The 110187-nt window shown below is 72.2% G+C and carries 110 protein-coding genes and 9 pseudogenes (2 of these 119 only partly in view); 56 read left to right on the top strand and 63 right to left on the bottom strand.

The window, feature by feature from the left end; genetic code table 11:
- Positions 1-50 carry the start of a DUF6233 domain-containing protein gene (locus tag ACIRQ9_RS08770; protein WP_404168627.1) on the bottom strand. The gene continues 448 nt to the left of window position 1, outside the view, so only the first 50 of its 498 coding nucleotides appear in the window; it begins with the start codon at positions 48-50; the stop codon falls past the left edge of the window.
- Between the two features lie 226 nt (positions 51-276).
- On the opposite strand from ACIRQ9_RS08770, the gene ACIRQ9_RS08765 reads away from it, so the two are divergent.
- Positions 277-654: an STAS domain-containing protein gene (locus ACIRQ9_RS08765; RefSeq protein WP_404168624.1), complete on the top strand. Its 378-nt coding sequence runs from the start codon at positions 277-279 to the stop codon at positions 652-654.
- Positions 655-699: 45 nt separating this feature from the next.
- Here the strand turns inward: ACIRQ9_RS08765 and ACIRQ9_RS08760 are convergent, their stop codons facing one another.
- Complete coding sequence (locus ACIRQ9_RS08760; protein ID WP_404168621.1) at positions 700-1371, bottom strand: hypothetical protein; 672 nt, start codon at positions 1369-1371, stop codon at positions 700-702.
- A 172-nt stretch (positions 1372-1543) separates the two neighbouring features.
- Here ACIRQ9_RS08760 and ACIRQ9_RS08755 point away from each other — a divergent pair, with 172 nt between their 5' ends.
- From ACIRQ9_RS08755 to ACIRQ9_RS08745, 3 genes are all read left to right on the top strand, one after another.
- Positions 1544-2752 (top strand): HupE/UreJ family protein, encoded by a 1209-nt coding sequence (locus tag ACIRQ9_RS08755; protein ID WP_404168618.1) that lies wholly within the window; start codon positions 1544-1546, stop codon positions 2750-2752.
- Between the two features lie 155 nt (positions 2753-2907).
- Positions 2908-4887 carry a fibronectin type III domain-containing protein gene (locus ACIRQ9_RS08750; RefSeq protein WP_404168615.1) on the top strand — a complete coding sequence of 660 codons (1980 nt, stop codon included), beginning with the start codon at positions 2908-2910 and terminating at the stop codon, positions 4885-4887.
- Between the two features lie 145 nt (positions 4888-5032).
- On the top strand, positions 5033-6112 hold the full coding sequence (locus tag ACIRQ9_RS08745; protein ID WP_404168612.1) for a WxL protein peptidoglycan domain-containing protein: 1080 nt from the start codon (positions 5033-5035) through the stop codon (positions 6110-6112).
- 57 nt (positions 6113-6169) lie between these two features.
- On the opposite strand, the gene ACIRQ9_RS08740 is transcribed toward ACIRQ9_RS08745, so the two are convergent.
- A complete protein-coding gene (locus ACIRQ9_RS08740) occupies positions 6170-6601 on the bottom strand; it encodes a hypothetical protein (protein WP_404168609.1) in 432 nt (143 codons plus the stop codon).
- Between the two features lie 110 nt (positions 6602-6711).
- Between ACIRQ9_RS08740 and ACIRQ9_RS08735 the strand changes: the two genes are divergently transcribed.
- The 4 genes from ACIRQ9_RS08735 (at position 6712) to ACIRQ9_RS08720 (ending at position 9310) form a co-directional block, all read left to right on the top strand.
- Complete coding sequence (locus ACIRQ9_RS08735; RefSeq protein ID WP_404168994.1) at positions 6712-7401, top strand: DUF899 domain-containing protein; 690 nt, start codon at positions 6712-6714, stop codon at positions 7399-7401.
- 224 nt (positions 7402-7625) lie between these two features.
- On the top strand, positions 7626-7949 hold the full coding sequence (locus tag ACIRQ9_RS08730; RefSeq protein WP_404168606.1) for a hypothetical protein: 324 nt from the start codon (positions 7626-7628) through the stop codon (positions 7947-7949).
- 175 nt (positions 7950-8124) lie between these two features.
- The gene (locus tag ACIRQ9_RS08725) at positions 8125-8514 is read left to right on the top strand and encodes a VOC family protein (RefSeq protein WP_404168604.1); all 390 of its coding nucleotides are present in this window, start codon (positions 8125-8127) and stop codon (positions 8512-8514) included.
- A 133-nt stretch (positions 8515-8647) separates the two neighbouring features.
- Positions 8648-9310, top strand: coding sequence for a hypothetical protein (locus ACIRQ9_RS08720; protein ID WP_404168601.1), 663 nt, complete (start codon positions 8648-8650; stop codon positions 9308-9310).
- A 298-nt stretch (positions 9311-9608) separates the two neighbouring features.
- Here ACIRQ9_RS08720 and ACIRQ9_RS08715 read toward each other — a convergent pair whose 3' ends face one another.
- The 3 genes from ACIRQ9_RS08715 to ACIRQ9_RS08705 all read right to left on the bottom strand — a co-directional run bounded on the left by ACIRQ9_RS08715 (position 9609) and on the right by ACIRQ9_RS08705 (position 12740).
- The gene (locus ACIRQ9_RS08715) at positions 9609-10325 is read right to left on the bottom strand and encodes a hypothetical protein (protein ID WP_404168598.1); all 717 of its coding nucleotides are present in this window, start codon (positions 10323-10325) and stop codon (positions 9609-9611) included.
- A 154-nt stretch (positions 10326-10479) separates the two neighbouring features.
- Positions 10480-11496, bottom strand: a complete 1017-nt coding sequence (locus ACIRQ9_RS08710; RefSeq protein ID WP_404168595.1) for an SDR family NAD(P)-dependent oxidoreductase — start codon at positions 11494-11496, stop codon at positions 10480-10482.
- Between the two features lie 287 nt (positions 11497-11783).
- Positions 11784-12740, bottom strand: coding sequence for a helix-turn-helix transcriptional regulator (locus ACIRQ9_RS08705; protein ID WP_404168592.1), 957 nt, complete (start codon positions 12738-12740; stop codon positions 11784-11786).
- 193 nt (positions 12741-12933) lie between these two features.
- Here ACIRQ9_RS08705 and ACIRQ9_RS08700 point away from each other — a divergent pair, with 193 nt between their 5' ends.
- The 6 genes from ACIRQ9_RS08700 (at position 12934) to ACIRQ9_RS08675 (ending at position 16854) form a co-directional block, all read left to right on the top strand.
- Positions 12934-13245: an ANTAR domain-containing protein gene (locus tag ACIRQ9_RS08700; protein ID WP_404168589.1), complete on the top strand. Its 312-nt coding sequence runs from the start codon at positions 12934-12936 to the stop codon at positions 13243-13245.
- A gap of 157 nt (positions 13246-13402) precedes the next feature.
- Entirely contained in the window at positions 13403-14083 is a 681-nt protein-coding gene (locus tag ACIRQ9_RS08695; RefSeq protein ID WP_404168586.1) for a HemK2/MTQ2 family protein methyltransferase, read from the top strand.
- Entirely contained in the window at positions 14067-14306 is a 240-nt protein-coding gene (locus ACIRQ9_RS08690) for a CDGSH iron-sulfur domain-containing protein (RefSeq protein ID WP_404168583.1), read from the top strand. The genes ACIRQ9_RS08695 and ACIRQ9_RS08690 overlap by 17 nt, the downstream gene beginning before the upstream one ends.
- Complete coding sequence (locus ACIRQ9_RS08685) at positions 14303-15322, top strand: iron-containing redox enzyme family protein (protein WP_404168580.1); 1020 nt, start codon at positions 14303-14305, stop codon at positions 15320-15322. Before ACIRQ9_RS08690 ends, ACIRQ9_RS08685 begins: the two co-directional genes overlap by 4 nt.
- 357 nt (positions 15323-15679) lie before the next feature.
- The gene (locus tag ACIRQ9_RS08680) at positions 15680-16492 is read left to right on the top strand and encodes a SigB/SigF/SigG family RNA polymerase sigma factor (protein ID WP_404168577.1); all 813 of its coding nucleotides are present in this window, start codon (positions 15680-15682) and stop codon (positions 16490-16492) included.
- A 62-nt stretch (positions 16493-16554) separates the two neighbouring features.
- Positions 16555-16854, top strand: coding sequence for a DUF5133 domain-containing protein (locus ACIRQ9_RS08675; RefSeq protein ID WP_404168575.1), 300 nt, complete (start codon positions 16555-16557; stop codon positions 16852-16854).
- Positions 16855-16878: 24 nt separating this feature from the next.
- On the opposite strand, the gene ACIRQ9_RS08670 is transcribed toward ACIRQ9_RS08675, so the two are convergent.
- From ACIRQ9_RS08670 to ACIRQ9_RS08600, 15 genes and pseudogenes are all read right to left on the bottom strand, one after another.
- Positions 16879-17595: a glycosyltransferase gene (locus ACIRQ9_RS08670; protein WP_404168572.1), complete on the bottom strand. Its 717-nt coding sequence runs from the start codon at positions 17593-17595 to the stop codon at positions 16879-16881.
- Entirely contained in the window at positions 17592-18209 is a 618-nt protein-coding gene (locus ACIRQ9_RS08665) for an SAM-dependent methyltransferase (protein ID WP_404168569.1), read from the bottom strand. Before ACIRQ9_RS08665 ends, ACIRQ9_RS08670 begins: the two co-directional genes overlap by 4 nt.
- Positions 18206-18988, bottom strand: a complete 783-nt coding sequence (locus ACIRQ9_RS08660; RefSeq protein WP_404168566.1) for a PIG-L deacetylase family protein — start codon at positions 18986-18988, stop codon at positions 18206-18208. Before ACIRQ9_RS08660 ends, ACIRQ9_RS08665 begins: the two co-directional genes overlap by 4 nt.
- Positions 18985-20031, bottom strand: a complete 1047-nt coding sequence (locus ACIRQ9_RS08655) for an acyl-CoA dehydrogenase (protein WP_404168564.1) — start codon at positions 20029-20031, stop codon at positions 18985-18987. Before ACIRQ9_RS08655 ends, ACIRQ9_RS08660 begins: the two co-directional genes overlap by 4 nt.
- Before the next feature lie 480 nt (positions 20032-20511).
- Positions 20512-20778, bottom strand: coding sequence for a DUF4235 domain-containing protein (locus tag ACIRQ9_RS08650; RefSeq protein ID WP_404168561.1), 267 nt, complete (start codon positions 20776-20778; stop codon positions 20512-20514).
- Between the two features lie 5 nt (positions 20779-20783).
- Positions 20784-21206 (bottom strand): DUF3618 domain-containing protein, encoded by a 423-nt coding sequence (locus ACIRQ9_RS08645; RefSeq protein WP_404168558.1) that lies wholly within the window; start codon positions 21204-21206, stop codon positions 20784-20786.
- A complete protein-coding gene (locus ACIRQ9_RS08640; protein WP_404168555.1) occupies positions 21203-21649 on the bottom strand; it encodes a phage holin family protein in 447 nt (148 codons plus the stop codon). Before ACIRQ9_RS08640 ends, ACIRQ9_RS08645 begins: the two co-directional genes overlap by 4 nt.
- Positions 21646-22830: pseudogene (locus ACIRQ9_RS08635) on the bottom strand (YihY/virulence factor BrkB family protein). The gene ACIRQ9_RS08640 and the pseudogene ACIRQ9_RS08635 overlap by 4 nt, the downstream one beginning before the upstream one ends.
- A 101-nt stretch (positions 22831-22931) precedes the next feature.
- Complete coding sequence (locus ACIRQ9_RS08630) at positions 22932-24554, bottom strand: SpoIIE family protein phosphatase (protein ID WP_404168552.1); 1623 nt, start codon at positions 24552-24554, stop codon at positions 22932-22934.
- Positions 24526-25983: a sensor histidine kinase gene (locus ACIRQ9_RS08625; protein WP_404168549.1), complete on the bottom strand. Its 1458-nt coding sequence runs from the start codon at positions 25981-25983 to the stop codon at positions 24526-24528. The genes ACIRQ9_RS08630 and ACIRQ9_RS08625 overlap by 29 nt, the downstream gene beginning before the upstream one ends.
- A gap of 21 nt (positions 25984-26004) precedes the next feature.
- Positions 26005-27066: an ATP-binding SpoIIE family protein phosphatase gene (locus ACIRQ9_RS08620; protein ID WP_404168547.1), complete on the bottom strand. Its 1062-nt coding sequence runs from the start codon at positions 27064-27066 to the stop codon at positions 26005-26007.
- A complete protein-coding gene (locus tag ACIRQ9_RS08615; RefSeq protein WP_404168544.1) occupies positions 27054-27476 on the bottom strand; it encodes an anti-sigma regulatory factor in 423 nt (140 codons plus the stop codon). Before ACIRQ9_RS08615 ends, ACIRQ9_RS08620 begins: the two co-directional genes overlap by 13 nt.
- Positions 27473-27844, bottom strand: coding sequence for an STAS domain-containing protein (locus tag ACIRQ9_RS08610; RefSeq protein ID WP_404168541.1), 372 nt, complete (start codon positions 27842-27844; stop codon positions 27473-27475). The genes ACIRQ9_RS08615 and ACIRQ9_RS08610 overlap by 4 nt, the downstream gene beginning before the upstream one ends.
- Positions 27841-28692 carry an STAS domain-containing protein gene (locus ACIRQ9_RS08605; protein WP_404168538.1) on the bottom strand — a complete coding sequence of 284 codons (852 nt, stop codon included), beginning with the start codon at positions 28690-28692 and terminating at the stop codon, positions 27841-27843. The genes ACIRQ9_RS08610 and ACIRQ9_RS08605 overlap by 4 nt, the downstream gene beginning before the upstream one ends.
- 73 nt (positions 28693-28765) lie before the next feature.
- Complete coding sequence (locus ACIRQ9_RS08600) at positions 28766-29128, bottom strand: STAS domain-containing protein (RefSeq protein WP_404168535.1); 363 nt, start codon at positions 29126-29128, stop codon at positions 28766-28768.
- Positions 29129-29369: 241 nt separating this feature from the next.
- Here ACIRQ9_RS08600 and ACIRQ9_RS08595 point away from each other — a divergent pair, with 241 nt between their 5' ends.
- Together ACIRQ9_RS08595 and ACIRQ9_RS08590 are read left to right on the top strand one after the other, a co-directional pair.
- Positions 29370-29777: an ATP-binding protein gene (locus tag ACIRQ9_RS08595; protein ID WP_404168532.1), complete on the top strand. Its 408-nt coding sequence runs from the start codon at positions 29370-29372 to the stop codon at positions 29775-29777.
- A 106-nt stretch (positions 29778-29883) separates the two neighbouring features.
- A complete protein-coding gene (locus ACIRQ9_RS08590; protein ID WP_404168529.1) occupies positions 29884-30804 on the top strand; it encodes a Rieske 2Fe-2S domain-containing protein in 921 nt (306 codons plus the stop codon).
- A gap of 30 nt (positions 30805-30834) precedes the next feature.
- On the opposite strand, the gene ACIRQ9_RS08585 is transcribed toward ACIRQ9_RS08590, so the two are convergent.
- The gene (locus ACIRQ9_RS08585; protein WP_404168526.1) at positions 30835-32658 is read right to left on the bottom strand and encodes a thiamine pyrophosphate-requiring protein; all 1824 of its coding nucleotides are present in this window, start codon (positions 32656-32658) and stop codon (positions 30835-30837) included.
- 478 nt (positions 32659-33136) lie between these two features.
- On the opposite strand from ACIRQ9_RS08585, the gene ACIRQ9_RS08580 reads away from it, so the two are divergent.
- From ACIRQ9_RS08580 to ACIRQ9_RS08560, 5 genes are all read left to right on the top strand, one after another.
- Positions 33137-33796 (top strand): GAF and ANTAR domain-containing protein, encoded by a 660-nt coding sequence (locus ACIRQ9_RS08580; protein WP_404168992.1) that lies wholly within the window; start codon positions 33137-33139, stop codon positions 33794-33796.
- Between the two features lie 363 nt (positions 33797-34159).
- Complete coding sequence (locus tag ACIRQ9_RS08575; RefSeq protein ID WP_404168523.1) at positions 34160-34984, top strand: SigB/SigF/SigG family RNA polymerase sigma factor; 825 nt, start codon at positions 34160-34162, stop codon at positions 34982-34984.
- A 58-nt stretch (positions 34985-35042) separates the two neighbouring features.
- Positions 35043-35417 (top strand): DUF5133 domain-containing protein, encoded by a 375-nt coding sequence (locus tag ACIRQ9_RS08570; RefSeq protein WP_404168520.1) that lies wholly within the window; start codon positions 35043-35045, stop codon positions 35415-35417.
- A gap of 246 nt (positions 35418-35663) precedes the next feature.
- Positions 35664-35915, top strand: coding sequence for a hypothetical protein (locus ACIRQ9_RS08565; protein ID WP_404168518.1), 252 nt, complete (start codon positions 35664-35666; stop codon positions 35913-35915).
- A gap of 140 nt (positions 35916-36055) precedes the next feature.
- The gene (locus ACIRQ9_RS08560) at positions 36056-37282 is read left to right on the top strand and encodes a cytochrome P450 (protein WP_404168516.1); all 1227 of its coding nucleotides are present in this window, start codon (positions 36056-36058) and stop codon (positions 37280-37282) included.
- 84 nt (positions 37283-37366) lie between these two features.
- Here ACIRQ9_RS08560 and ACIRQ9_RS08555 read toward each other — a convergent pair whose 3' ends face one another.
- From ACIRQ9_RS08555 to ACIRQ9_RS08535, 5 genes are all read right to left on the bottom strand, one after another.
- Entirely contained in the window at positions 37367-38626 is a 1260-nt protein-coding gene (locus ACIRQ9_RS08555) for a cytochrome P450 (protein WP_404168514.1), read from the bottom strand.
- Positions 38623-39240 carry an ATP/GTP-binding protein gene (locus ACIRQ9_RS08550; protein WP_351324384.1) on the bottom strand — a complete coding sequence of 206 codons (618 nt, stop codon included), beginning with the start codon at positions 39238-39240 and terminating at the stop codon, positions 38623-38625. Before ACIRQ9_RS08550 ends, ACIRQ9_RS08555 begins: the two co-directional genes overlap by 4 nt.
- Positions 39221-39577 (bottom strand): DUF742 domain-containing protein, encoded by a 357-nt coding sequence (locus ACIRQ9_RS08545; RefSeq protein ID WP_404168512.1) that lies wholly within the window; start codon positions 39575-39577, stop codon positions 39221-39223. Before ACIRQ9_RS08545 ends, ACIRQ9_RS08550 begins: the two co-directional genes overlap by 20 nt.
- On the bottom strand, positions 39574-39993 hold the full coding sequence (locus ACIRQ9_RS08540; protein WP_404168510.1) for a roadblock/LC7 domain-containing protein: 420 nt from the start codon (positions 39991-39993) through the stop codon (positions 39574-39576). Before ACIRQ9_RS08540 ends, ACIRQ9_RS08545 begins: the two co-directional genes overlap by 4 nt.
- Positions 39994-40136: 143 nt before the next feature.
- Positions 40137-41867: an ATP-binding protein gene (locus ACIRQ9_RS08535; RefSeq protein WP_404168508.1), complete on the bottom strand. Its 1731-nt coding sequence runs from the start codon at positions 41865-41867 to the stop codon at positions 40137-40139.
- A gap of 612 nt (positions 41868-42479) precedes the next feature.
- On the opposite strand from ACIRQ9_RS08535, the pseudogene ACIRQ9_RS08530 reads away from it, so the two are divergent.
- Positions 42480-42575: pseudogene (locus tag ACIRQ9_RS08530) on the top strand (alpha/beta hydrolase); the annotation flags it as partial.
- A gap of 38 nt (positions 42576-42613) precedes the next feature.
- Positions 42614-42958 (top strand): hypothetical protein, encoded by a 345-nt coding sequence (locus tag ACIRQ9_RS08525; protein ID WP_404168506.1) that lies wholly within the window; start codon positions 42614-42616, stop codon positions 42956-42958.
- Between the two features lie 26 nt (positions 42959-42984).
- On the opposite strand, the gene ACIRQ9_RS08520 is transcribed toward ACIRQ9_RS08525, so the two are convergent.
- Complete coding sequence (locus ACIRQ9_RS08520) at positions 42985-43656, bottom strand: sigma-70 family RNA polymerase sigma factor (protein WP_404168504.1); 672 nt, start codon at positions 43654-43656, stop codon at positions 42985-42987.
- A 308-nt stretch (positions 43657-43964) separates the two neighbouring features.
- The gene (locus ACIRQ9_RS08515) at positions 43965-45665 is read right to left on the bottom strand and encodes an L-aspartate oxidase (protein WP_404168990.1); all 1701 of its coding nucleotides are present in this window, start codon (positions 45663-45665) and stop codon (positions 43965-43967) included.
- A 306-nt stretch (positions 45666-45971) separates the two neighbouring features.
- On the opposite strand from ACIRQ9_RS08515, the gene ACIRQ9_RS08510 reads away from it, so the two are divergent.
- From ACIRQ9_RS08510 to ACIRQ9_RS08495, 4 genes are all read left to right on the top strand, one after another.
- Positions 45972-46739, top strand: a complete 768-nt coding sequence (locus tag ACIRQ9_RS08510; RefSeq protein ID WP_404168502.1) for an SDR family NAD(P)-dependent oxidoreductase — start codon at positions 45972-45974, stop codon at positions 46737-46739.
- 169 nt (positions 46740-46908) lie between these two features.
- Entirely contained in the window at positions 46909-47379 is a 471-nt protein-coding gene (locus ACIRQ9_RS08505) for a MarR family winged helix-turn-helix transcriptional regulator (protein WP_404168500.1), read from the top strand.
- Positions 47380-47611: 232 nt separating this feature from the next.
- Positions 47612-50476 carry a helix-turn-helix transcriptional regulator gene (locus ACIRQ9_RS08500; RefSeq protein ID WP_404168498.1) on the top strand — a complete coding sequence of 955 codons (2865 nt, stop codon included), beginning with the start codon at positions 47612-47614 and terminating at the stop codon, positions 50474-50476.
- Between the two features lie 46 nt (positions 50477-50522).
- A complete protein-coding gene (locus tag ACIRQ9_RS08495) occupies positions 50523-51071 on the top strand; it encodes a putative immunity protein (RefSeq protein ID WP_404168496.1) in 549 nt (182 codons plus the stop codon).
- Positions 51072-51277: 206 nt separating this feature from the next.
- Here the strand turns inward: ACIRQ9_RS08495 and ACIRQ9_RS08490 are convergent, their stop codons facing one another.
- Both ACIRQ9_RS08490 and ACIRQ9_RS08485 read right to left on the bottom strand, forming a co-directional pair.
- Positions 51278-51910: a DUF5134 domain-containing protein gene (locus tag ACIRQ9_RS08490; RefSeq protein ID WP_404168494.1), complete on the bottom strand. Its 633-nt coding sequence runs from the start codon at positions 51908-51910 to the stop codon at positions 51278-51280.
- A 61-nt stretch (positions 51911-51971) separates the two neighbouring features.
- On the bottom strand, positions 51972-52433 hold the full coding sequence (locus ACIRQ9_RS08485; RefSeq protein ID WP_404168492.1) for a cupin domain-containing protein: 462 nt from the start codon (positions 52431-52433) through the stop codon (positions 51972-51974).
- Positions 52434-52727: 294 nt separating this feature from the next.
- Between ACIRQ9_RS08485 and ACIRQ9_RS08480 the strand changes: the two genes are divergently transcribed.
- From ACIRQ9_RS08480 to ACIRQ9_RS08470, 3 genes and pseudogenes are all read left to right on the top strand, one after another.
- A complete protein-coding gene (locus ACIRQ9_RS08480; protein ID WP_404168490.1) occupies positions 52728-53150 on the top strand; it encodes an OsmC family protein in 423 nt (140 codons plus the stop codon).
- 97 nt (positions 53151-53247) lie between these two features.
- Positions 53248-53540 (top strand): annotated as a pseudogene (locus tag ACIRQ9_RS08475) (N-acetyltransferase); the annotation flags it as partial.
- Positions 53541-53903: 363 nt separating this feature from the next.
- Positions 53904-54386: a helix-turn-helix domain-containing protein gene (locus ACIRQ9_RS08470; RefSeq protein ID WP_404168489.1), complete on the top strand. Its 483-nt coding sequence runs from the start codon at positions 53904-53906 to the stop codon at positions 54384-54386.
- A 46-nt stretch (positions 54387-54432) separates the two neighbouring features.
- Here the strand turns inward: ACIRQ9_RS08470 and ACIRQ9_RS08465 are convergent, their stop codons facing one another.
- The 5 genes from ACIRQ9_RS08465 to ACIRQ9_RS08445 form a co-directional block, all read right to left on the bottom strand.
- Positions 54433-55212 (bottom strand): polysaccharide deacetylase family protein, encoded by a 780-nt coding sequence (locus ACIRQ9_RS08465; protein WP_404168487.1) that lies wholly within the window; start codon positions 55210-55212, stop codon positions 54433-54435.
- A gap of 84 nt (positions 55213-55296) precedes the next feature.
- Positions 55297-55713, bottom strand: a complete 417-nt coding sequence (locus ACIRQ9_RS08460; RefSeq protein WP_404168485.1) for a hypothetical protein — start codon at positions 55711-55713, stop codon at positions 55297-55299.
- A 611-nt stretch (positions 55714-56324) separates the two neighbouring features.
- Positions 56325-57281 (bottom strand): transporter, encoded by a 957-nt coding sequence (locus ACIRQ9_RS08455; RefSeq protein ID WP_404168483.1) that lies wholly within the window; start codon positions 57279-57281, stop codon positions 56325-56327.
- Positions 57278-58192 (bottom strand): ATP-binding cassette domain-containing protein, encoded by a 915-nt coding sequence (locus tag ACIRQ9_RS08450; RefSeq protein WP_404168481.1) that lies wholly within the window; start codon positions 58190-58192, stop codon positions 57278-57280. The genes ACIRQ9_RS08455 and ACIRQ9_RS08450 overlap by 4 nt, the downstream gene beginning before the upstream one ends.
- Positions 58189-58620 carry a GntR family transcriptional regulator gene (locus ACIRQ9_RS08445; protein WP_404168479.1) on the bottom strand — a complete coding sequence of 144 codons (432 nt, stop codon included), beginning with the start codon at positions 58618-58620 and terminating at the stop codon, positions 58189-58191. Before ACIRQ9_RS08445 ends, ACIRQ9_RS08450 begins: the two co-directional genes overlap by 4 nt.
- 187 nt (positions 58621-58807) lie before the next feature.
- Here ACIRQ9_RS08445 and ACIRQ9_RS08440 point away from each other — a divergent pair, with 187 nt between their 5' ends.
- Positions 58808-60163, top strand: a complete 1356-nt coding sequence (locus tag ACIRQ9_RS08440; protein WP_404168477.1) for an NAD(P)/FAD-dependent oxidoreductase — start codon at positions 58808-58810, stop codon at positions 60161-60163.
- Between the two features lie 8 nt (positions 60164-60171).
- Here ACIRQ9_RS08440 and ACIRQ9_RS08435 read toward each other — a convergent pair whose 3' ends face one another.
- The 5 genes and pseudogenes from ACIRQ9_RS08435 to ACIRQ9_RS08415 form a co-directional block, all read right to left on the bottom strand.
- Positions 60172-60723 (bottom strand): hypothetical protein, encoded by a 552-nt coding sequence (locus ACIRQ9_RS08435; RefSeq protein ID WP_404168475.1) that lies wholly within the window; start codon positions 60721-60723, stop codon positions 60172-60174.
- A gap of 277 nt (positions 60724-61000) precedes the next feature.
- Positions 61001-61327: pseudogene (locus ACIRQ9_RS08430) on the bottom strand (DUF3099 domain-containing protein).
- A 140-nt stretch (positions 61328-61467) separates the two neighbouring features.
- Positions 61468-62298 (bottom strand): helix-turn-helix transcriptional regulator, encoded by an 831-nt coding sequence (locus ACIRQ9_RS08425; RefSeq protein ID WP_404168473.1) that lies wholly within the window; start codon positions 62296-62298, stop codon positions 61468-61470.
- A gap of 123 nt (positions 62299-62421) precedes the next feature.
- Complete coding sequence (locus tag ACIRQ9_RS08420; protein WP_404168471.1) at positions 62422-63318, bottom strand: RNA polymerase sigma-70 factor; 897 nt, start codon at positions 63316-63318, stop codon at positions 62422-62424.
- A gap of 156 nt (positions 63319-63474) precedes the next feature.
- Positions 63475-63672 (bottom strand): hypothetical protein, encoded by a 198-nt coding sequence (locus ACIRQ9_RS08415; RefSeq protein ID WP_404168469.1) that lies wholly within the window; start codon positions 63670-63672, stop codon positions 63475-63477.
- 297 nt (positions 63673-63969) lie between these two features.
- Here ACIRQ9_RS08415 and ACIRQ9_RS08410 point away from each other — a divergent pair, with 297 nt between their 5' ends.
- Positions 63970-65583 carry a cytochrome bc complex cytochrome b subunit gene (locus tag ACIRQ9_RS08410; RefSeq protein ID WP_404168467.1) on the top strand — a complete coding sequence of 538 codons (1614 nt, stop codon included), beginning with the start codon at positions 63970-63972 and terminating at the stop codon, positions 65581-65583.
- Here ACIRQ9_RS08410 and ACIRQ9_RS08405 read toward each other — a convergent pair.
- Together ACIRQ9_RS08405 and ACIRQ9_RS08400 are read right to left on the bottom strand one after the other, a co-directional pair.
- A pseudogene (locus tag ACIRQ9_RS08405) lies at positions 65498-66045 on the bottom strand (hypothetical protein). The gene ACIRQ9_RS08410 and the pseudogene ACIRQ9_RS08405 sit on opposite strands and share 86 nt — an antisense overlap.
- Before the next feature lie 63 nt (positions 66046-66108).
- Complete coding sequence (locus ACIRQ9_RS08400; RefSeq protein WP_404168465.1) at positions 66109-66579, bottom strand: VOC family protein; 471 nt, start codon at positions 66577-66579, stop codon at positions 66109-66111.
- Positions 66580-66926: 347 nt separating this feature from the next.
- On the opposite strand from ACIRQ9_RS08400, the gene ACIRQ9_RS08395 reads away from it, so the two are divergent.
- A complete protein-coding gene (locus ACIRQ9_RS08395; protein ID WP_404168463.1) occupies positions 66927-67727 on the top strand; it encodes a DUF427 domain-containing protein in 801 nt (266 codons plus the stop codon).
- Positions 67728-68000: 273 nt separating this feature from the next.
- Here ACIRQ9_RS08395 and ACIRQ9_RS08390 read toward each other — a convergent pair.
- Positions 68001-68621, bottom strand: a pseudogene (locus ACIRQ9_RS08390) (transcriptional regulator); the annotation flags it as partial.
- On the opposite strand from ACIRQ9_RS08390, the pseudogene ACIRQ9_RS08385 reads away from it, so the two are divergent.
- The 7 genes and pseudogenes from ACIRQ9_RS08385 to ACIRQ9_RS08355 form a co-directional block, all read left to right on the top strand.
- Positions 68582-69148 (top strand): annotated as a pseudogene (locus ACIRQ9_RS08385) (zinc-binding dehydrogenase); the annotation flags it as partial. The pseudogenes ACIRQ9_RS08390 and ACIRQ9_RS08385 sit on opposite strands and share 40 nt — an antisense overlap.
- A 299-nt stretch (positions 69149-69447) precedes the next feature.
- Positions 69448-69705: a hypothetical protein gene (locus ACIRQ9_RS08380; protein ID WP_404168988.1), complete on the top strand. Its 258-nt coding sequence runs from the start codon at positions 69448-69450 to the stop codon at positions 69703-69705.
- 869 nt (positions 69706-70574) lie between these two features.
- On the top strand, positions 70575-74837 hold the full coding sequence (locus ACIRQ9_RS08375) for an HAD-IC family P-type ATPase (protein ID WP_404168461.1): 4263 nt from the start codon (positions 70575-70577) through the stop codon (positions 74835-74837).
- Between the two features lie 6 nt (positions 74838-74843).
- Positions 74844-74990, top strand: a pseudogene (locus ACIRQ9_RS08370) (IS5/IS1182 family transposase); the annotation flags it as partial.
- 363 nt (positions 74991-75353) lie between these two features.
- Positions 75354-76124 carry an RNA polymerase subunit sigma gene (locus tag ACIRQ9_RS08365; protein ID WP_404168459.1) on the top strand — a complete coding sequence of 257 codons (771 nt, stop codon included), beginning with the start codon at positions 75354-75356 and terminating at the stop codon, positions 76122-76124.
- 182 nt (positions 76125-76306) lie between these two features.
- Positions 76307-77041, top strand: a complete 735-nt coding sequence (locus ACIRQ9_RS08360; protein WP_404168457.1) for an alpha/beta fold hydrolase — start codon at positions 76307-76309, stop codon at positions 77039-77041.
- Between the two features lie 43 nt (positions 77042-77084).
- The gene (locus tag ACIRQ9_RS08355) at positions 77085-77513 is read left to right on the top strand and encodes a VOC family protein (protein ID WP_404168985.1); all 429 of its coding nucleotides are present in this window, start codon (positions 77085-77087) and stop codon (positions 77511-77513) included.
- Between the two features lie 83 nt (positions 77514-77596).
- Here the strand turns inward: ACIRQ9_RS08355 and ACIRQ9_RS08350 are convergent, their stop codons facing one another.
- Together ACIRQ9_RS08350 and ACIRQ9_RS08345 are read right to left on the bottom strand one after the other, a co-directional pair.
- Positions 77597-78091, bottom strand: coding sequence for a cupin domain-containing protein (locus ACIRQ9_RS08350; RefSeq protein ID WP_404168455.1), 495 nt, complete (start codon positions 78089-78091; stop codon positions 77597-77599).
- A 174-nt stretch (positions 78092-78265) separates the two neighbouring features.
- Positions 78266-79732 carry an aldehyde dehydrogenase family protein gene (locus tag ACIRQ9_RS08345; protein WP_404168453.1) on the bottom strand — a complete coding sequence of 489 codons (1467 nt, stop codon included), beginning with the start codon at positions 79730-79732 and terminating at the stop codon, positions 78266-78268.
- 252 nt (positions 79733-79984) lie between these two features.
- Here ACIRQ9_RS08345 and ACIRQ9_RS08340 point away from each other — a divergent pair, with 252 nt between their 5' ends.
- The 3 genes from ACIRQ9_RS08340 (at position 79985) to ACIRQ9_RS08330 (ending at position 81356) form a co-directional block, all read left to right on the top strand.
- Positions 79985-80338: a hypothetical protein gene (locus tag ACIRQ9_RS08340; RefSeq protein ID WP_404168451.1), complete on the top strand. Its 354-nt coding sequence runs from the start codon at positions 79985-79987 to the stop codon at positions 80336-80338.
- Positions 80339-80409: 71 nt separating this feature from the next.
- Positions 80410-81042: a SigE family RNA polymerase sigma factor gene (locus ACIRQ9_RS08335; RefSeq protein ID WP_404168449.1), complete on the top strand. Its 633-nt coding sequence runs from the start codon at positions 80410-80412 to the stop codon at positions 81040-81042.
- A complete protein-coding gene (locus ACIRQ9_RS08330) occupies positions 81039-81356 on the top strand; it encodes a hypothetical protein (RefSeq protein ID WP_404168447.1) in 318 nt (105 codons plus the stop codon). The genes ACIRQ9_RS08335 and ACIRQ9_RS08330 overlap by 4 nt, the downstream gene beginning before the upstream one ends.
- 299 nt (positions 81357-81655) lie before the next feature.
- On the opposite strand, the gene ACIRQ9_RS08325 is transcribed toward ACIRQ9_RS08330, so the two are convergent.
- The 3 genes from ACIRQ9_RS08325 to ACIRQ9_RS08315 form a co-directional block, all read right to left on the bottom strand.
- On the bottom strand, positions 81656-82228 hold the full coding sequence (locus ACIRQ9_RS08325) for an AAA family ATPase (RefSeq protein WP_404168445.1): 573 nt from the start codon (positions 82226-82228) through the stop codon (positions 81656-81658).
- A gap of 169 nt (positions 82229-82397) precedes the next feature.
- Positions 82398-83219, bottom strand: coding sequence for a DUF1684 domain-containing protein (locus tag ACIRQ9_RS08320; RefSeq protein ID WP_404168443.1), 822 nt, complete (start codon positions 83217-83219; stop codon positions 82398-82400).
- Between the two features lie 295 nt (positions 83220-83514).
- Positions 83515-84024 carry a DUF302 domain-containing protein gene (locus ACIRQ9_RS08315; protein WP_404168441.1) on the bottom strand — a complete coding sequence of 170 codons (510 nt, stop codon included), beginning with the start codon at positions 84022-84024 and terminating at the stop codon, positions 83515-83517.
- A 281-nt stretch (positions 84025-84305) separates the two neighbouring features.
- Here ACIRQ9_RS08315 and ACIRQ9_RS08310 point away from each other — a divergent pair, with 281 nt between their 5' ends.
- From ACIRQ9_RS08310 to ACIRQ9_RS08300, 3 genes are all read left to right on the top strand, one after another.
- Positions 84306-84707, top strand: coding sequence for a PPOX class F420-dependent oxidoreductase (locus ACIRQ9_RS08310; protein ID WP_404168439.1), 402 nt, complete (start codon positions 84306-84308; stop codon positions 84705-84707).
- 219 nt (positions 84708-84926) lie between these two features.
- A complete protein-coding gene (locus ACIRQ9_RS08305) occupies positions 84927-85460 on the top strand; it encodes a GNAT family N-acetyltransferase (RefSeq protein WP_404168437.1) in 534 nt (177 codons plus the stop codon).
- 553 nt (positions 85461-86013) lie between these two features.
- Positions 86014-86499 (top strand): DUF427 domain-containing protein, encoded by a 486-nt coding sequence (locus ACIRQ9_RS08300; RefSeq protein ID WP_404168435.1) that lies wholly within the window; start codon positions 86014-86016, stop codon positions 86497-86499.
- Between the two features lie 83 nt (positions 86500-86582).
- Here ACIRQ9_RS08300 and ACIRQ9_RS08295 read toward each other — a convergent pair whose 3' ends face one another.
- From ACIRQ9_RS08295 to ACIRQ9_RS08260, 8 genes are all read right to left on the bottom strand, one after another.
- On the bottom strand, positions 86583-86762 hold the full coding sequence (locus ACIRQ9_RS08295) for a DUF6480 family protein (protein ID WP_404168433.1): 180 nt from the start codon (positions 86760-86762) through the stop codon (positions 86583-86585).
- Positions 86759-87004: a hypothetical protein gene (locus tag ACIRQ9_RS08290; protein WP_404168431.1), complete on the bottom strand. Its 246-nt coding sequence runs from the start codon at positions 87002-87004 to the stop codon at positions 86759-86761. The genes ACIRQ9_RS08295 and ACIRQ9_RS08290 overlap by 4 nt, the downstream gene beginning before the upstream one ends.
- A gap of 196 nt (positions 87005-87200) precedes the next feature.
- Positions 87201-87419, bottom strand: coding sequence for a hypothetical protein (locus tag ACIRQ9_RS08285; protein WP_404168429.1), 219 nt, complete (start codon positions 87417-87419; stop codon positions 87201-87203).
- A gap of 70 nt (positions 87420-87489) precedes the next feature.
- Positions 87490-88548, bottom strand: a complete 1059-nt coding sequence (locus ACIRQ9_RS08280) for a glycoside hydrolase family 19 protein (RefSeq protein ID WP_404168427.1) — start codon at positions 88546-88548, stop codon at positions 87490-87492.
- Positions 88549-88782: 234 nt separating this feature from the next.
- Positions 88783-89148 carry an ArsR/SmtB family transcription factor gene (locus tag ACIRQ9_RS08275; protein WP_399008869.1) on the bottom strand — a complete coding sequence of 122 codons (366 nt, stop codon included), beginning with the start codon at positions 89146-89148 and terminating at the stop codon, positions 88783-88785.
- Between the two features lie 201 nt (positions 89149-89349).
- Complete coding sequence (locus ACIRQ9_RS08270; protein ID WP_404168425.1) at positions 89350-89724, bottom strand: hypothetical protein; 375 nt, start codon at positions 89722-89724, stop codon at positions 89350-89352.
- A 279-nt stretch (positions 89725-90003) separates the two neighbouring features.
- Complete coding sequence (locus tag ACIRQ9_RS08265) at positions 90004-90900, bottom strand: dihydrodipicolinate synthase family protein (RefSeq protein WP_404168423.1); 897 nt, start codon at positions 90898-90900, stop codon at positions 90004-90006.
- Positions 90901-91124: 224 nt separating this feature from the next.
- Entirely contained in the window at positions 91125-91298 is a 174-nt protein-coding gene (locus ACIRQ9_RS08260) for a hypothetical protein (RefSeq protein ID WP_404168421.1), read from the bottom strand.
- A 727-nt stretch (positions 91299-92025) separates the two neighbouring features.
- Here ACIRQ9_RS08260 and ACIRQ9_RS08255 point away from each other — a divergent pair.
- The 8 genes and pseudogenes from ACIRQ9_RS08255 to ACIRQ9_RS08220 all read left to right on the top strand — a co-directional run.
- Positions 92026-93375: a hypothetical protein gene (locus ACIRQ9_RS08255; RefSeq protein WP_404168419.1), complete on the top strand. Its 1350-nt coding sequence runs from the start codon at positions 92026-92028 to the stop codon at positions 93373-93375.
- Between the two features lie 155 nt (positions 93376-93530).
- Positions 93531-94202: a hypothetical protein gene (locus ACIRQ9_RS08250; RefSeq protein ID WP_404168417.1), complete on the top strand. Its 672-nt coding sequence runs from the start codon at positions 93531-93533 to the stop codon at positions 94200-94202.
- Between the two features lie 15 nt (positions 94203-94217).
- Positions 94218-94865, top strand: coding sequence for a DUF5987 family protein (locus ACIRQ9_RS08245; protein ID WP_404168415.1), 648 nt, complete (start codon positions 94218-94220; stop codon positions 94863-94865).
- On the top strand, positions 94862-96457 hold the full coding sequence (locus ACIRQ9_RS08240) for a GMC family oxidoreductase N-terminal domain-containing protein (RefSeq protein WP_404168413.1): 1596 nt from the start codon (positions 94862-94864) through the stop codon (positions 96455-96457). The genes ACIRQ9_RS08245 and ACIRQ9_RS08240 overlap by 4 nt, the downstream gene beginning before the upstream one ends.
- Before the next feature lie 171 nt (positions 96458-96628).
- Entirely contained in the window at positions 96629-97204 is a 576-nt protein-coding gene (locus ACIRQ9_RS08235) for a hypothetical protein (protein WP_404168411.1), read from the top strand.
- 233 nt (positions 97205-97437) lie between these two features.
- A complete protein-coding gene (locus tag ACIRQ9_RS08230; protein ID WP_404168409.1) occupies positions 97438-97719 on the top strand; it encodes a hypothetical protein in 282 nt (93 codons plus the stop codon).
- Positions 97720-98903: 1184 nt separating this feature from the next.
- Positions 98904-99971, top strand: coding sequence for a ferritin-like protein (locus ACIRQ9_RS08225; protein ID WP_404168407.1), 1068 nt, complete (start codon positions 98904-98906; stop codon positions 99969-99971).
- 10 nt (positions 99972-99981) lie between these two features.
- A pseudogene (locus ACIRQ9_RS08220) lies at positions 99982-100242 on the top strand (SAM-dependent methyltransferase); the annotation flags it as partial.
- 135 nt (positions 100243-100377) lie between these two features.
- Here the strand turns inward: ACIRQ9_RS08220 and ACIRQ9_RS08215 are convergent.
- Positions 100378-101712 (bottom strand): NAD-dependent succinate-semialdehyde dehydrogenase, encoded by a 1335-nt coding sequence (locus ACIRQ9_RS08215; RefSeq protein ID WP_404168405.1) that lies wholly within the window; start codon positions 101710-101712, stop codon positions 100378-100380.
- A 237-nt stretch (positions 101713-101949) separates the two neighbouring features.
- Here ACIRQ9_RS08215 and ACIRQ9_RS08210 point away from each other — a divergent pair, with 237 nt between their 5' ends.
- Entirely contained in the window at positions 101950-102573 is a 624-nt protein-coding gene (locus ACIRQ9_RS08210) for a TetR/AcrR family transcriptional regulator (protein WP_404168403.1), read from the top strand.
- A gap of 25 nt (positions 102574-102598) precedes the next feature.
- Here ACIRQ9_RS08210 and ACIRQ9_RS08205 read toward each other — a convergent pair whose 3' ends face one another.
- Together ACIRQ9_RS08205 and ACIRQ9_RS08200 are read right to left on the bottom strand one after the other, a co-directional pair.
- Positions 102599-103192 (bottom strand): YdeI family protein, encoded by a 594-nt coding sequence (locus ACIRQ9_RS08205; protein WP_404168982.1) that lies wholly within the window; start codon positions 103190-103192, stop codon positions 102599-102601.
- 128 nt (positions 103193-103320) lie between these two features.
- Entirely contained in the window at positions 103321-104724 is a 1404-nt protein-coding gene (locus tag ACIRQ9_RS08200; RefSeq protein WP_404168401.1) for an amidohydrolase, read from the bottom strand.
- Positions 104725-104905: 181 nt separating this feature from the next.
- Here ACIRQ9_RS08200 and ACIRQ9_RS08195 point away from each other — a divergent pair, with 181 nt between their 5' ends.
- On the top strand, positions 104906-105079 hold the full coding sequence (locus ACIRQ9_RS08195) for a thiazolylpeptide-type bacteriocin (RefSeq protein WP_031179489.1): 174 nt from the start codon (positions 104906-104908) through the stop codon (positions 105077-105079).
- A 118-nt stretch (positions 105080-105197) separates the two neighbouring features.
- Here ACIRQ9_RS08195 and ACIRQ9_RS08190 read toward each other — a convergent pair whose 3' ends face one another.
- The 3 genes in view from ACIRQ9_RS08190 to ACIRQ9_RS08180 are tightly spaced (each overlapping or abutting the next) and all read right to left on the bottom strand, a layout consistent with a single transcriptional unit that may run on beyond the window.
- Positions 105198-107174 (bottom strand): TOMM precursor leader peptide-binding protein, encoded by a 1977-nt coding sequence (locus ACIRQ9_RS08190; protein WP_404168398.1) that lies wholly within the window; start codon positions 107172-107174, stop codon positions 105198-105200.
- Entirely contained in the window at positions 107171-107923 is a 753-nt protein-coding gene (locus tag ACIRQ9_RS08185) for an ABC transporter permease (RefSeq protein WP_351327852.1), read from the bottom strand. The genes ACIRQ9_RS08190 and ACIRQ9_RS08185 overlap by 4 nt, the downstream gene beginning before the upstream one ends.
- Positions 107920-110187, bottom strand: the 3' portion of a protein-coding gene (locus ACIRQ9_RS08180) for an ATP-binding cassette domain-containing protein (RefSeq protein ID WP_404168395.1). Its footprint extends 84 nt past the window's final position; only the last 2268 of its 2352 coding nucleotides appear in the window; its start codon lies beyond the right edge, outside the window; it ends in the stop codon at positions 107920-107922. The genes ACIRQ9_RS08185 and ACIRQ9_RS08180 overlap by 4 nt, the downstream gene beginning before the upstream one ends.

Here is a 110187-nt window from a genome sequence, read left to right as displayed (position 1 = left end):
TGCGCCAGGATCGCGCGAAGGCGCGGTGGATCCGGAGGCAACTCGTTCATGCGTTCGATTCTACGGCCTGCGGCGCGCACCGGAACCAGGGCGGTCACCTGCGGTCCTGTGAGGCGAGATCCTGGCCGCGCCGCTGCCCGGCCCCGCCGGATCGCGAGGTGGCGCGGTGGCCGGGACCGGTGCGGAACCGGAGCCGCCGGGCAGGTGGTGGATCCGGTTCCGCGGCCTTCCGCGGCTCTCTCGCGCAGGCGCCGTCGGCACGCCATACTCACCGGCATGAATTCCGTCAGTGGTGGTGAAGAGAGGCCGCCGGAGCCGGGCACGGCACCCGGTGGAACGCTGCCGCGCCTCGTCCAGCGCGAGCAGGGCGGGGCCTGGGTGGTGGCCGCCGTCGGCGCGTTCGACCTGAACTCGACGCCCACATTGGCGGCGGCACTGGAGGCCGGCGCCCGCACGCACGCGCGGGTGGTGCTGGACGCGACCGGCCTGACCTTCGCGGATTCGACCGTGCTGAACCTGCTGCTGCACTTCCACCGCACGGCCGTGCTGCGGGTGGCCGGTCCCGCGCCGCAGCTGGCGCGGGTGCTTGAGCTGACGGGAGCGGACGCCGTCCTGGACGTCCGGCCGACGCTGGAGGAGGCACTGGCCGACTGACCTGCCCGCCTGGGACCGGCGCTCGCGTGGCCGTCGTCCGCCGGGTCAGTGCAGGTCGAGCCAGACGACGATCCCGGTGAGGTCGGACAGCACCGCGGCGACGCCGGCGCGGACGGCGGCGGCGCAGCGGGCGGCGGTGAAGCTCGACGGGTCGTACGTGGAGGACATGCCCAGGCCCTCGCCGCGGAAGGACGCGCCCGACCAGTCCACCGAGGTCACGTTGGCGGTCGGCTCCGCCAGCTCCGCGCCCACCACCAGGAATCGCTGGGACAGGCGGCTCGGGGTGACCGTGGCCAGCGGGTCGATCAGGTCGTTCCCGGCGCCGACGATCAGATCGGCGCCCATCCCCAGCGACTCGGTGACCTTCGGCAGCAGCTCGGACGGGTGCGCGGCGGTCACGGTCCGCAGGTCCACGTGCTCCTCCTCCGCCCACGACCGGACCGCCGTCACCAGGGTCCTGGTGGGGCGGTCCTCGCCCGAGGTGAGCAGCACCACCCGGTAGCCCTCGGGGGGATGGACGCCGTCCCAGGAGCCCGGCCGCGGAGTGACGGTCGCCTCCGGCGTCGGCGGTGCGGAGGGGTCGGTGAAGCCCGCGCCGAGCGTGCCCACGGGGGTCGGGCTCGCGTGGGGGCGCGACCAGTCGTCTCCGGAGCCGCAGCCGGTGACCAGGGTGACGGCCGCGGCCAGGGCGGCCACGGCGCCGAGCGGGGTGCGCAACGGGATCGTCCTCCAAGAGGTGACTGCTGGTGCGAGGACATAGTCATATGGGCGGACCCGACGGAGAGGGCCGAAAGGGGGTGGTCGAACGGCTGTTCTTCCATGATTCGCCATCGGTGCGGCCTGAGTTCACCCATCGCATGGAGCGTGCTCGGGCAACCGAAGGAGCTACATGTCACAGCACGCCCGCCGGGTCGTCGTCATGGCCCTCGCAGCGGTGATCGCACTGTTCGGCGCCGTCCGCCCCGCACTCGCCCACGGGTTCACGTCCACCGCGTACGTCCAGGTCGCCGCCGGCGACGAGGGCCGGATCCGGACAACCCTGGACCTCGAGTACGACCTCTACGTGGTGTCCGCCGCCGACACCCAGCACGACGACTCCCTCTTCCGTCAGGGTGACGCCGCCTTCGAGGACGGGGACACCCCGGGCCAGGCCGCCGCCCTGAACGGTCACTCCCGCGCCGCCGTCGACTACGTCACGGGCCGGTTCACCGTCGACTCGGACGGACGCGCCTGCACCCCGTCCCGGCAGGGCGGATTCACCCTGCGCCGGCAGGAGGGTGTGCCCTACGCCCGGCTCGTCCTCGACTGGGACTGCGCCGGGCGCGGCACCGACGCCGTGCTGCGCAGCGGCCTGTTCCCCGACGGCGAGGGCTACGTCCGCGACACGAAGACGATCATCACCTACGAGCTGGAGGGCCGGTCGGGCAGCGCCGCGCTGGACGCCGCGCACCCGTCCTTCTCGCTCGGCCAGGCCTGGTACGCACGGTTCTGGGAGTTCTTCCGCCTCGGCGCGGAGCATCTGCTCGGCGGCATCGACCACATCCTGTTCCTGCTGGCGCTGATCGCCGGGTCGCGGCGGCTGCGCGAGATCGTGCTGGCCGCCACCAGCTTCACCCTGGCGCACTCGGTGACCTTCCTGCTCGCCGCGCTCGGCGTGGTCGACGTACCGGGCCGGGTCGTCGAACCGGTCATCGCCCTGTCGATCGCCGTGGTGGCGGCCTGGTACCTGTGGCGGTTGTGGCGCGGGCACGGCCGGGCCGCCGATGTCGAGGCGGTGGCGCCGGGACGGCTCGGACTGGACCGGGCCGGCTGGGTGCGGCTCGGCGTCGTGTTCTGCTTCGGCCTGGTGCACGGACTCGGCTTCGCGGGCGCGCTCGGCATTCACGAGGCCTGGTCGTGGACGCTGCTGTGGTCGCTGCTGGTGTTCAACGTCGGTATCGAAGCGGTGCAGTTGGGCATCATCGTGATCGTCTTCCCGCTGCTGGCGCTGGTGCGCCGCCAATCCCCCGCGGCCGGGCTCTGGCTGACCGGAGCCGTTTCGGCGGGCGTCGCGGTGATGGGCGCGATCTGGTTCGTCCAGCGTCTCGCGGGTGTCTGAGCGGGGACGGAAGGGCCGGGGTCACGGCCTGTCCGGCGTCTTGGGGACCTGGGAAGTTCAGTGCGTCCCAAGATCGCATTTACGAGCGGTTTACCAAGCGAAGAGAAGTTCTTGACGTCCATTTATGCACTCCGTGCACCAAAGGAACGTAATCGATGAGATCAAGACCCTCCCCGCAGGCCTCCGGGCCTGCGCGGCGCCGCGTGGCCTCCGGGGCCGCGGCGGCATTCCTGGGTGTGGCCGTGGCTCTCGGCAACGGCCTGGCGACTCCCGCCGCTGCCGCCGAGTCCACCACGCTCAGCGGCGTCATCCTCGGTGTCGGCGCGAACGAGGCGCAGCGCACCGTGACCTGGTACTCCTCGGCGGACACCGCCCAGCAGGTGCAGTTGGTCCCGACCGCGCGGCTCGTGAACGGCGCGTTCCCGGCCGACGCGACGCGCTTTGACGCCGTCGGCGGCGCCAACATCGCCACCAGCGGCGGCTACAACCGCCACGCCACCGTCACCGGCCTCATGGAGCACACCGCGTACTCCTACCGGGTCGGCTCCGAGGGCAACTGGTCGACCACGTACGCCTTCAAGACGCAGGACTTCGAGGGCGACTACGACTTCCTGTTCTACGGCGACCCGCAGATCGGCTCCTCCGGCAACACCGCCAAGGACCAGGCCGGCTGGCAGGACACCCTCGACGTGTCGCTCGGCGCCAACCCCGACGCCGAACTGCTGGTGTCCGGCGGCGACCAGGTCGAGACCGCCAACACCGAGTCCCAGTGGAACGCCTTCCTGGCGCCCGACAAGCTCCGCCAGTACCCGTGGGCCGCCACCATCGGCAACCACGACGTCGGCGGCAAGGCGTACGAGCAGCACCTGTACACGCCGAACACCGACCGCACGGCCCCGTACTACTCCAACGGGAACCCGGCGTCGAACACCTCCGGCGGCGACTACTGGTACATCTACAAGGACGTGCTGTTCATCGACCTGAACAGCAACAGCTACGCCACGTCCCAGGGCGGCGGCGGTGACGCGGCGCACGTCGACTACGTCACCGACGTCATCAACAAGCACGGCTCCGAGGCCAAGTGGAAGGTCCTCGTCTACCACCACGCGATCTACTCGCCGGCCTCGCACGCCAAGGACGGCGACAACAAGGTCCGCCGTACGGACTTCCCGACGACGTTCTCCAAGCTCGGCGTGGACCTGGTGCTCCAGGGCCACGACCACAGCTATTCCCGTAGCTACCTGATCAAGAACGGTCAGAAGGAGAACCCGGACGAGCAGCCCGGTGCCGCGGACGTGTACCCCGGTCCCGGCGGTGTGCTGTACGTGACGTCGAACTCGGCCTCCGGCTCGAAGTACTACGACATCACCAAGCCCGACAGCAGCGGCACGAGCGGTGCCGGCAACGGCGCCGACCCGCTCAACCCGGACAGCTACTGGTACAACTCGGTCCAGAATCAGGAGCACGTCCGCAGCTACGTGAAGGTCGGCGTCCGCAAGGACAGGCTGGTCGTCGAGAACCTGCGCAGCGGCACCTGCGAGGCGCCCAACGCCTCGGTGGAGCTCGGCCAGGTCTCCTGCACCAACACCGCCGAGGGCAAGCCGGTCGGCTCGGTCGTCGACAAGGTCACCGTCCACCCGTACCACGGCGACTCCCAGGACCTCCAGGTCGACGTCCCGGACGCGCCTCCCGGCGAGTTCGGCTGGACCATCGACGGCTACAACGGCCTGGTGGATCTCGGCACCGCCAAGGACCACGACGGCGAGTACTTCCAGGCGGCCGGCCAGATCAACCCGATCCTGGTCTCCGACAGCCGTCGCTCCCAGGCCCCGTGGTCGGTCTCGGCCGGCGTCAGCGACTTCAAGGACGCCGACAAGACTTTCTCCGGCGCCTACCTCGGCTGGACGCCGAACCTGCTCCAGGCCGGTGCCGGCGCCAAGGCCAGCGGCTCGGTGGCCTCCGGCTACGACGACAACGGCCAGGGTCTGTCCGTCTCGCGCGGTCTCGCCTGGGCCGAGCAGGGCCACGCCAAGGGCAAGGCCAAGCTCGGCGCTGACCTGGACCTGAAGATCCCGGACAGCGTCAACAAGGGCACCTACCGCGCCACGCTCACGCTCACCGCGCTGAGCAGCTGACCCGGTAGCGGTACCCGTGGGGGCGGTCACCGCCGGTGCCCGCCCCCACCTCCGCCCCCTTGCCCCCGTCACGCCCGGCCCCCGTCCGGCGCGTTCCGATCCCGCCGCCCGACACGGCCCGCCCACCGCCGCCCGAGGACCCCAGATGCACGCGCCCACTCCGCGCCGGACCACCACCGCCGCCACCCTGCTCCGCACCGCCCTGCTCGCCCTGCTCGCCACGCTCGTCGTCACCGGCCCGCTGACCGTCCCCGCCGCGGCGGCGGGCGGCGACGTCACCTGGACCGTCCGGACGGCGTCCAACGGCTACGGCTCCGACCGCTCCAGCTTCGCCTACGGCGTCAACCCCGGCGGCCGGATCGAGGACGCGATGGTCGTCGCCAACCGCGGCACGCAGCCGCTCACCCTCGCGGTGTACGCGGCCGACGGCTACACCACCGACACCGGCCGGCTCGACCTGCTCACCCGGGACAGGAAGTCCGTGGGCGTGGGCGCCTGGGTGCACGCCGACCGGACGAACGTCGAGGTCGCGCCCGGCCGGACGGTCCGCGTCCCGTTCAGCGTCACCGTCCCCGCCAACGCCACCCCGGGCGACTACGTGGGCGGCCTCCTCACCTCCCTCAAGCAGGCCGACGACGCCGCAGGCATCAACGTGGACCGCCGCCTCGGCATCCGCGTGAAGCTGCGGGTCAGCGGCGCGCTCCGGCCCCGGCTCGCCGTCGAGGACCTCGCGATCGACCACCACGGCACCGCCAACCCGTTCGCCTCCGGCGGGGCGACCGTGACCTACACGGTCCACAACACAGGCAACGCCGTTCTGTCGGCCCGCCAGGGCGTGGCGCTGAGCGGGCCGTTCGGCTGGCTGAAGGCGAAGGCCGGTGCCGTCGCCGCACCGCCCGAGCTGCTGCCGGGGGAGCGCTGGAAGGTGACGGTGCCGGTGCACGACGTGACCCCGGCGTTCCGCCTCACCGCGACGGTGACCCTCACCCCGCTGCTCACCGACGCGTCGGGCTCGGTCTCCCCGCTTGCACCCGTCCGCGCCACCGCAGGCAGCTGGGCCGTGCCCTGGACCCTGCTGATCGCCGTCCTGGTCCTGGCGGCGGCCGGCACCACCTGGCTCCTGCTGGCCCGCCGAGCCCGCGCCCGCCGCGCGGAACGCGAGAACGCCCGCGTCCGGCAGGCGGTCCAGGAAGCCCTGCGAGCCCAGGAGACCCAAACCCACTGACCCCCCGCCCGGCGGACCTTGAGCATGCCGGGCCCGCCGGTCGGTGCCCCGCGTAGGTCAGGCCGGCGGAAGAGGGGTTGCCGGCCTGACGACCGTACGGTGCAAGGGGACCGCGAAGGCCACGACGAACAGGCCGAAGACGGTGAGGGGCACCAGCGGGAGCAACTGCGCGGGGTCGTCCCTCAGCCAGTGCCGGTTGCTCCACCAGTTCGCGCCGACGTCCACCACCATCACGGCACTCGCCAGCCAGACCCCCTGCCGCCGTACACCGCCCACCAGCACGGCGGTCAGCGGATCGAGGATCACCAGGCCGACGAAGAACACCTGCACCCGGACCTCGGGAATCGACGCGTAGACGTGGACGCCGCCACGGACCAGATCGGCGATGTGCGAACCGGTGCCCTCGGCGAAGCCGGTCAGGTACGCCACGAGAACCCACCGCGCCCACCACGGCTGTGCACCCCAGCGTTCCCGCAGCCCGGCTCCCACCCTGCCACCCTAGACGAGCAGCCGGGTCTGACCCCCGCGATGAGTTTCCGGGCGCGGGGGAGTCTGCCCTGTTGCCCAGCCCGACCGCGCACGAGATCTGTGAGGCAACCATGGCCGCCCACGCGCTACCACCCGTCGTCGACGCCACGACCTGGGAGAACCGGTTGGAGGCACTGCGAGCCAGGGAGAAGGCCGCGACCCGGGAGCTCGACGCCATCGCCGCCGAGCGTCGTCGGCTGCCGATGGTCGCGATGCCCGACTACACACTCGAAGGCGAGGACGGCCCCGTGCGGCTGGCGGACGTCTTCGACGGCCGCCGGCAGCTGATCGTCTACCACCACATGTGGTTCAGCGGCAAGGAGTGGCAGTGCCCGGGCTGCACGGGATTCACCTCCCAGTACACCCGCCTGGAATTCCTCGACGCCTACGACGCGCGCTTCGTCGTCGTCACCCAGGGCCCGATCAAGGAGGCGCTCGCCTACAAGGAGCGGGTCGGCAACCGCATGACGTGGTACTCGACGGCGAACAGCCCGTTCGGCGCGGACGTCGGCGCGCCCCCCGGCGGTGGCTTCGCCGTCAACGTGTTCCTGCGGGACGGCGACACCGTCTACCGCACCTGGCACACCGACGGCCGGGGCACCGAGCAGCTCAGCCACAGCTTCGCGCTGATCGACCTCCTGCCGTACGGGCGCCAGGAGGAGTGGCAGGACTCACCGGAGGGCTGGCCGCAGTCCCCGACCTACAGCCGGTGGGCGTCGTCCGAGACCATCGCCGCGGCCTACGGACCGCAGGCCGGCTGAGTGCCCCGCGCGAGCGCACGCGGTGCGCGGCGTCCGGGTGTGCACCCCGCTCATGTGGCCGTGTGCGCCGGGTGCCGTGCGTGCGCTCGCGCGACACCGTCGGCACGGCGCTCCGCTCTCCTCCCCGTGGGCGGTTTGGGGCCGCGCAGCGGTCCCTGCGGCACCGCGCCTCCCTGACGTACTCGGTGCAGTCGCACGACCGCACCGAGTGAAGGGAGGGAGGGATGCGTTCGACGTCCATGGGCCGCCTGGTGGCCCTCGCCTCGATGGCCGTTCTGCTGGCCGGCGGGGTGAGTGCCGGATCGGCCCAGGCGCAGTCCGCCGCTCAGGCACGGTATCCCGGTGGCCTCGTCACCTACGCGATCGAGTTCTCCAACCCGCAGGAGAAGGACGACAACGACCTGCCCGAACCCTACGGCCGGGTCTTCGTGACCGACGGCGGCCTCCGGGCGACCACCCTGTGGGAGCACCCGGACCTGGACATCAACACCCCCACCGTGCCCGGCCCGGACGGTGCCGTGACCGTCACGGTCTACCACGTCGGCTGATCCCGAACCCGGAGGCCCTGCCCCGTCACCGGAGCAGGGCCTCTCCTCCGTGTCCCGAGCGCTGACAGCTCCGCCGGACGGCGCCTAGGATCATGGGCACGGCATCGCGTGTCGGTCACCGACCGGGTGAGGCATGGAGGTGCCCGTGAGATTGCCTTGCGGAGGCATTCCACACATGTCAGTCGAGTTGAATCACACCATCGTCCACGCCCGGGACAACCGGGAATCGGCCGAGTTCCTGGCACACGTCCTGGCTCTGGAGGTCGGGACCGAGTGGGGCCCGTTCATTCCCGTGGCCACGGGCAACGGCGTCACCCTGGACTTCGCCGCCGTCCCGGCCGAGTCGATCGTCATGCAGCACTACGCGTTCCTCGTGTCCGACGCGGAGTTCGACGCGGCCTTCGACCGCATCCGGCAGGCCGGGATCACGTACTACGCCGATCCGCGGCTGCGGCAGCCGGGAGAGATCAACCACCACCACGGCGGGCGCGGCCTGTACTTCATGGATCCGGCAGGACACGGCATGGAGATCATCACACGGCCCTACGACAGCCACGAGCGGTAACCGCCGGGTTCACGAGGCGGCGGTGCGCCCGGCCGTATATTCCGTGCTGGGTGGGGCCCAAGACGTCCCGGCCTCGGCCACCGTCGCCTCGCGAAGGAGGGCCTGGCCGGGACCACGACGGAAAGGCCAACGCATGACGCGGATGCTGCGAGCGGGCTCCAGGCGCCCCCGGCTGTGTTTCGACGGCTGGATCGCGGGCCTCGGCACCGCCTCCGGAACCCGCGTCGTGCTGGGCCACTGGCCCCGGTCGCCGTTCGGCTCGTTCAGCGACGTGATGGTGGAACGAAGCGACGGAGAACGGCTGTTGTTCGCTCCGACCCGGCGAACGGCCGAGTTCGTCGGCGACACCTACAGCTTCGACACCGTACACGTGCTGCCGGTCGACGTGGCCGTCCTCGCCGGCACCTGGACGGTCACGGCCGGACCGCTCCGTCTGCGCTTCACCACCGGCCGCCGCACCCTCCCCGGCCATCTGCTGCGCGCCGTTCCCGGCCCACTGGCCCGCCGCCCGGCGTGGGCCGCGGTCACGGACGGCATCGCCCGCGCACTGCTGCCCGGGGTGCGGACCCGGGGCAGCGCGGGCGGAGGACGCAGGGAGTGGTACGGCGCGCGGGACCTGCTCTCGGTCCGTGACCTGTCGGGCACCTACGACGGCGAGGACCTGGGCGCTCTCGCACCGGTCGAGCCACCCGTCCGCTTCGGCTTCGGCTCGGTCCCGCACCGGCCCGCCCTCACCCGGGTGACCACCACCGTCGAGACGGAGCGGTCCGCCGCCTTCCCCGGAGCTGACGAGTGAGTCACGTACGACGCCGGCGGCGGTCACGACCACCTGATGCGATGTGCCACAGGACGAGGCGTTCGTGCGTGGACAGCACGACGTCGTCGGGGTCATGGCGGCATTCCACGGTGAGTGCCTCATTACGGTGAGTCCCTCATTCGTCCGTGACGGGACCACCGGACACACCGCCCTGATCGGCATCGGCATCGGCATCGGCATCGGCTTCGGCATCGGCGTCCTGGGGCTGATGCCCGGACGGGCTCCCCGTGGCGGCCGTCCGACGCCTTTGCGCCCTTCGGCGGGCGGCGCCGGAGGATCAGTGGAGGATGCTGACCGCGCGGGCGATCACCAGGAGCGAGGTCAGCAGCGCGGCCACACTCTGCACGCTCATCAGGACCTTGGCGCGCGAGGAGAGCGGCATGGTGTCCGTGGGGCTGAAGGCCGTGGAGTTGGTCACCGACACATAGAGGTAGTCCATCAGCGTGGGTACCCAGTCGGACGACCTGCTGGAGCCGTCCGAGACTTCCTGGACGGCGTCGTGGTTCTCGTCCTGCGAGAACCGGAAGTCCGCCAACGGCAGTGCTTCGCGCGGCACTTGGGTCCGGCTGACCGGACCGCCACGGTCCAGCTCCCAGTAGGCCAGACCGAAGACGAGGATGTTGGTCAGCCAGATCTGCAGCGAGGCCACCAACAGCCCTGTGCCGTCCTTGACTTCGGCGGTGACCAGTTCGTGGATCAGAGTGCCCAGCGCGAGCAGGTTGCTCGCCGCGATCACGGCCACCAGCGTGAGCGACACGACCCGCAACGCCCGCGTCTGCCGGGTGAGCCGCCGTGGATTGACCGCGATGAGCGGGACGAGCAGCAGGAACTCCAGGGCGGGCAGCACGAAACGGGGCGCGACCAGGAGCTGCTGAGGGAGGAAGAGGTACAGCGCGATGGCGGTGAGGGTCGCGGCCACCCCGGGCAGCCGGGCCTCTCCCCGCCGTTCGTGCCGCGGATGCCGGTAACGGGCGTCCTCACGTGCTCGCGGCATGACGCGTACTCCACCCTGGCCTCTACGGCCCGCTGTTCCCGACTGACCTGTGATCCAGTTGTCCAGTCGCGCGCGTCTCATGCATACGTCGGCGTCCCGCGCGCACACTCCGCTCGCGGGACGCGTCGCCACCCCCGGTACCCGCCCTCAGGTGTCAGGCCCGGCGGCGCTCCGCGGCGACGCGGTGCCGTTCGTTGTAGGCGCGGGCCGCCCGGTCGTTCAGCGCACTGCCCGCGGACCGCAGGCGCTCCCCGAGCGTGCGCGGCGCGGCCGGTTCCACGTCGATGCCCGGACTCAGCTCCGGGTCACCCGCCGCGGCGGGCAGCAGCGCGGTCGCCGCGCGGCCGAGCCGTGTCGTGAGCACCGGGGCGAGGCCGTGGGCCTTGTCGGCCACGCGGGCGGCCGGGGTGAGGACCAGACGGAGGCGGCGGCGCTGAACGGCCGTGACGATGCGCTCCGCCGCACGGCGCGCGTCCATCGACACCAGCGGGGTGCCCGCGAGAGCGGAGAACCACGCGAACTCGCGTCGCCGGTCCCCGCCGAACTCGGCGTGCAGATGCGAGCCGGTGCGCATCAGTCCCGGATGCACCGCGGTCACGGACACACCGTCCCGGGCGGCCTCCTCCTGGAGTCCTTCGGCCAGGGCTCCCACGGCGGCCTTCGCGCACGAGTACGGCAGCAGATGCGGAACCGCGAGCAGGCCGCCGACCGAGCCGATGAGAGCGAGCCTCCCGCCGGCGGTGCTCTCGCGCAGGTGGGGAAGGGCTTCGAGGCTCGTGTGGAGCGCTCCGTCGAAGATGGTGGCCATCGCGTCGCCGAACCCGGCCGTGCCGACGGTTTCGGCCGGGGCGACCTGGATGATGCCCGCGTTGGCGATGACGACGTCCACGCTTCCGCAGGCCGCCGCGGTCCGCCGGAACAGCTCGGCGACGGCCCGCTCGTCGCGCACGTCGGTCACGGCGGTGCGGACGGTGCCGGCCGGATGGCGCCGCCGCAGCAGCCCGTCGGCCCGTTCGAGTTCGGCGGCGTCCCGCGCGGCGAGCGTGACACGACAGCCGCGGCGCATCAGTTCGTCGGCGACGAGGAGGCCGAGCCCCCGGGAGCCGCCGGTGACCACGGCGGACAGACCGTCGAGAGGTCCGGATGCGTACGAGGGCGATCCTGTCGGCATGACACTGTCTCCTTGTCCTTCGAGGAGCGCTCCCCGGCCTGCGAGCGGATCGTCCGCGCTCGGTGGAGTACGCCCTGACCAGGGCCGTCGCGCGTCGGACGACTGCCGTCCGGAAACCTGGCCTGTCCGGGGCGAGTGTCCGTCGGGCGTGGCGGGAAACGCCCGACGGGCCGGCGGAAAGCGGCGCGACGGGGCCGCGCCCGCGGTGTGTGCACCGGGCTCGGGTGTACGTCGGAGAGGGGTCCGCCCCGACCCTGACCGCGTTCCGGCGTCCCGAGCCCGGCAGTTCAGTCGCGCAGGGTGTCGGCCGGACCGGTTCCGTAGGCGTCACGGTAGAGGGAGGCGAAGCGGCCGGGGTGGGCGAAGCCCCAGCGGGCGGCTACGGCGGCCACGGTGACCCCGCTGTGCGGATCGGCCGCGACGAGGTCCCGGTGCGCCTGTGCCAGCCGCACCTTGCGCAGGTGGGCCATCGGCGTGGTGTCCAGATGCCTGCGGAAGGCGTACTGGAGGGTGCGGATCGTGACGTGGACGGCGGCCGCCATGTCGGCGACGGTGATCGGCTGGTCGGCGTGGTCCTCGATGTAGGCGATGGCCCGCCTCAGGGTCGCCGGGTGGGCGTCGCCGCGGTCCTGGGCCGTGGGACCGGTCCCGGCGGTGCTCGGGAAGGCGGCGAGGACGTTGGCGGCCAGCAGTTGGCCGGCGGCCGAGACGACGAGGGGTTCCGCCGCGGTGTCCGGGTCGGCGAGGACATGGTCGCGCACGTAGAAGATGGTGGCCTTCAGCCGGTCGCCGGCGGCCCGCGACCGGGGCCGGTGCCCGGTCAGCCGCACCCGCTCGGCAGGGCGCGGATCGGAGGAGGCGGCCACCTGGTCCAGCAGACCGGGGTCGAGCATCGTGATGTTGTAGCGGGCGGTGCAGATGCGTCCCGCGTACGGCAGGTCGTCCGGCGCGAACAGGACGGTGTCGCCGGGGACGAAGGAATCCCGGACGCCGTGGAAGGCGTGGTCCTGGACGGTTCCCTCGTGCACGACGCACAGGCAGATCCGGCCGAGCGGATTGACCGAGTACGACATCTCGAAGTCGAGGTCGATCTCGTCCACGCTGAAGGAACTCGCCGCTTCGCGGCGCACGCGCGCGGTACTCGCGGCGGGAGTCGTGCTCCCGATACGCATCCTCGCGTAGGCACGCGAAAGGAACTCCTCGGTTTCGCCGAGGTCGTCGCTCTCGAACGTCAGCGAGTCCATGCCGTCATCATGCCAGCGCCGTGACCTCGACCCGGAGGCGGTCACCGCGAGACCTCCGCACCGAGGAGGTCGTGTTTCGTTTTCTGGACAGGAATGAGGCGACCTTGCGTTCCTGGTCCCTCTCCGCGGGGCTCGTGCGGGCAGCAATAAGGAAAACGCCGTACCGCGGCCCGATCGAGGAGCCCTCACGACGATGTCCGACGACGCGGAGCGCCGTACCTTCGCGGCGCTCCAGGCAGAGATCGCCCAACTCCGGCACGCCGTCACCGCCCACGCGACGGTCGACCAGGCCGTGGGCGTGGTGATCGCCCACAGCGGAGTGACCCCCGAGACGGCCCGGGAGATCCTCCGGGACGTCGCGCACCGCACCGACACCAAGCTCCGGGAGGTCGCGGAGCACATCAGGCAGTGGCCGCACTGCGGGTGGCTTCCGGAAGAGGTGCGCACCGCCCTGACCGCCGCGGTCCACGCGAGAGTCGAGGGCCCCTCCGGCACCGGGACCTGACCGGCGCGCACAGGCAGCCCACCCGGCGAATCGGGAGCTGTGCGGCAAAAAGGGTTTCCGGCCCGGGCGGACGGAAACCCGGACCGCGATCCTGACCACCGACGAATTCCGTCCCGACCGCACGGCCCGTGCGAACGGGCCGGCTGAGGAGGGCATCGTGACCGCCGACTTCCTGGCCCCTCCACGGCCGCTCCACTGCTGGGTACCCGGCGGTGTCTACGCGCCGCAGACCGACACCCGCCTGCTGCGACGGGCGCTGCGCAGGGAGCACATCACGAGCGAGACCGACGTCCTGGACCTGGGCACCGGAAGCGGCATGCTCGCCATGGAGGCGGCCCGGCTCGGCGGCCGGGTCACCGCGGTCGACATCTCCTGGCGTGCCGTCGCCGTCACATGGCTCAACGCCCTGCTCAACGGCGAACGCCTGCGCGTGCGGCACGGGGACCTGGCGACGGGCCTGCCCGGCGGCCGCCGCTTCGACCTGGTGATCGCCAACCCGCCCTACGTGCCCGCACCGGACGGAGTGCCCTGCCGGGGAGCCGCCCGGGCGTGGGACGCCGGTACGGACGGACGCGCCCTGATCGACCGCATCTGCGACGCGGCACCGAGGATCCTGCGGCCCAGGGGAACGCTGCTGATCGTGCACTCGCACCTGTGCGGCACCGGCACCACGCTCGCCCGGCTGACGGCGGCCGGCCTCCGCGCCCGCGTCGTCGACCGGGCGCGCCTGCCCTTCGGACAGGTCCTGCGCTCCCGCCTCGACTGGCTGCGCGCACATGGCCTGGCCCACGACGGCACGACGGAGGAACTGGTGGTGATCCGTGCCGAACACACCTGAGCGCCCCTGCCGCATCCGCGTCCAGCGCGACGGTCCGCTCCTCGTCGAAGGCCCGGTCGAGGTCGTGGGCGAGGACGGCGAGGTGACCGCGTCGAAGCGGTTCGCCGTCGCCGTCTGCACCTGCCGCCGCAGCCGGATCTTCCCCTGGTGCGACACCAGCCACCGCTGCCGCGGCGAGCGACCGCGAGAAGGCGGATTGCCCCGGGAAGGCGGCGCCGCATGACCCGTAGCTCCGCACCACCCCTGCCGGCCCCCCGCGGCCCGCTCTCCTCAGCCGTACTCGACGCCCTGCGCGGTGCCGACCCGACGGCCGTTCCGTCCCCGGCGCGCTCCTCGCCGTACGGAGACGATCTCCAGCTCGCGCTCTACGCCCTCTACGAACTGCACTACCGGGGCTTCGACGGCGTACCCGACGACCTGGAATGGGACAGCGGACTGCTGGCCGTCCGCCGAGCGCTGGAGGACCGCTTCCTTTGCGCGCTCCGCGCCGACGTGCCGGTCGACACCGACGCCGACACCGCCGAGCGGGCCCTCGACGAGCTCCAGACCGAACCGGCCACCGATCCCGGAGACAGCGTCTCGCACCACCTCCAGGCGGAAGGCTCCCTCCGGCACCTGAGGGAGTACGCCGCGCTGCGCTCGCTCTACCACCTCAAGGAGGCCGATCCGCACGCCTGGGTGATCCCGCGGCTGCGCGGACGCGCCAAGGCGGCCATGGTCGCCATCGAGTACGACGAGTTCGGCGCCGGACGCGCCGACGAGATCCACGCGGAACTCTTCGCCGCCCTCATGGCGGACCTCGGCCTGGACACGACCTACGGCCGGTACGTCGACGCCGCTCCCGCCGAAGCGCTCGCCACCGTCAACCTGATGTCCCTGCTCGGGCTGCATCGCTCGCTGCGGGCCGCCCTCGTCGGACACTTCGCCTGTGTGGAGGTGACCTCCTCGCCGGCCTCGCGCCGCCTCGCGGAGGCGATGCGACGCGCCGGCGCGGGCCCCGCGGCCGTACGGTTCTACACCGAGCACGTGGAGGCGGACGCCGTGCACGAGCAGGTCGTACGCCACGACGTCGTCGGCGGGCTGCTGGAGAGCGAACCGCGGCTCGACGCGGACGTCGTGTTCGGGATCCGTGCGACGACCTGGCTGGAGAACCGCCTGGCCGACCGGATCCTCGGCGCCTGGCGCGCGGGAGTCACGGCACTCCGCGAGCGGGAAGCCGTGACCGCCGCGCTTCCGTGAGGACCGGGTCAAAGGCAACGAGCCCCGCCACGACGACGGGGCAGGGCGGACCTGGGTCGACGAATCCGTCGTCAGCCGGGCCGCCTGCCTGCTGGCCGCCCCCGCGTTGGCCGCCCACGCCGCGAGCCGGTCCGCCCCACCCCGCACGACGGAGTACCGGGTTTGCGGCCCATGACCGGGGGCAGACGGGTGGCCAGCGCTTCGGACCGGAGGCGCAAGCCCAGCGGGATCGTTTCCGAGCTGTCGGCGCCCTCCGGTGCCGCTGTCTCTCCGCTGCGGCAACTCCCCCCGAGAAGAAGTCAGGGGATTCCGGAACCGGGTTCCGGGTCCGCTGGGACCGTCCAGGAGCGATTCCGCATGTCGATCAACACCGCGCCCGGCCGCAGCACGCACGCCCCGTCCCGTCGCTCGCACGACGACGCCCCCGACACCGCCGCCCTGTTCGCCCGGCTCGCCGAACTCGGCGACGGCCCCGAGCGGGAGGCGCTGCGCGACGAACTGGTGGCCGCCTGGCTGCCGATGGCGCACCGCATCGCGGGACGCTTCCGCGACCGCGGCGAGAACATCGAGGACCTGCGCCAGGTGGCCGCGCTCGGCCTGGTCAAGGCCGTCGACCGTTTCGACCCCTCGCGCGGTGCCTTCGAGAGCTATGCGGTGCCCACCATCACCGGCGAGGTCAAGCGGCACTTCCGCGACCGGATGTGGGCGCTGCGGGTCCCGCGCCGGGTGCAGGAGTACCGCAACCGGGTCCGGGTCGCCCGCCGTGAACTGACCGAGAACCCCGGCAGCCCCGAGCCGACCGTCGCCGACCTGGCCGCCCACACCGGCCTGACCGAGGACGAGGTCAGCGCCGGGCTGGAGGCCTTGGAGAGCTTCAGCACCCTGTCCCTGGACGCCGAACTCTCCGCAGGCGACGACGACGGCTACAGCCTCGCCGACACCTTCGGCGACTCCGACGGCTCTTTCGACACCGTCATCGACCGGGAGGCGGCGAAGCAGGGGCTGCGCCGGCTGCCCGAACGAGAGCGCGCCATCCTCTACATGCGCTTCTTCGAGGACATGACGCAGAGCCGGATCGCGGAGAGCCTCGGCCTCTCCCAGATGCACGTCTCCCGCCTCATCACGCGCAGCTGCGCCCGCGTCCGCGCCGAGGCCCTCGGCGGGCAGTGACGCCTCAGCGCCGTCCGCCCGCCTATTCCACCGCCCGCCACCTCGTCCCAGGAGCCCATCCCATGCTCATGCCTCACCCCGCGACCCTGCGCAGCCTCCTCGACGCATACGAGTCGCTCGTCACCGCGGAGACGTCCCCCGAGGACACCGCTTCCGAGGCGCGTCGCCAGGACCTGGCCTACACGCTCTGCGTGTCCACCGGCACGCGGGAGATAGCGCAGGCGCTGCAGGTCGCCCACGCCTACCTCGATCCCGCGCCCGGCAGCACGACGCAGGCCGTCGTCATCCCGCCACCGCCGGCCGTGGCACGGCAGTCGCCGCGGCCCTCGCACCGGTCCGAGAGCGAACTGCGCCCAGTCTGAGCAAGCGCCCCACCCGGCCCGTCCCTAGGGTGGGCCCGTCTCCAGGGCCAGGGCCGCGAGCCGGTCGCCGAACCCTCCGGGGGCCCGCGGGCGCAGTCGCCCCGACGTGCCGACCGGGCATTCGGCGGTGCGCAGGACCCGGTGCCCCCCGGCGCCGAGCGCCGCGACGAGACCGTGATCCTCGCCCACCGGGAGCGGAGGGAAGCCGCCGACGGCCCCGTAGGCCTCGGCGGCCACACCCAGGTTCGCGCCGTGCACGTGGGGGTGGTGCCAGGGGCCGCGGGCCGGGCGGGACGCGGTGTAGAGAAGCTGGTGGCGGGCGGCCAGGCAGGCGCGCCGGCGAGGCCAGTGGGTGACGGTGACCGTTCCCACGACCGCCTCCCACCCCTCACCGGCGCGTGCGTACTGGAAGGCGAGCCACTCGGCCGGGACGACGCTGTCGGCGTCGGTCGAGGCGAACCACACTCCCGCCGGGCCGTCCAGGATCTCCAGGGCGCGCTGTGCCGCCGCGGACCGTGCCACGCCCACGTTCCGGTCCTCGACCTCGACGACGAGGGCACCCGCGCGGGCGGCCGCCCCGACCGTGCCGTCCGCGCAGCTGTCCGCGCCGACCACGGTGATCGTCCGCACCCGTCGCAGGGCGGGGTGCAGGGCGGCGGCGCGGATCGCCTCCAGGGCTCGGGGGAGCCGCTTCTCCTCGTCGTGGGCGGGGAGGAGGACGGCCAGCGCGCGAGGCCTCACACCAGACCTTCCGCAGCGGCGGGGGAGCAGGGGGCGGAGCCGTCGTCCCGGCGGCGCCCGAACGTCTGCAGAGTGAAGTCCTCCTCGCGGTGTTCGCACGAGAGGGCGAGTTCCGGCACGTTCCGGAGGATCACGGCGAGTTCGTCGCCGGTGCGCAGATGCTCGGGGACGGTGTGATTCCAGTGCACGGCGACCAGGGTGCCGCCCGCCTCCAGCGAACGGACGGTGAGCCCGAGCACGGTGTCCAGTTCCTCGCTGTCGAAGTAGTACAACAGCTCGGACAGGACGATCAGATCGAAGGTGCCCGACGGCCACTGCGCGGGGACGGCGAGGTGGCGGACGTCGACGTGGGCCAGGTCCTCGGTCCTGCGGGCCGCGGTCCGCGCCGCCGACCGGACACGGTCGCAGGCGACCAGACGGTCACAGCGTTCGGCCAGTCGCACGGTCAACTCGCCGACGGAGCAGGCGGGTTCGAAAGCCCGCCGGTAGCGCGGGCGGGGGAGGGCGGCGAGGGTGAGGCCGTACTTGCGCTGCTCGTACCAGCGTTCGCCGAGGTGCCAGGGGTCGGACGCCTCGCGGTACATGGTCTCGAAGTACGAGGGCGGGGTGCTCACTGGAACAGGACCTCCATGGGGCGAAGGTGGTGGGCGAGTTCCTCGGGCGGGAGGATCGCCGCCTCGTCGGCTCCGGGTCCGAGCGGCCGGATCTGCGTGGCGAACCGGTCGACGGCCGCCCGCTTCAGCGCCCTGACGTGCGGCGGGAGTTCGAGGCGACGGGCTGTGTGCCAGGGGATCCGCGGGTCTCCCGGCACGGCCCAGTGCCACATCCAGACCGGGTACAGGGCACAGGAGGTGCCCGTGCGGCGGGCAGCCGTCACGGCCGCCCGTCCGGCCGCCTCGTGGTCGCTGTGCACGTCACCGGTCCAGGGCGCGGCGACCAGGTCCGCGGCGCGCAGGTGCGGTGCGAGGGCGGCCACGACCTGTGCCTCGTGCCGGGCCACACCGGTGTCCGGCACGTGAAGGCGGACCACCCGGGCGCGGGCCGCGCCCAGTTCGTCGAGAGCGCACCGGAGTTCGCGCGCTCGTAGTCGTGCGAGGGCGGAGGGTGTCACGATCCGGCTGCGGGGGTGCGAGCCCTCGCCGTCCGTGATCGAGACGATCGTCAGCTCCACGTCCTGCTGCGCGAGGAGGGCGATCGCGCCGCCGAAGCCGAGTATCTCGTCGTCGGGGTGTGCGGCCACCACGACGACCCGGCCGCGGGTCGGCAGGCGGACGTCCGGCATCGACTCCCACCCTCCCCAGCGGCGCCAGTCCGACTCGTCGGTCCCGGGTTCCTGGATCGGGTTCGCCGCGCCCGAGGCGGCCGGGCCGGCGGATGCGAAGTGCCGGCTCATCGGGAGTCCTGCGGGCGGGCGAGAACGGCGCCGAGTTCGGCGAGGTCGCGTTCGCCGTGGTGCTGGCGCAGATAGACGGTGAGGTCGGCCACGTTGCGGGCGTGACGAAGGTCGTGGCACAGGGGCCCGGCCCCGGTGGCCCGGCCGACCCGTGTGAGGACCTCCGTGCAGACCGACTCGACGAAGGCCCGCACGCGCAGGCTGCGTACCCGTGCGTCGCCGGTACGGTCCGTCGGGTCCGCGTCGATGTCGGCGGCCGCCTGTCGCAGAACCGCCGCGGCGGCGTGCAACTGGATGTCGACAGCTCCCAGGTGGGCGTCCGCGTGGGGGTCGGGCCGTCGGGTTGCGGCGCGCCGGAGGGTACGGGCGACGGCGACGGCTCCGCCGTACCAGCAGGCCGCGACTCCTATCCCGCCGTGCTGGAAGCCGGGCCGGCGAACATAGGCTTCGGTCTCTCCGACGGCGGTCGCGGGTACCCGGTCGAATCGCACGCCTGGCGTGTCGCTGCCGGCCATGCCGACCGCCTGCCAGCTGCCCTCGACCGGCACGCAGGAGCGTGGGTCGACGGCGACGGCGAAAAGCCGTCGTCCGTCCGCCACCCGGGCGGTGACCAGGGCGTGGGTGCAGCTGCGCGCTCCTGAGCAGTACGGTTTCACGCCGTCGAGCGTCCATCCGGTGCCGGAGCGAGAAGCCTCCAGGGTCGTGCCGGGCGGCTCCGCGGCCCACACCCCCCAGCGCTGACCGGCCCGCGGCGCCGGCCCGCCGAGTTCGGCGAGGATGGCCAGAGCGTCGACATGTCCCTCGACCAGGCGCGCCAGGCACAGATCCTCCTCGGCGATCGTCTGCAGGGCCGCCAGGCGGACCGCGGTCCGCCCCGACCCGGGCACGGGGAACTCCATCGTGCCGGCGTCGAGCGATCCGACCACGGCGGCGAACCGGTCGGAGGCCTCCGTGCGGGCCTCCTCCGGCGTGATTCCGTCGTACGGTGCGGTACCCGGCTGCTCTTCGGCGGAGAGGCGAGGCGACAACGTTCTACCCGTCATGTGCGGTGTCCTTGCTCCGGGGGCGGTGCGGCTTGGTCCCGGCTCTGGTTTCGGGGCGGATTTCCGGCGAGGCCGGACGTCCTCAGGCCACTGCTGCGGACGCTGCGGCCTCGGGCAGGAGGCGGTGGGCCGCGAGGACGAACCCGACGGCCCGTCGTGCGCACGGCGTCCCGGCTGCCCGGTGAACCGCTCCCCGGGTTTCCTGCCACGCTCTTCTCATGCGTCACCGTGTTCACCGCACGGGGTGACGGGTCGCCGTCGGTCACAGGCTGTGTCCGCGCCCGAGCGTCCGCGGTGAGCGAAGGCGCGGAAGAGGGCCGGGGGAGGGCGGGGAGAAGAGGGCCGGGGGAGGGCGGGGAGCGGACGGCGCCGGACGGCGCCGGGCGGTGCCGGCGGGGGCCGCCCGTCAGGAAAAACACTTCGGCACCGGACGCGGGCGGAACGGCCTCCCGCGTCCGGTGCCGGGTCGCGGTGCGCGCGTCAGCCGGGCCAGGTGCCGGTGAGGCCGCGGACGCCGGTGGCACCGCCACGGGCGACGGCCGCCTTGACCACCGCGAAGACGGCGCCCTGGAGTGCTGCCGCGGTCAGTACCTCGTTCCAGGACCGGTACTCGTCGGTGGCCTTGGGAGCGTCCTCGTCGTGGCCGAGCACCTTCCACGTCTGCCGGAACAGTGCTCCCGCGATCAGGCCGCCGGCCACACCGAGAGCCAGCCCCACCGGCTTGTAAGCGATCTTCGACGCCTTCACTCCGCTCACCTCTTACGGCGGAGGATCGCCCACAGCACGACCGTGGTGGCCGCTATGGCCCACAGCACCTTGCGGTTGTCCTGGGCCAGCCGTGCGCCTTGAGCTGCCTTGTCGGTGACGGGGTCGGGCAGCCGGTCCTGGGCCTGGTGCGCGATGTCGGCGGCCTTGGCCTTGACCTGGTCGGCCTTCGCGGCGGCCTGTTCCTTCACCACGTGGGCCCGGTCCGCGGCCTGTTCCTTCACGGCGTGGGCCCGGTCCGCGGCCTGTTCCTTGACCTCGGCGCCCTTCTGCCGGGCGCGCGCCTTGACGTCGGCCTTCGCCGCGAGGGCCTCGACCGTCTCTCCGAGCTCGGTTCGGGTCTGCTCCACCTGCTCGCGGAGTTCCTCCGGGGTGGAAGCGGTGGGTTCGTCGTGGGGCGGCTGGGTCATCGGTGCGCACTCTCCTTGATCGTGGCCACGTCGGCCTTCACGTTTTCGACCGTCTGCTCGGGCGCGGGCGGTGCCGCCTGCCCGATCTGCTTCTTTCCGCTCCTGGCGAGCACCGCGGCGATCACGCCGAGTACGGCCGTGATGATCAGCCCGGCGGCCCAGACCGGCAGCACCACCGCGAGCGCGGCGATGACGGTGGCCACCAGCGCCTGGAGTGTCAGGAAGCCGACGACACCGGCGCCGCCGAACAGGCCGCCGCCTTTGCCGTAGTGCCTGCCCTTCTCCCTGATCTCCGCCTGCGCCAGCCTCAGTTCGCCGCGGACCAGCTCGGTCAGCTGCTGCGAGGCCCGCTGCACCAACTCGCCGACCGGCTCCTGGCCGGGGCTCTCCGTGCCCGGGCTCGTCGAGGCGTGCTGCGGCTCTGTGCTCGACACGGCGTTCACCTCCCGTTCCGTTCCCGCCCGCCCGGCCTGTCGTGCCCGGCGGTGTGACGATCGCGCGAGTACCCCGATCGGCCGGTTTCAGGACAGTCGTCGCCGGTCCTGTTCGCGGGGGAGAGCGCGGTCTCCTCCAGCCGGCGTACGTCGGCCTCGTCCCAGGTCCGGGTGGAACGGGGCTCGGCGTAGGGCTCCGTGTCGCGTGGCAGGCCGCCCGCGACGGCCCGTTGGCGCGCGGTCTCCGCGTCGAACTCCAGGCCCAGCAGGATGGCCAGGTTGCTGATCCACAGCCAGACGAGGAACACGACGACGCCCGCCATGGTCCCGTAGGTCTTGTTGTACGAGGCGAAGCCGGCGACGTAGAACCCGAATCCGGCGGAGGCCGTCAGCCAGATCAGCAGGGCGACGACACTGCCCGGCGTGATCCACCGGAACCCTCGGACCTTCGCGTTCGGGCTCGCCCAGTACAGGACGGCGATCATCAGCGTGACCAGGAGCACGAGCGCGGGCCACTTGGCGATCGACCACACCGTGAGCACGCCGTCGCCGAGCCCGAGGGTCGCGCCGACCCGGCGGGCGACGCCGCCGGTGAAGACCACGATCAGCGCACCTGCCGCCGCCATCACCATCAACGCCAGGGTGAGCAGGACGCGCAGGGGCAGGATCCTCCACAGCGAGCGGCCCTCCGGCATGTCGTAGACCGTGTTCGCGGCCCGGATGAACGCCGCGACGTATCCGGAGGCCGATCAGAGGGCCAGCACCAGACCGACGACCGCGATGACGGACCCGGCACCGGCCTTGCCCCGCAACTCCTCCACGGCCTCGGTCACGATGTCCCGCGCCGCTCCCGGCGCCGGCGGCCGCACCGTGCGCAGCACCGCGTCGACGGTCGACCCGCCCGCGAATCCCAGCAGCGAGACCACCACCAGCAGGCCCGGGAACAGCGACAGCACGCCGTAGTAGGTCAGAGCCGCGGCGCGGTCGGTCAGTTCGTCCGCCCCGAACTCGCGCACGGAGCCTTTGAGGACGGCGACCCAGGCGCGCTTCGGGAGTTTCGTCGGAGCGTCCGGCGCCCGCCGCTCCACATCGGCTCCGGGCCCCGCCTCCTCGGGCGTCGGTATCGCACGTTCCCCGTCCTCGCCGCTGTCCCGGTGTTCCGCCCGCCGTGCCCTGCGCAGCCTCTCCATGCGTGCCGGGTATCCCCCGGAAGCCCTCCTACGCCGCACCGCGGGAGACGTGACGCACCGTCAGCCCGCCGGGATGCGCCGCCTCCGCGCCCTCGTCCTTCTCATCCGAGCGACGCCGTGATCAGGGCGATGTCGTCGTCCTTGTTCTGCCCGAAGCGGTCGAGCAGCAGGTCGCACATGTCCTCGAGGTCGGTCGGTCCGGCGGCCACGGTGTCGCCGAGTTCGGCGAGGCTGGTGTCCAGGGTGGTGTTGCGGACCTCGATGAGGCCGTCCGTCACCATCAGCAGCCGGGTGCCGGGCGGGGCCGGGAGGACGGCGGGCGGCGGGTGGGGGAGGCCCAGACCCAGCAGCGGTCCGTGCGGGTGGTGGAACCGCGGGCCGTCGTGCGGGTCGATCACCAGCGGCGGGATGTGGCCGGCGTTGGCGATGTGGAGCTGGTGGTCGGGGGTGACGAGGGCGAGGCAGAGGGTCACCGTGATGCCGGGCTGGGACTGGCAGAGCAGCGTTTCGAGCCGTTGCAGGATGTGGTGCGGAGGGTGGCCCTCGATGGCGTACGCGCGCAGGGCGTGGCGGACCTCGCCCATGACGGTGGCGGCGACCAGGGAGTGGCCGACGACGTCCCCGATGGCGAGCAGCAGGCCGTTGACCGTCGGTACCGCCTCGTAGAAGTCGCCGCCGATCTCGGCGTGTTCGGAGGCGGGCAGATAGCGGAAGGCGAGTTCGACGCCGGGGACGGTCGGCATCTCCTTGGGCAGGAAGGAGCGTTGCAGGGCGAGGCCGAGGGCGTGTTCCTCGTTGTAGGTGCGCAGGGCTTCGAGCGCGAGCGCGCTGGAGTTGGCGAGCTGCTGGAAGAACTGCTCGTCGTCGGTGCCGTGCAGGGCGGTGGCGGGAACGGCGAGACAGACCGGCGGGCGGCCGCGCTTGGTCCGGGCGACCGCGAGGGCGACGTCTCCCTGGAGGCGGTCGGCGGGCAGCAGGGCCCGCCATTGGCCGGCCGGGAGGCGGGTGATCGCGATGCCGGTCTCCTCGTGCAGGCAGCGGGCCGTCAGCTGGTCCAGGAGGCCGGGCGGGACCGGGTGGGTGCGGACGGTCTCCTGCGGGCCGTCGGTCGCGCTGTGCACCGCCTGCCCGTGCGGTGAGAGGAACACCGCGGTGGCCGGGCCGGCGAGGACGGCGGCGGCTCCGCCGGTCGCCGCGGAGGCGAAGGAGTGGAAGCCGACGGCGCTGTACACGTTCAGCGTCGCGTTGTTCAGCGCGAACAGGCGTTGCGCGAGCCGTTCGGCGCGTCGGCGGGCGCGGGCGTAGCGCAGTGTGGCGGTGACGGTGGCGAGGAGTTCACCGGGGTCGATCGGCTGGTCGAGGTAGGCGTCCGCACCGCGCCGCAGGCCCTCGGCGTGGTCGTCCGGGCTCATGGCGGCCGCGGAGATCTGGATGATCGGCAGATGGGCCGTCCGCTGGGATCCCTTGACCTGTTCGCTGACCTCGAAGCCGCTCATGTCGGGGAGGAGGACGTCGATGATCGCGAGGTCCGGAAGCGCGTCGGCGGACGTGGTGTCCAGCCGTTCGAGGCCCTGCCGGCCCGTCTCGACGGCCGTGACGGTGTGTCCCGCGCGCTGCAGCCAGCTCGTGAGGAGGTACCGGTTCGTCTCGTTGTCGTCGATGACGAGGACGGTCGCGGGCAGCAGGTCCTCGGCTCTACCGGTCACGGCTCGTTCCTCCCGCATCGTGTTGCTTCGGGTACGCGTGACCGAGATCCGGCAGGCGTATCCGTACCCGCGTGCCGGCTCCGGCCTGGCTGGTGAGGGTGAGGGATCCGCCGAGGAGTTCGGTGAGGGTACGGGCGTAGGGCAGGCCGAGTCCGGTGCCGGGCCGCCTGCTCTGCAACGGGCCGCGGACCTGGTAGAACGCTTCGAAGACCCGGTCGATCTCCTCGGGCGGGATCCCGATGCCCGTGTCGGTGACGGTGAACTCGACCGCGGGGGCGGTGGGTTCGGGATCCGCGGCGACGGTCAGGCGCACCTCGCCCCGCTCGGTGAACTTCAGGGCGTTGGAGAGGACGTTGCGCAGGATCCGGACCAGGAGGGTCTCGTCGGTCACCAGGGCCGGAAGCTCTTCCAGGCCGGGCGTGGCCAGCGTGACGCCGTCCCGGCCGTGGCTGCTGACGAGGAGCCGGCTCAGGTGGGTGACGAGCAGGCGCAGATCGACGGGCTCCGGATGGATGTCGAGATGGCCGGCCTCGGCCTTCGCGACGTCGAGGAGATCGTTCACGAGGGACAGGAGCGACCGGCCGGACGACGCGATGAGTTCGACCTGTTCCCGCTGCTCGCCGAGGAGGGCCGGGGAGCCGGGGGCCAGCAGCAGTCCGGAGAGGGCGACCACGGAGTTGACGGGGGTGCGCAGCTCGTGGCTGATGTTCGTCCAGAACCGGGTCTTCGCCTCGCTCGCCTCCTGCAACTGGTGACGCTTGTCCTCCAGTTCGGAGTGCAGCGCCAGCACACCGCTGTTGGTGGTCTCCAGCTCCTGGGTCAGCTCCGAGTACAGGGCGAGCACTCCGCGGTTGGTCTCCTCCAGCTCTTCGTTGAGCCGGCGCAGTTCCTCGCGCTGGGCGCGGGTCTCCTCCAGGGTGGCGATCAAGTCCCGTGTCTGGGAGCGGAGATGGTCCGCCTCGGTGGCACGGGTGCCGCCGTGGAGGGCGTGAGCCAGCCGGTGGCGCAGCTCGTCCGGTTTCGTGTCCTCGGCGGGGAGCGGCTGGGTGATGACGACGCGGCTGACCGTCGTGCCGGCCTGGTGGTCGACCTGCACGAGCTTTCCGACCAGGTCGAGGGTGTCCCGGGCGGGCGGCGGTCCGCCGTTCCAGGAGAACGTCACGACGAGGGCGGAGGGCCGGTCGGCCGAGTCCAGGCCGAAGGTGACCTCCAGATCACGGCACCCGAGCCGGTCCCGTCCCAGTTCGCTGAGGGCGGTCGCGAGACGGACCTGGTCCTGCCGGTCCAACGCCACCGCCGTGGCCGCCTGTTGAGCACTGCGGCGCAGGCCGAAGACGTCCTGGGCGGAGAACAGGCGGAAGTGCGTCGACCGGTCGGTGGCGACGGACGCCCGGCGCTCGTCCCGTTCGCGGCCGCCCGGGGCCCGCTCAAGCCCGTCGGGTGTCATGATCGCCTCGCACGTCCCAGGTCACCAGGCATCCTTGACGACCACCACACTCGCGTCGTCCCGTCGCACGCCCGCTTCGCGCAGCAGGTGTCCGGCCACGACGAGCGGCGAGTGACCGAGCAGGCCCGGCAGGGTCTCGTGGTCCCAGCGTTCGGTCAGGCCGTCGGAGTGCATCACCAGGGCACCGTGGCGCGGCAGCGGCTCCTCGAACGTCCTCAGGCGCCGCATCTGCGCTCCGACGATCCCGGGAGCGGAGAGCAGGGCGCGGCGCCGCCCGTCACCGATGAGGAAACCGCTGACGTTGCCGATGCCGCAGTACAGCACCCGTCCGGCGGCGGGTTCGATCCGCGCCACGGCGACCGCTCCGCCGCGGGTCCCGCGCAGGGCCCGGTGCACGGCGTTGAGGACGCCCTCCGGAGTCAGGTCGCCCGTCTCGTGGAAGGCCTTGACCGCGCTCTGGCTGGCGCGGGCCGCGAGGGGGCCGTGGCCCAGGCCGTCGCAGAGCATGAGCAGGAGGACCGGCGGTCCGCTCGCGGCGGGCACGGTACGGGTGGCCCACGCGTCCCCGCACACGCTCTCCCCGCTGATGGGCCTGGTCACACCTGCGGCCCGCGCCGGCGGCGGGCCGGCGAGGACGGCGCGGCTCTCGGCGCCGCGGGGCCAGAACTGCGCGGTCATGACCGTGCCGCGGCCCGGTACCGAGTGCAGGTCGAAGTGGTCCGACAGCCGGGCGACGGCGCCGAGACCGATGCCGAGGGTGCCGGCGCTGGAGGTGCCGTCGCCCAGGGCGGCCCGGATGTCCGTCATGCCGGGGCCCGAGTCGATGGTGAGGAACTCCACTCCGGCCTCGCCGCCGGTGCGCACCACGCGCAGCAGCAGCGCCCCGTCGTCGGCGTGCCGTTGCAGGTTCGTGGCGGCCTCGGTCACGGCGAGGGCGACCTCGGCGCAGCGGTGGCTCGTCAGTCCCAGTCTCCGGGCGAGTGTCGCCGCCGCGGCCCGGGCGGCCGGTGCCAGCGAGTCGGCGTCCCGGAACCAGGCCACGTCCTCGCCGTCCACCGTGGCCGCGGTACTCACCGTGCCCACTTGACGATGGTCACGGACGTGCCCTCGCCGGGCACGGTGTCCAGCTCGAAGTCGTCGACGAGGCGACGCGCGCCGCTCAGGCCCAGGCCCAGGCCGCCGCCCGACGTCCAGCCGTCCGTCATCGCCTGCTCGATGTCGGGGATGCCGGGTCCCGAGTCCTCGAACACGGCCGCCACACCCCGCCGGCCGCGCGCGCTGACCAGCCCGGTCCTGGCCGTGCCACCGCCGCCGTAGGTCAGCGTGTTCCGGGCGAGTTCGCTGGCCGCGGTGATCATCTTCGTCTGGTCGACCAGCGAGAGACCGCACTGCTGGGACAGTGTCCGGATGATCTGGCGGACCTGCACGAGGTCGCCGCTGCGCACGATCGGATGAACCTGGAGTTCCTCTTCGGCCGTCCAGAGCGCCGTCATCGCAGGGCCGCACCGGACGGCCGCCGCAGCTTCGCCAGGCCCTTCTCCAGGTCCAGGGCGGTGCTGACACCGCCGAGCGAGAGACCCAGCTCGACCAGGGTGATGGCCACGGCCGGGCGCATGCCCACGACCACGGTACGGGCGTCGAGCATGCGGGAGATGGCGGCCATCGTCGCCAGCATGCGGCCCACGAAGGAGTCGACGATCTCCAGGGCGCTGATGTCGATGACGACACCGCCGGCCGACCTGGCGACGATCTGGTCGGCCAGGTCCTCCTGGAGATTCAGGACGGTCTGGTCCTCCAGGTCGGACTGGACGGACACCAGCAGGACGTCTCCGATCCGCAGGACCGGGATGCGCTCGCTCATCGCTGCTCGCTCCGCTGCGCGACCATGTCCACGCCGGACCGGCGCAGCGCCAGCTTGAGCGCGTCGGCGAGGCTGGCCTTCGTCACGATCCCGTCGAACTCGATGCCGAGCGCCACGATGGTCTGCGCGATCTGCGGGCTGATCCCGGACACGGTGCACTCGGCGCCCATCAGCCGGGCGGCGACGATGGTCTTGAGGAGGTGCTGAGCGACCTGCGTGTCCACGGCCGGAACGCCGGTGATGTCGATGATCGCCTGCTCGGAGCCGGTGTCGACGAGAGCCTGCAGCAGCTTCTCCATCACCACCTGGGTGCGCGCCGAGTCCAGGGTGCCCACCAGCGGTACGGCGATCACACCGTCCCACAGCCGCACGACCGGCGTGGACAGCTCCAGGAGCTGTTCGGCCTGCGCGGTGATCAGTTCCTCGCGCGTCTGCGTGTAGGTCTCGATCGTGAAGAGCCCCAGGCCGTCCAGGATGTGGCCGAGCCGCAGGTAGGCCTGGATCTCCGCGGCGCTGCCGTCCGCCAGGAGCGGTTCGAGCACCTGCTTCAGGGCGAACACGCCGACGGCGGTCTCGCTCGGCGAGAAGCCCTGCCGGGCGCGGTTCCGCGACAGCTCGGTCAGCAGGGCCCGGACCTCGTACATCTGCTCCGAGTGGACGTCGGCCGCACCCTCGCGCAGCGCCGCCACCAGGGCTTCGTAGAGTTCGCGGAGCTCGCGGTCGACCTCGGCCGCGCTCACGCGACTGCCCAGAGTCCGCGACACCTCGGCGACCCACCCGGCGGCGAGGTCCCGGTCCTTGTCGGAAAGGAGCCTCACCAGCTCTGTGGTGTTGCCCGGCTTCGCCATCTGGACGCCCCTTCGGTTTTCGTACTGATGTGCCAACATATGGCGTGTGCAGCTTACGGCACCCCTGTCGGGGTCAGCTCTCCAGTGCGTCGCGCACCGTGGGGAGGCAGGGGATGAGAGCGTCGATGCCGACGAGTTGCAGCACCCGCAGCACGGTCGGCTGTGCGCCGGCCACGCGCAGCCAGCCCTGGGCGTCCGCGGACGCGCGGTAGGCGGCGATGAGCGCGTTGATGCCCGCCGAGTCCATGAAGGTCAGCCGGGTGAGGTCGGCGACGGTCCGCGGAGTGGTGCCGTCGGCCGCCGGCGCCAGGGCCCGTCGGGCGATGTCGCGGGTGGTGTGGTCCAATTCGCCTCGCAGGGCGACGACCCGGATGCCGGCGACGGTGGTTTCGCTGACGGTCAGTTGGCCACGCTGGTCCGGATGGGCGTCTGTCACCGATTCCTCGACTGCGTTCGCTGGAGCGGCAGGGCCGCCGACTCCTGTGCGAGGAGTCACCGCAGATACTACGGGGAACAGCGCTCGTGGAACTGGGCACTTGGAGTAAGAAGAACAAGAGGCGCGGCGCACGTGGCGAACGCCTGCGGGGCAAGGGGAGTGAAGGTGACCAAGCGTGCAGCCTGTCGAGAGTGACGGCGATGAGGAATCACGTGTCCGTCCGACGACCACCGTCTTTTCCTTGGACGAGGACGACTCCTGCATCGCCCAGGCACGCCATCTGGCCGCCGACTTCCTGGCCCGTGCCCGGACCGACCACGGCGTGACGGTGTCGGCACGAGCGGTGGACCTCACCCGGCTCGTGGTCAGCGAACTGGTCACCAACGGCCGCAAGTACGCTCCCGGCCCGCTGTGGATGGAGCTGGGCATCATCCAGGGGGCGGTCGAGGTGACCGTGCGGGACAGCGTGCGGCTGCATCCCGCCGCCCGGCCGGGAGATCCCGGCCGGGTCGGACAGCACGGGCTGGAGATCGTCATGGCCGTCGCCGAGTCGTTCCAGGTCCGCCTGGAACCGACCGGCAAGAGCGTCACCGCCCGTATCGCGCTGGCCGACGGCACCGTCTCGGACGCGCCGCCCGGAAGCCGCTGACAGCCGTACCCGTACGCCGGGACGCGCGCAGGCCAGGTGCGTGGCCGTTCAGGTGACGGTGCGAATGTTCCGTTTTGCCGGATATGGCGCAGGGGAACCGGCAGCTATGACCACCGTCCCCACGCGCCGGACCCCGACCCTCCGTGCCGCCGCCACCGTGCCCCGTCTGCTGCGCTCCTGCATCGGTCTCCTCGACCGGGTGGAGAACGCCAAGGCCCTCGATCTCGTCGCGACACCCGTGCAGAAGGCCGTACGAGCCCTGCCGCTGGGCCCGCTTCGCGACGTGCTCCACGGCCGTCAGCTCGGCCATCCGCTCCATCCGGTGCTGGTGCAGGTACCGATGGGCGCCTGGCTGTCGTCCGTCGTCCTGGACTTCGTGCCCGGCGGCGGACGCTCCGCCCGCGTCCTCGTCGGGGTGGGCACGCTGGCCGCGTTGCCCGCGGGGCTGGCCGGATGGACGGACTGGGCGGAGCAGCACGAGCAGCAGATGCGGACCGGCCTGGTGCACGCGGCCGCCAACGCCGCCGCCGTGTGGCTCTTCGGCGCCTCCTTCGTCGTGCGAGGGCGCCGTCCGCTGGCCGGCCGGGCGCTCGGACTCGGCGGCCTGGTCTGCGCGGGCGTCGGCGGGTTCGTGGGCGGTCATCTCGCCTACCGGCAGGCCGCGGGACCCAACAAGGCGGAGCCCGTGGCCCATCTGGTGCGGCCGGGCTGGCACCGGCTCGGCCCGGTGGACACCCTGAGACCGGGAGTCCCCGAGCGGCGCATGCTCGGCGAGGTGCCCTTGGTGGTCGTCCGGGGCGAGAACGGCGGGATCGACGTGCTGGCGGACCGGTGCAGTCACCTGTCGGGACCGCTGTCCGAGGGCGAGGTCACGGACGGCTGCGTGGTCTGCCCCTGGCACGGCAGCGTGTTCCGGCTCTCGGACGGTGCCCCGGTGCACGGGCCGGCGACCGCGCCGCAGCCGCGCTTCGAGACCAGGACCGAGCCGGACGGCGTCCTCGCCGTCCGGCTGCCGGGCGTGGGCTGAGACGCCGGAAGTCCACGACCGGGGTGCCGGTCACGCACCGTCCGCGGTGCCCGGCCGGTCCTCGCGGTGGCGGTGGCCGGGCAGGAACTCCTGCATCTTGGCCTTGAAGCCCTGGCGCACCATGCCCGCGCGGTCGCTGTCACCCTTGAGGACGGAGGAGGCGGCCGCCTCGATCTGCTCCAGGGTGGCGTGCGGCGGGATGGGCGGGACGGCGGGGTCGGTCACGAAGTCCAGCACACAGGGCCTGTCGGCGGCAAGCGCCGTCTCCCACGCACTCCGGACGTCCTCGGGCTTCTCGACGCGCAGGCCCTCCAGACCGGCCAGCCGGGCGGCGTCGGCGTAGGGGAAGTCGGGAAGGGACTGGGAGGGCTCGAACTGCGGGGCGCCGCCCATGGCGCGCATCTCCCAGGTGACCTGGTTGAGATCCCGGTTGTTCAGGACGGCGACGACGAGACGCGGATCCTCCCACTCCCGGTAGTACTTGGCGGCGGTGATCAGCTCGGCCATGCCGTTCATCTGCATCGCGCCGTCGCCGACGAGCGCGATGGCCGGCCGGTCGCCGTGGGCGAACTTGGCGCCGATGGCGTAGGGCACGCCGGGGCCCATGGTGGCGAGCGTGCCGGACAGCGAACCGCGCATGGCGCCACGCAGTTTCAGGTGCCGGGCGTACCAGTTGGCGGCCGACCCGGAGTCGGCGGAGAGGATCACGTTCTCCGGCAGCAGGTCGTTCAGGGCGTGGACGACGTACTCGGGATTGATGGGTTCGGCGTCCACGGCGGCGCGCCGTTCCATGACCTCCCACCAGCGGGCGGTGTCCTTCTCGATCTTCTCCCGCCAGCTCCGGTCCTTCGCCCCGTCGAGCCGCGGCAGCAGCCGGCTCAGCGTCTCGCGGGCGTCGCCGACGAGGTTGACCTCGAACGGGTAGCGCAGTCCGACCATGTGCGGGTCGATGTCGATCTGCACGGCCCGCGCCTTGCCGAACTCGGGGAGGGACTGGCTGTACGGGAAGGACGACCCGATGACGAGGAGGGTGTCGCAGCCGGTCATGAGTTCGTACGACGGCCGGGTCCCCAGCAGGCCGATGGAGCCGGTGACGTACGGCAGGTCGTCGTCGAGGGCGTCCTTGCCCAGCAGCGCCTTGGCCACTCCGGCGCCGAGCCTGTCGGCCACCTCCATGACCTCCTGGCGGGCTCCGCGGGCGCCCTGCCCGACGAGGATCGCCACCTTCTCACCGGAGTTGAGGACCTCGGCGGCACGGGCGAGATCCTCGTCGGCGGGCACGGGTGCGTAGTGCGGCGTGCCGAGGCTGGAGGGGACCATCTTGAAGGCGTGACCGGGCGCGGAGTAGTCCAGTTCCTGCACGTCGGCGGGGACGATCACGGCCGTGACCGAGCGGCGGGCCATCGCGGTCCGCATGGCCCGGTCCAGCACGTTGGGCAGCTGCTCGGGCACGGTCACCATCTCGCAGAAGTCCGAGGCGACGTCCTTGTAGAGGCTCAGCAGGTCGACCTCCTGCTGATAGGAGCCGCCCATGGCGCTGCGGTTGGTCTGCCCGACGATCGCGACGACCGGCACGTGGTCGAGCTTGGCGTCGTACAGGCCGTTGAGCAGGTGGATGGCCCCGGGCCCCGAGGTGGCGGCGCAGACACCGACGCGGCCGGAGAACTTGGCGTAGCCCACCGCCTGGAAGGCGGACATCTCCTCATGGCGGGCCTGGATGAAACGCGGGTTGTCGTCGGCGCGGCCCCAGGCCGCGAGCAGGCCGTTGATGCCGTCGCCGGGATAGGCGAATACGTGCTCCACACCCCATTCGCGCAAACGCTCGAGGATCTTGTCGGAGACCTTCTGCGACATGTTCGAAGACCTTTCCTGGTGTGCTGAGGGCGATGGCTACGGCATTCGCGGAGAGGGACGGGCGGTGTGCCGGGGCGGCGGCCCGTGCCGTGGGCCGGTCCGTCGCCCCGGCCGGGTACCCGCTGCGGGACCGAGCAAAGACGCGTTCTGCTCCGCGTCGGCGGGCACCGTCAGCGGTCGGCGCGCGCGGAGACGTCCTCCGCCACCCGTCGGTCGACGGCGGATCGCACCAGGCCCGCCGCGAGCGCCGGGAAATCCTCGTCGTCCGCCAGCCGGGCGAGCGCGTCCGGTGACGTCGGGAGACCGAAGCGGGCGGCGCCCTGGAGCGTCTTCGCGTCGGACCGCGGGCCGAGGCCGCACCGGCTGATCTCGGCAAGCTCGCCCCCCGTGGGGTGTCCGAAGGACGGCGGGGTAGAAGACTGCTCGGAACCTGAGACGGGAGGCCGAGGACGTGGACTGGGGTGGGTTCGCGCAGCAGATGGCGGCGATGGCGCGTGATCTGCTGGCACAGGATTCGGTGGGCGGCACACTGGAGCGGATCACGGGTTCGGCGACCGAACTGGTCGAATTCTGCGACGCGGCCGGCATCCTCGTGCTGCACGACCGGCAGGCGGAATCCGTCGCCCCCACCCACCAGCTGGCCGTCGACAGCGACCGGCTCCAGGAACACCTGGGGGAGGGCCCGTGCTTCGACGCCGCGAGGAGTTCGCTCGGCGAGCGGGTCTTCCGGATCTCCGACCTCACCGCGGAGCAGCAGCGCTGGCCCGCCTACGCCCCGCAGGCCCACAAGCTGGGGATCGGCAGCATGATGGGTTTCCTGCTGTACACCGACGAAGAAGACCTCGGCGCGCTGAACCTGTACTCCCGCGAGCCCGGCGCGTTCACCGCCACCAGCGAGACGGCCGGCCTGCTGCTGGCCTCCCACGCCGCGGTGGCCTTCTCCGCCGCCCGCACCCACGCCCAGATGGAAGAGGCCGTCGCCACTCGCCACACCATCGGCGAGGCCATGGGCATCCTCATGGGAGCCCGCCACCTCACAGAGGACCAGGCCTTCGACGTCCTGCGCCGCTACTCCCAGGAACAGAACGTCAAGCTCCGCGAGATCGCCCGCCGCGTCTGCGCACAGGGCGCCCTGTAGCCGCGATGAAGGGGGCTTCTCCGGCTCAAGGGCCGAACCGGAGAAGCCTGGACCGGGCCGGTTCCCCCGGGGGACATCTCCCGCACCCGTTCCTTGCCTCCGGGTCCCCTGCCTGATCGGTCTCAGACCTACGCGCCAGGACCCACCACGCCCGGCGTCCCCACACCCGAGGTTTGCGGTGCGCGATCGGGGGCACCCGGAAGTTCAGTGCTTCGGACCGGAGGCGCATGCCCAGCGGGGACATCCCCCTACTGCCTGGCTCCTCCGGTGCCGGGTCTCCTCGTTGCGGCACCCCTGACCAAGCGTTCAGAGATCCGGAATCCGAATTCCGGGCTTTCGAACATCCGTCCAGGAGCTGTTCGCATGCCCAGCAACACGACCTCCAGCCGGTCCCGCACGCCCGCGCCCACCACGCGCACCCTCTCCCGGCACCCCCACGACGACGCCCCCGACACCGCCACCCTGTTCGCCCGGCTCGCCGCCCTCGGTGACGGCCCCGAACGGGACGCGCTGCGCGACGACCTGGTCGCCGCCTGGCTGCCCATGGCCCACCGCATCGCCGGACGCTTCCGCGACCGCGGCGAGAACATCGAGGACCTGCGCCAGGTCGCCGCCCTCGGCCTGGTCAAGGCCGTCGACCGCTATGAACCGTCCCGCGGCGCCTTCGAGAGCTACGCGGTCCCCACCATCACCGGCGAGGTCAAGCGGCACTTCCGCGACCGGATGTGGGCGCTGCGCGTGCCCCGCAGCGTGCAGGAACTGCGCAACCGCGTACGGGTGGCCCGTCGCGAACTCATCCAGCAGCCGGGCAGCCCGGAACCGTCCCGTGCCGCACTCGCCGCCCACACCGGGCTGACCGAGGACGAGGTCAAGGCCGGTCTGGAGGCGCTGGAGAGTTTCAGCACCCTGTCCCTGGACGCCGAACTCTCCGCCGGCGAGGACGGCCACAGCCTCGCCGACACCCTCGGCGACGAGGACGGCTCCTTCGACACCGTCGTGGACCGGGAAGCCGTCAAGGAAGGCCTGCGAGGACTGCCCGAGAGGGAGCGGGACATCCTCTACATGCGCTTCTTCGAGGACATGACGCAGAGCAGGATCGCCGACAAGCTCGGCATCTCCCAGATGCACGTCTCCCGCCTCATCACCCGCAGCTGCGCCACGGTCCGGGCCCAGGCCCTCCACCAGTGACGCCCGCCGGAACGCCGCACGCCCCCCACCCGCAGCCCGCATCCGAGGAGCTCGTCCCATGCTCATGCCCGACCCCGCCACCCTGCGCAGACTGCTCACGGAGTACGAGACGCTCCTCGTGGCCGAGGCGCGCGTCGACGGCACCGAGCCGCCTGCCCGGCTGGAGGACCTGGTCTACACGCTGTGCGTGTCCACCGGGACGCGGGAGATCGCCGAGGCGCTGCGAGTGGCGCACGACTACCTCGGCCGGCCGATCGACGGCAGCGGCGGCACGGGAGCGGGTGCGGTGACCGGGACGGACCAGGTGCGGACCGTCGTGCCGGCCGGCCATCTGCGGCGCCCGTCGGGAGACACACCTCTCCTACACAGCGGAATCCCGCACACCGGCGAGCCGACCGCCGTACCGGCGGAACGACCGCTCGGAGCGGCCTAGGCTTCGCACGCGGAAGGCGTCCGGCTCGTACGGCGCCCTCCGCGGCCCTTCACCCGTACTGTGGCCCGTCCCGTTTCCCGCGGGACGGGCCACAGCCGTCTGCGGGCGGATCCGAGCCGGTCAGGCGGAAAGGCCCTCACGAAGGTCGCCGGTCGGGACTGCCCATGACGCCGTCCGGGGCGGAAGAACCGACGACGCCGAATCGTCCGCGGCGAGGTCGAGGCCCGACGGCCCGGCTCTCGCCGCGTGCCCGAGGCGACCCTGATGTGGTCCACGATCGTCGTCGTCCTCGGCACGCTCGCCGGTGTCGCGCCGGCGGGGGCCATCGAGACCGCGTGGCGGACGGCCATGGACCTGCCCGACATCGTCCTGGGGCCGGTGACCGGTGGGCCGGTTCGCGCCCGAGGTGGAGGAGGCCCTGGAAGCCGCGCGGGCCCGCTGCCGAAGCGCCCACACGCCCTCCGGATCGCGGGCACCGCCTGTGTGAAGGCCCGTTGAGGAACGCCTGGGCGAACTCCCCTTGTCTGTGAGCCAGATGGACCGGTTGCACGCTCAACTTCGGCCAGGACTGGCCTGTTTGAGTCACCGGAAGATCATTAATGTGTCACGTGAGCGCAGGCATCTACCTGAGGAGTTCCGTGTCCGCTGCACCGCTGGTTCCCGACATCCTTTCGCCCGAGTTCGCCATGGACCCCTACCCCGCCTACGCGGTGATGCGGGAGAAGGAACCGCTCATCTGGCACGAGGCGACCCGGAGTTACATCATCTCCCGCTACCAGGACGTCGAGCGCGTCTTCAAGGACAAGAACGCGGAGTTCACGACCGACAACTACAACTGGCAGCTGGAGCCGGTCCACGGCAAGACCATCCTGCAGCTGAGCGGCCGCGAGCACGCGGTGCGCCGGGCGCTCGTCGCCCCCGCCTTCCGGGGCAGCGACCTGCAGGAGAAGTTCATGCCGGTCATCGAGCGCAACTCGCGTGAACTCATCGACGCCTTCCGTCAGGTGGGCTCCGCCGACATCGTCGCCGACTACGCGACCCGGTTCCCGGTCAACGTCATCGCGGACATGCTGGGCCTGGACAAGGCCGACCACACCCGCTTCCACGGCTGGTACACCGCCGTGATCGCCTTCCTCGGCAACCTCTCCGGCGACCCCGGCGTGACCGCGGCGGGCGAGCGCACCCGGGTGGAGTTCGCCGAATACATGATCCCGATCATCCGCGAACGGCGCGACAACCTGGGGGACGACCTGCTGTCCTCGCTGTGCGCCGCCGAGGTCGACGGCGTCCGGATGAGCGACGAGGACATCAAGGCCTTCTGCAGCCTGCTGCTCGCGGCCGGCGGCGAGACCACCGACAAGGCGATCGCGAGCATCCTGGCCAACCTGCTGCTGCACCCGGAGCAGCTCGCGGCGGTCCGCGAGGACCGGAGCCTGATAGCGGCGGCCTTCGCGGAGACGCTGCGCTACACCCCGCCGGTGCACATGATCATGCGGCAGTCGGCCACGGACGTCGAGGTCAGCGGCGGCACCATCCCGGCCGGGGCCACCGTCACCTGCCTCATCGGTGCCGCCAACCGGGACGAGCAGCGCTACCGCGAACCCGACCGGTTCGACATCTTCCGCGACGACCTCACCACGACGTCGGCCTTCTCGGCCGCCGCCGACCACCTGGCCTTCGCGCTCGGCCGTCACTTCTGCGTCGGCGCGCTGCTGGCCAAGGCGGAGGTCGAGACCGGAGTGAACCAGCTGCTCGACGCGATGCCCGACCTCCGCCTCGCCGACGGCTTCGACCCCGTCGAGCAGGGGGTGTTCACCCGCGGACCGCAGTCGCTGCCGGTCCGCTTCACGCCGAACGCCGGCTGAGAGCCGTCGCCGGTTCCACGGTCGCGCCGACGATCCGGGCAGCCGCCGTACACCTGCCCGGCCCGGCGGCGCGGGCCGCGACCGCTACTGGACGGTCGGGGTGAACCGCACCGGCAGAGACGTCAGTCCCCGCATCCACACCGACGGACGCCATGTCAGGTCCGCCGACTCGACGGCCAGCACCAGGTCGGGCAGGCGCTCCAGCAGCGTCTCCACCGCGGTGCGTGCCATCACGTCCGCGAGGAGCGGCGCCGGATAGGGGCAGCGGTGCTCGCCGTTGCTGAACGACAGGTGCGCCGAGTTCTCCGCGCCGACGTGCGACTCGGGCCAGATCTGCGGGTCGGTGTTGGCCGCCGCGAGGCCGAGGACGAGACAGTCGCCCTCCCTGATCAGGCGACCGCCGAGCTGCGTGTCGCGCACGGCCCAGCGGCCGATGAAGTTCTGGGTCGGGGTGTCCAGCCACAGCACCTCGTTGAGGGCCTCGCCGACGCTCACCCGGCCTCCGGAGACGTTGAGCGCGAACCGCTCGTCGGTCAGCAGCAGCCGGAGCGTGTTGCAGATCCAGTTGGCCGTCGGCTGCTGTGCGGCGGCGATGACGGAGATCAGGTCCTGCACGATCTCCTCGTCACTGAGCCCCGCCGGGTCCAGCAGCATCCGCGAGGTGACGTCCGAACCCGGCCGCTCCCGCTTCTCCTTGACGAGCCGCGTGATCCGCTCGCCGACGCGCATGTACGCCGCCACCGGATCGTCGTCCTCGCCCGCGTCGAGCGAGATCCGCAGGTCGTCGACGAGTTGCTCGGTGTCCGTGCTGTCCTGCGGCATGCCGCACATCCACAGCACGCCACGGGCCGGCAGCGCGTGCGCGTACGTGCTCATCAGCTCGGCCTCACCGCTGCCGGCGAACGAGGAGATCAACTGTCCGGCGATCAGCTCGCATTCACGGGCCAGCTCGAACTGGTCCACGCCCTCCAGCGCCTGCGTGATGACACCCGCACGGCGCTGGTGCTCCGTCCCCTCCGTGAACAGCACCGAGGGCTGGTGGCCGACGTACGGCAGCAGCGGCCAGTCCGGCGGGATGGCGTCCCACTGGTTCCACCGCCGCGAGTCCCGCGCGAACAGCTCGTCATGGCTGGTGACGTAGGAGACCTCGGGGTAGCCGAGGACGAGCCAGGCCGGGATGTCGCCGTCCAGCAGCACCGGCGCGACCGGTCCGTGTTCCCGGCGCAGGGAGCGGTACAGCTGCGAGGGCGTCTGCTGGTACTGGAGGCCGGCCAGCTGCACGGCGGAGCCGTGCGCGGGGCAGCCCGGCGGCGGCGCGGACGGGGAGCCGGTGGGGTCGCTCACGGTGTGCTCTCCTGGGACAGGGCCATTGAGTAGAGGTGGTCCACGAGGGTGATGAGGACCTCCTTGCAGGAGGACCGGACCCGGGCGTCGCAATCGACCATCGGGACGTGCTCGCCGAGGGCGAGGGCCTTGCGGATCTCTTCGAGCGAGAAGCGGCTCGCGTCGTCGTCGAAGCGGTTCACCGCGACCACGAACGGCGTCCGGTGGTGTTCCAGTCGGTCTATCGCGTACCAGGAGTCCTGCATGCGGCGCGTGTCGACGAGGACGACCGCGCCCAGCGTGCCGGAGAACAGACGGTCCCACAGGAACCAGAAGCGCTCCTGGCCCGGTGCGCCGAACAGGTACAGGACCATGCGCTGATTGAGGCTGATGCGGCCGAAGTCGAACGCGACGGTCGTGGTGGTCTTGCGCTCCACGCCGGCCGTCTCGTCGACGCCCTGCCCCGCCTGCGTCATGACCTCCTCGGTGTTCAGCGGCCTGATCTCGCTCACCGAGCGCACCAGGGTGGTCTTTCCCACGCCGAAGCCGCCGACGACGACGATCTTCAGGCCGGTCTCGGCGGTGTCGGTCAGCGGCGTGCGCTGGGAGGGCAGCTCAGAGGTTGCGGAGCCCATGGAGGACCTCCTGGAGCAGGGCGGTTTCGGGGAGCGAGGCGACCGACTCGGCCGCCCGGGGGTGACGGGCGCTGACCTTGCCCATGTCATGAAGGTCGCCGACGAGGATCCGGGTGACGGTGACGGGCAGCTTCAGTTCGGCGGAGATCTCGACCAGCGCCGTGGGGTGACGACACAGTTCGAGGATCCGCACGTACTCGGACTGCATGCCGGTGCTGGGTTCGCTCTCGCTGACGATCAGCGTCACCAGGTCGAAGGCGTCATCGGCGGTGCTGCGGCCGCCCGTGACCATGTAGAGCCGGTCGGGATCGCCCACGTCCACGGGTTTGTGCATCACGCGGACGCACCTCGGGCGGCGGGCGTGCGCGGCTCGGCCCGCAGATGCTCGCCGATCTGCTCGACGAGTTCCGTCATCTGGTGGCCGACGACGCCGGGGTCGGCGTCCTCCTGTGCGATGACCGCGAGGTGCGCGCCCTCGCCGGCCTCGACGATGAACAGCAACCCGCCGTGGAACTCGGTCATGGAGTGCCGTACGCCGCCCGATCCGTCGCCGAACTCGGCGGAGGCGCCCTGCGCGAGGGCCTGGATGCCGGAGCAGATGGCCGCCAGCTGGTCGGCCTGGTCGAGCGCCATGTGCTCCGTCCAGCACAGCTTCAGGCCGTCCCGGGACAGGACGAGCGCGTGGCGCGTGCCCGGTGTGCGCTCCAAGAGGTTCGTCAGGAGCCAGGTGAGGCTGTTGTCAGTGGTCTCCATGGTGGCTGGGACGGGTTGTGACCGGTGTGGTCACCCGGCCCGTTCCTCCAATCCATCGTCTGCGGTGGCGAAGCGCGGTGGCGGCGGGCTGCTGCCCTTGAGGAGTACGCGCGGGGGCGTACGGGGGTGTGATCGCTCGCGGCCTAGTCGGCCGCTGTTCCCGGCCCGTTCTCGGGCCGGGGGGCCGGGTCGGGGGCCGCACCGCCGTGCCGGGCACGGTGGAAGGCGCCGAACTGGCTTCCGGCGTCGCGCGCCGGTCCCGGCTCGCCGGACCCGGCCGAGGGCGCGGGGACCGACGGTTTCTGCCGGGAGCGCTCGGCCTCGGCCATGGTGCGGCCGGGGGCGCGTACGGGCAGGCCGTTGTCGGTGACGGGGTCCTGGCCGGACGAGGGTGCGGGACCGGGCTCGGGCACGAGGTCCGCGGGCGCGACGGGCGGTGCGAGCGGGGCGGCCGGCTCCGGCGCCGCGGGGGCGGGCGCGGTCACCGGGGCCTGGGCACCGCGCCGCGGCCGCTCGACGAGCGGTTCCCGCTGCTGGGCCACCAGCTGCTGCGGCAGCAGTACGACGACTCCGGTTCCGCCGCGCGAGGAGGGCCGGTAGTTGACGCTGATGCCGTACCGCTCGGCGAGCCGCCCCACCACGGCCAGGCCGAGGCGGGTGCCCTGCAGCGAGGCGAGGTCGGTGACCCGGCCCGACACGGACTCCTCCGCCCGGCGCATGGCGGCGTCGGACATCTTCAGACCGCTGTCCTCGATGGTGACGACGACGCCCGCGCTGCGCTCCTCCACGTAGACGTGGACCTCGTCGATGGGCGGCGAGAAGTTGGCCGCGTTGTCCATGAGCTCGGCGAGCAGGTGCATCACGCCCTCGGCGGCGAAGCCCGCGATCGCGGCCTTGCTGGAGGAGTGCAGCCGCACCCGCCGGTAGGCGGCGATCCGGCCGACCGCGCCGCGCAGGATGCTCTCCATGACGATCGGCTTGTTCCAGACACGGCTGGATCGGCCGCCCATCAGCAGCGCGAGCCGGTCGGTCATGAGGCCGAGCTGAGAGGTGCTGTGGTCAAGCCGGAGCAGGTCGCCGAAGACCTCGCCGCCGTGGCGGTCCTGCATGTCCCGCAGGTCGGCCAGCATCGAGACGGTCTTCGCCTGGACCCGGCTCAGCGCCTTGGCCGAGGCGGCCTGGGCGGCGGCGGACCGCCGTTCGCTGTACGCCAGTTCCCGGACGAACCATTCCGCCGAACCGGCCAGCATGTCGTCCTGCGGCCAGGCCAGTTTGGTGAGGACGGTGTTGCCTGAACTGCCCTCCCGCAGCAGGGCCACCGCGGCGGGCAGCGTCTCGCCGGTCAGGCGCTCCAGTTCCGCCCTCTCCTGCGTCAGTTCGGACCGCGCGGTACGCAGCTGCTCCTCGGCGTGGGCGGTGCGTCGAACCGATTCGGCGAGTTCACCGGCGAACGTGTGCAGTATCTGGCGCAGGTGCGGGTCGGAGGGGACGGCCACCCGGGAGAGCGCTTCGTCGGCGCTCGCGCCGCCCTTCAGGTGCCGTGCGACGCCCGGCAGGCTGACACCCACGAGCTGCGCCGTCTGCGCCTCCTGGCGCCGCCAGTTGTCCTTGGTCATCTCCAGCTCGCCACCGGAGGAGTCCGCCTGTCGCAGGGCGCGGCGCAGGAGGAAGGAGGCGGTGCTGACGACGGCCACGAGGCAGACGCAGGCGGCGACCGCCGTGCCCATGACCCAGGTGCGGGCGCCTTCGGGAGCGAGGAGGACCGTGGTGGCGGCGCCCGCGGCCGCGAGGACCAGGATCACCGGGAACACGGTGGGGGATGAGCGCGCCCCTTTCCCGCGTCGACGCTGACGGGGGCGAGCAGGCACTGGCATTCCGCGGTCCCTCGGTCCGTACGAGCAGAGATCACGTGGGCGACCGGACGTCGTCGACGTCCCGAAGCGCGGCCGCTTCAGGACGGCGGGCTTCCGGTTCACGCACGCCGCTCATGCTAGCCATCCCACGAACCCCTCGGACCGCACCAATGACCCGATCCCTCCGACGAGTTCAGTTAGTCGGGAAACCGCCCCGGCCGCACATGCGTGTGATACGCAACTTCACCCGATTACGACCGATCTTGAGCGTCCGGAACCAAGCATTCTGTGACGACGGCGTGCAGGCCCCTGCACGCCGGGAACACGTTTCGCCCGGCGGGCAACCGCTTTCGGCCAACTGCACGCCCGCGCCCGTCGAAGCGCCGCACCGGCGGCAGGGCTGTCCGGCGGGATTCGGCACCCGTCACGCCCCCCAGCCCGGCTCCGGTGCGCGAGTCGCAGCCTCCGCGTCCACGGAGTCACATCGCGCTGTCCGTCGCAACGTCGGCGTTCGCAGGGCCGTCGAACGGTGTCACATCGTTCCTTCCCGCCCGGTCTTATGGGGGATAGTGCCAGGAAACCTCATGACCGAGAAGGAGCATGCGGAGCGACATCGTTCTCGGACCCACGGCCCAGGACTTCGCCGCCGACGTCGCCGCGGAGACCGCCACCGTCATGGCGGCCACCCAGCGCCCCGTGACCGATGCCGCTCTGGGCGAGGGTGCCACGGGGAACCGGCCGGCCCTACACCCACTTCGGAGCACACGATGGACACGGACAAGCAGGCAGCCGCCCGCGGCCTGATCGACATCGAGGCCTACCTCTACCAGGAGGCCCACCTCAGCGCGGCTCGCCGCCGGCTGGCCGCGTTCACCGCGGGGGCCGACGACTTCAGTCCGGACCAGAAGCACGAACTGGAGAGGTGGTACCTCGACGAGCAGCGGTACGTGGCACGCATGGTCACGGACCACATCGCCGGCAGCGTCAGCGCGGCGGAGGAGTTGCACCGTGTCCGGCTCGGACGGTGGCTCCGCGGCACACTGGTCGGCATGGCGCTGACCCTCGTCGTGGTGATCGTCTGCACGGCTCTGATCGTCGGCCTGCTGACCTGATCGGACAGCGAGCCGGGCGGGCGCCGTCACTGAGCGTCCGCCACGAGAACCCGCTCCAGGTGCGCCAGTTCGCCACCGCGCGCGGCCCCGAGGAACGCCTGGACGAGACGGCGGTGCGCGACGGAATCGACCTCCTGGCGGTGACGGCGGCTGCCGAGCCGCTGCTGCGCACGTGCCACCTGCTGCCGCGCGTTGACGACGCTGAGGTGGAGCAGCGCCGCGATGCCGTCGTAGGAGTATCCGAACCCCTCGCGCAGCACATACGCCGCTCGCTGCCTCGGGGTCAGCGTGGCCAGCAGCAGGGCGATGGCGTGTGCGAGGGCTTCCTGCCGCTCGGCGACCGACTCCGGCGACACGTCGAGGTCCACCGCGTCGGGAATCCACGGAGTGGCGCTGACCTCGCGGCGTCTGCGGGCCGACTGGGCCACGTTCACCGCCAACCGCGCGGTGATCGTCCGCAGCAGAGCCGACGGGTTCTTCACGGCCGCCCGGTCCGTGCCCTGCAGCCGCAGCCAGACCTCCTGCACGACGTCCTCGGCCTCCGTCGGACTGCCGACGATGCGATGCGCTAGGTGCAGCAGCGAGGGGCGTGTCCGGGTGAACACGGCGACCGCGTCGTCCAGTTCCGCGATGTCCGGCGGCGCGGGGATGTCCTGCGCGGTGGGCCCGCGTCTCGCCTCCATGAGGGTGGCGTCCACAATCTTCTCCTCCGTCGAGTGGGGGGTTCGCGGCCCACGAGGGCCGCTGAACCAACCTCGCTTCCCGAGGTGCCGGGCCGCGCCCTTGACCGTCCGTGGCCGGTACGTGGTGAGCGCGTGGTGGACGCGTGGTGGACGCGTGGCCAGGGACCACGGGGGAGGGGGGACACCCTGGCCCGGTCCGGAGGAAGGACGGGTTACGGGGCAGGGCGAAGGGCCCGCCGTTCCGCGGTGCGGACGACGGGCCCCGGGTACGGCCACGAGCGCGGGGTGCGGCACACCGACAGGACGACCTGCCGGGTCCCGGCCTACTCGACGAGCTTTCCGTCGGTCGCGACCTCCTCCATCAAGGAGGCGATCTCGTCCGGGATGCCGGAGATGCTCTCGCGCGTGACGCCGGTCGTGGGGGACCACACCAGGTTGACCCGCAGCGCGGGATCGGTCCGCGGGTGGTCGCTGCGGTTGTGGCAGCCGCGGGTCTCCCGGCGTTCGAGGGCGGCCTCCAGAGTGGCGCGGGCCGCCAGCGCCGCCGACTTCAGGTCGAAGGCGTGCGCGAGGTCCTGGAAGCCGGCGATGTCGGGATGCACACCGACGTCGTCCATCCGCTTCTCGACGGCCGCCAGTTCCGCCAGCCCCGTGCGCAGGCCCTCCTCGTCGCGGACGACACCGGCGTACTCGGTCATGATGTTGCGGATGGCACGCTGCAGGGCGCGCACGTTCTCCGGCCCGTCCGCGGCGAGCAGGCCGTCGACCTCCGCCCGGGCCTCGGCGACCGCGGCGGCGGAACGGGGCTGGGCGGTGAGCGACGCGGAGTAGGCGGCCACCGCCTGGCCGGTGAGCCGTCCGTAGACCAGCAGCTCGATGAGGCTGTTGCCGCCCAGGCGGTTGGCGCCGTGCAGGCCGCTGGCCGCCTCACCGATGGCGTAGAGCCCGCGTACGTCCGTGCTGTGGTCCTCCGGACGCACCCACACCCCGCCCATCGAGTAGTGCGCGGTCGGCGCGACCTCGATCGGGTCCCGGGTGATGTCCAGCATCTGCAGGTCGAGAAGGGTCTGATAGACCCGGGGCAGCCGCTGCATGACGGTCTGGCGGGGCAGGTGCGACACGTCCAGCCACACGCCGCCGTTGGGGGTCCCGCGGCCCTCCTTGATCTCCGTGTAGGAGGCCAGGGCCACCCGGTCGCGGGTGGACAGCTCCCTCCGCGCCGGGTCGTAGCGGCTCATGTACCGCTCGCCGAGGGCGTTGCGCAGGACGCCGCCCTCGCCGCGGGCCGCCTCGCTGACCAGCGTGCCCGCCGCGTTCTCCGGCTCGATGATCCCCGACGGATGGAACTGGACCAGCTCCGGGTCGCGCAGCCGCGCCCCGGCCTCCACGGCGAGCCGGAAGGAGTCGCCGGTGTTCTCGTCGCGCCGCGACGACGTGCGTCGCCAGATCCGGGTGTGACCGCCCGCGGCCAGGATGACGGCGTCGGCGTGGACGAGGTACCGCGTACCGGACGCCAGGTCGAAACCGTACGCACCGAAGACGGTGCCGTCCTCGACCAGCAGGCGGGTGATGTAGACGCCGTCCAGCACGGGTATGTCCAGCTGGGCGGCGCGCCGGATCAACGTCCGCTGGATCTCCAGGCCCGTGTAGTCCCCGGCGAACGCGGTACGACGGTACTTGTGAGCCCCGAAGAACCGCTGGGAGATGCGGCCGTCCTCCTCCCGGGCGAAGGCCATGCCGTAGCGCTCCAGGTCGTCGATGCCCCGCGCGGCGCCCCGGGTGACGATCTCGGCGGTCCGGGGGTCGCCGAGCAGGTAGCTCTCCTTGAGGGTGTCGGCCGCGTGCTGCTGCCAGCTGTCCTCGGGGTCCATCGTGGCCAGGGCGGCGTTGATGCCGCCGGCGGCGAGGGAGGTGTGGGCGTCCTCCTTGGGGCGCTTGCCCACGGCGATGACGTCGACGCCGGCCTCCGCCAGCTCGATCGACGCACGCAGGCCCGCGCCGCCGGTACCGATCACCAGCACCATGGTGGAAAGACGTTTTTCGGTTGCAACCACGACTGCTCCGATCGCTTGGGTGGGTCGGTCATCAGACCGGCGACCGGGACGGTGTGTGACAACACGCTGGGACGGAGCGACCCGGTAGGAGCCGCGGCCTTTCGGCACTGGCCGTCGCGGTTCCGCGGTGCCGGCGCTGATCGCCGTATGGCCCCACGAGAATGTTGTGACACTTTCTTGTGCCTCGCGTCACGGATCGATCCACATGTTTGACTGCGTGGGAAAAGCTTGCACATCATGTTCGGCGGACGTCGACCTTCGAACGATGGAAGTCTCATGATCACGAATTCAGCCGACCGAATCTTCTCCGGACACGTCGCGATCGTCACCGGTGCCGGGTCGGGCATCGGACGGGCCACGGCCGTGGCCTTCGCGCGGGCCGGGGCGCACGTCCTCGGCGTGGGCCGGCGCGAGCAGCCCCTGAAGGAGACCGCGGCGATGGACGAGAACATCGAGGTCCTGGCCGTCGACGTGTGTGCGGACGGCGCCCCCGCGGAGATCGTCGGCACCGCCGTCCGGAGCTGGGGACGCCTCGACCACCTGGTCAACAACGCCGGAGCGACGGCCGTCATGCCGCTGGCGGAGACCGACAAGCAGGTGGTGTCCGATCTGTTCGCGCTCAACGTCGTGGCCCCGAGCCTGCTCGCCCACGAAGCCCTGCCGCACCTCCGCGAGACCTCCGGCACGATCGTCAACCTGTCCAGCACCTACGGACACCGGCCCATGGCCGGAGGCGCCCACTACGCGGCCACGAAGGCCGCCGTGGAGCAGCTGACGCGCAGCTGGGCGCTGGAACTCGCGGCCGAGGGCGTTCGCGTCAACGCGATCGCTCCCGGCCCGACGCGGACCGACGTGATGCTCCACGCCGGCCTCAGCCCCGAGGCCGCGAACGACATGTACGCCTACGAGCGTGAGCGCATCCCGACCCACCGCATCGCCGACGCCGAGGAGGTCGCCCACTGGGTTCTGCGCCTCGCGGAGCCCGCCGGACGGCACGCGACCGGACAGGTCATCACCGTCGACGGCGGTCTCGAACTCGTCTGACGCCATGCGGCGCCCGGGACCGTCAGCGCCGCACCGGGTCCCCGCCGAGTGTCACGTCGAGAGGTGCTGCCCGGTCTGATGAGGAAGGCGCGCCGAGGCCACGGCGGCCAGGCCCGTGGTCGTGCCACGACGGGACACACGGGCCACGACAGGGAAAGAGCATTCTCCGGTGAGCGACGATCTGGTGATGGTCGAGCGATGGACCACGATGAACCGCGTCCACAAGAAGATCGAGGCCCGGATCGAAGGGGACCTTCGCCGGCACGTGGGCCTCGGGGCACGGGAGTTCTCCGCGCTGGGTGCCCTGCGGCGCGGGACGTGGGCGGGCAAGGGGTCGCTCTACCTGGGTGACCTGGCCGCGGTCGTCGGACTGAGCCAGTCCGCGACCAGCCGTCTCGTGGCCCGCCTCCAGGACCGCGGCCTGATCACCATCCGCACGTCCAGCGACGACCGCCGCAGCATCGAGATCGAACTCACCGCCGTCGCCCACGACACGCTGCGGATCGGCACGCCGGTCCTGCACCGGGCCGTCACCGGCGCCGTCCGGCAGATGGCAGCCGAGGACACCGACGGAGAGCTGCTGCGGTACCTGTGGGGAGAGCCGAGCGACACGGACGCGTCGCCGGAGCGGTGCGGCTAGGTGTATTGATCACACGTGTCAACAACGCTTGTGATCAATACACCTAGGCCCGCGAGCCATGGCCGGCGGTCCCTGCGGCGGGCGGTGACACGCTCGCCGCCCGCGCGGACGGATCGGCAGGGGGCTGCTCGTCACAGATCCTGCCGGTTCCCGGTCAGTCGGGTGAACGGACCTGTGCGCGCACACGCACAGTCCGCGCGAGGTGCCCGCAGCCCGATAGGAGTCGCGCCCCATGACCACCAGCACGCTTCCCGATCTGGTCGGCCGGCGAGCTGAACGAGCCGCGCTCGACGACCTGCTGGCCGGTCTGCGTGCCGGCGAGTCCCGCGTGCGGGTGTTCCGCGGCGAGGCGGGCATCGGGAAGTCGGTGCTGCTGGAGTACGCCGTCGCCCGGGCGGCACAGGTGACGGTCACCCGGGCGCAGGGCGTCGAGGCGGACATGGAATTGCCGTACGCGAGCCTGCACCAGCTGTGCGCACCGTTCCTGGGACAGGTCGACGAGTTGCCGGGACCCCAACGGGACGCGCTCCGCGTGGCCTTCGGGACGGCGGCGGGAGACCCGCCCGACCGTTTCCTGGTCGGTCTCGCGGTGCTGTCCCTGCTCACCCGGGCCTCGGAGAACCGGCCGGTGCTCGTGGTCGTCGACGACGCCCAGTGGCTCGACCAAGTGTCGCTGCAGACGCTGGAGTTCGTGGCCCGACGGCTGCTCGCCGAGGCCGTCGCGATGGTCTTCGCCGTACGCGATCCCGAGGGGAGGGCCGCGCTCGCCGATCTGCCGGGGACCCGGATCGGCGGACTCGACGCCGTCGCGGCCTCGGAGCTGCTGGAATCCACGGTGGGCGGGCGGCTGGACAAGCGGGTACGGGACCGGTTCGTCGCCGAGATGCACGGCAATCCGCTCGCCCTGCTGGAGTTCTCCCGCGGCCGTACCGCCGCCGAACTGGCCTACGGCCTGGACTCGTCCGCCTCTCCGGGTGTCGGGGGAACGGTGTCGCGCCGCCTGGAACGGGACTTCGCCGAGCGGCTCGGCTCGCTGCCCGGACCGACCCGCACCCTGCTGCTCATCGCCGCCGCGGAACCGGTCGGGGACGCGGGACTGCTGACCCGCGCCGCGGCCTCGCTCGACATCGTTCCCGACGCCGCTCCGGCCAAGTCGGCCGGACTGATCGACCTCCACGGGTTCCTCCGCTTCCGGCACCCGCTGGTCCGCTCCGCGGTCTACCACCAGGCCGGCCCCGAGCAGCGCCGGGCGGTCCACCGGGCGCTGGCCGCGGCCACGGACCCCGCGCAGGACCCCGACCGGCGGGCCTGGCACGCGGCCCAGGCCGCCTCCGGGCCGGACGAGGAGGTCGCCGTCGAGCTGGAACGGGCGGCCGACCGGGCGCGGCAGCGCGGCGGGATCGCCGCCGAGGCGGTACTCCTGGAGCGCGCGGCCCAGTTGACGCCGGACGCCCGGTGCCGGGGACGCCGGGCCGTCGCCGCGGCCGAGGCCCACTTCTCGGCGGCCTCGCCCGACCGCGCCACCGAACAGGCGACGCTCGCCGAACTGTGCCCCCTCGGCTCACTGGACCGCGCGCGCCTGGCGCGGCTGCGCGCCCGGATCCTCTTCGCCCGCAGCCGCAGCGACGAGGCCGCACCACTCCTCCTCGAAGCCGCCGCGCAGTTCACCGCCGCCGAGTCGCCCCTGGCGCGGGAGACCTACCTCGAAGCGATCAGCGCGACCATCTTCGCGGGCCGGGTGCACGGTCCGACGGGTGCGCGCGCCGCCGCCGTCGCGGCCCGCGCATCCGGTGCCCCGCCCTCGGGCTCCGAGGCGGCCGATCTCCTCCTGGAGGGTGTGGCGACGATCCTCACCGACGGCTACGAGACCGGACTCCCGGCGCTGCGCCGCGCGTTGGACCTCCTCGTGCAGGAGGAACTCCGCACCCGCGAGGCCACCATGCGCTGGCTCCTCCTCGTTCCGGTGGCCCTGGAGGCGTTCATCCACTACGCGTGGGACCTGCACGCGTGGGACAGGCTGGCGACCCGCGCGGTACGGCTGGCCCGCGACATCGGTGCGCTCGGTGCGCTGCCCCCGGCGCTGATCTACGCCGGCGGAGTCCACATCCACCACGGCGACTTCGCCGAGGCCGCCCGGATGATCCACGAAGCCGACACGCTCGCCGCCGCGACCGGGCACGCACAGCACCAGTACGCGGCGCTCGTCCTGGCCGCGTGGCGCGGCGAGGCGGACGCGGCCGCCCGCATCATCGACGACGCCCGGGCCAGTGCCGTGGAACGCGGTGAGGTGTCCCTCCTGGGCGCCACCGGCTACATCCAGGGCGTCCTGTTCAACGGGCTGGCCCGCTACGACGAAGCCCTGGCCGCCGCCCGCTCGGGCATCGAGCACGACGGGTTCAACTTCACCGGTCTGTCGCTGGTCGAACACATCGAGGCCGCCACCCGGTGCGGCCGACCCGACCAGGCCCACGCCTCCCTCGCCCGGCTGCTCGAACTCACCCGTGCCACCGATTCCGGGTGGGCCGCGGGCGCCGGCGCGCGGAGCCGGGCCCTGCTCGCCGAAGGAGACGAGGCCGACACCCTCTACCGGGCCGCGATCGACGAGTTCGGCCGGGGCGGCGTGACCGTGGAAGTCGCCCGCACCCACCTGCTGTACGGCGAGTGGCTCCGCCGCAACCGTCGACCGTCACAGGCCCGCGACCAGCTGCGCACGGCGTACGAGATGTTCGACGGAATGCGGGCCGACGCGTTCGCCGAGCGGGCCCGCCGTGAGCTGATCGCCACCGGCGAGCACGTCAGGGCTCGCGTCACCAAGGCGACGAACACCCTGACCGCACAGGAGTCGCAGATCGCCGCGCTCGCCGCCGGCGGCATGACGAACGCGCGGATCGGCGCCGAGCTGTTCATCAGCCCGCACACGGTGGAGTGGCACCTGCGGAAGGTCTACACGAAGCTCGGGATCAACTCGCGCCGTGCGCTACCGGACGCCCTCTCCGGCGCCGCGCCCCTGAACGGGGGGCACCGGCGCGAGGCCGCGACCCGGCCGGACCGGACCAAACCGCCGACCCGTCCCTCCGGAGCGTCCCGACCACGCTGAACACCGTCGAGGCCGGTCATTAGCGCGGCGGGACAAGAATGAAGACGTGAAAGGTGAAGCAGACGAGATCGCTCTGAGCGTGCAGGACCTCCGCGAGGTCACCGGGTTCGCCGCGGCGTGTGCGGAAGCCGTGCTCGACGTGTTCGAGAGCGACCAGCCGGACGACTCGCGTCCCCGGGAAGCGGTCGACGCCGCGTGGGCGTTCGCCCGCGGCGGCGAGCGGGGGCAGGAGCTGCGCGACAGAGCGTGGGCGGCGCTCAAGGCGGCGAAGAACACGGACACCGCGGCCGCGGGCGAGGCGGCCCGGGCGGCCATGGCCGCGGCGGCCGCCGCCTATCTGCATCCGCTGGCCAGGAGCACCCAGGTCAAGCACATTCTCGGCGCCGCGGCCCATGGAGCAAGAGCGGCTGAACTCGCCGCCGACGACGATCGGAACGTGGCCGCCGCACACCTTCGAAGGGCGGCGCACCTGGCGACACCGGCCGTCGTGGACGTGCTCGGACGCTTTCCGGCGGCACCGAGCGGCGGCGGACGGGTCGGTGAGCTGACACGCACGCTGGACGCCGCCCTTCGTGCACACACCCGCGCCGAGTGACCGTGCGTCGCGCGCACGGGTCCCCCTCACTCCGGTCGGCGGTCCGCTCCGTGACGCGACGAGCTACCGGGACCCGCACCAACGGTGCGGATGTTCGGGCTCCTTGGGACAGACGAACACGTTGGGCAATGAACGCGACGTCAGGCGCCTGGCTGCGCCCGGCGCCGGGCACCTGCGGTGCCACGACGGCGGACGCTCGGTGCGGCTCAGTGGGGCATGAGCAGCATGATGCTCATGCCCAGCGCCGTCGACCCGTCCCAGAACGGCCCGTACGGTTCGGGCCGGTCGATCGCGCCCTTGGCCGGGCCGCGCCGGGTGTGCCGGCCCGGCAGCACGCGGACCAGCGACGACAGCGCGTATGCCAGGAGGCACAGGGCCAGTGCGCCGGTCACCGTCTGGACGGCCGGCGAGAGGTGCGCCGCGTGGCCGGGCAGGCCCGCGTGGTGCGCGGTGGCCGGCGGACCGGGGAGCTTCTCGTGCGGCGGGCCGACCATCGCGTGCGCCTGCCACTCCATCCACGCCATGGCGGCCATCCCGGTCGTGGCCGGAAGGCTCCCGGCCAGGGCGGCGCCCCAGGACCGGGAGTCTCGGCGGACGGCGGTCACGGGAAACCAGACGGCCGCGGCCGCGAAGAACGCCGTTCCGGCGGGGTGGGGCAGTGGCGACCCGTGGCTCCACGGCATGACCGCCATGGCGGCAGCCATGGCGGCATGCAGGATCCGGTCTCCGCGCTCGCGCCGTCCCGCCCGGTGGAACGCCACGGCCCGGTGCACGCCGCGCACGGCGGCCGCCGTGAAGAGCACGGTCAGCATCACGCGCACGAGACCGGAGGCGTTCACGTCCGCACGTCCCCTCCTGAGTGGCGGTGTCCGGCGGGCGGGGTCGTCCGGCGCAGGGGGATCAGGCCGTGGGCCGCGGAGCGCGCAGATGCGCTCGCTGCTTGAGCTCGTCCTCGTCGACGAGTTCGAGCATGGGCTTGCCCGGGGCGCACATCATGGTGACGACGAACTCGGTCCTGGCGTCCGCCAGCGCGTTGCCGTCCTGGTAGTGGATGGCGTCGCCGCCGGGCTCCCAGAACGTGCCGCCCGCCTCGACGACGCGTTCGGGCTCGCCTTCCAGCTCGAAGCGGACCGCGCCCTTGACGACGTATCCGAACGCCGGTCCGGAGTGGCGGTGCGGCGGAGTGCCGGGGTCGCCCGGCTCCCACGCCACGTGGATGGTCATCGCCGAGGCACCATCGGGAATCGTGATCGGTGCCGCGTCCTGGAGGAGCGTGGCCGCCCGGGTCCAGCTCGGCCCGTCCTCACCCCCGGTCCCGTGACCGTGATCGTGGCCGTGGCCGTGCTGCGCATTGTCTGACACTGTGACGCACCTTCCATGACTCGACAGCGCCAAGGACGGTCCATCGGCCGCCCGGCGCGTGCTGGTGGCCGGACCTCGCCGCCACCTGCTTCCACCCCCATTGACCGGACACGGGACCGATCTGTGACGGCCTGAGGCGCACCGCCACCCTCGTACCGGCGCGCCGTGCGACGCGCGTGTCACACCGACGTCCTCCGCGGTGTCCTACTGGCACCGCCGTAGCGGTCCGCTGACCTTCGCGCCCGCACCTGCCCTACGGCCGCTCGCTCACCCGACTGCCGGAAAGGCCGACCGATGTCCGCAACCGCACGCACCGTCTCCGTCCACGAGGGCGGCCGACTGGCCCGCACCGTCGTGATCGGCACGCACCTCGTCAGGTCCGACGAACCCGAGCCCGTCAGCTCCGACTGCGGACCCACTCCCGGTGAACTCCTCCTGGCCGCGCTGGGATCGTGCACGTCGATGACCGTGCGCGCGTTCGCCGACCGGCACGAGTGGCCGCTGCACCAGGTCGACGTGGACCTCGCCTTCGACGCCGACGGCGGGATCGTCAAGAACGTGCACCTGTCGGGCGATCTGGAGCCCGTCCAGGCCGAGCGGCTGATCGCGGTGGCCGGGCGGTGTCCGGTGCAGCGGCTGCTGACCGCGGGTGTCCCGGTGACGACCGTGCCCACGGTGTGGCGACGGCCGACCGGTAAGCCGGGACAGCCGGCCTGATCGCCGCCTCCTCGTCCTCGAAGGCGTCGAACACCCGCCGCTGCACGCCCGATGGAAAGCGCGGGTGGTCTGTCCTGGCCCGTGCGAGGATCCCGGCGTGAACGATCTGTGCCTCCGTCCCGCCGAGGAGACGGACCTCGCCGCCCTCGTGCGACTGCGAGGGACGCCGCCCGCTGGCTGCTCGCCCGGGGCAGCACCGGTCAGTGGCGGCCCGGTCAGCTCGACGCCGACCACTTCCGCGGGGTCGTGCACCGTGGCGAGGCCTGGATCGCCGAGGCCGACGGCCGTGTGGCCGGGGCCTGGGAGCTGTGGTGGGAGGTCGAGGACGCCTGGGGGCCACAGCCGCCGGTGGCCGGCTGCGTGCACCGGCTCATGGTGGACCGCGGCACCGTCCGACAAGTCGTTCCCTCTCAGGGAGAAGCCCTGGGCGGCGGCGAACCGGCCTGATCCGAGCGCACCTGCGGCTCCACGGGCCGGCGGACCGCTGCCCCGTCGGCCACCACGCGCCTGCCCCGTGAGGACCTGCGGTGGTGGACGGTGATGACCGACAGGGCAGGCGTCAAGGTCCGCCGTGCAGATGTGTGTTACATGCGTCGCATGTGGAGGAGCGCGGCAGGGACACTCTGCTCGGCAGCGTGATCACGCGAGGTGCCGGTGTCCACGGCACCGAGGCTCGCGCGCCCGGACCGTCACCCGACGACGGAGGCTCGTCGGCACAGGTCCTCGGCACACAGCAACAGGAGAGGCCGCCCCGTGAACCGACCGCCCTTCGTGCCCGCCGTAGCCCTGGCGGCCAGGCAGAGCCTGGGAATGTCGCCGCAGCAGGTGGCGGAGCAGATGAACGCGTGCGGCGCTTCGATCGACATCTCGCACGTCCACGCCTGGGAGTTCGGGGACTACCACCCCACGGAGCAGGAGTTGTTCGCCCTCGCGGACGTCCTGTGGTGCCGGACCACGGACCTCATGGGGATCGACGATCCCCGCACGCTGATGGAACACCGTCTGGAACGGCAGTTCACGACGGCCAGGCTGGCCCACTCCATCGGGATGGACACGGCCCAGTACGAGCAGGCCGAGGAACGGAGCCTGTGGACCGGCGACGCCCAGCAGACGGCCGCGCTCCTGCGGCTGCTGAACGTCAGCCCGCTCCAACTCGCCCAGATGATCTACCAGCCGGGCAGGTCGTGGTCGGACGCCTCGGCACCGCCGGAACCGTCCTCCAGCCGCTTCGCCTGACGGCGGGTTCACCCGACGCCGGGTTCGCCTCGCGGCGTAGGGCACCTCACGGCCGGTAGACCATGCCGGGCCGCGGCTTGGCCGGAGCGAGCAGCTGCGACACCGTGACGATGGTGTATCCGCGCCGCTCCAGCGCGTCGAGGATCCCCGGAACGGCGGGCACGGTCCCCTTGTGCAGGTCGTGCAGCAGGATGATGCCGTCGCGGTGGGTCTGGTCGAGCACCCGCTCGGTGATCAGGGCCGAGTCGGTCGTCTCGTAGTCCTTGGCGGTGACGCTCCACAGCACCTGTGCCAGCCCCAGGCCCTGGCAGACCTTCGCCACCTCGCGACTGGTGCGGCCCTCCGGCGGCCGCATCAGGATCGGCGTGGTGCCGGTGATCCGCTCGATGGCGTTCTGCGTCCTGGCCAGCTCCTCGCGGGCGTCGCTCTCGTCGAGGTCGGTGAGCCGCTTGTGGTTCCAGGTGTGGTTGCCGATCTCGTGGCCCTCGTCGGCGATCCGGCGCAGGATGTCCGGGTACTTGGAGATGTGGCCCTTGCCCTGCACGAAGAACGTGGCGTGCAGTCCTCGCTGTTTCAGGATGTCCAGCAGCTTCGGTGTGGTCGGGCTGGGACCGCCGTCGAAGCTGAGGGCCACGCACTTCGCCTTGCGGCAGTCGACGGAGCCGGTCACCGACCCCGACGCCCCGTCCCGGGCGGCGCGCGGCGAGGTGTGGTCGTAGGTCGTGACCGTGAGGACCAGCGTCAGGGCGACGGCCAGGGCGGCGGCTGTGGCGGCCGTCGCGGCGACGATGACGCGTCGCCGTCCGGGAGAGGCGTTGAAGCGCATGCGGATGCTTCCTTCGGTGTGATGCGGAGGTTGTGGCGCGGCGGCGTGGGTCCGGTGCCGGTGCGCCTCGGAGCGAGGCCGGGGTCAGCGCGCGCGGGTGAGCGACAGGTGCGCGGCGGGGTCGGGCCGGCGCATGTCGAGCGTCAGCCGACGCCTGAGGCGGCGCCCGAGCGGGCGCTCCACCAGGCGGTGGACGAGCAGGGACAGACCCAGCGTGCCGACGACGGAGAGCGCCATGGACGGCAGCGGTCCCAGTGTCGGGAAGGCCTGGATCAGCCCCTTGGCGAGGGGGATTCCCAGGCTCTGGTGGACGAGGTAGAAGGGGTAGGTGAGGGCGCCCGCGGTGACCAGCCAACGCCCGCTGACGCGGGTGAACGGGTCCGTCACCGTCAGGGCCAGCAGGCCGAGGCAGAGCGTGAGGACGAGCGCGCAGACGGCCCAGGAAGGCCGGCCCTCGCCGGCCGGTACGGCCGCGTGCTCGGCGACACGCAGGTCGAGCACGGTGAGCTGGTAGCACCCACGGCGAACTGCGCGGGAGTCCGTCCCCAGCAGCTCACGCAGGTCACGAATCCGCTGATGAGGAAGAAGAATTCGACGCCGAGCCAGCCGTAGCGGCTGATCTCGTGCAGGAACGGGGCGAACGGGCGGAGCTCGGTGGGGCCCCGGAAGCGCGGGGTGGGCGTGCCCAGGAAGTGGTAGGCGGCCACCGTCAGCGCGGCCAGCAGACGGAGTCCGTCCATCGCCGTGAGGCGCGGCCGGTCGGCGTGGGTCACGGGGGACAACATGGTGTCACGGGCGGCCGTGTCAGGACGCTGCGAGGAGCTGCGTACGGCCGGCACGTATCGGGGACCGGCCGTGCGGGCGGGTCTCCCGGTCCGCCACGCACCGCGCGTGCGGGCCGTGATGCCGGTACGGATCCGTGAGGGCGGCGCGGTCGAGGCGTTGGTTCTTCGGCGAGTTGGCGTCTGCGGGCATGACGAAGCGACCTCCGTGCTAGGGGAAGAACGAGGGGAACAGCGGGTGGACTTCTGGGAAGAGGCGGGGCGGGTGACGGGCCTCGGTGCGGCCGCCTCGGTCGGAGGCGGCGGCACGAACGGTGTACAGCGACGGTGTCAGACGCGGCGGCGCAGCAGCAGGACGGTGGCGACCGTGAGCAGGACGGCCAGACCGCCGAGGATCGCGGTGTCGGTCCACTGGAAGGCCCAGTAGTCACCGGCGGGGCTGGCCCGGTAGAAGCGGGCCACGTAGCCGTGTGCCGACATGCACTCCCTGAGCCGGGCTCCCGAGGGGAACGGGCAGGCGAACACGGAGTCGTGGCGGCCGGAGGCGGTGATCAGGCCGTAGTCGCCGGTGGACCACTTCTCGCCCATCGGGGCCTTCGGGGCGATGCCGGCGCTGACGTAGCTGCGCGGGGGCACCAGGATCCGGGACCAGTGCGTCCACTCCAGCAGGAGTGTCGTCACTCCGGTCGCCAGCAGGGTCAGGCCCATCGCCGCCAGGACCCGGCGGGTCAGCAGGCCCAGCAGCGTGCCGGCCGCCAGGCCGAACAGGGCGGCCGCGACGACACGCGGGCCCGAGCCGCTGAGGGCGGTGTTGTCGTACCAGAACAGTCCGTAGCTGCGGTCGGCGGCCGGACGCCACCACCAGGCGAACATTCCCGCCAGCAGCCCGGCGAGGGCGGCCGTGGTGAGCGCGGCGAGCGTGAACCGGGAGGCGAACCACTGGCCGCGGCTCAGGCCCTGGGCGAGGACCAGGCGGTGCGTGCCCAGTTCCCGGTCGCGGCCGAGCAGCGGGGCACCCCAGAAGACGCCGACGAGGACCGGCAGCGCGATGTTCAGCGCTCCGAGGTACTTCAGCGGCTCGATGTCCAGCAGCAGGGGGAGGCCGGTGCCGGACCGGGTGCAGTACAGCGGACCGGTGGCGCAGTGGTCGAACAGCCCGCTGTGCAGGGCGTCGAGCATGCCCGAGCGGGAGTAGGCGGCGATCGCCGCGGTGACCAGCAGGACGGCCGCGCCGACACCCGCCGGCACCCGCTGCTGGCGCCAGGCGAGCCAGAGGGAACCCTTCATGCCGCCGCCTCCGTCCGCGGAGCCGAGGTCGCCGGCTCAGGCTGCTCGTCCGCTTGGAGATAGCCGATCAAGATGTCCTCCAGCCTCGGGTGTGCGGTGTGCCAGTCGCCGCGCACGGGTCCGCCCCGGCGTATCAGCGCGGTCATCTGCCGGCCGGCGGTACGGCTGTGCACGACGGTGTGCCGGCCGGTGAGGGTGTCGTCCTGGCCGGCGGGTCCGGTCAGGACGGTGTGGCTCTCGCGCAGCGCCTCGACGTCCTCGCTCAGCTCGGCGTGGCCGTCGCGCAACGCCAGCACCCAGTCGCAGGTCTCCTCCAGCTCGGGCAGGACGTGCGAGGACAGCACGATGCTGGTGCCGCGCTCGGCGGCCTCGGCCATCAGCTCCGCCATGATCTCCCCACGCGCCACGGGATCGAGGTCGGCGAGCGGTTCGTCGAGGAGCAGAAGGTCGGGCCGCTTGCCGAGGGCCAGGGCGAGTGCGACCCGGGTGCGTCGCCCGGGAGACAGCTCGCCCACGCGGGAGTGCGGCGCGATGCCGCCGTCCCGGACGATCCGCTCGGCGGCCGTCCGGTCCCACGCACGGTTCAGCTTCGCGCCCATCAGCAGGGTGTCCGCCACGGTGAAACGGGGGTAGAGCGGCTTGTCCTGGGTGAGCAGGGCGACCCGGCCGCGGGCCTCGGCCGTACCGGGCTCGGCGCCCAGGACGCGCAGGTCCCCGCGACCGGCCCGCAGCAGGCCGCCGGCCAGGTGCAGCAGGGTGCTCTTGCCGGCGCCGTTGCGTCCGACGAGTGCGGTGATGCGGCCGCGGGGCACGGCGAAGTCGCAGTCCCGCAAGGCCCAGCCGCCTCGCCTTCGGTAGCGGAATCCGAGTCCCGCGGCGCGCAAGGCGTCCGGCGCGTCAGGCCCGGTCATGCGTCCTCCTTCGTCCGTCCCCGGTCCTTTGGGGCGCGGCTGTCGTGTGCGGTGTCATGGGTGTCGAGGGCCGCGGTGACCATGGCGAGGACGTCGGCCCGTTCGAGGCCTTCGGCCCGAGCACGTGCCACCCAGTCGCCCAGCTCCCGGCGCAGCGGCGAGTCGTCCTCCGCGCCCGGCCGGGCCAGCGACCGTGTCACGAAGGTTCCGAGACCGCGACGCAGCTCGACGAGGCCCGCCTGCTCCAGGTCGCGGTAGGCCCGGAGCACGGTGTTGGGGTTGATGGCGGTCGCCGCCACCACCTCCTTGGCGGTGGGCAGCTTGTCTCCGACCTTGAGGAAGCCCATCCGGAGCGCCCGCTCGGTCTGCTCGACGATCTGCACATAGGCCGGTACGCCGCCGCCGCGGTCGATCCGGTAGTCGATCACGTCGCCTTCCTCGGTTCCACCATGCTTGTACTAATGAATTAATGGAAGCATGGTGGAAGTCCGGGCGCGCTGTCAAACGCCTGTGAGCGCGCCGGCACGACGCACGAGGCGGAACCGTTCACACGCTGTGTCACATGGTCGCCCGGTGTCCGGTCTCCATGGTGTCGGACAACAGACAGAGGGCCTGATGCGTGAGATTGTGATCGTCGGCGGCGGCTATGCGGGCTTCTACGCCGCGTGGGGCCTGGAGAAGAGGCTTCGTCCGGAGGAGGCGCGGATCACCGTCGTCGACCCCCGCCCGTACATGACCTACCAGCCGTTCCTGCCCGAGGTGACGGCCGGATCGGTGGAGGCCCGGCACGCCGCCGTCTCCCTGCGGCGCCACCTGCGCCGCACCCGGCTGGTCTCGGGGGCCGTGACCTCGATCCGTCACGCGGACCGGGCGCTGACGGTACGGCCGGTCCAGGGCGCCGAGTACGAGCTGGGCTACGACACCCTCGTCGTCACCGCCGGCGCCGTGACCCGCACCTTCCCGATCCCGGGGCTCGCGCAGCACGCGATCGGCCTGAAGCACGTCGAGGAGGCGGTGGCCATCCGGGACCGCCTGATGACCGCCTTCGACCAGGCGGCGTCCCTGCCGCACGGCGCGGAGCGGCGCAGGCTGCTGACCGTGACGTTCGCGGGCGGCGGGTTCTCCGGTGTCGAGGGCTTCGGGGAACTGCTGTCACTGGCGACGGCGATGCTCACGTCGTATCCCGAACTGAGCCGCGACGAGCTGTCCTTCCACCTGGTCGAGGCACGCGACCGCATCCTGCCCGAGGTCGGCGACGGGCCGGGCGCCTGGGTGGTGCGCGAGCTGGAGCGCCGCGGCGGGCACGTCCACCTCGGCACGCAGATAAGCTCGTTGGCCGACGGCCGCGTGGTGCTCTCCGACGGCGAGGAGTTCGACTCCGCGCTGGTCGTGTGGACCGCGGGCAACGCCTCCAACCCCGTCGTGCACAACCACACCGATCTGCCGGTCGACGAACGCGGTCTGCTCGTGGTCCGGGCGGACCTGCGCGTGGGCACCGAAGGGCAGCCCGTGCCGGAAGCGTGGGCGGCCGGCGACGACGCCGCCGTGCCCGACCTGGCGTCCGCGGTCCCGGGCGCGCGCACCGTGCCGAACGCGCAGCACGCCGTGCGGCAGGGCCGGCGCCTGGCGAAGAACATCGTCGCCGACCTGCGGGGCGGGCGCGTCGCCGACTACCGGCACAGCAGTCTCGGCGTGGTGGCCACCCTGGGGCTCGGCCGAGGGATCTTCCAGTACAAGGGGATCGTCGTCAAGGGATTCCCGGCCTGGCTGATGCACCGCGGCTACCACGTCCTGGCCGTGCCCTCCTGGGAACGCAAGATCCGCGTCCTCGCGGTCTGGCTCACGGCCGCCTTCTTCGGACGCGACCTGGTGTCCCTCGCCTCCGTGCAGCATCCGCGGGACGCGTTCGTCACCAGCGGCGACCCGCGGCGAACCGACGAGCGCCCCGTGAGCGACCGCACGACGGTGTGAGACGTCGGCTAGGAACGACGGGCGCGGTAGAGGCCGCGCCCGGTCCGCTGGATGCGGGAGGCGCCGACCAGACGGTCGAGTGTGCTGCGGACCCCGTTGATGGTTCCGCTGTCGGTGTCACGGCCGAGGGCCGCGGCCACGTCACGGGCGCGTACGTCGGTGTCGCCGGCCGAGGCGAAGAAGTCCATGATCTGCTCGGTCAGGCGGCCGTACTTCTGCTGCCCGTCCGAGTCGTCCTCCTCCGGAGCGGCGGAACCGGTGTCCTCGGGCTCGGCCTGAGGTTTGCGGGGAGCGGGCGCGGGGACGGCCGCGGCCTCCGGGACGCTGACGTCCGTCTCGCCGACGGCGGGCTGAGGAACCGGCACCTGCTCGGTGGCGGCCGGGGTGCGCATCAGGGTCTCGAACGCACCGAGAGCCTGGCGCACCGAGCCGAGATGCGCCACGACCGCCGCCAGTTCCCTCTCCAGCGCCTGCTTCTGGAGCTGCAGACGGGCCAGGTCCTCCTGGAGGCGTTCGGCGGTGGCCTCGACATCGTGCATCGAGCGGGTTGCAGAGCCCATGCGTTCCTCTCATCCTCTGTCCGCTGCGGCCCCATCCCGCCGACGGCGTGCCGGGCCGGGCCGACGCGGACGTGGGTACCGCACCCACATGATAGGCACCACTTTCGTGCGCGGGAATCCGTGTCACACCTTTTGGTCGTTTCCGATCGGCGGGGCGACGTGCACGGACATCACGGCGCGGACGGCCTCGATGACGTCCGAACCGGCCTGCGACGCTTCCTCGACCGGACGCCGGCGACCGGCTGACCCGGCGAAGTCGCCGGGGCGCCCCGCACGATCAGGGGCGCGTGGGTGCGCCGTCGCGCAGCGGGGCGATCATCGGCCGGGAGGCGGCTGCGGGCTCGACGGCCGGCAGCGGCGCGGCGTCACTCCTGCGGCCCCCGTTGGCGACGACGACGGCCGCGCACGGCAGCAGGACGCCGAGCACCAACGCGACGATGGCGACGTGCCGTTCGACGTTCCACAAGGTGGCCGCCAGGATCACCGAGAGCGTGCGCACGGACATGGAGGCGATTTAGCGGCGCTGACGGCCGCGCACGTCCTCGTGAAGTCCCTGGCTCGCCGTGGTGATGCGGAAGACCTGGACACCGCCGCGTTTCGTGATCACGTTCCACCGCCCGTCCGCCCGGACACCGTGCGGTGCCGGGCGCCCTCGGAAGTCGTCGTACATGCATGAGAACAGTCGTACGTCCATAAGGACAGGTGAGGCCCGGCATCTGTGACAGCGTTCCGTGGCACCTCGCCTCAGCGGCCGTCGGGCGGCGACAGCGCTCGCAGACGGGTGTGGCTCGCGGAGCCCGGTGCGGCCGTATAGACGACGAGCCGTTGGGACCGGTCGGGGTCGAGGAGCGTCTGGCAGTCGAGTTCCAGGAGGCCGACCCGCGGATGCACGAAACGCTCCGAGGCACAGCCGGGACCCGGCAGGAGGTGCTCCCGCCACAGGGCGGCGAACTCGACGCTCTCCCGGTGCAGCGCGTCGACCAGGTGCGCCGTGGGCGAGTCGGCTCCGTCCTGGGTGAGGGCGGCCCGGAGATCGGCGGTCATCAGGCGGCTCAGCACGGCGTGGTCGCTCGCGGGACGGACGAGCCGGGAGGCCGGATCGGTGAACCAGCGGTAGTGCACGCTGCGCGCCCGGCCGGTGTGGGCGGTCTCGTCGCCGAGGAGCGCGACGGCGGGGCGGGTCTGCACGAGGGTTTCCCCGAGATGGTTCACCACCTGGGCGGGAGTGTCCGCGAGGCGGTCGAGGATGCTCAGCATCCCCGCCCCGACCCGGTCGTCACACCGCTCCCGCCGGGGCACGGGGTGGCCGGCGGTGCGGAACAGGTGATCCCGCTCCTCCGGCGACAGGCGCAGGCCCCGGGCCAGCGCCGCGAGCACCTGCTCGGAGGGGCGCGGGCCCCGTGGCTGTTCGAGACGGCGGTAGTAGTCGGCGGACACGTCGCACAGCGCCGCCACCTCCTCCCGGCGCAGGCCGCCGGTACGCCTGCGGCGTCCGCGGGGCAGCCCGACGTCCTCGGGCTGAAGGGCCTCCCGGCGCGTCCGCAGAAACGCGGCCAGCGCCGCACGGTCCGCCATCCCGTCCTCCTCCTCCGCTTCCGTCTCCACCACCCGACCCCAAGGTCCACCGGGCCGTTATTCCACGCCCTCGACCGGGCCCGCCAGGGTGCCGCCGACGCGGCCGCGCGGACCGTACGGCGTTCAGCCGCTCAGCGACGCCGCGTACGGCAGGAGCTTGTCCGGGTTCATCACCCACATGAGCCGGTCGACGCCGTCCACGGAGACGTCGACGGAGAGCAGGGCCACCGGCTCCTCGCCGGACGACACCAGCACCGCCGGGCGGCTGTTCGCCTCCACCCAGCGGATCTCCATGTCCGCCCAGAAGCGCGGCGCGAAGGCGACGAGGTACCGCGAGACGTGCGGCCGTCCGACGACGGGGATCCTGGACGCCCCGCGGATGCCGCCGCCGTCCGAGTAGCTGACGACGTCCGCGGTCAGCACGTCCTCCAGCACCTTCAGATCCCCGGTCCGCGCGGCGGACAGCAGCACTTCGAGGAACCGCCGATGGGCTTCCGGGCTGACCTGCTCCCTGCGTTCGGCGGCCAGGTGCCTGCGCCCGCGGCTCACCAGCTGGCGGGCGTTGGCCTCACTGGTCTCCAGCATGTCGGCGATCCGCGCGTACGGGTAGTCGAACGCCTGCCTCAGCACGTAGGCGGCGCGCTCCACCGGGTTCAGCTTCTCCATCAGCAGCAGGACGGCCATCTCCACGGCCTCGTCCCGCTCGGCACCGAGCTGGGGGTCGTTGCGGGTGTCGACGGGCTCGGGGAGCCAGGGCCCGATGTAGGACTCCCGCCGCACCCTGGCCGACTGGGCCACGTTGATCGCCAGGCGGGTGGTGGTCGTGGCCAGGAAGGCGGCCGGTTCCTTCACCTTCGAACGGTCGGTGTTCTGCCACCGCAGCCAGGTCTCCTGGACCACGTCCTCGGCCTCCGCCGCGCTCCCCAGCACACGGTAGGCGATGCCGAAGAGCCGCGACCGGACCGCGAGGAAGTCCCTCGTCGCTTGATCGAGGGCCTCGGATCCGGCGTCGCCGTGCATGAAACGTCCCCTCTGACCTGGTCACCGACCATGCTAGCAGCGTGTCCCCAGCACGCTGCTCGAAAGGTGTGACCGCTCGGAGGCCCGCCTTCACGACGTGACACACGCTGTCATTCGCGGGCGCCCGACGTGTCGGAGGGTGCGGAACGGCCGGCGTCAGGGAAGCCGGCCGCGCGGGTCCGACGGGGAAGCGGTGCCGGGATCGGCCGGGCCGCGCAGCCGCTCCAGACGTTCGCTCGCCGCCCGGATGTCGGCATCGAGCATCCCGATCGCCTCCCCGAGCAGCACGGCGTGCGCTTCGAGAGCGGCGGCCTCGGCTGCCAGGGAGAGCCTGATGTCTGAGTCCAGGTACATGGCGGGCGTCCTTGCTCGGCGGATCGTTCACGGCCGTGCCCGGCCGTCACCCACCCTGACCGTGCTGTCGGCGCGCCTGTGACAGGCCGGCCGCGTCCAGAACGCGTCGCCTCCATGTCACACCTGGCCGCTTTGGTCGGTCAGATGAGGGACAACAGTCAGCGAACACGCCCGGGCGGTACCACCACGGACGACTCGTGACGAACCCGTGCAGAGCGTGCGCGCCGCGAAGGCGTCGGCGCGGCGGCTCGCGGGCGCGGAGCACCGGGCGTGGCGGAGAAAAGGAACGGTGAACAGATGGGCGACGACAGCGCCCCGGCCGCCGCCGGACAGGACCGCACCGGGGAGCGGCTCGCCGCATGGGCCGACAGCCGCCTGGGCTCCGGCGGTGTGGCCCGCCGCCTGCGGCACGCGGTGTTTCCGGACCACTGGTCGCTGATGCTCGGGCTGATCGTGCTCGACAGCTTCGTGGTCCTCGTGATCACGGGCGTCTGGCTGAGCCTGTGGTTCCACCCGTCCTCGCAACAGGTCATCTATCACGGCAGTTACGCGCCGTTGCGGGGCCTGCCCGTGTCGGAGGCGTACGCCTCGACACTGCGCGTCTCCTTCGAGGTCCGCGGTGGTCTGCTCGTCCGGCAGGCGCACCACTGGGCGGCGCTGATCTTCCTCGCGTCGCTGCTGGTCCACCTGCTGCGGATCTTCTTCACGGGCGCGTTCCGCAGACCGCGGGAGATCGGCTGGGTGGCCGGCTTCCTGCTGCTCGTCCTCGGCATGTTCGCGGGCCTGACCGGCTACGACCTGCCGGGCGACCTGCTGTCGGGCACCGGCCTCCAGGTCGTCAACGGCACGATCCTCGCCCTGCCGGTCGTCGGCACCTACCTGTCGTTCCTCCTCTTCGGCGGCGAGTTCCCCGGGAGCGACCTGATCGCCCGCTTCAACACCCTGCACACCGTGATCCTGCCCGGAGCGATGGTCGCCCTGATCGCGCTCTGCGTCGTCCTGACGGTCCGTCACAGGCAGTCCTCGTACCCGGGTTCCGGCCGCGCGGACACCCGGGTGCCCGGTCTGCCGCCGCGTGTGACCGCTGCCAAGGCGACCGCCTTCTCCTTCCTGGTCGTCGGCGTGATCGCCCTCCTGGCCGGCATCGCGCAGATCAATCCCGTCTGGCACTACGGCCCCTTCCGGCCGGACCAGGTCTCCAGCGGCTCCCAGCCCGACTGGTACATGGGCGTCGCCGACGGACTGCTGCGGGTGATGCCCGGCTGGGAGGTCGACCTCTGGGGCCACACCCTGGCGCTGGACGTCCTCCTGCCGCTGCTGGGCGGGGTGTTGATGTTCCTCGCACTCGGCGCCTACCCGTTCGTGGAGGCGTGGGTCACCGGTGACGACGGTGAGCAGAACCTGCTGGACCGCCCGCGGAACCGTCCCGTGCGCACCGCCCTGGGCTCGGCCTGGATCAGCGTCTACGTCATGGCGCTCATCGGCGCCGCCAACGACGTGATCGCCACCCACCTGCACCTCTCCGTGAACGCCGTCACCTGGACGGTGCGCATCGGCCTGTTCGCCGCCCCGGCCGTCGTCTTCACCGTCGCCAAGCGCTGGGCCCTCGGCCTGCAGCGACGGGACCGCGACGAGGTCCTGCACGGCCGCGAGACCGGCACCATCGAGCGCCTCCCGCACGGCGAGTACGTCGAAGTCCACGAGCCGCTCGACCGCGCCCGACTGCACGAGTTGACGGCACACGTCCAGTACCGGCCCCTGGAGATACCGCCGCGGCCCACGGGCAGCGCCGCCACACGCCGCGCACAGCGCCTGCGAGCGGGCCTCAGCCGCGCCCTCTACGGCCCCGGCACACAGATACCCAAGCCCACCCGCCAGGAGTACGAGGACGCCGGGCGCCACCACACCTGAGCGACGGGCGTCGGGCGGGGTTGCGGGGAGGGCGGAGGACACAGACGAAGCCGCCCTCACGGCCGACGTTGTGCTCCTGGCAGTCGGGGCATCGCCGGAACACCACCTCGTGGGTGAAGCCGGAAGGGTGCCAAAGGCCCACCGCTTCGGGAGCACGGGCGACCTCCGCCCAGGAGGAGACGTCCGGGCAGTAGCCGGTGGACCGGTCGCTGACCTCGCTCACGGTCCACCGGTCCGCTGCGTGCGTGAAGCTGGTCTCGCCGGCGCTCAGGACCATGTCTCCGCCGGCACAGGCGACGTGCTCGCTTCGCCGCGGCGCCAGCCGAAGCACTCCGTCCATGCCGACCACGAACGTCAATGGTTCGGCCGACTCCGCCGTAGGCCGCTCCGCGAACCAGCCGTCGAATTCGGGCGCCGAGCCGATCCGGCGCCCTCGTCGTCGGGCCGGACCCCGGCCCTCAGCTCGGCCGGTCCGACGTACCCATGGCCCCGCCCGCGCACCCGCACGTCGGCCACCCTGGAGCACTACCGACGCACGGCCTGCTCCTCCGGACCTGCCGGGGCCGCCTTGATGCCCTGGGTCAGGCCGGTGGACTGGCCCACCTCGATCAAGTAGCCGTCGGGATCGCGGAGATAGCAGCGCAGCTCGGAGGCCCGGTCGACGGGTTCGGTGAGGAACCGGGCGCCTTTGGCGACGGCGTGGGCGTAGAACGCGGCCATGTCGGCGACGCGCACGTTGAGGAAGGCGGACACCCGCTCGCGGTCCTGCGGTACTTCCAGGGTGACGCCGGGCTTGTCGGGGGTCGGTCCGCCGCCGGGATTCATGATGATCCAGCTGTTGGCGATCCGCACGATCGCCGGATTCTCGTCCATCACCACCTCGCCGCCGAACACGTCGGCGTAGAACCGCCGGGAGACGGCGACGTCCCGCACGGTGAGGAAGTGTGAGAGGAGAAGGCCGTGTTCAGGCGCCGGAAGCCCGCCGTGAGATGCCATGGTGCGTCGTCCCTTCGTTGCCGGGAGGTCGGGAGAGCGGACTGCGGCGCGCACCTCGCGCATCGCTCGCGGGCAGCTTCGCCGCGCTCGCCACTGTGCGGACACAGACCGCGTACGCGAACACAGACCGCCTGGCGGTCGGCGCTGTGACAGCGCGGTTCGGGGACGGCCGGAGCACCTGACGCCGTCACAGTTCCGCCGCCCGTCCGGTCAGTGCAGGGGCGGGCCGATGGTGCCCAAGGCCACGGTCGCCTGCGTGCACGTCCGCACGCTTCTCCCGCGCACGTGGCCGGCCGCCGCACGCCACCGAGGCCCGTTCCCCCGTTCCGACTCCTGCGAGGTACCCCATGGCAACCGAAAGCATTTTGCACCCGAGCCTGATCGTCCCGGTCGGTCACGTCGAGCCCGTCCCGCGCCGCGTCCGGGGTGTCGTCGACGGCCGGGTCGTCTTCGACAGCCGCCGCGCGCTGTACGTGTGGGAGTGGCGTGCCTACCCGCAGTTCAGCATCCCGGTCGAGGACCTGGTCGACGGAACGCTCGTCGACGACCATCACACCGAGCACCACGGCGCGGGTCACGCGCATCGTCACACGCTGCGGGTCGGCCCCGAAGTCCGCGAGGGCGCGGCATGGGTGTGGGGCACCGACGCCCCGACCTCTCTGCAGGGAACCGTCCGGTTCGAATGGGGCGCGCTGGACACCTGGTTCGAGGAGGACGAGCCGGTCTTCGTGCATCCCAGGAGCCCCTACTCCCGCGTGGACGCCCTGCGTTCGTCGAGCAGCGTCCGCGTGGAACTGGACGGAGTCGTCCTGGCGGACGCCCCCAACTGCGTGAAGCTGTTCGAGACGGGCCTGCCGACGCGCTACTACGTCGAGCGCGTGTACGTCGACTGGACCAGGCTGCGGCGGTCGGCCACCGTCACCCAGTGCCCCTACAAGGGAACGACGAGCGGATACTGGTCCTTCGACGGCGCGGGCGGCGCCCACGAGGACATCGCCTGGGGCTACGACTTCCCGACCATCCACGCCAACCGCGTGGCCGGCCTCGTCGCCTTCTACAACGAACACGTCGACCTGTACGTGGACGGAGTCCCCCTGCCGCGGCCCGCCGACCCCTTCCGCGAAGCGGTTCCACCGGTTTCCCGCTAGGGCCTGTCTGACAGTTCCCGTCTGCCGAGACGCCGACGCGCAGGTCGGCGGCGATGTCGGGAAGCAGGCCGGCGAGGCCGAACTCGGTGGTGCCCATCAGGAACGTGCCGGCGGCGAGCACCCCCAGACCGGGGCTGGTCTGGCGGGCACCCCTGCCCTGGAAGGACGGAGGACGGAGGACGGTGCGGGTCAGGGCTTTTGGGGAGGGCCTTGATGGCGCCGCGCTCGTCCATCGCCCGGTAGCCCTGGGCGATACGGCCGATGCCGGCGACGTCAGCCGGCTCGTCGCTCCGTGGGAGAGCCGGCGTCCTGGGTGGCGGCCCAGGAGGCGAGCAGACGCAGGCGCTCTTCGGAGGGTGAACCGGGTGCGGCGGTGTAGATGGTGAGGCTGAGGCCGGGTTCGGCGGTCATCTCCAGGCCCTCGTAGGCGAGGGTGAGGTCGCCGACGGCGTGGTGGTGGAAGCGTTTGGTGCCGGTGCCGGTGCCGGTGCCGTGGTGGCGGACGTTGTGGGCGCCCCACCGGGTGCGGAAGTCGTCGCTGCGGGTGGACAGCTCGCCGACGAGATCGTGGAGGTCCTTGTCATGGGGGTTGCGGCCGGCTTCGGTGCGCAGGATGGCGACGGCGATGTCGGCGGCCTGGTCCCAGTCGGGGTAGAAGCGGCGGGAGGCGAGGTCGAGGAACTGGAAGCGGGCCAGGTTGGCCTGGTTGCCGGGCGTGGCGTAGACGTCGGCGTAGAAGGCCCGAGCCAGCTGGTTGGCAGCGAAGATGTCCATGCGGCCGTTGCGGACGAACGCGGGTCCGGCGGTGACGGCGTCCAGCACCCCCTGCAGGCTGTGGTGCGGCGACCAGGGCCGGGTGGTGGGCCGCCGACGCCGCCGAGGTCGAGCCAGGCTCCACAGCCGTGGTCGTCGGCGACGGCGCGGTCGGCCTGTGCGGCGTGATCGCGGCGACGGAGATGGGCGCGGAGCGCATCATCGTCATGAGCCGGCACGAGACACGGCAGAAGCTCGCCCGGGAGTTCGGCGCCACCGACATCGTCACCGAGCGCGGCGACGAGGGTGTGGCCCGAATCAAGGAGATGACCGGCGGAATCGACGCCGACAGCGTGCTGGAGTGCGTCGGGACCGCCCAGGCCATGGAGCAGGCCCTGCGCTCCGCGCGCCCCGGCGGCAGCGTCGGCTTCGTCGGCGTCCCCCACGAGGTGGCCGTCGACGGGCAGGAGCTGTTCTTCTCCCACGTCGGACTGCGCGGCGGCCCCGCCCCCGTACGCCGCTACCTGCCCGACCTCATCGACCGCGTCCTGACCGGAGCGATCGACCCGGGCCAGGTCTTCGACCTCACCCTGCCCCTGGAGCAGGTCGCCGAGGGCTACAGGGCCATGGACGAGCGCCGCGCCATCAAGTCACTCCTCAAGCCCTGAGCGCACCCACCCCGTTCCCTCCATCCCCCCCGCACAAGAAGCAAGGAGCAAGCAACCGTGCACATCACCCGCAGCTCGATCGGCACCGTCAAAGGCCCCGCCGACTGGTGCGGCGGCGACGTCTACATCGACGCCGTCGCCGCCGCACCGGCCACCGGCTGATACTGCCGTCGAAACGACAGGACCGGCTCGGGCTCAGGTGGGAACGGCGAGGATTGTGTGCGGGGGCAGGGTGCGCCGGACCAGCGCGTGGACGCGGGTGAGGCGGTCGTCGTTGCGCAGGGCGTAGCCGTGCAGGGCTGCGGAGGGGACAGGTCCGGCCGCCCCGCGACGCCTGCTTCGAGCCCCATGAGGACGTTCCCACGCACCGCGCGGCAGGACGCCTGGCCGGCGACGTGAACATGCCGTATCCGCCTGGCAGACCCGCCGTACTCCCCGGCGAACGCCTCACCCAACCGGTCTTGCGCCACCTGACCAGCGGTGTCGCGACAGGCAAGCACGTGCCCGACGCGGCCGCCACCCAGCTGAACACTATTCGGATGGTCGCCCATGAATGACCGTGGATGGTGAGCCCTCCCTTCACCAATTCTACGCTAAATGTCCTGTTAAACTAGGATAATTGGCGCGCTCAGGGGCACTCAGTAGGCAGAAAACGTGATCCTGCATTGGCGAGGAGTAGTCATGGCTGAGCAGAAGTCGTCCTCGGCCGTCAGCGAGCCCCTGCGCAACGCGGCCTCGGCAGTGCGCCGGGTTCCCGGCGTCGGGGCCGTGAGCAAGGCCGCCGAGGGGACACTGGACAAGATCGGAGCCGTGTCGCCCCGGAGCCGCCGGCTGGCTGTGTACGCCGGAGCCGGGGTGCTGGGCGTGGCCGGTGTGGTGGAGTGGCCGGTCGCGCTCACTGGTGCGGCGGTTGCCTGGCTGACTCAGCCCCGGCCCGGACCGAGCGCTGAGGGCTTGCACCCGCAGGCTGACGAAGAGGCGGCGGAGGGCTCGGGCCAGGGCACCCACGGCGCCGAGGGCGACGCGGTGGCGACCGGGCAGCAGGGTCCGAGTGCTCCGGGGCCGGTAAGGGAGGACGAGATGCCCGCCGGTACGGGGGCACGGTCCGGTGGGCCGACGCCACCGCCGGTCGAACCGGTCGAACCGGTCGAACCGGTCGAACGAGTCGAACCGATCGCACCCGGCACCGGCCCGGACGCGGCACCGGCTGAAAAGCTCGTGGAACACACGGGACCGGTCGCGCAGCCCGCGGCGCCGGCCGCCCCGCCCACTGATCCGCTCGCACCGCCTGCCGCCCCGGCAGCACCTCCCACGGACAAAGCGACGTCTCCTACGGATGAGGTGACGCCTCCCGCGGACGAAGGGGCGTCGCCCGCTGACCCGACCGCACCGCCCACGGGCTGACGTGAGCGGGGGCTGACAGGCGATGGCGCTCGGGTTGCCGACCTTGCCGTCCGTCGCCGCACGGACCCTGTCCGCGGCGCCGCGGCTGCTGGCCAGGACCGTGATGCCGGGGGTGGGCGCCGTCGCGGGTGCGGCGGCCGGAGCCGCGCAGGCCGGCGTCAGGAGCATGGACGCGGCCACACGAATGACACGGGCCGCGCGCAACGCGCTGCTCGGGTCCGAACAGCAGTGGCGGTCCGGCGCCCGGGCACACCTGGCGCTGCGGGCGCCGGACGGGGAGCAGGCCCGGACCGCGGGTGGCCTGCACCGGCTCGCCGGGCATGTCGCCACGGCACTGGCCGAGCATCCGGACGTCCTGTACGCCTACTGGGACCAGGGGCTCGGCCGTCTGGTGGTAGCCGTGGCCGAAAAGGCGGTCGCCGACGAGGTCATGGCGCACGCGGCCGACCTGGCCGCCCGGCACGGTCTCGTCGCGGACGGTGACGACGCCGACGAGGTCACGCATCCGGCCGACCCGGCGGGCATCCGGGCGGCGCTGGCCACGCTCACGGCCGACCTGGTCGGTACCGGCATCGGTGTCGCCGCGTACGCCCTGCGGCTGCCGCCGTCGCCCCGTGCGGTGACCGCGGTCGTGACGGTGCTGCGGGAGAATCCGCGCTTCCGTGGCCTGCTCCGCGCGCATCTGGGCGCCGACGCCATGGACCTCGTGCTGACCTGCGCGAACGCCGCCGCGCACGGCGCGGGCCAGACGCCCGCCGCGCTGCTGCTCGACGGGGCGCTGCGAGGCTGCCAGCTCGCGGACACGACGGCGCGGGCGGCCGCCTTCGAGTTCTTCCACGACGAACTGTGCCGCCCGGACAGGCCGAGCGTCGGCGACGGCGGCCATCCACGTCCGGACCTGCGCACCACCCCGGCCCAGGACTACGCCACGCACACCTTCGCCGGCAGTGTGCTGGGTGCGGCAGCCACCCTGCTGGTCAAGCACGACATCGCCGAGGCGGCGGAGGCGGTCCTCGCGGGCTCACCGAAGGCCGCCCGTTACGGGCCCACCGCCTTCGAGGCGGTGCTCGGCGCCGTACTGGCCCGGTCGGGGATGCTCTTCCGCGATCCGGTGCGGCTGCGGGAACTGGAGCTGGCCGGCACGATCGTCCTGCATCCGAGCGCGGTGTGCACCGAGGACGGGGAGACCGATCCCTGGACGGAGCCGGTGCTGGACGCAGCCCGACGCGCCGGACTGCGGGTCGTACTCGTGGACGACCCCGCGCTGGAGGACTTCACCGCCCTGGCCGACCAGGTGGTGGACGCCCGGCGGCCGCTGGACGACGTGGTGTGCTCCCTGCCCGAGGACTCCGGCGCGGTGATCACGGTGGCCCGGCTGTGGTCCGACAAGGGCCACGGAGTGCTGGCCGGGCTGCTCGCCGGCGACATCGCGCTCGCGCTCACCGACGCCGACAGCGCGGTCGTCTGGAGCGCCGACGCCCTCGCCCTGCACGGGCTGCCCGACATATGGCGGCTGCTGACCGCGATACCGGCCGCGCGCAGGGTGGGCCGGCGCTCGCAGACCCTGGCCCGGTCGGGTGCCGCGCTCTCCGGGCTGCTGGTGGCCGTCGGCGAGGCGAGGAGCGGGCGCGGCCGACTGGCCGCGCTGCCAGGGCTGCGGCACGCGCCGGTGGACGGCGCCGCCGCGACCTCGCTGCTGGCGGGGACCATCGCGGCCCTGCGCGTGGCGAGCGCCGAGGTCCCGCACCCCAGGGCCCGGGTGCACTGGCACGAACTCGGCCCGCGGGAAACCCTGCAGCGGTTGGAGAAGGAGCGGGAGACGGAACCGCCCGAGGAGCGGCAGCGGGTGGCCGAGCCGTCCGGGAACCCGCTGCTGGTGCCGGTGCGGTGGACTCGGCGGATCGCCGGAGCCGTGCGAAGCGAGCTGGACGACCCGCTGACCCCGGTGCTGGCCGTGGGTTCGGCGGCGTCCGCGATCGTCGGCTCGGCCGTGGACGCTCTGATGGTGGTCGGCGCTCTCGACCTGAACGCGATGATCGGCGCAATCCAGCGGCTCAGAGCCGAACAGGCCGTGTCCGGGCTGCTCGCCGAGCAGAAACGGCAGGCCCGGGTGGCCGACTCACCCGACGAGACGGACACGCACATCGTGGACGCCGTCCGTCTGGCCCCGGGCGATGTGATCGATCTGCACACCGACGACGTGGTGCCGGCGGATGCCCGGGTACTGGCGGAGGACGGCCTGGAGGTCGACGAGTCCGCGCTGACCGGGGAGTCGGTGCCGACGGAGAAACACACCGCCGCGACCCCCCACGCCCCGGTCGCCGACCGGCACTCCATGGTTTTCGAAGGCACGACGGTGGCAGCCGGCCACGCCCGCGCCGTCGTGGTCGACACCGGCGAGCGCACCGAGGCCGCCCGCGCGGTCCACCTGGCAGCGCGCACGCCCCCAGCCGCAGGAGTACAGGCTCGGTTGCACGAACTCACCGCCCGGGCGCTGCCGTTGACCCTCGGCGGCGGCGCCGCGGTCACCGGCCTGGCCCTGCTGCGCGGGACACCGATCCGGGAGGCGGTCGGCGGGGGCGTCGCCCTCGCCGTGGCCGCCGTACCGGAAGGGCTGCCGCTGGTGGCGACGGTGGCCCAGCTGGCCGCCGCCCGGCGGCTCAGCCGGGGCGGCGTCCTGGTCCGGGCACCCCGCGCGCTGGAGGCGCTCGGCCGGATGGACACCATCTGCTTCGACAAGACCGGAACACTCACCGAGAACGCCCTGCATCTGGTGAAGGTGACCGACACCGAAGGGCACAGCCACCAGGCGCAGGACGCGGGGGCGGCGGACATCCTGCGGGTGGCGGCCCGGGCCTGCCCCCAGATCGGTGACGGCGACAGCCCGCCGGAACACGCCACCGACGCGGCGGTCCTGGACGTGGCCGGACCCGACCCCGCATGGCAGGAGTCGCAGGCGCTCGCGTTCGAGGCGGCCCGCGGCTATGCCGCCGCCGTCGGCCGATCCGGCGACGGACCGCCCCTGCTGGTGGTGAAGGGGGCGCCGGAAACCGTGCTGCCCGCATGCACCGGCCTCCCCGAACACGCCTCCCGAACGGCACAGGCACTGGCCGCCGGGGGACTGCGCGTCCTGGCCGTCGCCCAGCACCGCCTCGGCGACGCCGAGACGGCCTCGGGTGTCCTTGAAGCGTCCCTGGAGCAGCTGGAGTTCGTCGGTCTGCTCGGTCTCACGGACACCCCTCGCGAGACTTCCACGGCCCTGATACGCAGCCTGTACGAGGAAGGCATACGACCGGTGATGCTCACCGGCGACCATCCGCAGACCGCCCGCTTCATCGCCGCCGAGCTGGGCTGGCCCGCGGACACGGTCGTGGTGACCGGCGACGACCTCGCGGCCGCCGACCGGGCGGGCAGAGCCAGGATGCTCCGTGACGCGGGTGTGGTGGCGCGTGTGGCACCGGAGCAGAAACTGCAGGTCGTCGAGGCGCTGCGGGATGCGGGACGGGTGGTCGGCATGGTCGGCGACGGCGCCAACGACGCGGCCGCGATCCGTGCCGCCGACATCGGCGTGGGCATCAACGCCCGGGGCTCCGCCGCCGCCCGTAACGCCGCCGACCTCGTCCTTACCGACGACGACCTGACGGTACTGATCGACGCCGTGTGCGAGGGCAGGTCGCTGTGGCACAGCGTCGCGGACGCCATCGCCATCCTCATCGGCGGCAACGCGGGCGAGATCGGCTTCGGGCTGCTCGGCACGCTGCTGGCCGGCCGGGCCCCGCTGTCCACCCGCCAGATGCTGCTGGTCAACCTCTTCACCGACCTGTTCCCGGCGATGGCGGTGGCGGTCACCCCTCAGGGGACGCCAGCGCAGCCGGACTCGGGAGCGCCGTCGGCCGTGCTGGGAGCGCCGCTGCTCCGGCAGATCCGCCACCGTGCGATGACGACCAGTGCGGGCGCGCTCATGGCCTGGCTCATCGGCCGTGCCACGCCGGGAACAGCGCGTCGATCCAGCACGATGGCGCTGGTCGCGGTGGTCGGCACCCAGCTCATCCAGACCCTGCTCGACCGCCGTGACAGCGCGTTGGTTCGTGTTGCCTCCCTCGGCTCGGCCGCGGTCCTGCTCGCGCTCATCGAGACACCGGGAGCCAGCCGCTTCTTCGGCTGCACCCCGTTGGGCCCGGTTGCCCTGACCGCGGTGACCGCGTCGATCGCCCTGGTGGTGTGGGGCCAGCGCGCCCTGCCCTTCCTGGAGAAGACCGTCGCTGACCTGATGCCGTCGTCGTGAGATTCCGGCATCGGCGCCACGATCCCCGAGCGCCGCGGCCAGGAGGCCACCCACCGACGCCGGGGGCGCCTCGGCGGCAGGCCGCCAGCCCTCGACAAGGAGATCCACCGCGACCGCAACGTGGCCGAGCGCTGCTTTGCCCGGCTGAAGCAGTCCCTTCATCAGTGTGTATGCTGAACACAACGTCGACAACATCGTGTTCGACACGGTCCTCGTGATGATGTGACAACGTTCGCACCAGCCCGGCACCCGGGCTCGTGCGGTGCGCCGGGGGCCGTCCTTTCCCCCGAGGACGGCACCCGGCGCCGCCTTCGATGAGCCGCCGTGCCCGCGAGGTCCCGACCGGTCGGCCGAAGTGACGCGCAGCCCGAAACACAATGTGCGGGACTCCCTGGCGTGCGCCGTGAATTCCGTGCACACTTTGTGAAGGGGGCAGGCCGCAGGCGCGCGGGGCGCACGACCGGGAGGCCGCCGAAGGAACGCCCGGCTCGATGCTGTGGGTGTGGAGGCGCGCGCATGGATTCCGTCGACGATGTGATGTCGATCGCGGAGATGGTGGAAGAACGGCGGCATCTGACGGCAGTCGCGTACCGGATGCTCGGCAGCAGGGCCGGGGCCGGCAGCGTGGTCGACGAGGTGTACCGACGCTGGTACGGCCTGTCCGCGCGCGAGCGGGCCCGCATCGTGCGGCCGCTCTCCTGGCTGGTCACGAGCACGGGCCAGATCTGTCTGGCACGCCTCGCGGGACCAGTGAACCCCCTCGACGCCGTCGTCCCGGTCCGAGCGGACGAGGCCCACGCCCGACACCGGCTCCTCGGTACGACACCGGCCGCGCACTCCGCCGCCCCCGGCCGGCCGGAGCAGGAGTGCGGTGGGCCCGGTGACCGCGCACGTCACAGCCTGCGAGCCCGACGCGCACACCCCACGGCGCCGCAGGAGCACGACGCGGTGAGCGGCGCGCTGCGGGACGCCTGCGCAGCACAGACACCCGAGGCCCTGGTGGCGCTGCTCGCTCCGGACGTGAGCGTCTCCTTCGACGGCGGAGGCAAGGTCCGGACCCGGGTCCGCAGCGTCCACGGCAGCCGACAGGTCGCCCGGAGCCTGCTGACCCTGCTGGCCCCGCAGCCCCTGACCACCCTGGACACCGGCTCCGTGAACGGTCGTACCGGCCTCGTCGCCCACTACGACCGTGAGATAGCCGCGGTCCTCACCCTGGACGTCGCCGCGCCCTACGTCGTCCAGGTCTGGGTCACCTTGAATCCCGACAAGCTCCGCTCCTGGAGCTGACGGCACGACTGTCACACATCCGCGGTCCGCTCGGTCTTCATGGCAGTGCCTGGTCGGGGCAACTGGCCTCTTCGCAGGCCGAGTTCCCCGCACGGGCCATCCAGCGTCCGGGACGTACCACCGTGTGACCCACGGCCTCGCGCCCCAGCACGACCGTCCCTTGCCGACGAAAGGCACCCTCCATGCCCGCCATCCTGATCCACGGCGTACCGGACACCCACCACGTGTGGGACGACGTCCGCCGAAGCCTCACGCGGACCGACGTGGAAGCCTGGGACCTCCCCGGTTTCGCGGCGCCGCGGCCGGACGGATTCGCCTCCACCAAAGAGGAGTACGTCGACTGGCTCATCGACCGGCTGGAGCGGATCGGCGAGCCGGTCGACCTGGTCGGACACGACTGGGGCTGCATCTTCACCGCCCGTGTCGCGTCCCTGCGTCCCGATCTCGTCCGGACCTGGGCCGGCGGCAACGGCCCGATCAGCGCGGAGTACGTCTGGCATCCGCTGGCCCGGACATGGCAGGACCAGGCCGCCGGAGACCGCTTCATGGAGCAGCTGGACGCGGACTCCTTCGCCGCCGATCTGATGCGCGGTTTCGACGTTCCCGCCCGAGCCACCGAGGAGATGGTCGGTCGTGTCGACGACGTGATGAAGGACAGCGTTCTCAGGCTGTACCGGTCCGCCATGACGATGGGGGAGGAGTGGGAACCGGGGCTGGCGGACGTCAAGGCCCCGTGTCTCGTGTTCTGGGGCGCACGCGACCCCGCCTGCCAGTTGGAGTTCGGCGAACGGCTCGGCGAGTCCCTGCGCGCGACGCGGGTCGCGCGGCTCGACTGCAACCACTGGACGGTGCTCGAACGGCCGGCGGAGGTCGCCGCGCTCCTGGAAGCGCACTGGGCGGCCCACCGTGACGCCTGAGGCCGTCGGCCTGCTCGGACTCTCCGCGAAAGCGATGGCGACCATGGACATGAAACTGGAAGTCGTGGTCCTCCCCGTCTCCGACGTCGACCGGGCCAAGGCGTTCTACGAGGCGCTGGGGTTTTGCCTGGACGCCGACCACGTCACCGACGACACCTATCGCGTGGTGCACATGACCCCTCCCGGTTCGCCGTGCTCGGTTCTCTTCGGCGTAGGAGTCACCCTGGCCCCTCCCGGCTCGGCACAGGGCCTGCACCTCGTCGTCTCCGACATCGAGGAGGCGCATCGGGAACTCACCGCACGCGGCGTGGCGGTGGGCGGCATCTTCCACGACACGAGCGAGATCTTCCACCGCTGCACGGACGAACGGCAGGTCGGCGGCCCGGACCCGCAACGCCGCCGCTACCGCTCGTACGCGGCGTTCGCCGATCCGGACGGCAACGGATGGGTGCTCCAGGAGGCTCCGGCCTGAGAAGGTGCGCGCACCGCGAGGACAGGGTGAGGCGCCGGCCGATGACTCGGCCGGCGCCTCACCGCTGGTGCGGCTCCTCGTGGCTACTCCACGAAGTAGGAGTCGTGCTTGTCGAAGAACGCGGCACGCTCCTCCTCCGAGGCGTCCGCGAGCTGCGACACCTGCTCGAAGTACTCCTCGCGCGGTGCGCCCGGTGTGAACAGCAGCAGCATGTCCGCCGGTGCGTCGGAGTCGTTGCGGAAGGCGTGCAGTCCGCCCTGCGGCACATGCAGGAAGTCACCCTTGCGTGCGTCGACCCACCGCACACCGTCGAACACACGCACGGTGCCCTCCAGGATGTAGAACGACTCCGAGATGCGCCGGTGGTAGTGCGTCTTCGGGCCGCCTGCCCGCGGCCTCATCTCCACCCGGTACAGCCCGAACTCACCCCGGGTGACGTCCGTGGTCGCGAGGTAGTGCAGGGCGTCCTTCCCGGTACCGCTCTCCCCGATGTCCGGTGGGGTGTCCGCCGGGCGGAATACGGCGCTGACCTCCCCGTCCTCGCCCCAGTACTTCTGTTCCGGATAGGGGTACGACATGGCACGGGTCCTTTCCTGCGACGTGCGCGGGTGGCGCGACGGCGGGCCCACCTAAGGGCGGCCCTCTTCCATCAGACCGTCCAGCACCAGCCGATGTGACACCCGACCCCGCGCTCGCGGCCGGGCGTGGCGGTCCGCCGATTCCGGCCGGACGGCACCCGACGACGGCCAGGGTCAGCGCGTGATCGCCTTGGTCTCCAGGAACTCCTCGATGCCGGCGTGACCCATTTCCCTGCCGTTCCCGGACTGCTTGTAACCGCCGAACGGCGCCTGGAAGTTGTGCTCCGCGCCGTTGACGTCGACCTGGCCCACGCGCAGACGGCGTGCGATCGCCAGGGCATGGTCCTCGGCTCCGGTGACCGCGGCGTTGAGGCCGTAGACGGTGCCGTTGGCGATCTCCACGGCGTGGTCGTCGTCGCCGTACGGGATGACGGTCAGAACCGGACCGAAGATCTCCTCCTGCGCGATGACGGAGTTCGGGTCGACGTCCGAGAAGATCGTCGGTCGGACGTAGGCGCCGGTCCCGAACCCTTCCGGCCTGCCGGGCCCTCCGAACACGAGGGTGGCGCCGTCGGCGACACCGCGCCGGATGTAGCCGTCGACACGCGCACGCTGGGCTTCCGACGCGACCGGCCCGATCCGGGTCGCCTCGTCGTCGGGCGCCCCGACCGTGTACCGCGCCGCCACGGCACGCAGCTTCTCGACCACGGTCCGCTGCAGGTGCTGGGGCACGAGCATGCGGGTGTAGGCACCGCAGGCCTGGCCCGCGTTGGACCAGGCGTACGCCAGCCCGCGCTCGACCGCGACGTCGAGGTCGGCCTCGGGCAGCACGATGTGCGCGGCCTTGCCGCCCAGCTCCAGTGCCACCCGCTTGACCGTCCCGGCGGCCGCGGCGGCGACCGTCTTGCCCGCCCGGGTGGAGCCGGTGAACGAGACCATGTCGATCCTCGGATGCCGCACGAGGGCGTCTCCGACCACCGGTCCGGTGCCCTGCACCACGTTGAGCACGCCGGCCGGCAGACCGGCCTCGGTGGCGATCTCCGCGAACATCCGGGCGCTGGCGGGAGTCGACTCCGAGGGCTTGAGTACGACCGTGTTGCCACCCAGCATCGCCGGGACCACCTTGGTCACCAGTTGCTGGAGCGGGAAGTTCCACGGGGTGACGGCGCCCACGACACCGATCGGCTCACGCAGGACGAGAGAGTTCCCCACCTCCTCCGACCAGGTGTACGTCTCGGCCGCGGCGGCCGCGGCCAGCGTGGAAGCGATGGGAAAGCCGACCTGCGCCTGCCGCGAGAAGGCGAGGGGAGCGCCCATCTCCAGAGTGATGGCGGCCGCGAGTTCCTCGGAGCGCTCCTGCATGCCCAGGGCGATGTTCCGCATGACCGTGACACGGTCCTCCGGCGACGTCGACGACCACGCGGTGAAGGCGGCGAGCGCGCCCGCCACGGCATCGTCCAGTTCCTCGGCCGTGGCCTCGTGGACGAAGCCGCTCACGGACCCGTCGGCCGGATTGACGATCTCGATGCCCGGCCCGCGGCCGATCACGGCACGGCCGTCGATCCAGTGGGACGGTTCGGGGAGAAGACCTGCACGGTTGATGTTCATGCGGCCAACGAAACAGCGGCGGGCGGATGACATCCATGCTCTCCCATAGCCATGATCCGGGTCACGTCCGCCGCGCCCCGAGGGCAAGGGCATCGCGGGCGTCCGCCTGAGGACGTCGCACCGGCCCGGTGCGCGAAGACCGGAGATTTTTTCGCGGACCGTGACAACCCCGAACGGGGCCGCACGTCTGGTGGGTTGAAAGGCGGTTACCGGGACCTCACGTACGGCCCCGGGGCGCCGCCCGACATGTCAGCGTTGTCTCTGAACCCTTTGGAGCCCTTTCCCATGCGGCACTCCCGACCCAAGAAGTCGAACCGTTCCCTGCGCACCTGGGTGCTCGGGCCGGCTGCCGGTCTCGCCCTGGTGGTCGGCGGTGGCATCGCCGCCCAGGCGGCCACCGCCGGGCACGCCCACCCGACCCGGTCGGGGTCGACCGACCCCAAGCCCGTCCCCTCCACCCCCGCAACGCACGGCTCCGGCCACGGCGACCCGACTCCGGTTCCGGGTGACGAGAACGGCAAGCCCTACCCCAAGCCCGTTCCCTCCACCCCGGGGACGCACGGCTCCGGCCACGGCGACCCGGTTCCGGTTCCGGGTGACGCGAACGGCAAGCCCTACCCGGGGACCACCGGCCGCTGAGCCGCCGACCACGAGCATGGCGGGGCCGGACCGGAACCGGCCCCGCCGTTCCCCTGATCTGAACGAGGACGATGCAGCTCACCCTTGCCCCGCCCTGGTGGGCCCGGCTCCTGCGCCGCGCCCGGACCACCACCTCCACTCCGGCGTCGGGCTCGCCGCACACCGGCCGGCGATTCCGGAACCTGTATTCGGTGGCCGACCGGGACGGCGGGAATGACGCCCCCACACTCGCCGACCTGTACCGGACCCGGCGGCTCGACATGGTCCGGCTGGCGGCGTTCCTGGTGGACGACCTGCACTCCGCCGAGGACGTCGTCCAGGACGCCTTCGCCGCGGTCTGCCGCCGGCACGGCGAACGGCTCGACGACCTCCAGGACGCGCACGCCTACCTGCACACCGCCGTGGTCAACGCCGCCCGCTCGGTGCTGCGCCGACGCCGCACCGCACGCGCGTACACCCCTCCGTTCCAGGGTCCGGGAGCGCCGGTCGACGAACTGCTGCTGCTCGCCGAAGAGCACCGGCAGGTCTTCGACGCACTCGCCCAACTCACCGCCCGCCAGCGCGAGGTGCTGGTCCTGCGCTACTGGTCCGACCTGACCGAAGCGCAGATCGCCGAGACCCTCGGCATCTCACGTGGCACAGTCAAGTCGACCGCGAGCCGTGCGCTCGCCACTCTGGAGAAGCTTTTGGAGGTGGACCGATGAGTAATCAGGCGCCGCTCGAAGAGCGGCTGCGCGCCGCGTTCGAAGCGCGCGGGCAGCTCATCAGCGCCCACGACCTGTCACCGGGCCGGCCGCCCACGGGGAGCACCTGGGGCACGCGTCGCGTACGCAGGGTGCTGTCCATCGCCGTCGCGGCCACGGCGGCGGCCGCGGCCGCCATCGTCATCGTGCTGTTCTCCGCCACCCCGGACGACCACTCCCACCCGGCACCGCCCGCACGACCGTCAAGCCCAACCGCCCGGCCCACGACCACCGTTCCGCAACCGGAGCCCTCGGCCGTGGCGTCCGTGCCGTAAAGGCGATCGGTCCCCGACTGCAACGCCCCGCCCGCCACTCACCGGTTGGCGGGCGGGCGCCGGGTGCCGTCCGCGCTCAACCGCGAAGTCCTGGAACGGCCCGTCTCCGCGGGGTCGAAAACGCGAGGCACCCCGCTCCTCCCCTTCGGGGTTCAGGGTCCAGCTCATAGCGAGCGCGCGGCCACTGATCGACACCGCGCAGGAGGCCTACATCCTGACGTCGAATCTGCACAAGGCGGCCGACAAGACGGAGTTGGGCCTCCTCGGCGCACAGGCACGGGAAGTCCTGGAGCAGTTCGTCAGGCTGGGGGCAGCGGACCTGCAGTGACACGAGGTTCACGGACCGGCCCGTTCTTGACGGCCTCCGCGATCTGTTGGGCCACCTGGGCAGGGGTCAGGTACGTGGTGTCCACGACCTCGGCCTCGGCGTGCAGCCAGGTGCGGGACGCCTCGGCATAGGGCTCCAGATGCCGGAGCCGGAACGGTGAGTCGGGTCCGAGCACGGTGTCCCCGGCGATGCGCGCGCGGAGCGTGTCCTGGTCGGCGTGGAGAACGAAGTGCCGCACCGGGACGGCGTGCTGGGCCAGGCCCGAGCTGATCTCGCGCCAGTACTGCTCGACCAGGACCGTCATGGGGATCACCAGGGTGCCGCCGGTGTAGGCAAGGACGTGTCGAGCGGTCTCGACCACGAGGACGCGCCACGGTGGCCAGTGCTGGAAGTTGTCGGTCGCGGGCAGCCCCGGCGCGATGTCCATGAGTGTCTCGCCGACCTTCTCGGCGTCGAACACCCGTGAATCCGGAAGGAGTTGCTGCACAAGCGTGCTGCTCGTCGACTTGCCTGCGCCGTGGGTGCCGTTGAGCCATACGATCATGGACTTGACGCTACTGGACCCTGGCTGGGCGCGCTTCGGCCGGCGCGCGAACTCCGGCCGGTCGGGGTGTTCGCTCGGGGGCCGGACGCAGGCGTTCGACGCGGTCGAGGTCGCCGCCGAGCAGGTCGCGGCCCGTGGCCGGCCGCGGCTCGGACGACGACCCCTCTCGTCAGGGCTGTCCGCCCCGCTCCAACGGGATCTTCTCGCCCGTCTCGATCGCGACCGGCAGCCGGTTCTCGGTCGGGGGCAGGGGGCACGTGGCGAGGTCGGTGTAGGCGCAGGGCAGGTTGGTGGCGCGGTTGAAGTCGATCGTCACCGTTCCGCCGGCGTCGGGGGCGGGGATCTGCAGGGAGCGGTTCGCCGCGTACGTGGTGACGCCGGAGGTCTTGTCGGTGAAGAGGACCATCAGGGCTCCGGGCGTGTGCCCGTTGAACGCGGTGAGCCGGTGCACGGCGCCGTCCAGCTCGAACTCGACCCGGCCGGGGGAGTCGTACACGTGCTCCAGGCCCTCGACGGCGGCGCCGACGGTCACCGGGCGCGGGGTGTCGTAGGGCAGGAAGCGGCCGGGGAGCACCCAGCGCGGGTCGGGCTCGTAGGCGGGTGTGCCGGTGAACGCCGTCCGCAGCGCGTTGTCGGGATGGCGGGGGCGCACGATGTCGTGTCCGCCGCGCTTGGCCACCTCGATCACCGCGTCTCCCCAGCCGACGTACACGCTGGCGCGTTCGGCGAGGACACCGAAGTCGTGGCGGCCCCGTACGGGCTGCCCGTCGACGGTCACCTCCTCGTCGCCGTCCAGGTCCACGACGACTCCCTCGGCGGTGCTCGACCAGGCGCCGGGCGCGTCCTCGAACCGGGTGGGAACCTCGCTCAGCCAGTGGAGGCCGGTGATCGCCAGGAACCCGTGCGGCCCGGCCAGCCCCGCCTCCTTCCTACGGTGCCACTCCGCCCACTCCCGCACGAAGCCCACCCGCTCGACGTCCTGCACGCTCATGTCGGTCTCCCCTCGGTGCGCGTCCTCTCCTCGTCACAACGGAGGTGTCCGCGCGCATCATCCCGCGGGGAGGAGGTTTCACATTCCCGTCATGTGCGGTCGGCGCCGGGGGGGAGAGAGACGGCGAGAGGTGACGGGCTCACCGTTCCGCGCGGGACAGGAGCGCGGGCGGAGCCGGGTCGACGAGCGCTTCGTCGACGAGTCCTGCGGCGACGGCTCGCGCGCGGCTCGTGGCCTCCGTGGTGTCGAAGACCACGTCACGGGACCGCGACCTTGATCCACGTCTGGAACGAGCCTAGGCGAAGTCCGCCTCGGCTTCCACGCCGCACAGGCGGAGGAGTTCGATCACGTACCGATCGAGGACTTCACCGACCTTCGTCACCTCCGCGTTGCCCAGGCTGCCGAACTCGTCGCTCGGGCGGTGCATCGTGAAAATCGCGTCGCCGCTCTCGTCGCTCCGGACCAGCACACGCAAGGGCGCGTACAGCAGGGCGCGGGGATCGTGGCGGAACATGCTCTCCGCGATGACGTGGTTGCCGATGAGGTATTCCGTGGAGCGGACGGACCCGCCCGCCAGCTTGAGCGCCTGAGTGCCGTTGATCCTCCAGTAGCGGATCAGGTGGTGCGGTGCCTCGGCGGCCATGGCGCGGCGGACGTCGTCCCAGCTGCCGCCCTCTTCCTCGATCAGTTCGAACACTCCCGGGTCGAGGGGAGGCGCGGCCTTTTCCAGCGCGGTGACGAAGTGCGCGTAGGGCACGCCCGTGTGGACGTCGACGCGCTTCACGGTGTGCGTTTCGCTGGGCATGTCTGCTCCGATCGTGCGTCCCCCTCGCCGGCGGTGTCATCGGCTGGTCGTCCGGGGTTCCGCTCAGGCGGCGCGCATACCTTTCGACGGTAGATCTCGTCCACGGCGCGGGCAAACGCGGTGGGTGCCGACGAGGGCAGGTCCGGTTCGCCGCCCTGAGCCTGTCCGTCGTCCGCCCGTGTGGCCCGCGATACCTGTCGGCCGGGGGGCGGACGAGGTCCGGTCCGCCCCCATGACTACCGTGGGCGCGTTAATCACCGGCTCTACCCCTGGAGATCTCCGTGCCCGTGCCTCTCGGCGAGGACGTGGTGGCGCTGCTGCGACGCCCCAGCACCTGCTACATCGCCACGACGATGCCCGACGGGTCGCCCCAGCTCACCCAGACCTGGGTCGACACCGACGGTGAGCACGTCCTGATCAACAGCGTGGAATCGCATCAGAAGACCCGGAACATCGCGCGCGACCCGCGGATCGCCATCGCGGTCTCCGACCCCTCGGACCCGTCCTCCTACGTCCAGATCCGTGGTCGGGTGGTGCGGGTGACCACGGAGGGGGCGGTCGAGCACATCGAGGCGCTCGCGCAGAAGTACCTCGGCGGCCCCTACCCGTGGTTCGGTGGCCGCGACCAGGTCCGCGTGATCTACCTGATCCAGCCGGAACGGATCACGAGCCCCCGCGGCTGAGTTCCCGCGACGAGGAGTCCGGGTTCCGGCGACCACACTCAGTTGCCGCGACGGGTCCGCAGTCCGCGGCGCGGCGAGCTGCTGTCGCAGCGGCAGGCGTGCCTTGACCGCCGACGGACGCCTGCTCGTCGACCGGACCGTACCCGTGGCCGCCCCCGTTCGTGGCCGGGTGCGAGGGCGATTACCTATCGTGCCGTCGCCTTCGGCAGGATGTGCGGCATGACCGAAATTCATACGCCCCGCCTTCTGCTCCGCCGCTGGACCGCCGACGACCTCCCCTTCATGGCGGACATCAACGCGGACCCGCAGGTCATGCGCTGGGTCGACGACGGCTCGGTGTACGACCTCGCCCGCACGGCGGAAGCCATCGAGGAGTGGGAGGAGGAGTGGGACGAGGAGGGGTTCGGGCTCTTTGCCGTCGAGCTGCTCGGGTCGGGGGAGCTGGCCGGCTTCACCGGTCTGTCCGTGCCGCACTTCCTGCCGCAGGTACTGCCCGCGGTGGCCATCAGCTGGCGGCTCGGCGCGCAGTTCTGGGGCCAGGGGTACGCATCCGAAGCCGCCCATGCCTCCCTGGAGTTCGCGCTCCAGGACCGTGGTCTCGACCGTGTCATCAGTGTCAGCCGCGTGGGCGACAGCGCCTCCGACAACGTCATCCGCAAGCTGGGGATGGTGCCGGAACTGGAGACCACGGACCCGGTGCACGGCTACGCGCTGCAAGTCCACGCCATCGATCTCACCGAGTTCCAGGCGTGACCACACCGAGCCGTGACCGTCTCTCCTCACCGTCGGCACCCTGCTCCTGATCAAGGTGCCCCTCATCTGACTGCGGTACCTGCGTGCCACTACGCCCGAGGGGTTGTGAGGCGGCCGCGGCGCGCGACCGTGGTCACTGCGCGTCGGCCGAGAAGAGACGGAGCGCGTGGCCGGTGGTGAGATCGCGCCACGTCCCGCCGCCGGTCGGGCCGGAACGGTCGGGGAGAACGGGGAAGGGACGACGGTGTCCGAGAGCGGTGCGCGGCGCAGGGCAGGTGGGCGGCCGCCCTGTCGGTCGTCGCACCGGACACGGGTCCGGGAACCCCGGCCTTCGGCCCCGCCGTACGGGCGACGGCGCGCGCGATCTCCCGCCTCCTCGCCGAGGCCGGCGGCCGTGCGGCTCCGCCGGAATGACGGCTGCCCGACCTCGACCGCCGGTCCGAGGCCGGCCGCGACGGCCTCCCGTTCCACCTTCGATATCTCGGGCGCATCCGGCGCGGGTGTACGGCTGGAATACAGAGCAGTCCGCTCACCGCCCCCGAGGAGGCCCGTCATGGCCACACACGAGATGCCGCCTGCGGAGTCGGTGTGGGACTACCCGCGGCCACCCGCCTTGCGCCGCGACCCACGGCAGATCGTCGTCGAGTGCGCCGGGGAGACCATCGCGGCCACCACCCGGGCGCTGAAGATCCTGGAGACCAGCCACCCGCCGGTGTTCTACGTCCCACCGGCGGACGTCCGCACCGACCTGCTCCGCGCGGCCGCCCATCACAGCTGGTGCGAGTGGAAGGGAGGCGCCGAGTACTGGGACGTCGTCGTCGGCTCGGACGTCCGCCTGCTCGCGGCCTGGAGCTACCCGGCACCCCGGCCTCCCTACGAGCAGCTCGCCGACCACGTCGCCTTCTACGCGGGGAGGGTGGACCGCTGTGCGGTGGCCGGGTACACGGTACGGCCGCAGGAGGGCGACTTCTACGGCGGCTGGATCACCCCCGAGGTCAGGGGACCGTTCAAGGGCGGCGCCCGCACCGCCGGCTGGTGATCGGGACGGCTGGACGTCCCCTGTCCGAGCGGTTCCGCCCGGCCTCCCCAGAAGCATCTGGCGAGGCCGGGCGCCGCTCGGTGTCACAGGTCGACGAACCGGACGGCGAAGAACGCGGCCACCAGCAGGCATCCGATGACGATCAGTGCCAGCCAGAAGCGGGGGTGTTCCCAGATCCCTCCGTCCGGCTGCTCGGGGTGCGCCTCTGCGGTCGACCCCTCGGCCGGGGGAGTCTCCCCAGGCGGGTGAAGGGCGTCCGTCATGCGATCGCGTCCGTCGCGCCGTGGCGGTGGTCCCGCTCCTCGTAGTTGGCCAGGGCCAGCCCGAGGGCGAAGAACGTGGGCGCCCACTCGCCGACGAATATGCCCCAGCGGTCGGCGCGCTCTAGGTCCTCTGTCTTGCTCGACGTCAGCCAGGAGGCGAGCGAGAGACCGATCGAGGCGGTAGCCGCCATGTAGGCGTGCTCGCTGGTGACGCCTGCGTCGTGGAGCTTCTGCACGACCATGATCACTCCCGATGGGACGGAAACGGTGATGGAGGCATTCGGTCGGAATGCGTCTTACCTGTCACTTCGGGGGTGATGGGTGCTTTGGATGCATTGCGGGCCGGACCGGGAAGCCGGCCTCCTTCACGGTGGCGGTGGACCCTCGGGTGTCGTGTGGCCCCGGCTGTTTGAACCGGGGCCACACGGCCGGCTGTGCCTACCGCTTCTTCTCGGTGGCGGGGACCTGCTGCCAGCCGTCGACGGACTTGGTCACGAACAGCACCCGGTAGACCTCCCGGGTCCAGACCGTGGCGCCCTCTCCGAACTCGTGGAGCTCATCGAAGGCCTCCTCCTGCGAGTCGAAGCTGTACTTGCGCCCCTTGGCGTCCTTGACCATCCACTCTCTGCCGGGCAGCCCGGCGAGTCCCATAGCCATATTGATCTTTCCCTCCCTTGGCGTACGCGGGATCGTAGCTGCTCGGGAGGCGTCCGCGCCGGGGCGGAGATCAGCAGGTGAGGTTGGAGCCCGCGGGGACGCCGAGGATGGAGGTGAAGGAGAGGTAGTCGTTGACGCGGTCCTGCATCTCGGCGGTGTTGCCGCCGTTGCATTCGATGCTGCCGTTGATGCTGCGGATGGTCTGGCCGAAGCCCGCGCCGTTCACCATGGCGTTGTGGGCGGTCATCGTGCCGGGACCGGTCTGGGTGTTCCAGTACCAGAGGCCGGTCTTCCAGGAGACGGCCGGGTCGGTCGCGACCAGGCCGGGGTTGTCCAGCAGGTCGATGCCGAGGGCGTCGCCGGCGGCCTTGTAGTTGAAGTTCCAGCTGAGCTGCATCGGGCCGCGTCCGTAGTAGGCGAACGTGCCGGCGGGGCAGCCGTACGGCTCGCTCGCGCAGTAGTTCCCGGACTGGTCCACCTCGTTGATGTAGACGAGGCCGCCGGTCTCGTGGTCGACGTTGGCAAGGAACGCCGCGGCCTCCTGCTTCTGCACGGTCGTGCTGCCGGTGGTGGCGAACCCGGGGTAGGCGCTGAGCGCGGCCACCAGACCGCCGTAGGTGTAGAACGAGTTCCGGCCCGGGAACATCTGGTTGAACTGGGCTTCGCTGACCACGAACCCGCCGGTGCCGCCACCCCCGCCGCCTCCACCGGAGCCTCCGGTGCAGGTGTAGGGGGACCAGTACCAGGTGCTGATGGTGGGGTCGTAGCCCGGGTTGTCGTGGGTGGCTATGTAGTACTGGCCGTTGGGGGTGTACCGCACGATGGCCCCGGTCGCGTACGACTGTCCGGCCGCCCAGGCGGGGTAGTTGCAGGTGGTGCCGCCGCCTCCGCCGGTGGAGCCGCCGCAGGATCCCTGGTCGGCCCAGACTTCGGCGACGCCGGGCGTCTCGCCCTGCGTCCACCACTTGGCCTGCCAGTTCTCGCCGTTGTACGAGGCGGTCATGCCGCCGGTGTACACGGCGCCGGAACTCCAGGCGGCGGCACAGCTCGCCGCCGACGCGGGGCTCGCGGTGCCGAGGACGGTGAACGCGCTGAAGAGACAGGCCAGAACGGCCACTAGCGTAGTCATGTACCTGCCATAGGCGACACTGCGATGTTCGCCGGGCATGGGTGTGCTCATCTGCCACTCCGGAGGTAGGGGGCGAGTGGTGGCTTCAGCAGCAAAGCCTGATTGGTCCAGACCAGTCAAGGGTCAGGGAGGGGCCTTTGCCTGGACGTGGCCAAGAGGTCCGGCCCCGCCTCGCGGCGGGCACGCGGATGCCGGGCCCCGGGTTCCCCCGAACCATGACCGGAGGCCGAGGGCTCAGCCGCCGTTGGCGGCCGGCAGGGGCGAGGCGGACGCGTCGGCCTGGCGGAGTTCGGCGAGGAGCACGTTCTGGCCGTCGAGGAGTTCGGTGAGGATACGGCGTGCCGCGCGCAGGAGTTCGGCGACGTCGCCGCCGGCCAGCGCGTAACTGACGGTGGAGCCCTCCCGGATGGAGACGACGATGCCTGACCGGCGCAGGACGGCCAGTTGCTGCGAGAGGCTGGACGGTTCGATCTCGATGTCGGCGAGCAGGTCCCGCACCGGGACGGGTCCGTACTGGAGCAGTTCCAGGACCCTGATCCGTACCGGGTGCCCGAGCATGCGGAAGAAGTCTGCCTTGGCTTGGTAGAGGGGGACTTGCATGACCGCTCGCTCTCTGCCGGTCGGGTCTGGAGGGGACTTCGGGGTCACGGCGGCGCCTGGCGGCGCCGCCGCGTCGGTCCTGTACCGCCGATCCTTGCCTTCCGGGGCCGCGCGCAGACATGACTTGGGATCATGCTGATGTGGTGACTTGCAGAATTCTTCACATCATGGGCGCGCGAAGCCCCGTGCCCTGAGCCGTCTCTAGACCTCGAGTTGTTCCTCGACGCGCCTGAGCTGGTGGCGGGCCATGGCGAGGTTGGAGCGCTCCTTGTCGAGAACCAGGTAGAGGAAGAGCCCGTTCCCGTTGCGCCCGGTGATCAGGCGCATGAGGTGGTACTGCTTCTCGAGTGTGATCAGGATGTCCTCGATGTTGCTCTTGAGGCCCAGCTCTCCCATCGTGCGTACCTTGGCCCGGATGACGTCCGTGTTCCCGGCGGCGGCGATCGTCAGGTCGAGGTCCTTGCCCCCGCCTAACGTCCCCAGGGCCATCCCGGTGGTGTAGTCGACGACCGCGGCCCCCAGTGATCCCTCGACGACGGCCATCATTTCCTTCAGTGACACTTCCACGCTCGCCATGGCGGCGCCTCCCCTTTGGATGTCGGTTGCGGCGGGACCGCCCGTCACGGCCTCGGTCCCTGCACGGACCGTAGGCCGGGGCGCGCGCGGCAGGGACGCCGTCTCCGGGTCTGACGCATGTTGACCGAAGCGCCGCGTCCTGAGTCCGTTTGAGCGACGGAAACTGATCTGGTCGTCACGGTCGCCGCTGACGATCGACGACGGTGGCCCCGACCGCCGAGGCGGTGGCGGAGTCGGCCCTGCGCGTCGGGATGCGGCTCGCCGCCCGGTGTCCGGGGCTCAGTCCGCTGTGAGGCGGAGCAGGTCCAGCACGTCCGCGACCTCGTTCCGCGCCGCCTCGTCCAGTCCGAGCAGCGGTCGCGGCAGGTTCGGCTCCGCGACCAGGCCGAGCTGCGAGGCGGCGGCGGACAGGACGCGCAGTCCGCCGTACCGCGTGAACAGGTCCCACAGGGGGGCGAGTCCGTCGGAGAGAGCGGCGGCCTTCCCCGCGTCGCCCGCCTGGGCGGCGCGGGCCAGGGCGAGGGTGGCCCGCGGGAACAGGCCGCCGACGGCCGAGTACCAGACGTCGCATCCCGCGTTCAGGCCGCGCACTCCCGCCCAGTCACCGCTCACACCGATGGTGACCGTGTCCGGCACGACCGCCCGCAGCGCGTCGACGCGTGCGGTCGCCTCGCCGGGGTCGTCGGACACGGCGGGGATCTTGATCGAGCCGACGTTCGGGAGCCCGGCGACACGGCCGTGCAGCTCCGTGCTGAACCGGACCTTCGTGGTGCGCGGGTTGTCGTACACGCACAGCGGCACGGACAGCTCACGCGTGACGTCCTCGTAGAGGCCGAAGACCTCCTCGTCCGTCAGCGGCTGGTACGTCATCGGGGCCAGCAGCACCCCGGCGGCTCCCGCGTTCTGCGCGTCCTCGGCGAGTTCCAGGACCTGCGAGGTGCGCAGCGCGCCGATGCTGACGATCACCGGGACGCCCGCGGCGGCGTCGACAGCGGTTTTCGCGGCCCGGGCTCGCTGCTCGCGGCTGAGGTAGGCGTAGCCGCCGGTGGAACCGAGCGCGCCGATGGAATCGACGCCCGCGGTCGCGAGACGCGAGACGAGCGTCGCGTACGCCCGGTGGTCGATGTCGCGCTCGTCGGTGGGCGTGAGGGGGAACGCGCTGAGGCCGCGGAACATGAGGGCTCCCGGAGACGGTGAGGCGGACGATGGTGCGGGGTCGCTCCGGTGCGAGCCTAACCAGCGGCCGGCCTCGCGGCGGCGGGCCGGCGCGCCAAGGAGCAGCCGTACGGAACCCGTCTCGCGGGCAGGCGGCGCGTCGGCCCGGCCGACCGCGTGAAGGCGCTCTCCTCGGGACATCGGCGCCTGCGCGAGGCCCGTGCTGGAACGTGTCCTTCGCGGTGTCAGCGGCGGAAGGTGTCCTTCGCGCTCTCCTTCACGCCCCGCGTCCTGCCCCGCGCTTCGAGGGCGGCACCCTTGGCCGCGAGGGTTTCGTTGTGCACCGCGTGGGCCGCTTTCCGCACGAACTTTCCGGCGACCTGTTCGGCCTTCGCCTTCGTCTTCTCTCCGACACTCATCTCAGCACCTCCGCGGATCTCACTGGCCGCGTTCCCTTGCGGCGGAGAGCGAAACGGTCCCCCGCGACGCGTCGTCCGCAGGTCGGCACCGGCCCCGCAGCCCTCCCGCGCCGGAGCGCGCCGAGCGGCGCTCGACGGCCGTCGTCGGCCGCGGGGACGATCAGACCGACCAGGGTCTCCGGGGAGTCACCGTCACCCTGGTGCATCCCGGCCCCACCGACACCGACACCGACACCAACCCCGCCGACCGGACGCCGAGGCGATCGCCGGGTTCACGGCCGTGGGCCGCTACGCGCGACCGGCCGAGAGCTCCGCCACCGTCGCCCACCTGGCGAGTGCGGACGGCGCCTACGTCACCGGAGCCTCGATCCACGGGGACGGCGGCTTCACCGCCTGACGCCCGGCCTTGTGGCCGTCGACCCCTGAACACCGCCCGCCGGCAAGCCGCGTGGGGCACCGCCGAAGTTCCCGTCACGGTTATTGACGCCCTGTCACCCGCGGTGGTTCAGTGGCTCAGCCACTGAATCACGTAACCGCTGGGGGCCAGGGTGAAGGCACTGCCACGCGAGACGATCGTCGACGCGCCGGAGGGGCGACCGCGCGAGGACATCCTCACCGCACGTCATCCCGCGGGGAGTTGCCCGCCGTCGGACCGTGAAGGGCGACGCCCGGACGGTGCCCGGTGAGGTCACGCGGAACCGTGTTCAGGGAGACATTGCTGGGCCGTGTGCGTCTGGCCGACGAGGACCACGAACGCCCTGTCCGGCTGGACCTGCTGGTCCGTGCCGACGCGGTGCCGCTGCCCGGCCGTACGACGCGGGCGCGGGTGACCGGACGCGTCCGCGTGGCGGGACGCGCCGACGACACCGAAGCCGTGGGCGAGCTGGAGACGGCGTCCCGCGCACGCGACTGGATCCGCTACCGGATCACCTTCGTCCTGGACGGCCGGCGCCTCACCCTGGACGGCCGCAAGTCGATGTCCCGCACGCGTCCGCTCGCCTCCCTGACCGTACTGCCGTACACCCTGTACGAGGACGGCGACCGCGTGGGCGCGGGTACGCTGCGCTTCCCCCTTCTCACCGGCCTGCTGCCCTTCCTCGCGAGCTTCCGGTTCCCGCGTGCCGCCGCGGCCGAGGGGGACCGGCATCCGGCGCCGCGCTGGGACGGCACACCGGGGCGGACCGAGGTCTGGTACACGACGCTGACCGACCCGGCCACGGACAGCGGGATCTGGCTGCACCACGAACTGGTGGCGCCGTCCGACGGTTCCGCCGCCTACGCGCACGGCTGGATCGCCGCGTTCCCCAAGGACGGCCCCGTCGAACACGCGCGCTTCGGCCCCGTACCGTGGACGCCGCGTCTCGACGGCTTCACCGCCGGGGGCGTCCGGGTCCGGCCCGGCCGGCTCACGGGCTCCGCGGGAGACTTCACCTGGTCGCTCGCCGAGACCCCCGACGGCCCGCCGCTGTACACGTTTCCCCGCTGGTCGTGGCGGCGTCCCTGGCTTCCGGCCTCGCACATGCTCCCCGCCGCCCGCTCCCGCTACAGCGGAACCGTCCGGTACGGCGGCGGTGAACTGCGACTGGACCACGCGCCGGGCGCAGAGGCCCGCATCTACGGCCACGGCAACGCCCGCCGCTGGGCCTGGCTCCACGCCGACCTGGGCGGCGGCGACGTCCTGGAGGTCGTCGCCGCGGTGTCCATGCGACGCGGACTCGACAGGCTGCCGCCGCTGGTCTTCCTGCGACTGCACCGCGACGGCCGCTGCTGGCCGCGCCGCGCGGAGCGCTCCGCCGTGGGCTGGGCGGGCATCGGCCGGTTCCGCGCGGACCTCGGCCTGCCCGAGTGGCGGGTCGAGGGCCGGTCGGGCCTGCGGCGCATCAAGGTGACCGTCACCCAGCCGCCGCACCGGACACTGACGCTCGACTACACCGACCCCGACGGTTCCGCCGCGGTCTGCCGCAACACCGAGAGGGCGGACGCGGTGGTCAGCCTGGAGCGCTGGAGAGGCACCTGGCGGCGGGAAGCCGTGTGGCGGCTGTCGGGCACCGCACACTCCGAGGTCGGCGACCGATGAACCGTCGCGCGGCCCCCCCCTCGCCACCGTGTCCCGGCCGGTGACCCGCACCACCTCTGCTCCTGAGCGGGAGCGCCCAGACACGGCCTGCCGGTGCTTGGACCGCGGCGGACCGTCCCGAGCGACACCACACTTCTCCACCTCCAGGAGGTCCCGTGTCCCCCGTGCACCCGCGTACGACCGCGGCCGGCTTCGCGCTGGCCCTCGGGGTCTGCGCCGCGCTGCTCCCGAGCCATCACGCATCCGCCGCTCCCGCCGGACCGGCACCCGCCGTCCGAGCGGCCCGGACCGTGAGTTCCCCGGCGGTCCGGACCTTCTCCGAGGCGCCTCCTGTCGGGCCTTTCGCCGAGCCCGGCTTCGCCGCCACGTGCGCCTGGCACACCTTCGGTGAAGGTGAACGGCCGCCCCTGTGGCTGATGTTCGCGAACCCGCTGTGCGTGGAGTACAGCAAGCGCGACATCACCTTCGACGACGGTGGAGCCCTGCGCTTCCTGGTCGCCGAGCCCTCCCGCTTCGCCATCACCATGCTGACGTGCCGCTACTACCAGAAGGACCACTGGAGCGTGCAGGCCACCGACAGCGCCGTCCCGTACGTGGCCTGGGACGGCCAGTACTGGTGGGACAGGGCCGGCCGACGGGCCGGCGCCCGCCTCACCCACTTCAGCGTCGACGGCAGGACGGTGGGCATCGGAGACGCCGTCGCCGCACTGCGCGCCTCCGACTTCGACCATCTCGCCGACGCGTTGTCCGCGTACGGCGAGGAGGCCGGAGAGACCGGTCTGACGGTGGCGCTGCCGTCCGACCCCGGCTGCGCCCTGATCGGCTGACCGGCCGTGCCGACCATGGACCGACGAGCGATCCTCAAGGCGCTCACCGCATCGGTTGCCGTGATCGCCGCCGGAGGGCTCACCGCCACTCCGGCGGCCGCCGCGGCACACGTCGCCGAGGACTGGACCACCCAGACCCTGGGAGCCTTCGCCGACACCGTCGTCCCCGGTGCACACCGGTTCCCGGGCGACCAGGTCTGCGCAGGCGCGGTCAGCGGACCGGGCGCCGTCCAGGCGGGCGTCATCGACGTCATGAAGTCGCCCCGGCTGCCCCTGGCCCCGCTGCTGCCGGAGATCGCGGCCCTGCTCGACGCGCGCGCCGTCGCGTACGCGACGGTCCGGCTGATCTGGCTGTCACCCGGCAGCCCGCCGTTCGTCGGCCTCTCCTTCGCGCACCGGACCGACCTGGTCGGCGGCCTGTTCGGGTCGGACGACATCGACGAGCCGGTCTGGCAGGTGATGAGCCTGATCGTAGGCATCGCGTTCGACACCGCCGGACAGTCGGACACGGCCACCGCCCTGGCACAGGGCCATCCGGGCCTGACCTGGCTGAGATTTCCCGAACCCGGCCCGGACGGCCTGTGGCGGTTCCCGGACTTCTCCTACGGCCGCCCGCTCGCGGCACTCCATCCCGCCACGACCCCTTCCGGGAGCCCGGCATGACCGAGACCACGGACGTCCTGGTGATCGGCAGCGGCTTCGGCGGCGCCATCCCCGCGTACTACCTCGCCGCGGGCGGCGCCCGCGTGACCGTACTGGAGCGCGGACCCCGCCTGAGTGCGGCGCAGTTCGACCACTCCATGCGCCTGGGCACCTACAACAAGATCGTCGACGTGATCCGCGGGGACGGGGTCTCCGTGGTCGCGGGCAACTGCGTGGGCGGCGGCAGCGTCGTCTACTTCGCCGCCTCGCTCCGGGCACCGTCGTACGCCTTCGAGCGCCAGGGCGGCATCGGGCGGCGGATGTGGCCGACGTCCATCAGCCGTGCCACGCTCGACCCGTGGTACGACCGGGTGGAGGAGGCGTTGCCGGTCGCGCGCACCGACTGGCCGGACGTCTCCTACGCGGGCGGGGTGCTGGCCGCCGCCTGCCGAAGGGCCGGACACACCTGCAACCCGGTGCCGGTGGCGGTGGACACCGAGGCCTGCACCAACTGCAACTGGATGCTGTCGGGCTGCGCGTTCGACGCCAAGCGTTCCATGCTCCTCAACTACCTGCCCGCGGCGGAGACCCACGGCGCGGTCGTCCGCCCGCTCCACGAGGTCCAACTGATCACGCCCTCACCGGAGTCCGGCTACCGCTACGCCGTCGCCTACACGGTCCTCGACCCCGACGACTACACGTGCACCGCGACCGTGGGGATCATCCACGCCAAGGTCGTGGTCCTGGCCGCGGGTGCGGTGGGCACTCCGGTGATCCTCCGGCGGTCGGCCCTGCCGCTCGGCGGCATCCCAGGCGCGGTCGGCCGCTACTTCTCCGGCAACGGCGATCACGTCAGCGTCGCCGACGTCGACGAGGACAGGGCGGGGTCGCTGCTCGGACTCTCCCGCCCCGACGGGACGGTCTACCAGGGGCTGCCCATCGGCCGGCCGATCACCGCCGCCACTTACGACTACCTGGACGCGTCCGCGCCGGAGTACAGCCGGTTCATGCTTCAGCAGATCTACTTCCCCCCGCTGACCAACGTCCTCGCCCAGACGACCGGCACGGCCGGCTCACCGGGCTGGTTCGGCGTGGACAAGCGGCGGATGCGGGCCCGCTGGACGTCGTGGCTCACCCTGCTCGCGATGACCGAGGACGACAACGAAGGCACCTTCGGGACGGTCCCTCCCACCGGAAGCTTCATCCGCCTCGCACCCGGTCTCGGCCAGGGCACGATGTCCTTCCACCCCACCGCCCGGACCCGCCAGGCATGGGACCGGGCGGACACGGCGCTCCGCGGAATCCTGGAGAAGGACGGTCTGTCCCGGGTCCGGCCGTGGACCGAGTCCCTGGCCGGCACGGTGACGGCCCACCCGCTCGGATCCGCGCGCATCGGCGACGACCCGGCCACCAGCGCCCTCGACGACACGCACGAACTGCGGGGGCACCGCGGCCTGTTCGTCACGGACGGTTCCGCTGTTCCGGCCTCGCTCACCGTCAATCCGTCCCTGACCATCGCCGCGCTGGCCGAACGCGCCACCGCCGGGATCGCGGCCCGCGTCGCCGAGGCCGGCGTGAGGACGACCGGAGATGTCCCGCTGCCGGGCAGGTAGCACCGGCCGCCGGCGGGAAAACATGCGCGCCGTATCATCAAGGGACGATCCACCGGCTTCGTGGCCTGCCCTGACGCCCGTGCGCGGCCGTGCGACGTGAGGAACCGCACCGCCGCGGGCGGAGTCGGCTCGGGGAGCGCGAGCAGGAGCCGACAGCAGGGACAGGCAACGTTGAGCAAGCAGCACGACCCCGCCCACTCGGCGGTCCGGAGAGCCAGGGCCTTCCTGCCGGACCGCTCCGCACTGCGCCGCCACCACCGCAGGGCGGTGCTGCAATTCGCCCTGTGCGTCTTCGTGCTCGTTCCCTGGACCGTGTACCTGGCCTTTTCCCTGCCTCATCGCTTCGAGGCCCGGTACTGGCCCATGGTGTGGGTGGGCTTCGACATCATGCTGCTCGTCTCGCTGGCCGCGGCAGGGGTGGCCGTCCTGCTGAGACGGCAGGCGCTGATTCCGCTCTCCTTCGTCGCCGCCACCCTCCTGGTCTGCGATGCCTGGTTCGACGTCTCCCTGAACCTGGGAGGACCCGACGTGTGGGAGAGCGTCGCTTCGGCCGTACTGGTGGAGCTGCCCCTCGCGGGCGTCCTCGTGCTGCGCGCCCGCCGGGTGCTGAAGATCTCGGCCCGGCTCGCCTGGCAGCGGCTGGGACTCACGGGGGAGCCCCCGTCGCTGTACAAGATGCCGCTGTTCGTCGCGCTGGCCGCGTCGAGCGCCGCTCAGCCGGACTCGGAGAACGTCCCGAAGGCCTGACGAGGAATGCACCGCGTCTCCGGACGGGCGGTGCGAGACGGTAGGGCGGCTGACCGAGAAGGCGTGCCGTCAGCCGTATAAAGTGGGCGAAGTCAGACAATTCTCAGCTCATCCCTCACGGCCGCCGGTTCCGGTGCGATGTCCGCGCTTCGCGCCGCATCGGCCGGGCGAGAGACGGCAGGGTGGCACGCCCGGTCGCGACGGCACCGGGTGCTCACCTCTAGGAGAAGACCATGGTGCATCACCACAAGGCCAACCGGCAGGTCGAAGGGGATCCGGACAGCGACCACGGACGCGGTATGCCCCGCCGGCCCGACGAGACGCAACTGGAGCGGCGCACCGAGGAGGACCGGCGCGACGTCGGACTGCCCGCGGACGCGCCGAAGTCCTCGGCCACGCAATACGAGGAGGCCCAGGCGGAGGTCGATCGCCAGGCCGAGACGGGCGAGACGCCGGCGGGTCCCGGCCCGCGCCGGGATCGCAAACCGTTCCCGCCGACCCACTACGACGGCTGACCGGAACCCCTGACCCCACGCCGAACAGGGAGTGACCTCGTCCTGTCGTCCGCCACGGTCACGGCTGCGGGCACATCCTGCCGTGGCCGCTCTGCGGAGTCCTGGCGCGGTGTCCTGGAGGGCCACTGGCGCATGCTGTGAGTCACGGACGCGTTACGTGGGGTGCTGCTCGCGACCCCGGTGGCAGTGGCCGCGTTCGACGCGATGAGCATCGCGCGCTGCTCGCGGTCGTCGCTTTACTCCTCGGCCTCGGCGGGCTCCCGTCGACACGGCCGCCACGGCCGCCACGGCGTACCCGCCGGGTCCGCCCGGCCGCGACCCCGCGCTCCTGGAGCGCGTCAACGTGCGCCTGCGCGCCACCCGGACCGCCGCATCCGGCTTCACCGGGCCACCCGCGGGCAGCGGCCGGGCCCGGCGCGAGGAGAGCCCTCGCGCCCGGACCGGGGCCCACGGTTCGGACGATGGGCGGAACCGGATCGCCTCCGGGGTCCCGGCTACGGGAGCCGCCGCGCCTCGGCACCAGGGTGAGCGTGCAGGAGCGCGGCCCAGCGCGGTGGGTCCCCGGGGAAAGGGGCGACGCCGGGTCGGCGGTCCTGTGGGGGAGTTCCTGGGGCTGTTTCGAGTGGGTCGCGCCTGCCGATGATTCGGCACGGGCGGACGGGCATCAAGAAAAACCACTGTGGGTAAGTTCACGCTGTTGTGAGGAGAGTCACACGGTGTGTTCCGGCGTCCGGTGCGGAGCCGACCGGCGGCAGTTCAGGACGAGAGGGCCCCTGGACGTACGGTACGTCCGGACGACTTCCGCCCACCGTCCGGCGTCCTCGACCCTGTCCACGCGCCATGCACCGGGCGCGTGGTCCGCCCGTGCCGGGGCGGGCGTGTGGTCCTCGTCTGACCGCTGCCGCCATGCCGGCCTGTTCCCTCGCGGGCGGCCGGGCGGTGCCGTGCACCGGTGCGGTGGCGGCGGGCATGGCGGTCTCCGTGTTCGCACGACACCGCGTGACCGACACACCGTGTCACAGATGGTGAGGCCGTGCTGTCTCTGAAGTGAACGAGGGGCGGCGCCGCCCGATCGGTGCCGGACGCACCCTTTCGTCGGCGGCGCGCGGACGTCGCGTCACCGCCGTCGTCCGCGGCAATCCGGCCGCCCCCGCGCTACGACACCGGAAGTGGGCCTCCCCTCCATGGTTCAGGACAAGTCCGACAACTCCGACGACCCCGCGACGACGGGTATCGCGACCCTGGAAGATCTCCGCGGGCACCTGCAATGGGCCATCGAAGTGGAACACTCCACGCTGCCGCCCTACCTGACGGCCCTGTACTCCCTCGACCCCGAGCGGAACGCGGAGGCCGCGCAGCTCATCGGCGGCGTCTTCGTCGAGGAGATGATCCACCTGGCTCTCGCGGCGAACCTGCTCAACGCCGTCGGCGGACAACCCCGCCTGGACGCCCCCCACCTGCTGCCTCCCCACCCGCGGGCCATGCCGCACGCGGACCGTTCCATCGAACTGTCCCTGCTGCCGTTCGGGCAGGAGGCCCTCGGGATGTTCCTCCGTCTGGAGCAGCCGGCACGTCCGGGCGACCGGGCCGAGGGCGACGGCTACGAGACCATCGGACAGTTCTACGACGCCATCGAGAAGGGCCTTCGGCGGCTGTGCGCCGAACTGGGCGAGGACCAGGTCTTCACCGGGGACCCGGGCCGGCAGGTCGCCGGCGGTCCGTTCGCCCACACGGCCGGTCACCTCGGCCCCGTCACCGACCTCGCCTCCGCGCTCGCGGCGCTGCGGGAGATCGTGGAACAGGGCGAGGGCGCGGCCCGCGCGGACGTCTGGGACGGGGACGCCGACGTGTTCCACCCCGAGACCAAGGCGGTTTCGCACTACTACCGGTTCCAGGAACTCGCGCTGGGCCGGCGCTACCAGCCCGGTGACACGCCACGGTCCGGCCCCACCGGGGACGCGGTGTCCGTGGACCCCGCCGGCGTCCGCCCCCTTCGGCCCAACCCGCGCCTGGAGGATCACCCCGAGGGCAGCGCGATCCGCACCGCGCAGGAGGCCTTCAACCAGACGTACTGCAAGATGCTGCACCAGTTGGAGAAGGCGTTCAACGGCAGCCCGGCGATGCTGGGCATGTCGGTGGGCACGATGTACGCGGTCAAGGGACAGGCGCAGAGCCTGATGGCCCTTCAGGACGACGACGGTCTCGCCGTGGGCCCGACCTTCGACTACGTCGCACCGGAGGACCGTGTCTGAGGTACGGCTCAACTGCGAGGTGGACCGCGAGGTCGTGCGCGGCGTGCTGAAGGTGGCTCCCGAGGCGAAGGGCCTGGCCGTCGAGAACCGTGACTTCCTGATCCGCGCCTGCCGGTTCCTGGCCCGGCACACGGGCGTCACCCAGTACCTGGACTGCGGTTCGGGCCTGCCGACCGCGCAGAACGTCCACCAGGTGGTGCAGGCCGTCGCTCCCGCCGCGCGGGTGGTCTACGTGGACAACGACCCCGCCGTCCTCGCCCACGGCCGGGCGCATCGCCGGTGCCGTCGCGAGAAAGGCGTGAGCCGGACCGGGCCGTAACCGGGCGTGGCCGGCCAGGCCGGCCACGCCGTCAGGGGGTCCGCTCCCGGGCGGTCGCACTCGCCCGGTGATGCACCGGGTGAACGGTCAGGACACGGTGCGGATCAGCTTCTTGTTGGTGAACTCCTCGATGCCGAGACGGCCCAGCTCGCGGCCGAAGCCCGAGCGCTTCACTCCGCCGAAGGGCAGTTCCGCGCCTTCCGCGCCGACGCCGTTCACGAAGACCATGCCGGCCTCGATGCGGTCGGCCACCCGGGCCGCCTGCGCGGGGTCCGTCGTGAAGACGTAGGAGCCCAGACCGTACGGTGTGTCGTTGGCGATCCGCACGGCGTCGTCCTCGTCGGCCGCGGGGAAGACCATGGCGACCGGTCCGAACAGCTCCTGCCGGGCCGCGGCGTGCTCGGTGGTGAGCCCGGTCAGGACGCCTGCCGGGAAGAAGGCCCCCTGCCGCTCGCCGGAGCCGTGCAGGGTGGCACCCTCCGCGACCGCCTGGCCGACCTGCCGGGCCAAGGTCTCGGCGGCGGCCACCGAGGAGAGCGGTGCGCCGGTGGCGGAGTCGAGGAGCCGGGCCGTGAACTTCGCGACGAACGCGTCGTACAGCTCCGACACCACCACGAACCGCTTGGCCGCGTTGCACGCCTGCCCGGTGTTGTCGAGACGGGCGGCGACCGCAGCCTCGACCACCGAGTCCAGGTCGTCGGTGGACAGCACCACGAACGGGTCGGAGCCGCCGAGTTCCAGGACGACCTTCTTCAGATGACGTCCGGCGATCTCGGCGACGGCCGCACCGGCCCGCTCGGAGCCGGTCAGCGAGACGCCCTGCACCCGCGGGTCGGCGATCACGTCGGCGATCTGCTCGTTGGTGGCGTACACGTTGACGTACGCGCCCGCCGGGAAGCCCGCCTCGGCCACCAGCCGCTCCAGCAGCGCGGCGGTGGCGGGGCACTGCGGGGCGTGCTTGAGCACGATGGTGTTGCCGGTCGCCAGGTTGGGCGCGGCGAACCGGGCCACCTGGTAGGCGGGGAAGTTCCACGGCATGATGCCGAGCAGGACGCCCACCGGACCGCGCCGGACGACGGCGGAACCGGTGCCGGAGGTCACGTCGAGCGGCTCGTCGGCGAGGAAGTCCTCGGCGTGGTCGGCGTAGTAGTGGTAGATGTCCACGCAGAACCCGATCTCGCCCTCCGCCTCCGCGAGCGGCTTGCCCATCTCGCGCACGATGCTCGCGGCGAGCTCGGCGCTGTGGGCGGCGTGCAGGTCGCCCAAGCGGCGCAGCAGGGCCGCACGCTCGGCCACGGTGCTGGTGCGGCCCCAGCTCCCCGCCGCGTGGGCGGCGTCGACGGCCGCGGCCACCTCGGCGTCGGTGGCGGTCGCGAAGGTCTCGACGACCTCGCCGGTCGTCGGGTCGGTGACGGCGTACATGGTGCCTCCGGGAGCGTGAGCGGAGAGGGACGGGGAGTGGCGGGAGGGCCGGGTGCGTGGACGGCGCGTGCCCCGGTGCTCGGCCCGTGACCTGTCCGGCATCCGGACGGGTCGCGGTCGAAGGCCGGATCCTGCCGCACGGCCCGCTTCGCCGTGCGGCTGTTCCCGGCCGAACGCCGCCTTATTGGTCGTATGACCAGTTGCCCTATTGGTCGCCCACTCAATAACATTCGCGGCATGACGTCAAGAGCCCCGGGAAAGCGCGTCCGCAAGGCGCCCGCCGAGCGCCGCACCGAGATCGTCACCACGGCCGCACGGATCGGACTGACCGAGGGTCTGGAGTGCGTCACCCTGCGCCGGGTCGCCGACGAACTGGGCGTGCAGCCCGGACTGGTCGGCCACTACTTCCCCGCGGCGGACGAACTGGTCGCCGAGGCGTTCACCCGGGCCACCATGGCGGAGCTAGACGGCCTGCTGCCGCCGCTCGCGGGCGCCCCGCTGGACACCTTCCGCCGGTTCTTCGGCCTCATCTCCAGCACCGAGTTCGACGACGTCAGCAAGCTGTGGCTCAACGCCCGGCATCTCTCCCGCTACCGCCCGGTGCTGCGCGAGCACGTCGTGGGCCAGGAGCTGCTGTGGTGCCGACGCCTGGAGGAGGTCATCGCGGCCGGAGCCGGGGCGGGGATCTTCACCTGCGCCGACCCGTGGGCGGCCGCCACGCGGATCCTCGTCGCCATCGACGGAGTCAGCGCCTACGTCAACACCAGCGCCGACCAGCGTCGGTCACCGATCGCGGACGTGCCGCGCACCGTCACCGAGGCCGAACTCGGCCTGGAACGGGGGGCACTGGTGGCGGACTGACCGCGGGCGGTGGGCCTCCCCGCGCCTACGGGTGCGGCTTCTCACCCCTCGCCAGCATCCCTACGTACTTCTCGATCCGGCGCGCCCGGGTCTCGGCCTTCTTGGCGTCCTGGACCCGGTACAGGATCGCGTAGCGGTTCTGCCGGTCCAGCGTCTCGAAGAACGCGGCGGCGGCAGGGTCGGCGCTCAGGGCCGCCGCAAGGTCGTCGGGGACGCCGGCGCTCCTCGCGCCGTCGTACGCCGCCTCCCAGCGGCCGTCCGCCTTGGCGCGGTCGACCTCGGCCTGCCCCGCCGGACGCATCCGGCCCTGCTCGATCAGGGCCGCCACCTTGTCCCGGTTGATCTTGGACCATGTGCTGCGCGGTGTGCGCGGGGTGAACCGCTGGAGCCACCATCGGTCGTCGAGCGCGGCCTTCTGACCGTCGATCCAGCCGTAGCAGAGCGCCACGTCCAGCGCCTGCGCGTAATCCAGCGCGACGATCCCGGGACCCTTCTTGCGAAGCTTGAGCCAGAGCCCGGGGGAGACGGCGTGGTTCATCCCGAGCCACGCCTCGAATGCCCCCGCGGATTCGAACGAGACGATCTCCAGATCCTGAGTCACCCCAGCAGCGAACCACACCCGGCCGCCCGCCACGACGTCGTCCGGGCAACCGGTGCGCGCGGGACGCCGGAGAGGCCGCCGCCGGGCTGCCCGGATCACGGGTCGTGTCCGGCGGCCGCTTCCGCGTCCGCGCCGGTTCGCGCGAGTCAGCGGTCGTTTCCCGGGACGTGTCCGCCATGGCCTGGGGCAGGCCCCGCCGGCTCACGCCCTGGACTCCGTCCCAGCCGGGCCAGGGCCGCTGTCACGAGGGCGATCGTGCCGGTCTCCAGCGTGAGACGGACGCTCGGAAGGTAGCGGGGTGAGTGGTTCGCGGGCAGGGAGCGGAGTTTCTCGGCGGCACCGGAGCCGGGGGCCGCCGACCACTGCGCGGGCCCGGTCGAGCCGAGCATCCAGTAGACGCCGCGAATGCCGGGCCGCCCGTGGAGGGCGGCACCGGCGCCGGTCAGGAGCGGGAAGTCCTCGGTCGCGGTGGAGCCCGGCCACCCGGTGACCCGGCCGGCACCGAAGAACGCCCGGTGGGCGTCGCGGACGGCGGCGGCCGGCTCCGGATCGGGGAGCGTCACACCGGAGCGCACCACCGGGGTGACCGTGGCGCGGGGCGGCAAGGCCGCGGCCGACGCCTCCGCGCGCACCACACGCTCCACGGCGGCCACGGCCCGGTCGAGCGCGGCCTCGGTGAACGCGCGGGCGGTGACGTGCAGATCGGCGCGGGAGGCGATGACGTTCCCGGCCCGCGCCGCGTTCCCCGTGCGCAGCGAGGACGCCGTGACGACGAGGCGTTCCGCGGGGTCCGCTTCGCGGGCCGCGACGGACGCGAGCCGTGTCACGACTCCGGCGGCGGCGAGCAGCGGGTCGGCGGTGAGGTGCGGGGTGGCGGCGTGGCCGCCGTCGCCCTCGAAGACCACCTCCAGCGTGACGCTGCCGGCCAGCACCGGTCCGTCGGCGTGCGCCACCATGCCGGCCGGGAAGGGCGCGGTGTGCTGGGCGAGGACGTCGTCGGGCGGGGTGATCCGCTCGTACAGGCCGTCTGCCAGCATGGCGCGGGCACCACTCAGCGTCTCCTCGGCCGGCTGTCCGACGATGAGGAGGGTGCCGCGCCAGTCGTCGCGCCGGGAGGCGAGCCAGCGAGCCGCCGACGCCACGCACGCGAGGTGGGCGTCGTGCCCGCACGCGTGCATGACCGGGACCGTGCCGCCGTCGGGGCCGGGTGCGGTGACGGCGCTGGCGTAGGGCACGCCGGTGTCCTCGGCGACGGGCAGGGCGTCGAGTTCCGCGCGCAGGAGGACGGCGGGACCGTCGCCGTTGCGGAGCTCGGCCGCCACTCCGTGACCGCCCACGTCACGCAGGACGCGAAAGCCGTCCACGGTCAGCCAGTCGGCGAAGCGGGCCGCGGTGCGGCGCTCGGCTCCGGAGAGTTCGGGATGGCGGTGCAGGTCGAGGTACAGCTCGGCGGTGGGCGCAAGCAGCTCGGCGAGACCGGGAAGTCGATCGGTGGGCAGGGGCCGTTCGCGGTCCGCGGCTCCGTCGGGGCCTTGGCTGTCGGTCTTCATGTGCGGGTCTCCTGGAATGGGTGTCAGCGGGGTGACAGCGGACGGCGAGGGGGGTGACGGCGGACGCGCGTAGAAAGAGGGGTGCCGCAAGGCCCCTATTTCCAGGGGGCGTTCGACGCACCACCGGGCGGGCCGTCCCGTTCCGTCCGGCGACAGGTCCCGCGTACCAGAAGGAGTCGTCATGGCTGACAACACCCTTGCCTCTCTCGCCCAGGAGATCCTGGACCTCGAGTCCGAGACCTTCGAGATCACGGACTACTCGGACGCCAGCGAGGTGATGCTCGGCTCCTCCACCAGCTGCTCCTCCACGAGCACCTGCTCCAGCACCACCAGCACCACCTCCTGCACCGCCTGACGTTCTCCGTCCGGCCATGAAGGTCCCCGGCGAGTCGGCGCGCCGGGGACCTTCGCCGTGTTCGGGCCGGGCGCGCGGCGCCCACCGGCACCGCCGCTCGAGACGGCCGTGGCCGCCGTCAGGGAAACGGGTGGGGCACGAGCCGCAGATCGCTGTCCCCGAGCGGCGCCGGCACCAGGCCCGCGCGGTACGGTGCGGTGCGCAACCGGGGCATGTGCGGAGCCCGCTGGCGCAGCCATCCGAAGTCGATCGGCAGCAGGCCGGGAGCGAGGGTGGCGACCGTGCGCAGCCCCATGCGGCGCTGCTCGGGCGTGGTCTGGTCGACGGCGATGACGTCGCACCCGGCCGAGACCAGCAGGTCGCGCAGGAGCGTCAGATCGTCGCGGAGGTCACCGGTCCGGGGCCGCTGCTCCTGCCATCCGCCGAACAGGTCGCCCAGGGAGGCCACTTGGGGTGGAGTGAGGTAGCTGTGCGCGTGACGGCGCATGGCGGGCATCCCGAACATGGCGGCGTGGTCCGGCAGATGTCTGACCAGGTCGAAGTCGTCGGCCATCGCGGCGAGTTCGACGGGTCGCTCGGCGACCTGCCGGGGCAGGTGCGGGATGTAGGTGAGGATCTCCGAGAGCGCGGACTCCACCGCCGTCTCCGGGTCGAAGGATGCTCCGGCGGCGAACGCCAGGGTGCCGGGCCCGTCGTCGCGGCGGACGGCGAGCCCGGTGACGACCGGCAGCGACAGGTCGACCCGGTTGTCGAAGACGTGGACGTCGTAGCCCTGGAGAGCGGCCCGCGCCACCATGGCCCGCACCTGGGGACCGCGCACCGAGTCCAGATCGATCTCCGGCAGCGGCAGACCGCCGTACCAGCCGAGCAGGAAGGCGTCCCGCTCGACGAGTTCCAGCAGGCCGAAGAGGATCGCCTCCTCCGGGGAGCCGCCGGTGGCACAGCCGTTGGAGCATTCGAAGACGAAGTTGTCCTCGCGCGTCCCGGCGCTGTAGTAGACGAGCCGGGCGGGGACGAGCACCGGCCGTTCGTCGCGCAGGGACCAACCGGTGACCCACGGCATCGGCCGGGACGGGTCGAACGGCTCGACCATCGGGTCCTCGGCATAGGTGCGCGGCGGGTACAGACCGCAGGCGCGCGGGTCCAGGGCGCGGTCGCCGAGTTCGTCGAAGGATGCCGTGACCGTGGGGGCACGGTGGCGGCGGTGGGTGCCCGCGTAGCGTTCCAGCCCTTCAAGGAAGGCCAGGCGGCGGCTGCGGGCGAAGGAGTTGGCCTGGCCGCTCCAGGTGACGTCGGTGAGTCCGGCGTAGCCGCGCATGAAGACGCTGCCGGCGACGGGTGCGGTCGTGGGAGAGGTGACGTCGATCCAGGTGCCGCCGCCGAGCACCCCGCACACCGGGTTGGCCAGGCCCTTCACGGGCAGCGGGTAGTCGGCGGGGCGGCGCAGCCGGTAGGCGTCCGGGTGCGGTTTGGGGCGGGCGGCGAGCGGTGCCACCCGGGCGTCCCGCGCGGCCCGGCGTGCCGCCTGTTCGGTGAGCGGGCGGCAGTGCGGGCACATCGGCTCCGGCACCAGCGGGAAGGTCCGCACCCGCAGGCTCTCCATGTCGAGTTCGGTGACCCGGGGGAGGGCGCCGTCGGGGCCGTCCGGGGTGTGCCGGGCGGCGCCGGAGACGATGAGCCGGTGCAGGGACCAGACCGCGTCCACCGTGTGGTCGGGCACGACGGGCCAGCGGCCGACGGCGGTGGTCTCGGAGCCGGTCTCCAAGGCCTCGCGTTCGGTCCGGGTGCGCAGCCGCTGCCGGCGCATGGCCAGGCAGGTGCCGCAGGCCGGACCGGCGTCCGGGCCGCCGCCCCAGGGGCCGAGCAGCACGGCCTGAGCGGTGAGGTGCACGACGGCGGTGTGCGCGGGAACGGCGTGGCCGGAGCCCCGACCGGTCACGGCCGCGTCGCCGAGCACGTCGGCGTCGCCGATCCGGGACACGGCGGGAGCGGGCAGGCCCGCGGCCCCGGCGCGGGCCGCCAGCCGGTCCTGGAGGTCCGCGCGGGCGGCCTCCAGCGGGGAGAGGGCCGCCGCGGGGGCGGTGACGGTGGTCATGGCCGGTTGCTCCAGCGGAAGATCCGGGTGGCGATCAGCCCGAAGACCACGGCGAAGACGGCGAGTCCGGCACAGTCCACGCCGATGTCGCCGAGGTCGCCGCGCCCGCCCATGGCGTCGGTCAGGCCGTCGTTCAGGTAGTGCAGCGGCAGTACCTTGGCGACCGTGCGCAGCCAGCCCGGCATCAGGTCGTCGGGGAAGAACGAGCCGGACAGGAAGGCCATCGGCACCATCACGATGTTGGCGATGGCCGCGACCGCCTCCGGGGTGTCGGCGACACTGCCGACCACCAGACCCATGGCGAGGAACGCGGTGACGCCGAGCACCAGCAGCGGCAGCGCCGCCCACCAGGGCCCGTTCAGTCGCAGCCCGAAGAACGGCAGCAGCGCGACGGCGGTGAACAGCACGGCCTGGACGAGGGCCACGCCCAGCGCCACCGTCCACCGGGAGGCTAGGAGGGTGCGCAGCGGGGTCGGAGAGCGCCAGATGAGGCGCAGCACGTCGTCCCGGCGCCACTGCATGAGCGCGAAGGCGACGGAGAACACCGCGGCGTTGCCGACGCCCCACGACAGGACGCCCGGACCGATGTAGTTGATGGAGGACAGGCCGCCGTCGACCTGCTGGCCGCGGAAGATGAGGCCGAAGAGGACCAGGAAGGCGAGGGGGAAGGCGAAGGTGAAGAAGAGGGTCGTCCTGTCGCGCACGCTCGCGACGTAGGTGGCCCTGGTCAGTGCGGCGTACGCGCTCAACGCTGGTGCTCCGATCCGGTTCCGGTCAGCTTCAGGTAGGCGTCTTCGAGAGTGGCGGTGCGCACCGTGACGCCGGAGATGTCCACGAGGTCGCCGAGGGCGGTGAGGACGCGGTTGGCGGCGGTGGTCTCGATGACGAGTTCGTCGCCCTCGACGGCGGCCCGGTCGACCCCGTCCAGCGCCAGGGCCTCCTTCGCCGAGAGGTCCGCGGCCGGCAGCAGCAGCCGGGCGGGCGCGGCGAGGGAGCGGATGAGGTTGCGGGGGGAGTCGAGCGCCACGAGCCGGCCCTCGGCGATGATCGCCACCCGGTCGCACAGCGCCTCGGCCTCGTCGAGGTAGTGGGTGGTGCAGATGATGGTGCGGCCCTCGGAACGCAACGAGTGCAGCAGGTCCCACAGTTCGCGCCTGGCCTCGGGGTCGAGGGCGGCGGTCGGCTCGTCGAGGAATATTATTTCCGGTTCGTTGAGCAGCGCGGTGGCGACGGCGAGCCGCTGCCGCTGGCCTCCGGAGAGATGGTCGATCCGGGCGTTCTCCTTGGCGGTGAGGCCGACGCGCTCCAGCGCGGTGCGCGCCACCGCCGGATCCATGCCGTACAGCGCGGCGACGGTGCGCAGGTGCTCGGCCGCCGTGAGCCGGGCGAAGAACGCCGACGCCTGGGTCTGCACGCCGATCCGGGCCAGCAGTGCGGTGTCGCGCGGCCAGGGGCTCGTGCCGAGGACGGTGACGGAGCCGGAGTCGGCCTCGCGCATGCCCTCGACGATCTCCACGAGGGTGGTCTTCCCTGCGCCGTTGGGGCCGAGGATGCCGAAGAACTCGCCGTGCCGCACGGACAGGGAGACGCCGTCGAGGGCCGTCACCTCTCCGTACCGCTTGGTGACGCCGTCCAGGACGACCACCGGCTCGGTCTCCGTGCCGCCGTGGACGGCCTCGGTCTGCGTGTCGGGTCCGCTCATCTCGCCTTTCCTTGGGTGCGGTGACGGCTCCTCGGCGCCGGCGGCGCCCTCGGTGTCCGCCCGTGCCGCGGCGGACCGCCCCGGCACACGTTCGGTGGGTGCGGTGGCGGGCGCGACCCGCCGTCCGCCGGAGGCCGCTGCCGCTGCGGGTGGCGCCGCCGAGGTGGCCGGGGTACGGCGGGCGCGGCGGGAGCGGCCGAGTGTGCCGAGCGCCCACAGCAGCAGGAGGACGCCCGGCACCGCGGGCGGCAGCCACCAGGCGAGCGCCGCCAGGCTGTCCGGGAGGACGGAGCGCAGCGTCGCCCCGCACAGCACGAGCAGCGCCGCGCACTGCACCGCGGTGAGCAGCGCGAAGCCCCCGTACACCAGGCGCAGCCGGGCCGGGTAGGCGGCGAGTCCCGGGCCTCGTCGCAGCGGTGCCCGCAGGGCGAGCGCCGTGAACGTGCGGCTGCCGCCCGCGAGGTCGGTGACTCCGAGCGCGTGGCCCAGCGCCTTGTAGCCGTCCAGGGGCGCCAGCGGCAGCAGGTTGGCGAGGCCGGAGACCGTGCCGAGGAGCAGCAGCGCGCCGAGCGCGGGCCGTGCGTCGGCGTCGTACGGCAGCAGCGCCCACACCGGGTAGAACGGCACCAGGAAGAGGACGTTGGCGAGGACGCCGGCGCAGGCGGTGGCCACCTTGCGGCCGCGGCCGCCGAGGAACTGCACGTCCTCGATCTCGCAGTAGAGGTAGGTGGCGCCGAGGATCCAGCGCAGCCCGATCTCGGTGACCCGGCCGTTCCAGGCACGTGCGGCCAGGCCGTGGGCCACCTCGTGCAGGGCGAGGCTGCACCACAGGACGCAGCCCACGGCGAGGAGCAACACGGGCTGCCGGGCCGTCTGTTCGGTCTGCCGCCACAGCGTGCCCCAGTGGACGGCGACGGCCGCGACCAGCGCGAGCGCCAGCCCGACGAGTGCGACCCGCACGGCGGGCCGCCGCAGGGGTGCGGTGGCGCGGTGCAGCCGGTCCATCAGCGCGGGCGCGTCGGCGACCAGCCGGGTCCGCCCCGCCAGCAGCCCGTTGGGCCGTGCGGCCGGTGGCGCGGCGGCGGCCGGCGCGTAGGGCGCGGGGGCGCCGTCGAGGAGACCGCGGCCGTGCAGCAGGCGCAGCATCTGCCCCCACTGCGCCTCGCCGAGGCGGGTGCCGAACGCGCCGGTGTACTCCCGGCCGATCTCCTCCAGCGTGCGGGTGCCGTCCAGGCGCGTGATGAGGAAATGCTCCTTGGGGCCGACCTCCATGCGCTGCCCGGTGCGCGGATCCTTCAGCAGGTGGATGCG

The sequence above is a fragment of the Streptomyces sp. NPDC101237 genome, assembly GCF_044767465.1.
GTDB classification, from domain to species: Bacteria; Actinomycetota; Actinomycetes; order Streptomycetales; family Streptomycetaceae; genus Streptomyces; species Streptomyces gramineus.
Note: the sequence above shows the minus strand (reverse complement) of the source record. Positions and strands in the feature narration are given on the sequence as shown.

Coding starts and splice junctions, on each gene's coding strand:
- ACIRQ9_RS08765 (WP_404168624.1), top strand. CDS start 277: ATGAATTCCGTCAGTGGTGGTGAAGAGAGGCCGCCGGAGCCGGGCACG.
- ACIRQ9_RS08755 (WP_404168618.1), top strand. CDS start 1,544: ATGTCACAGCACGCCCGCCGGGTCGTCGTCATGGCCCTCGCAGCGGTG.
- ACIRQ9_RS08750 (WP_404168615.1), top strand. CDS start 2,908: ATGAGATCAAGACCCTCCCCGCAGGCCTCCGGGCCTGCGCGGCGCCGC.
- ACIRQ9_RS08745 (WP_404168612.1), top strand. CDS start 5,033: ATGCACGCGCCCACTCCGCGCCGGACCACCACCGCCGCCACCCTGCTC.
- ACIRQ9_RS08735 (WP_404168994.1), top strand. CDS start 6,712: ATGGCCGCCCACGCGCTACCACCCGTCGTCGACGCCACGACCTGGGAG.
- ACIRQ9_RS08730 (WP_404168606.1), top strand. CDS start 7,626: ATGCGTTCGACGTCCATGGGCCGCCTGGTGGCCCTCGCCTCGATGGCC.
- ACIRQ9_RS08725 (WP_404168604.1), top strand. CDS start 8,125: ATGTCAGTCGAGTTGAATCACACCATCGTCCACGCCCGGGACAACCGG.
- ACIRQ9_RS08720 (WP_404168601.1), top strand. CDS start 8,648: ATGACGCGGATGCTGCGAGCGGGCTCCAGGCGCCCCCGGCTGTGTTTC.
- ACIRQ9_RS08715 (WP_404168598.1), bottom strand. CDS start 10,325: ATGCCGCGAGCACGTGAGGACGCCCGTTACCGGCATCCGCGGCACGAA.
- ACIRQ9_RS08710 (WP_404168595.1), bottom strand. CDS start 11,496: ATGCCGACAGGATCGCCCTCGTACGCATCCGGACCTCTCGACGGTCTG.
- ACIRQ9_RS08705 (WP_404168592.1), bottom strand. CDS start 12,740: ATGGACTCGCTGACGTTCGAGAGCGACGACCTCGGCGAAACCGAGGAG.
- ACIRQ9_RS08700 (WP_404168589.1), top strand. CDS start 12,934: ATGTCCGACGACGCGGAGCGCCGTACCTTCGCGGCGCTCCAGGCAGAG.
- ACIRQ9_RS08685 (WP_404168580.1), top strand. CDS start 14,303: ATGACCCGTAGCTCCGCACCACCCCTGCCGGCCCCCCGCGGCCCGCTC.
- ACIRQ9_RS08680 (WP_404168577.1), top strand. CDS start 15,680: ATGTCGATCAACACCGCGCCCGGCCGCAGCACGCACGCCCCGTCCCGT.
- ACIRQ9_RS08675 (WP_404168575.1), top strand. CDS start 16,555: ATGCTCATGCCTCACCCCGCGACCCTGCGCAGCCTCCTCGACGCATAC.
- ACIRQ9_RS08660 (WP_404168566.1), bottom strand. CDS start 18,988: ATGAGCCGGCACTTCGCATCCGCCGGCCCGGCCGCCTCGGGCGCGGCG.
- ACIRQ9_RS08655 (WP_404168564.1), bottom strand. CDS start 20,031: ATGACGGGTAGAACGTTGTCGCCTCGCCTCTCCGCCGAAGAGCAGCCG.
- ACIRQ9_RS08645 (WP_404168558.1), bottom strand. CDS start 21,206: ATGACCCAGCCGCCCCACGACGAACCCACCGCTTCCACCCCGGAGGAA.
- ACIRQ9_RS08630 (WP_404168552.1), bottom strand. CDS start 24,554: ATGCGGGAGGAACGAGCCGTGACCGGTAGAGCCGAGGACCTGCTGCCC.
- ACIRQ9_RS08625 (WP_404168549.1), bottom strand. CDS start 25,983: ATGACACCCGACGGGCTTGAGCGGGCCCCGGGCGGCCGCGAACGGGAC.
- ACIRQ9_RS08615 (WP_404168544.1), bottom strand. CDS start 27,476: ATGACGGCGCTCTGGACGGCCGAAGAGGAACTCCAGGTTCATCCGATC.
- ACIRQ9_RS08610 (WP_404168541.1), bottom strand. CDS start 27,844: ATGAGCGAGCGCATCCCGGTCCTGCGGATCGGAGACGTCCTGCTGGTG.
- ACIRQ9_RS08605 (WP_404168538.1), bottom strand. CDS start 28,692: ATGGCGAAGCCGGGCAACACCACAGAGCTGGTGAGGCTCCTTTCCGAC.
- ACIRQ9_RS08590 (WP_404168529.1), top strand. CDS start 29,884: ATGACCACCGTCCCCACGCGCCGGACCCCGACCCTCCGTGCCGCCGCC.
- ACIRQ9_RS08585 (WP_404168526.1), bottom strand. CDS start 32,658: ATGTCGCAGAAGGTCTCCGACAAGATCCTCGAGCGTTTGCGCGAATGG.
- ACIRQ9_RS08580 (WP_404168992.1), top strand. CDS start 33,137: ATGGCGGCGATGGCGCGTGATCTGCTGGCACAGGATTCGGTGGGCGGC.
- ACIRQ9_RS08575 (WP_404168523.1), top strand. CDS start 34,160: ATGCCCAGCAACACGACCTCCAGCCGGTCCCGCACGCCCGCGCCCACC.
- ACIRQ9_RS08570 (WP_404168520.1), top strand. CDS start 35,043: ATGCTCATGCCCGACCCCGCCACCCTGCGCAGACTGCTCACGGAGTAC.
- ACIRQ9_RS08550 (WP_351324384.1), bottom strand. CDS start 39,240: ATGGGCTCCGCAACCTCTGAGCTGCCCTCCCAGCGCACGCCGCTGACC.
- ACIRQ9_RS08540 (WP_404168510.1), bottom strand. CDS start 39,993: ATGGAGACCACTGACAACAGCCTCACCTGGCTCCTGACGAACCTCTTG.
- ACIRQ9_RS08535 (WP_404168508.1), bottom strand. CDS start 41,867: ATGCCAGTGCCTGCTCGCCCCCGTCAGCGTCGACGCGGGAAAGGGGCG.
- ACIRQ9_RS08525 (WP_404168506.1), top strand. CDS start 42,614: ATGGACACGGACAAGCAGGCAGCCGCCCGCGGCCTGATCGACATCGAG.
- ACIRQ9_RS08515 (WP_404168990.1), bottom strand. CDS start 45,665: ATGGTGCTGGTGATCGGTACCGGCGGCGCGGGCCTGCGTGCGTCGATC.
- ACIRQ9_RS08510 (WP_404168502.1), top strand. CDS start 45,972: ATGATCACGAATTCAGCCGACCGAATCTTCTCCGGACACGTCGCGATC.
- ACIRQ9_RS08500 (WP_404168498.1), top strand. CDS start 47,612: ATGACCACCAGCACGCTTCCCGATCTGGTCGGCCGGCGAGCTGAACGA.
- ACIRQ9_RS08480 (WP_404168490.1), top strand. CDS start 52,728: ATGTCCGCAACCGCACGCACCGTCTCCGTCCACGAGGGCGGCCGACTG.
- ACIRQ9_RS08465 (WP_404168487.1), bottom strand. CDS start 55,212: ATGCGCTTCAACGCCTCTCCCGGACGGCGACGCGTCATCGTCGCCGCG.
- ACIRQ9_RS08455 (WP_404168483.1), bottom strand. CDS start 57,281: ATGAAGGGTTCCCTCTGGCTCGCCTGGCGCCAGCAGCGGGTGCCGGCG.
- ACIRQ9_RS08450 (WP_404168481.1), bottom strand. CDS start 58,192: ATGACCGGGCCTGACGCGCCGGACGCCTTGCGCGCCGCGGGACTCGGA.
- ACIRQ9_RS08440 (WP_404168477.1), top strand. CDS start 58,808: ATGCGTGAGATTGTGATCGTCGGCGGCGGCTATGCGGGCTTCTACGCC.
- ACIRQ9_RS08435 (WP_404168475.1), bottom strand. CDS start 60,723: ATGGGCTCTGCAACCCGCTCGATGCACGATGTCGAGGCCACCGCCGAA.
- ACIRQ9_RS08425 (WP_404168473.1), bottom strand. CDS start 62,298: ATGGCGGACCGTGCGGCGCTGGCCGCGTTTCTGCGGACGCGCCGGGAG.
- ACIRQ9_RS08420 (WP_404168471.1), bottom strand. CDS start 63,318: ATGCACGGCGACGCCGGATCCGAGGCCCTCGATCAAGCGACGAGGGAC.
- ACIRQ9_RS08415 (WP_404168469.1), bottom strand. CDS start 63,672: ATGTACCTGGACTCAGACATCAGGCTCTCCCTGGCAGCCGAGGCCGCC.
- ACIRQ9_RS08410 (WP_404168467.1), top strand. CDS start 63,970: ATGGGCGACGACAGCGCCCCGGCCGCCGCCGGACAGGACCGCACCGGG.
- ACIRQ9_RS08400 (WP_404168465.1), bottom strand. CDS start 66,579: ATGGCATCTCACGGCGGGCTTCCGGCGCCTGAACACGGCCTTCTCCTC.
- ACIRQ9_RS08395 (WP_404168463.1), top strand. CDS start 66,927: ATGGCAACCGAAAGCATTTTGCACCCGAGCCTGATCGTCCCGGTCGGT.
- ACIRQ9_RS08375 (WP_404168461.1), top strand. CDS start 70,575: ATGGCGCTCGGGTTGCCGACCTTGCCGTCCGTCGCCGCACGGACCCTG.
- ACIRQ9_RS08365 (WP_404168459.1), top strand. CDS start 75,354: ATGGATTCCGTCGACGATGTGATGTCGATCGCGGAGATGGTGGAAGAA.
- ACIRQ9_RS08360 (WP_404168457.1), top strand. CDS start 76,307: ATGCCCGCCATCCTGATCCACGGCGTACCGGACACCCACCACGTGTGG.
- ACIRQ9_RS08355 (WP_404168985.1), top strand. CDS start 77,085: ATGGACATGAAACTGGAAGTCGTGGTCCTCCCCGTCTCCGACGTCGAC.
- ACIRQ9_RS08350 (WP_404168455.1), bottom strand. CDS start 78,091: ATGTCGTACCCCTATCCGGAACAGAAGTACTGGGGCGAGGACGGGGAG.
- ACIRQ9_RS08345 (WP_404168453.1), bottom strand. CDS start 79,732: ATGTCATCCGCCCGCCGCTGTTTCGTTGGCCGCATGAACATCAACCGT.
- ACIRQ9_RS08340 (WP_404168451.1), top strand. CDS start 79,985: ATGCGGCACTCCCGACCCAAGAAGTCGAACCGTTCCCTGCGCACCTGG.
- ACIRQ9_RS08335 (WP_404168449.1), top strand. CDS start 80,410: ATGCAGCTCACCCTTGCCCCGCCCTGGTGGGCCCGGCTCCTGCGCCGC.
- ACIRQ9_RS08330 (WP_404168447.1), top strand. CDS start 81,039: ATGAGTAATCAGGCGCCGCTCGAAGAGCGGCTGCGCGCCGCGTTCGAA.
- ACIRQ9_RS08325 (WP_404168445.1), bottom strand. CDS start 82,228: ATGATCGTATGGCTCAACGGCACCCACGGCGCAGGCAAGTCGACGAGC.
- ACIRQ9_RS08320 (WP_404168443.1), bottom strand. CDS start 83,219: ATGAGCGTGCAGGACGTCGAGCGGGTGGGCTTCGTGCGGGAGTGGGCG.
- ACIRQ9_RS08315 (WP_404168441.1), bottom strand. CDS start 84,024: ATGCCCAGCGAAACGCACACCGTGAAGCGCGTCGACGTCCACACGGGC.
- ACIRQ9_RS08305 (WP_404168437.1), top strand. CDS start 84,927: ATGACCGAAATTCATACGCCCCGCCTTCTGCTCCGCCGCTGGACCGCC.
- ACIRQ9_RS08300 (WP_404168435.1), top strand. CDS start 86,014: ATGGCCACACACGAGATGCCGCCTGCGGAGTCGGTGTGGGACTACCCG.
- ACIRQ9_RS08295 (WP_404168433.1), bottom strand. CDS start 86,762: ATGACGGACGCCCTTCACCCGCCTGGGGAGACTCCCCCGGCCGAGGGG.
- ACIRQ9_RS08290 (WP_404168431.1), bottom strand. CDS start 87,004: ATGGTCGTGCAGAAGCTCCACGACGCAGGCGTCACCAGCGAGCACGCC.
- ACIRQ9_RS08285 (WP_404168429.1), bottom strand. CDS start 87,419: ATGGCTATGGGACTCGCCGGGCTGCCCGGCAGAGAGTGGATGGTCAAG.
- ACIRQ9_RS08280 (WP_404168427.1), bottom strand. CDS start 88,548: ATGACTACGCTAGTGGCCGTTCTGGCCTGTCTCTTCAGCGCGTTCACC.
- ACIRQ9_RS08275 (WP_399008869.1), bottom strand. CDS start 89,148: ATGCAAGTCCCCCTCTACCAAGCCAAGGCAGACTTCTTCCGCATGCTC.
- ACIRQ9_RS08270 (WP_404168425.1), bottom strand. CDS start 89,724: ATGGCGAGCGTGGAAGTGTCACTGAAGGAAATGATGGCCGTCGTCGAG.
- ACIRQ9_RS08265 (WP_404168423.1), bottom strand. CDS start 90,900: ATGTTCCGCGGCCTCAGCGCGTTCCCCCTCACGCCCACCGACGAGCGC.
- ACIRQ9_RS08260 (WP_404168421.1), bottom strand. CDS start 91,298: ATGAGTGTCGGAGAGAAGACGAAGGCGAAGGCCGAACAGGTCGCCGGA.
- ACIRQ9_RS08245 (WP_404168415.1), top strand. CDS start 94,218: ATGGACCGACGAGCGATCCTCAAGGCGCTCACCGCATCGGTTGCCGTG.
- ACIRQ9_RS08240 (WP_404168413.1), top strand. CDS start 94,862: ATGACCGAGACCACGGACGTCCTGGTGATCGGCAGCGGCTTCGGCGGC.
- ACIRQ9_RS08230 (WP_404168409.1), top strand. CDS start 97,438: ATGGTGCATCACCACAAGGCCAACCGGCAGGTCGAAGGGGATCCGGAC.
- ACIRQ9_RS08225 (WP_404168407.1), top strand. CDS start 98,904: ATGGTTCAGGACAAGTCCGACAACTCCGACGACCCCGCGACGACGGGT.
- ACIRQ9_RS08215 (WP_404168405.1), bottom strand. CDS start 101,712: ATGTACGCCGTCACCGACCCGACGACCGGCGAGGTCGTCGAGACCTTC.
- ACIRQ9_RS08210 (WP_404168403.1), top strand. CDS start 101,950: ATGACGTCAAGAGCCCCGGGAAAGCGCGTCCGCAAGGCGCCCGCCGAG.
- ACIRQ9_RS08200 (WP_404168401.1), bottom strand. CDS start 104,724: ATGAAGACCGACAGCCAAGGCCCCGACGGAGCCGCGGACCGCGAACGG.
- ACIRQ9_RS08195 (WP_031179489.1), top strand. CDS start 104,906: ATGGCTGACAACACCCTTGCCTCTCTCGCCCAGGAGATCCTGGACCTC.
- ACIRQ9_RS08190 (WP_404168398.1), bottom strand. CDS start 107,174: ATGACCACCGTCACCGCCCCCGCGGCGGCCCTCTCCCCGCTGGAGGCC.